The sequence below is a fragment of the Bacillus sp. GB_SG_008 genome, from assembly GCF_052038115.1.
Taxonomy (GTDB): domain Bacteria; phylum Bacillota; class Bacilli; order Bacillales; family Bacillaceae_G; genus Bacillus_A; species Bacillus_A rhizoplanae.
Map to the genome: position 1 here is coordinate 288,358 of NZ_JBPZSK010000005.1, position 115,343 is coordinate 403,700.

Annotated in this window: 108 protein-coding genes, 4 pseudogenes, 1 riboswitch and 3 other annotated features (2 of these 116 only partly in view); of the genes and pseudogenes, 79 read left to right on the forward strand and 33 right to left on the reverse strand. The window is 35.0% G+C overall.

What is annotated here, in order from left to right; all coding sequences use genetic code 11:
• Nucleotides 1-1,191: the 5' portion of an ArsB/NhaD family transporter gene (locus ACTDJC_RS15240; protein ID WP_440603912.1), read on the reverse strand. The gene continues 231 nt to the left of window position 1, outside the view; 1,191 of the gene's 1,422 nt are visible here — the first part of the coding sequence; its start codon is at nt 1,189-1,191; its stop codon lies off the left edge, out of view.
• Nucleotides 1,192-1,364: 173 nt separating this feature from the next.
• Here ACTDJC_RS15240 and ACTDJC_RS15245 point away from each other — a divergent pair, with 173 nt between their 5' ends.
• The 8 genes from ACTDJC_RS15245 (at nt 1,365) to ACTDJC_RS15280 (ending at nt 7,956) form a co-directional block, all read left to right on the forward strand.
• Nucleotides 1,365-1,715: a YojF family protein gene (locus ACTDJC_RS15245; protein ID WP_253629914.1), complete on the forward strand. Its 351-nt coding sequence runs from the start codon at nt 1,365-1,367 to the stop codon at nt 1,713-1,715.
• A gap of 11 nt (nt 1,716-1,726) precedes the next feature.
• Complete coding sequence (gene bshB2 / locus ACTDJC_RS15250) at nt 1,727-2,392, forward strand: bacillithiol biosynthesis deacetylase BshB2 (RefSeq protein WP_440603913.1); 666 nt, start codon at nt 1,727-1,729, stop codon at nt 2,390-2,392.
• A 140-nt stretch (nt 2,393-2,532) separates the two neighbouring features.
• Nucleotides 2,533-2,790, forward strand: a complete 258-nt coding sequence (locus ACTDJC_RS15255; protein WP_253629912.1) for a YuzF family protein — start codon at nt 2,533-2,535, stop codon at nt 2,788-2,790.
• Nucleotides 2,791-2,867: 77 nt separating this feature from the next.
• The gene (locus tag ACTDJC_RS15260) at nt 2,868-3,764 is read left to right on the forward strand and encodes a manganese catalase family protein (protein ID WP_440603914.1); all 897 of its coding nucleotides are present in this window, start codon (nt 2,868-2,870) and stop codon (nt 3,762-3,764) included.
• Between the two features lie 452 nt (nt 3,765-4,216).
• Nucleotides 4,217-4,768, forward strand: coding sequence for an ECF-type riboflavin transporter substrate-binding protein (locus ACTDJC_RS15265; protein ID WP_429711172.1), 552 nt, complete (start codon nt 4,217-4,219; stop codon nt 4,766-4,768).
• 10 nt (nt 4,769-4,778) lie between these two features.
• Entirely contained in the window at nt 4,779-6,476 is a 1,698-nt protein-coding gene (locus ACTDJC_RS15270) for a DUF3744 domain-containing protein (RefSeq protein WP_440603915.1), read from the forward strand.
• Between the two features lies 1 nt (nt 6,477).
• Nucleotides 6,478-7,296, forward strand: coding sequence for an energy-coupling factor transporter transmembrane component T family protein (locus tag ACTDJC_RS15275; RefSeq protein ID WP_429711193.1), 819 nt, complete (start codon nt 6,478-6,480; stop codon nt 7,294-7,296).
• A 225-nt stretch (nt 7,297-7,521) separates the two neighbouring features.
• Nucleotides 7,522-7,956 (forward strand): NUDIX domain-containing protein, encoded by a 435-nt coding sequence (locus tag ACTDJC_RS15280; RefSeq protein WP_440603916.1) that lies wholly within the window; start codon nt 7,522-7,524, stop codon nt 7,954-7,956.
• A gap of 202 nt (nt 7,957-8,158) precedes the next feature.
• Here the strand turns inward: ACTDJC_RS15280 and ACTDJC_RS15285 are convergent, their stop codons facing one another.
• Nucleotides 8,159-9,820 (reverse strand): M4 family metallopeptidase, encoded by a 1,662-nt coding sequence (locus tag ACTDJC_RS15285; protein ID WP_440603917.1) that lies wholly within the window; start codon nt 9,818-9,820, stop codon nt 8,159-8,161.
• Nucleotides 9,821-10,519: 699 nt separating this feature from the next.
• Between ACTDJC_RS15285 and ACTDJC_RS15290 the strand changes: the two genes are divergently transcribed.
• The 7 genes and pseudogenes from ACTDJC_RS15290 to ACTDJC_RS15320 all read left to right on the forward strand — a co-directional run bounded on the left by ACTDJC_RS15290 (nt 10,520) and on the right by ACTDJC_RS15320 (nt 19,861).
• On the forward strand, nt 10,520-11,953 hold the full coding sequence (locus tag ACTDJC_RS15290; RefSeq protein WP_440603918.1) for an IS4 family transposase: 1,434 nt from the start codon (nt 10,520-10,522) through the stop codon (nt 11,951-11,953).
• Nucleotides 11,954-12,284: 331 nt separating this feature from the next.
• The gene (locus tag ACTDJC_RS15295) at nt 12,285-13,367 is read left to right on the forward strand and encodes a HupE/UreJ family protein (protein WP_440603919.1); all 1,083 of its coding nucleotides are present in this window, start codon (nt 12,285-12,287) and stop codon (nt 13,365-13,367) included.
• 161 nt (nt 13,368-13,528) lie between these two features.
• Nucleotides 13,529-14,803 (forward strand): annotated as a pseudogene (locus tag ACTDJC_RS15300) (metallophosphoesterase N-terminal domain-containing protein); the annotation flags it as partial.
• Nucleotides 14,804-14,917: 114 nt separating this feature from the next.
• Complete coding sequence (locus ACTDJC_RS15305; protein ID WP_440604012.1) at nt 14,918-17,107, forward strand: outer membrane protein assembly factor BamB family protein; 2,190 nt, start codon at nt 14,918-14,920, stop codon at nt 17,105-17,107.
• Between the two features lie 514 nt (nt 17,108-17,621).
• A complete protein-coding gene (locus ACTDJC_RS15310; protein ID WP_440603920.1) occupies nt 17,622-18,131 on the forward strand; it encodes a GNAT family N-acetyltransferase in 510 nt (169 codons plus the stop codon).
• 397 nt (nt 18,132-18,528) lie between these two features.
• The gene (locus tag ACTDJC_RS15315; protein WP_253629904.1) at nt 18,529-18,876 is read left to right on the forward strand and encodes a PadR family transcriptional regulator; all 348 of its coding nucleotides are present in this window, start codon (nt 18,529-18,531) and stop codon (nt 18,874-18,876) included.
• Nucleotides 18,863-19,861 (forward strand): HAAS signaling domain-containing protein, encoded by a 999-nt coding sequence (locus ACTDJC_RS15320; protein ID WP_440603921.1) that lies wholly within the window; start codon nt 18,863-18,865, stop codon nt 19,859-19,861. The genes ACTDJC_RS15315 and ACTDJC_RS15320 overlap by 14 nt, the downstream gene beginning before the upstream one ends.
• Nucleotides 19,862-20,286: 425 nt before the next feature.
• On the opposite strand, the gene ACTDJC_RS15325 is transcribed toward ACTDJC_RS15320, so the two are convergent.
• A complete protein-coding gene (locus ACTDJC_RS15325; RefSeq protein ID WP_440603922.1) occupies nt 20,287-21,129 on the reverse strand; it encodes an alpha/beta fold hydrolase in 843 nt (280 codons plus the stop codon).
• Between the two features lie 425 nt (nt 21,130-21,554).
• Here ACTDJC_RS15325 and ACTDJC_RS15330 point away from each other — a divergent pair, with 425 nt between their 5' ends.
• From ACTDJC_RS15330 to ACTDJC_RS15340, 3 genes and pseudogenes are all read left to right on the forward strand, one after another.
• Nucleotides 21,555-21,806, forward strand: coding sequence for a hypothetical protein (locus tag ACTDJC_RS15330; protein ID WP_098310205.1), 252 nt, complete (start codon nt 21,555-21,557; stop codon nt 21,804-21,806).
• Nucleotides 21,807-21,993: 187 nt separating this feature from the next.
• The gene (locus ACTDJC_RS15335; protein WP_440603923.1) at nt 21,994-22,401 is read left to right on the forward strand and encodes a GNAT family N-acetyltransferase; all 408 of its coding nucleotides are present in this window, start codon (nt 21,994-21,996) and stop codon (nt 22,399-22,401) included.
• A gap of 130 nt (nt 22,402-22,531) precedes the next feature.
• Nucleotides 22,532-22,959 (forward strand): annotated as a pseudogene (locus ACTDJC_RS15340) (aminoacyl--tRNA ligase-related protein); the annotation flags it as partial.
• 32 nt (nt 22,960-22,991) lie between these two features.
• Here ACTDJC_RS15340 and ACTDJC_RS15345 read toward each other — a convergent pair.
• Entirely contained in the window at nt 22,992-23,456 is a 465-nt protein-coding gene (locus ACTDJC_RS15345; RefSeq protein ID WP_098310207.1) for a DMT family transporter, read from the reverse strand.
• A gap of 13 nt (nt 23,457-23,469) precedes the next feature.
• Nucleotides 23,470-23,892 (reverse strand): DMT family transporter, encoded by a 423-nt coding sequence (locus ACTDJC_RS15350; RefSeq protein WP_098310208.1) that lies wholly within the window; start codon nt 23,890-23,892, stop codon nt 23,470-23,472.
• A gap of 96 nt (nt 23,893-23,988) precedes the next feature.
• Here ACTDJC_RS15350 and yeiL point away from each other — a divergent pair, with 96 nt between their 5' ends.
• The 9 genes from yeiL (at nt 23,989) to ACTDJC_RS15395 (ending at nt 34,217) form a co-directional block, all read left to right on the forward strand.
• Nucleotides 23,989-24,687, forward strand: coding sequence for a transcriptional regulator YeiL (yeiL, locus tag ACTDJC_RS15355; RefSeq protein ID WP_098310209.1), 699 nt, complete (start codon nt 23,989-23,991; stop codon nt 24,685-24,687).
• Nucleotides 24,688-24,943: 256 nt separating this feature from the next.
• Nucleotides 24,944-25,435: a CDP-diacylglycerol--serine O-phosphatidyltransferase gene (pssA, locus tag ACTDJC_RS15360; RefSeq protein WP_098310210.1), complete on the forward strand. Its 492-nt coding sequence runs from the start codon at nt 24,944-24,946 to the stop codon at nt 25,433-25,435.
• A gap of 320 nt (nt 25,436-25,755) precedes the next feature.
• On the forward strand, nt 25,756-26,901 hold the full coding sequence (locus ACTDJC_RS15365) for a zinc ribbon domain-containing protein (RefSeq protein ID WP_440603924.1): 1,146 nt from the start codon (nt 25,756-25,758) through the stop codon (nt 26,899-26,901).
• Between the two features lie 394 nt (nt 26,902-27,295).
• Entirely contained in the window at nt 27,296-28,357 is a 1,062-nt protein-coding gene (locus ACTDJC_RS15370) for a M4 family metallopeptidase (protein ID WP_440603925.1), read from the forward strand.
• Nucleotides 28,358-28,396: 39 nt separating this feature from the next.
• Nucleotides 28,397-28,714, forward strand: a complete 318-nt coding sequence (locus ACTDJC_RS15375; protein WP_098310213.1) for a protealysin inhibitor emfourin — start codon at nt 28,397-28,399, stop codon at nt 28,712-28,714.
• Nucleotides 28,715-28,997: 283 nt separating this feature from the next.
• On the forward strand, nt 28,998-30,512 hold the full coding sequence (locus ACTDJC_RS15380) for a class I adenylate-forming enzyme family protein (protein WP_440603926.1): 1,515 nt from the start codon (nt 28,998-29,000) through the stop codon (nt 30,510-30,512).
• A gap of 350 nt (nt 30,513-30,862) precedes the next feature.
• Entirely contained in the window at nt 30,863-32,263 is a 1,401-nt protein-coding gene (locus tag ACTDJC_RS15385; protein WP_440603927.1) for a protoporphyrinogen oxidase, read from the forward strand.
• 899 nt (nt 32,264-33,162) lie between these two features.
• On the forward strand, nt 33,163-33,762 hold the full coding sequence (locus ACTDJC_RS15390; protein ID WP_440603928.1) for a GNAT family N-acetyltransferase: 600 nt from the start codon (nt 33,163-33,165) through the stop codon (nt 33,760-33,762).
• 215 nt (nt 33,763-33,977) lie between these two features.
• Complete coding sequence (locus ACTDJC_RS15395; protein ID WP_098310217.1) at nt 33,978-34,217, forward strand: DUF3977 family protein; 240 nt, start codon at nt 33,978-33,980, stop codon at nt 34,215-34,217.
• Between the two features lie 58 nt (nt 34,218-34,275).
• Here the strand turns inward: ACTDJC_RS15395 and ACTDJC_RS15400 are convergent, their stop codons facing one another.
• From ACTDJC_RS15400 to ACTDJC_RS15415, 4 genes are all read right to left on the reverse strand, one after another.
• A complete protein-coding gene (locus tag ACTDJC_RS15400; RefSeq protein WP_440603929.1) occupies nt 34,276-34,734 on the reverse strand; it encodes a GNAT family N-acetyltransferase in 459 nt (152 codons plus the stop codon).
• A 135-nt stretch (nt 34,735-34,869) separates the two neighbouring features.
• On the reverse strand, nt 34,870-35,277 hold the full coding sequence (locus ACTDJC_RS15405) for a DUF2809 domain-containing protein (RefSeq protein ID WP_440603930.1): 408 nt from the start codon (nt 35,275-35,277) through the stop codon (nt 34,870-34,872).
• Between the two features lie 672 nt (nt 35,278-35,949).
• A complete protein-coding gene (locus ACTDJC_RS15410) occupies nt 35,950-36,732 on the reverse strand; it encodes a hypothetical protein (protein ID WP_440603931.1) in 783 nt (260 codons plus the stop codon).
• Nucleotides 36,733-37,013: 281 nt separating this feature from the next.
• Nucleotides 37,014-37,766, reverse strand: a complete 753-nt coding sequence (locus ACTDJC_RS15415) for a YiiX/YebB-like N1pC/P60 family cysteine hydrolase (RefSeq protein WP_440603932.1) — start codon at nt 37,764-37,766, stop codon at nt 37,014-37,016.
• Between the two features lie 286 nt (nt 37,767-38,052).
• Between ACTDJC_RS15415 and ACTDJC_RS15420 the strand changes: the two genes are divergently transcribed.
• Nucleotides 38,053-38,655, forward strand: coding sequence for a TetR/AcrR family transcriptional regulator (locus ACTDJC_RS15420; protein ID WP_253629887.1), 603 nt, complete (start codon nt 38,053-38,055; stop codon nt 38,653-38,655).
• Nucleotides 38,656-38,941: 286 nt separating this feature from the next.
• Here ACTDJC_RS15420 and ACTDJC_RS15425 read toward each other — a convergent pair whose 3' ends face one another.
• Entirely contained in the window at nt 38,942-40,174 is a 1,233-nt protein-coding gene (locus ACTDJC_RS15425) for an MFS transporter (protein ID WP_440603933.1), read from the reverse strand.
• Nucleotides 40,175-40,178: 4 nt separating this feature from the next.
• Complete coding sequence (locus ACTDJC_RS15430) at nt 40,179-41,222, reverse strand: ArsR/SmtB family transcription factor (protein WP_440603934.1); 1,044 nt, start codon at nt 41,220-41,222, stop codon at nt 40,179-40,181.
• Nucleotides 41,223-41,393: 171 nt separating this feature from the next.
• Here ACTDJC_RS15430 and ACTDJC_RS15435 point away from each other — a divergent pair, with 171 nt between their 5' ends.
• The 4 genes from ACTDJC_RS15435 to ACTDJC_RS15450 all read left to right on the forward strand — a co-directional run bounded on the left by ACTDJC_RS15435 (nt 41,394) and on the right by ACTDJC_RS15450 (nt 44,595).
• Nucleotides 41,394-42,140 carry a Nif3-like dinuclear metal center hexameric protein gene (locus ACTDJC_RS15435; protein WP_440603935.1) on the forward strand — a complete coding sequence of 249 codons (747 nt, stop codon included), beginning with the start codon at nt 41,394-41,396 and terminating at the stop codon, nt 42,138-42,140.
• Between the two features lie 255 nt (nt 42,141-42,395).
• On the forward strand, nt 42,396-43,289 hold the full coding sequence (locus tag ACTDJC_RS15440) for a PhzF family phenazine biosynthesis protein (RefSeq protein WP_440603936.1): 894 nt from the start codon (nt 42,396-42,398) through the stop codon (nt 43,287-43,289).
• A complete protein-coding gene (locus ACTDJC_RS15445) occupies nt 43,282-43,992 on the forward strand; it encodes an HAD family hydrolase (protein WP_440603937.1) in 711 nt (236 codons plus the stop codon). Before ACTDJC_RS15440 ends, ACTDJC_RS15445 begins: the two co-directional genes overlap by 8 nt.
• Before the next feature lie 78 nt (nt 43,993-44,070).
• On the forward strand, nt 44,071-44,595 hold the full coding sequence (locus tag ACTDJC_RS15450) for an AAA family ATPase (protein WP_440603938.1): 525 nt from the start codon (nt 44,071-44,073) through the stop codon (nt 44,593-44,595).
• A gap of 83 nt (nt 44,596-44,678) precedes the next feature.
• Here the strand turns inward: ACTDJC_RS15450 and thrS are convergent, their stop codons facing one another.
• Nucleotides 44,679-46,601: a threonine--tRNA ligase gene (thrS, locus tag ACTDJC_RS15455; protein WP_440603939.1), complete on the reverse strand. Its 1,923-nt coding sequence runs from the start codon at nt 46,599-46,601 to the stop codon at nt 44,679-44,681.
• A 47-nt stretch (nt 46,602-46,648) separates the two neighbouring features.
• Nucleotides 46,649-46,879 (reverse strand) — a binding site (T-box leader).
• A 40-nt stretch (nt 46,880-46,919) separates the two neighbouring features.
• Nucleotides 46,920-47,151 (reverse strand) — a binding site (T-box leader).
• A 355-nt stretch (nt 47,152-47,506) separates the two neighbouring features.
• On the opposite strand from thrS, the gene ACTDJC_RS15460 reads away from it, so the two are divergent.
• A complete protein-coding gene (locus tag ACTDJC_RS15460; protein WP_440603940.1) occupies nt 47,507-48,619 on the forward strand; it encodes an RNA-guided endonuclease TnpB family protein in 1,113 nt (370 codons plus the stop codon).
• An 883-nt stretch (nt 48,620-49,502) separates the two neighbouring features.
• Here ACTDJC_RS15460 and ACTDJC_RS15465 read toward each other — a convergent pair.
• Nucleotides 49,503-51,173: a ribonuclease J gene (locus ACTDJC_RS15465; RefSeq protein ID WP_440603941.1), complete on the reverse strand. Its 1,671-nt coding sequence runs from the start codon at nt 51,171-51,173 to the stop codon at nt 49,503-49,505.
• Nucleotides 51,174-52,247: 1,074 nt separating this feature from the next.
• On the opposite strand from ACTDJC_RS15465, the gene ACTDJC_RS15470 reads away from it, so the two are divergent.
• The 3 genes from ACTDJC_RS15470 to ACTDJC_RS15480 all read left to right on the forward strand — a co-directional run bounded on the left by ACTDJC_RS15470 (nt 52,248) and on the right by ACTDJC_RS15480 (nt 54,610).
• The gene (locus ACTDJC_RS15470; RefSeq protein ID WP_090914663.1) at nt 52,248-52,931 is read left to right on the forward strand and encodes an HAD family hydrolase; all 684 of its coding nucleotides are present in this window, start codon (nt 52,248-52,250) and stop codon (nt 52,929-52,931) included.
• Nucleotides 52,932-53,105: 174 nt separating this feature from the next.
• Nucleotides 53,106-53,948 (forward strand): tyrosine-type recombinase/integrase, encoded by an 843-nt coding sequence (locus tag ACTDJC_RS15475; RefSeq protein ID WP_440603942.1) that lies wholly within the window; start codon nt 53,106-53,108, stop codon nt 53,946-53,948.
• 191 nt (nt 53,949-54,139) lie between these two features.
• Entirely contained in the window at nt 54,140-54,610 is a 471-nt protein-coding gene (locus ACTDJC_RS15480) for a DinB family protein (protein WP_253629853.1), read from the forward strand.
• Between the two features lie 398 nt (nt 54,611-55,008).
• Here ACTDJC_RS15480 and brnQ read toward each other — a convergent pair whose 3' ends face one another.
• Nucleotides 55,009-56,373 carry a branched-chain amino acid transport system II carrier protein gene (gene brnQ, locus ACTDJC_RS15485; protein ID WP_440603943.1) on the reverse strand — a complete coding sequence of 455 codons (1,365 nt, stop codon included), beginning with the start codon at nt 56,371-56,373 and terminating at the stop codon, nt 55,009-55,011.
• A 472-nt stretch (nt 56,374-56,845) separates the two neighbouring features.
• On the opposite strand from brnQ, the gene ACTDJC_RS15490 reads away from it, so the two are divergent.
• Nucleotides 56,846-57,670 carry an MBL fold metallo-hydrolase gene (locus tag ACTDJC_RS15490; RefSeq protein ID WP_098311213.1) on the forward strand — a complete coding sequence of 275 codons (825 nt, stop codon included), beginning with the start codon at nt 56,846-56,848 and terminating at the stop codon, nt 57,668-57,670.
• Nucleotides 57,671-57,836: 166 nt separating this feature from the next.
• Here ACTDJC_RS15490 and ACTDJC_RS15495 read toward each other — a convergent pair whose 3' ends face one another.
• Entirely contained in the window at nt 57,837-58,007 is a 171-nt protein-coding gene (locus tag ACTDJC_RS15495; RefSeq protein WP_253629852.1) for a DUF1272 domain-containing protein, read from the reverse strand.
• Between the two features lie 44 nt (nt 58,008-58,051).
• Nucleotides 58,052-58,951: a DMT family transporter gene (locus ACTDJC_RS15500; protein WP_440603944.1), complete on the reverse strand. Its 900-nt coding sequence runs from the start codon at nt 58,949-58,951 to the stop codon at nt 58,052-58,054.
• A gap of 570 nt (nt 58,952-59,521) precedes the next feature.
• On the opposite strand from ACTDJC_RS15500, the gene ACTDJC_RS15505 reads away from it, so the two are divergent.
• The 6 genes from ACTDJC_RS15505 (at nt 59,522) to ACTDJC_RS15530 (ending at nt 64,778) form a co-directional block, all read left to right on the forward strand.
• The gene (locus tag ACTDJC_RS15505) at nt 59,522-59,929 is read left to right on the forward strand and encodes a MerR family transcriptional regulator (RefSeq protein WP_098311208.1); all 408 of its coding nucleotides are present in this window, start codon (nt 59,522-59,524) and stop codon (nt 59,927-59,929) included.
• A 123-nt stretch (nt 59,930-60,052) separates the two neighbouring features.
• Complete coding sequence (locus tag ACTDJC_RS15510) at nt 60,053-61,375, forward strand: hemolysin family protein (protein WP_098311207.1); 1,323 nt, start codon at nt 60,053-60,055, stop codon at nt 61,373-61,375.
• Between the two features lie 130 nt (nt 61,376-61,505).
• On the forward strand, nt 61,506-62,222 hold the full coding sequence (locus tag ACTDJC_RS15515; RefSeq protein WP_440603945.1) for a class I SAM-dependent methyltransferase: 717 nt from the start codon (nt 61,506-61,508) through the stop codon (nt 62,220-62,222).
• A gap of 170 nt (nt 62,223-62,392) precedes the next feature.
• On the forward strand, nt 62,393-62,965 hold the full coding sequence (locus ACTDJC_RS15520) for a histidine phosphatase family protein (RefSeq protein WP_098311205.1): 573 nt from the start codon (nt 62,393-62,395) through the stop codon (nt 62,963-62,965).
• Nucleotides 62,966-63,316: 351 nt separating this feature from the next.
• The gene (locus ACTDJC_RS15525; RefSeq protein ID WP_154711020.1) at nt 63,317-63,865 is read left to right on the forward strand and encodes a DUF2179 domain-containing protein; all 549 of its coding nucleotides are present in this window, start codon (nt 63,317-63,319) and stop codon (nt 63,863-63,865) included.
• A gap of 448 nt (nt 63,866-64,313) precedes the next feature.
• Nucleotides 64,314-64,778 (forward strand): DUF3574 domain-containing protein, encoded by a 465-nt coding sequence (locus ACTDJC_RS15530; RefSeq protein WP_429719769.1) that lies wholly within the window; start codon nt 64,314-64,316, stop codon nt 64,776-64,778.
• A gap of 368 nt (nt 64,779-65,146) precedes the next feature.
• On the opposite strand, the gene ACTDJC_RS15535 is transcribed toward ACTDJC_RS15530, so the two are convergent.
• The 3 genes from ACTDJC_RS15535 to ACTDJC_RS15545 form a co-directional block, all read right to left on the reverse strand.
• Nucleotides 65,147-65,494 carry a cytochrome C biogenesis protein gene (locus ACTDJC_RS15535; protein ID WP_440604013.1) on the reverse strand — a complete coding sequence of 116 codons (348 nt, stop codon included), beginning with the start codon at nt 65,492-65,494 and terminating at the stop codon, nt 65,147-65,149.
• A 17-nt stretch (nt 65,495-65,511) separates the two neighbouring features.
• Nucleotides 65,512-65,934: a DUF5391 family protein gene (locus ACTDJC_RS15540; RefSeq protein WP_440603946.1), complete on the reverse strand. Its 423-nt coding sequence runs from the start codon at nt 65,932-65,934 to the stop codon at nt 65,512-65,514.
• Nucleotides 65,935-66,145: 211 nt separating this feature from the next.
• Complete coding sequence (locus tag ACTDJC_RS15545; RefSeq protein ID WP_098310812.1) at nt 66,146-67,333, reverse strand: MDR family MFS transporter; 1,188 nt, start codon at nt 67,331-67,333, stop codon at nt 66,146-66,148.
• Nucleotides 67,334-67,472: 139 nt separating this feature from the next.
• On the opposite strand from ACTDJC_RS15545, the gene ACTDJC_RS15550 reads away from it, so the two are divergent.
• Nucleotides 67,473-67,994, forward strand: a complete 522-nt coding sequence (locus ACTDJC_RS15550) for a CGNR zinc finger domain-containing protein (RefSeq protein WP_440604014.1) — start codon at nt 67,473-67,475, stop codon at nt 67,992-67,994.
• A 61-nt stretch (nt 67,995-68,055) separates the two neighbouring features.
• Here ACTDJC_RS15550 and ACTDJC_RS15555 read toward each other — a convergent pair whose 3' ends face one another.
• Both ACTDJC_RS15555 and ACTDJC_RS15560 read right to left on the reverse strand, forming a co-directional pair.
• Nucleotides 68,056-68,505: a GNAT family N-acetyltransferase gene (locus ACTDJC_RS15555; protein ID WP_098310810.1), complete on the reverse strand. Its 450-nt coding sequence runs from the start codon at nt 68,503-68,505 to the stop codon at nt 68,056-68,058.
• Between the two features lie 63 nt (nt 68,506-68,568).
• Nucleotides 68,569-69,723 carry a 1-deoxy-D-xylulose-5-phosphate reductoisomerase gene (locus ACTDJC_RS15560; protein WP_440603947.1) on the reverse strand — a complete coding sequence of 385 codons (1,155 nt, stop codon included), beginning with the start codon at nt 69,721-69,723 and terminating at the stop codon, nt 68,569-68,571.
• Nucleotides 69,724-69,863: 140 nt separating this feature from the next.
• Nucleotides 69,864-70,077, forward strand: a binding site (T-box leader).
• Between the two features lie 56 nt (nt 70,078-70,133).
• Between ACTDJC_RS15560 and ACTDJC_RS15565 the strand changes: the two genes are divergently transcribed.
• Nucleotides 70,134-71,105 (forward strand): tryptophan--tRNA ligase, encoded by a 972-nt coding sequence (locus ACTDJC_RS15565; protein ID WP_440604015.1) that lies wholly within the window; start codon nt 70,134-70,136, stop codon nt 71,103-71,105.
• Between the two features lie 206 nt (nt 71,106-71,311).
• Here ACTDJC_RS15565 and ACTDJC_RS15570 read toward each other — a convergent pair whose 3' ends face one another.
• The 3 genes from ACTDJC_RS15570 to ACTDJC_RS15580 form a co-directional block, all read right to left on the reverse strand.
• Entirely contained in the window at nt 71,312-71,779 is a 468-nt protein-coding gene (locus ACTDJC_RS15570) for a GNAT family N-acetyltransferase (protein ID WP_440603948.1), read from the reverse strand.
• Nucleotides 71,780-72,015: 236 nt separating this feature from the next.
• Nucleotides 72,016-72,465, reverse strand: coding sequence for an NUDIX hydrolase (locus tag ACTDJC_RS15575; protein WP_440603949.1), 450 nt, complete (start codon nt 72,463-72,465; stop codon nt 72,016-72,018).
• Nucleotides 72,466-72,542: 77 nt separating this feature from the next.
• Nucleotides 72,543-73,370, reverse strand: a complete 828-nt coding sequence (locus ACTDJC_RS15580) for a DUF2785 domain-containing protein (protein WP_440604016.1) — start codon at nt 73,368-73,370, stop codon at nt 72,543-72,545.
• A gap of 383 nt (nt 73,371-73,753) precedes the next feature.
• Here ACTDJC_RS15580 and ACTDJC_RS15585 point away from each other — a divergent pair, with 383 nt between their 5' ends.
• The 7 genes from ACTDJC_RS15585 (at nt 73,754) to ACTDJC_RS15615 (ending at nt 80,415) form a co-directional block, all read left to right on the forward strand.
• Nucleotides 73,754-74,506, forward strand: a complete 753-nt coding sequence (locus ACTDJC_RS15585) for a GNAT family N-acetyltransferase (protein WP_440603950.1) — start codon at nt 73,754-73,756, stop codon at nt 74,504-74,506.
• A gap of 51 nt (nt 74,507-74,557) precedes the next feature.
• Nucleotides 74,558-75,397: a hypothetical protein gene (locus ACTDJC_RS15590; protein ID WP_440603951.1), complete on the forward strand. Its 840-nt coding sequence runs from the start codon at nt 74,558-74,560 to the stop codon at nt 75,395-75,397.
• A gap of 491 nt (nt 75,398-75,888) precedes the next feature.
• Nucleotides 75,889-76,083: a hypothetical protein gene (locus tag ACTDJC_RS15595; protein ID WP_098310801.1), complete on the forward strand. Its 195-nt coding sequence runs from the start codon at nt 75,889-75,891 to the stop codon at nt 76,081-76,083.
• Nucleotides 76,084-76,384: 301 nt separating this feature from the next.
• A complete protein-coding gene (locus tag ACTDJC_RS15600) occupies nt 76,385-77,110 on the forward strand; it encodes an ABC transporter ATP-binding protein (RefSeq protein ID WP_440604017.1) in 726 nt (241 codons plus the stop codon).
• Entirely contained in the window at nt 77,103-78,758 is a 1,656-nt protein-coding gene (locus tag ACTDJC_RS15605) for a putative ABC transporter permease subunit (RefSeq protein ID WP_440603952.1), read from the forward strand. Before ACTDJC_RS15600 ends, ACTDJC_RS15605 begins: the two co-directional genes overlap by 8 nt.
• Nucleotides 78,759-78,815: 57 nt before the next feature.
• The gene (locus ACTDJC_RS15610) at nt 78,816-79,610 is read left to right on the forward strand and encodes an SDR family oxidoreductase (RefSeq protein ID WP_440603953.1); all 795 of its coding nucleotides are present in this window, start codon (nt 78,816-78,818) and stop codon (nt 79,608-79,610) included.
• Nucleotides 79,611-79,818: 208 nt separating this feature from the next.
• Nucleotides 79,819-80,415, forward strand: coding sequence for a hypothetical protein (locus ACTDJC_RS15615; RefSeq protein WP_440603954.1), 597 nt, complete (start codon nt 79,819-79,821; stop codon nt 80,413-80,415).
• A gap of 159 nt (nt 80,416-80,574) precedes the next feature.
• On the opposite strand, the gene ACTDJC_RS15620 is transcribed toward ACTDJC_RS15615, so the two are convergent.
• Nucleotides 80,575-81,873: a histidine--tRNA ligase gene (locus ACTDJC_RS15620; RefSeq protein ID WP_440603955.1), complete on the reverse strand. Its 1,299-nt coding sequence runs from the start codon at nt 81,871-81,873 to the stop codon at nt 80,575-80,577.
• Nucleotides 81,874-82,216: 343 nt separating this feature from the next.
• Nucleotides 82,217-82,690, reverse strand: coding sequence for a Cys-tRNA(Pro) deacylase (gene ybaK / locus ACTDJC_RS15625; RefSeq protein ID WP_429710207.1), 474 nt, complete (start codon nt 82,688-82,690; stop codon nt 82,217-82,219).
• 121 nt (nt 82,691-82,811) lie between these two features.
• Here ybaK and rraA point away from each other — a divergent pair, with 121 nt between their 5' ends.
• The 7 genes from rraA to ACTDJC_RS15660 all read left to right on the forward strand — a co-directional run bounded on the left by rraA (nt 82,812) and on the right by ACTDJC_RS15660 (nt 90,493).
• Complete coding sequence (gene rraA / locus ACTDJC_RS15630) at nt 82,812-83,297, forward strand: ribonuclease E activity regulator RraA (RefSeq protein ID WP_440603956.1); 486 nt, start codon at nt 82,812-82,814, stop codon at nt 83,295-83,297.
• A gap of 467 nt (nt 83,298-83,764) precedes the next feature.
• Nucleotides 83,765-85,417: a DUF4430 domain-containing protein gene (locus ACTDJC_RS15635; protein WP_440603957.1), complete on the forward strand. Its 1,653-nt coding sequence runs from the start codon at nt 83,765-83,767 to the stop codon at nt 85,415-85,417.
• Nucleotides 85,418-85,472: 55 nt separating this feature from the next.
• Nucleotides 85,473-86,252: a DUF4430 domain-containing protein gene (locus ACTDJC_RS15640; protein ID WP_440603958.1), complete on the forward strand. Its 780-nt coding sequence runs from the start codon at nt 85,473-85,475 to the stop codon at nt 86,250-86,252.
• A gap of 6 nt (nt 86,253-86,258) precedes the next feature.
• On the forward strand, nt 86,259-87,137 hold the full coding sequence (locus ACTDJC_RS15645) for an energy-coupling factor transporter transmembrane component T (protein WP_440603959.1): 879 nt from the start codon (nt 86,259-86,261) through the stop codon (nt 87,135-87,137).
• Nucleotides 87,116-88,768, forward strand: coding sequence for an ABC transporter ATP-binding protein (locus ACTDJC_RS15650; protein ID WP_440603960.1), 1,653 nt, complete (start codon nt 87,116-87,118; stop codon nt 88,766-88,768). The genes ACTDJC_RS15645 and ACTDJC_RS15650 overlap by 22 nt, the downstream gene beginning before the upstream one ends.
• The gene (locus tag ACTDJC_RS15655) at nt 88,744-89,430 is read left to right on the forward strand and encodes an ECF transporter S component (protein WP_440603961.1); all 687 of its coding nucleotides are present in this window, start codon (nt 88,744-88,746) and stop codon (nt 89,428-89,430) included. The genes ACTDJC_RS15650 and ACTDJC_RS15655 overlap by 25 nt, the downstream gene beginning before the upstream one ends.
• Before the next feature lie 340 nt (nt 89,431-89,770).
• Complete coding sequence (locus ACTDJC_RS15660; protein WP_440604018.1) at nt 89,771-90,493, forward strand: YwiC-like family protein; 723 nt, start codon at nt 89,771-89,773, stop codon at nt 90,491-90,493.
• A 116-nt stretch (nt 90,494-90,609) separates the two neighbouring features.
• On the opposite strand, the gene ACTDJC_RS15665 is transcribed toward ACTDJC_RS15660, so the two are convergent.
• Complete coding sequence (locus tag ACTDJC_RS15665; RefSeq protein ID WP_440603962.1) at nt 90,610-90,801, reverse strand: hypothetical protein; 192 nt, start codon at nt 90,799-90,801, stop codon at nt 90,610-90,612.
• 146 nt (nt 90,802-90,947) lie between these two features.
• A riboswitch (SAM riboswitch) is annotated at nt 90,948-91,046 on the forward strand.
• Between the two features lie 101 nt (nt 91,047-91,147).
• Here ACTDJC_RS15665 and ACTDJC_RS15670 point away from each other — a divergent pair.
• The 3 genes from ACTDJC_RS15670 to ACTDJC_RS15680 all read left to right on the forward strand — a co-directional run bounded on the left by ACTDJC_RS15670 (nt 91,148) and on the right by ACTDJC_RS15680 (nt 92,647).
• Nucleotides 91,148-91,414 carry a hypothetical protein gene (locus tag ACTDJC_RS15670; RefSeq protein ID WP_440603963.1) on the forward strand — a complete coding sequence of 89 codons (267 nt, stop codon included), beginning with the start codon at nt 91,148-91,150 and terminating at the stop codon, nt 91,412-91,414.
• Between the two features lie 292 nt (nt 91,415-91,706).
• Complete coding sequence (locus tag ACTDJC_RS15675; protein ID WP_440603964.1) at nt 91,707-92,282, forward strand: NAD(P)H-dependent oxidoreductase; 576 nt, start codon at nt 91,707-91,709, stop codon at nt 92,280-92,282.
• Entirely contained in the window at nt 92,279-92,647 is a 369-nt protein-coding gene (locus ACTDJC_RS15680) for a hypothetical protein (protein ID WP_440603965.1), read from the forward strand. Before ACTDJC_RS15675 ends, ACTDJC_RS15680 begins: the two co-directional genes overlap by 4 nt.
• 39 nt (nt 92,648-92,686) lie before the next feature.
• Here ACTDJC_RS15680 and ACTDJC_RS15685 read toward each other — a convergent pair whose 3' ends face one another.
• The 3 genes from ACTDJC_RS15685 to ACTDJC_RS15695 all read right to left on the reverse strand — a co-directional run bounded on the left by ACTDJC_RS15685 (nt 92,687) and on the right by ACTDJC_RS15695 (nt 95,678).
• On the reverse strand, nt 92,687-93,949 hold the full coding sequence (locus tag ACTDJC_RS15685) for a serine hydrolase domain-containing protein (RefSeq protein WP_440603966.1): 1,263 nt from the start codon (nt 93,947-93,949) through the stop codon (nt 92,687-92,689).
• A 95-nt stretch (nt 93,950-94,044) separates the two neighbouring features.
• Nucleotides 94,045-95,244 carry an MFS transporter gene (locus ACTDJC_RS15690; protein ID WP_440603967.1) on the reverse strand — a complete coding sequence of 400 codons (1,200 nt, stop codon included), beginning with the start codon at nt 95,242-95,244 and terminating at the stop codon, nt 94,045-94,047.
• 17 nt (nt 95,245-95,261) lie between these two features.
• The gene (locus tag ACTDJC_RS15695) at nt 95,262-95,678 is read right to left on the reverse strand and encodes a MarR family winged helix-turn-helix transcriptional regulator (RefSeq protein WP_440603968.1); all 417 of its coding nucleotides are present in this window, start codon (nt 95,676-95,678) and stop codon (nt 95,262-95,264) included.
• A gap of 199 nt (nt 95,679-95,877) precedes the next feature.
• Here ACTDJC_RS15695 and phaZ point away from each other — a divergent pair, with 199 nt between their 5' ends.
• From phaZ to ACTDJC_RS15745, 10 genes are all read left to right on the forward strand, one after another.
• The gene (gene phaZ, locus ACTDJC_RS15700) at nt 95,878-96,774 is read left to right on the forward strand and encodes an intracellular short-chain-length polyhydroxyalkanoate depolymerase (protein ID WP_440603969.1); all 897 of its coding nucleotides are present in this window, start codon (nt 95,878-95,880) and stop codon (nt 96,772-96,774) included.
• Nucleotides 96,775-96,852: 78 nt separating this feature from the next.
• The gene (locus tag ACTDJC_RS15705) at nt 96,853-97,155 is read left to right on the forward strand and encodes a hypothetical protein (protein ID WP_098310781.1); all 303 of its coding nucleotides are present in this window, start codon (nt 96,853-96,855) and stop codon (nt 97,153-97,155) included.
• Between the two features lie 111 nt (nt 97,156-97,266).
• Nucleotides 97,267-98,442 (forward strand): MFS transporter, encoded by a 1,176-nt coding sequence (locus ACTDJC_RS15710; RefSeq protein WP_098310780.1) that lies wholly within the window; start codon nt 97,267-97,269, stop codon nt 98,440-98,442.
• 4 nt (nt 98,443-98,446) lie between these two features.
• Nucleotides 98,447-98,647, forward strand: coding sequence for an NETI motif-containing protein (locus ACTDJC_RS15715; RefSeq protein ID WP_098310779.1), 201 nt, complete (start codon nt 98,447-98,449; stop codon nt 98,645-98,647).
• Between the two features lie 137 nt (nt 98,648-98,784).
• Nucleotides 98,785-98,976, forward strand: coding sequence for a DUF378 domain-containing protein (locus ACTDJC_RS15720; RefSeq protein ID WP_098310778.1), 192 nt, complete (start codon nt 98,785-98,787; stop codon nt 98,974-98,976).
• Between the two features lie 427 nt (nt 98,977-99,403).
• On the forward strand, nt 99,404-100,486 hold the full coding sequence (gene serC, locus ACTDJC_RS15725) for a 3-phosphoserine/phosphohydroxythreonine transaminase (protein WP_440603970.1): 1,083 nt from the start codon (nt 99,404-99,406) through the stop codon (nt 100,484-100,486).
• Nucleotides 100,487-100,498: 12 nt separating this feature from the next.
• The gene (locus ACTDJC_RS15730; protein WP_429718274.1) at nt 100,499-101,671 is read left to right on the forward strand and encodes a 3-phosphoglycerate dehydrogenase family protein; all 1,173 of its coding nucleotides are present in this window, start codon (nt 100,499-100,501) and stop codon (nt 101,669-101,671) included.
• A 163-nt stretch (nt 101,672-101,834) separates the two neighbouring features.
• A complete protein-coding gene (locus ACTDJC_RS15735; RefSeq protein WP_440603971.1) occupies nt 101,835-103,082 on the forward strand; it encodes a DUF1015 domain-containing protein in 1,248 nt (415 codons plus the stop codon).
• A 96-nt stretch (nt 103,083-103,178) separates the two neighbouring features.
• A complete protein-coding gene (locus tag ACTDJC_RS15740; RefSeq protein ID WP_098310774.1) occupies nt 103,179-103,850 on the forward strand; it encodes a response regulator transcription factor in 672 nt (223 codons plus the stop codon).
• 1 nt (nt 103,851) lies between these two features.
• Nucleotides 103,852-105,231, forward strand: a complete 1,380-nt coding sequence (locus ACTDJC_RS15745; RefSeq protein WP_440603972.1) for a sensor histidine kinase — start codon at nt 103,852-103,854, stop codon at nt 105,229-105,231.
• A gap of 519 nt (nt 105,232-105,750) precedes the next feature.
• On the opposite strand, the gene ACTDJC_RS15750 is transcribed toward ACTDJC_RS15745, so the two are convergent.
• The gene (locus ACTDJC_RS15750) at nt 105,751-106,119 is read right to left on the reverse strand and encodes a winged helix-turn-helix transcriptional regulator (RefSeq protein WP_253629813.1); all 369 of its coding nucleotides are present in this window, start codon (nt 106,117-106,119) and stop codon (nt 105,751-105,753) included.
• A 170-nt stretch (nt 106,120-106,289) separates the two neighbouring features.
• Between ACTDJC_RS15750 and ACTDJC_RS15755 the strand changes: the two genes are divergently transcribed.
• Nucleotides 106,290-106,919 (forward strand): hypothetical protein, encoded by a 630-nt coding sequence (locus ACTDJC_RS15755; RefSeq protein ID WP_098311286.1) that lies wholly within the window; start codon nt 106,290-106,292, stop codon nt 106,917-106,919.
• Nucleotides 106,920-107,410: 491 nt separating this feature from the next.
• On the opposite strand, the pseudogene ACTDJC_RS15760 reads toward ACTDJC_RS15755, so the two are convergent.
• Nucleotides 107,411-107,641 (reverse strand): annotated as a pseudogene (locus ACTDJC_RS15760) (IS66 family transposase); the annotation flags it as partial.
• Between the two features lie 139 nt (nt 107,642-107,780).
• Nucleotides 107,781-108,242, reverse strand: a complete 462-nt coding sequence (locus tag ACTDJC_RS15765; RefSeq protein WP_098311285.1) for a GNAT family N-acetyltransferase — start codon at nt 108,240-108,242, stop codon at nt 107,781-107,783.
• 137 nt (nt 108,243-108,379) lie between these two features.
• Here ACTDJC_RS15765 and ACTDJC_RS15770 point away from each other — a divergent pair, with 137 nt between their 5' ends.
• From ACTDJC_RS15770 to ACTDJC_RS15795, 6 genes and pseudogenes are all read left to right on the forward strand, one after another.
• The gene (locus tag ACTDJC_RS15770; protein WP_375337666.1) at nt 108,380-110,692 is read left to right on the forward strand and encodes an AAA domain-containing protein; all 2,313 of its coding nucleotides are present in this window, start codon (nt 108,380-108,382) and stop codon (nt 110,690-110,692) included.
• A gap of 153 nt (nt 110,693-110,845) precedes the next feature.
• Entirely contained in the window at nt 110,846-111,022 is a 177-nt protein-coding gene (locus ACTDJC_RS15775; protein WP_253629810.1) for a hypothetical protein, read from the forward strand.
• Nucleotides 110,959-111,148, forward strand: a pseudogene (locus ACTDJC_RS15780) (GNAT family N-acetyltransferase); the annotation flags it as partial. The gene ACTDJC_RS15775 and the pseudogene ACTDJC_RS15780, both read left to right, overlap by 64 nt.
• Before the next feature lie 31 nt (nt 111,149-111,179).
• The gene (locus ACTDJC_RS15785; protein ID WP_098311283.1) at nt 111,180-111,677 is read left to right on the forward strand and encodes a GNAT family N-acetyltransferase; all 498 of its coding nucleotides are present in this window, start codon (nt 111,180-111,182) and stop codon (nt 111,675-111,677) included.
• Between the two features lie 361 nt (nt 111,678-112,038).
• A complete protein-coding gene (locus ACTDJC_RS15790) occupies nt 112,039-113,853 on the forward strand; it encodes a M3 family oligoendopeptidase (protein ID WP_098311282.1) in 1,815 nt (604 codons plus the stop codon).
• Between the two features lie 893 nt (nt 113,854-114,746).
• A protein-coding gene (locus ACTDJC_RS15795) for a YdcF family protein (protein WP_098311280.1) crosses the window boundary here: on the forward strand, nt 114,747-115,343 show its 5' portion. 30 nt of this gene lie beyond the right edge of the window; 597 of the gene's 627 nt are visible here — the first part of the coding sequence; it begins with the start codon at nt 114,747-114,749; the stop codon falls past the right edge of the window.

A 115,343-nucleotide genomic window follows, 5' to 3' on the forward strand; every position in this document is an offset into this window, starting at 1 on the left:
AAGTCCAAGTCCGCTTGCTAAGTTTTGAATAAGCGGAATCATTGTTGCTACAAACGGAATGTTATCAATTGTGGCAGAAGCAGCACCAGATACCCATAAAATTAAGATGGATGCATAGCCAATATCTCCATTTGTTACATCCAATACTTTCTGTGCAAGTGAGGAAATAAGTCCAATATCAACAAGTGCACCGACAAGAACGAATAAACCTGCAAAGAAGAAAATTGTTACCCATTCAATATGAGCAAATACATTTTCTATCTCGTGTTCTTTTACACCGATTAGCATTAAAAGGACAGCACCAGTCATCGCAATTACAGCAGCATCAACATGAATAATAGAATGAAGAATGAATCCAAGTATTGTTAATCCTAAAATCGATAAGGACTTAACGAGTAAGCTGCGATCACGAATGTAGTCTTTTTCATTTAAAGACATCAGTTTCTGAATTTGTTCGTCGGTTGTTTTTAATTTGTTGCGATACATAACATATAAAATAAGTAATGTAACGGCAGCAATAATGGCAACAATCGGTGCTAAATTCAGTAAAAACGCATTAAAATCAAGATGCTTATTTGCAGATCCAATCATAATGTTTGGCGGATCACCAATAAGTGTCGCTGTTCCGCCAATGTTAGAGAATAATACTTCTGAAATTAAATATGGAACAGGAGCTACCTTTAAAATACGTGTAATCGATAATGTAACTGGTACGACTAATAAAACGGTTGTTACATTATCTAAAAAGGCAGAACCAACTGCGGTTAAAAGGGATAGGAGCAGTAAAATTCGAATTGGTTTTCCGCCGGCTGCTTTTGCAGCTTTAATAGCCACATATTCAAAGACACCAGATTGACTTGTAATATGTACGAGAATCATCATCCCAATTAATAGAGTAATGGTTTCCCATTGAATATGTGTAGTAAAGGCAGTATGTAAGTCTACAATTCCCATAATAACCATAATTGCAGCCCCAAGCAAAGCAATGACAGCACGGTTAATTTTTTCTGAGATAATAAAGCCGTATGTTACTAAAAATACAGCAATGGCAAAGTAATATTGCCAGTTTGCAACTTCATGTGCTGAATGTTCCAATGTGTTCACCTTCTTTTTTAATATCCTATACATAGTTGTGTATAAAATTGTCGAAATACATTCCTCTGCATAAATTTCATTGTAGCAAATTCGCATACAGAAAGAAATGAAAATACAGAACACACAAAAAAAGATATGTAATTTCACATACCGTATTAAATATAAAAAATAAAAAGCAAAAAAATAGGCAAAGTAATCATTGTCCTCTATTATAAGAGATAGCAATTTACATTATTTTTTCGTAAACTGATTAAAAGAGGTGAAATCCGATGGAAATAATTACAGATACTTCTGTCGTACAAAACGAAATTGAACGTTTTCTAAATAATGATGTATACCTTCATTTAGAAACAACGAACGGTGCATATGCTTCGCATGTAAATGAAAAAACGATGACAGTTGGGGCATTTGTGCGTAATGCAGTAATTCGCTTTGAACGCGGTAAAATTACGGGAACGAATCCATACCGTATTGGTTTAAAAATGGAGCACGGCTGGGTATATGCAGAAGGTGTGACACATTGGGAAAAAGATGAAAAAAATCGTCTGTTATTAGCAGGTCATGATGAAAAAGGGCGTCTAGCAGTTGCGCTGCAATTAAGTTTAACGCCATTTGCATAAGGAGTGAGATTATGGAAAGACACGTACTTGTAGTATTTCCGCATCCAGATGATGAATCATTTGCAGCGGGAGGAACAATTCGTCAATATCGAAATAATGGAATACCTGTTACGTATGCTTGCGGAACACTTGGGCAAATGGGACGTAATATGGGGAAAAATGTATTTGCAAATCGCGAAACGATTCCAAGCATTCGAAAGCAGGAATTAGAAGAAGCTTGCCAGGCAATGGGAATTGAAGACTTACGTTTACTTGGCTTCCATGATAAAACATTAGAATTTGAAGATGTTGACTTTGTAGCAGATAAAATTGAAGAAGTGATTCGTGATGTGAATCCTTCCTTAATCATCACATTCTATCCAGAGCACGGTGTACATCCAGATCATAACGCATTTGGACGCGCAGCTGTTCGTGCGGTAGAACGTATGCCAAAAGAAGAACGTCCAGTTATTCATGCAGTGGCGATTACGAAAAATCGTGAGGAAGTATTAGGAAAGCCAGATGTAATTAACAATATAAGTGACGTATTAGAGCAAAAGCTAGCAGCGCTTCGTGCGCATCGCTCACAAACAGAAGCGATGTTAGAAGAGATGGAAGCAAAGCTAAAAAAACAAGACCCAGCGACATTAAAATGGTTACAAGGTGAACAATTTTGGACGTATAAATGGGAATCATAAGCTAGAAAAAATAAGTTTTCTAGCTTATGATACATAACGAGATGCTGCAATTATGGCATCTCGTTTTTTGTTAGATAGGCACATTTATCTAATCCCTCTCATACAATACAAGCGAATTGTAGAAAGAGGAGGTAATAATCATGGATTATTCACACGAAGATGTGCATGGAGACTTTCGAAATGGTTATCAGTTGAGCGGAGAAGTGGTTTCTAGTGTTGATCCGTATGTTGTGCAAACGTTACAAATGATTGTTGGGAAAAATGTTGTCGTGGATACAATGCGTGGTAGCGTGCATGGCGTATTAAAAGCTGTCAAACCAGATCATATTGTAATTGAAGAAAAGGATACACCTTTCTTTATTCGAATGCAGCAAATTGTTTGGGTAATGCCGGAATAATAATACACATGAAACAACCTTTATCTTTCATACATCAGTAATGATGGCAATGATGAAGATAAGGGGGCTTCATACTGATGATAAAACGAATTGACAAGTTGATTATCCCACTCCCTGACCCGAAGTATGCTGATGCAAACGCAGCGGCTGCGGTGCAAGAATTGTTAGGCGGCCGTTTTGGTGAGATGTCGACACTAAATACCTATATGTTCCAATCTTTTAACTTTCGCGGTAAGAAAAAGTTAAAACCGTTTTATGATTTAATTGCCAATATAACAGCGGAAGAATTTGCACATGTTGAATTGATTTCAAATGCAATTAATCTTTGCTTAACTGGAACAACGCATGCGGGAGATCCTGATATTGGAACAATGAAAGCTGCGAAAGATAAACGTAATACGCAGCACTTTATTTCAACCGCACAAACTACCCTTGTCGGTGATTCAATGGGAAAAGCATGGAGCGGAGATTATGTGTTTAATAGCGGAAACTTAATACTAGACTTATTGCATAACTTTTTCCTAGAATGCGGAGCACGGACAAACAAAATGCGTGTTTATGAAATGACAGATCATCCAACAGCGAAAGAAGCAATTGGATATTTACTTGTCCGCGGCGGCGTTCATGTTTTGGCATACGCCAAAGCGTTAGAAGTAGCAACAGGTGTTGATGTGGCAAAAATGCTCCCAATTCCAAACTTATCTAACAAAGTATTCGATGTGGCAAGACGCTTTGAAGATCAAGGTGCCCACTTAAAACTGTACCGTTTTAGTGATAATGATTACACAGACTTAAATAAAATTTGGAAAGGAAAGCACCCGGAAGATGGGCAACCGCTTCAAGTTATCGATGGCCCCCCACAAGGTGCGCCAATCCCAGACTTAGATGAATTGCCAGAAGAATTTGCCCCAGGGATATCACAGGAAGATTTCTTTGAAATTGTGAGAAGATTACAGAGATCGGCTGGGTTGTAGGGGAGAGTGTTTGAAAAAAATCCTAACATCTGTTACTAGTGTCAGATAAATTATCATGCTTTATTTTGAATGAAAAAACCGATGTGAATTGGTTTTTTCATTTTTTTGTATTTGTTGATTTTTAATGAATTAAAAATAGCTACGAAAATCATAAGTGTATCGAAAGATGATGTATACCAGAAAGTGAAGTTCAGCGCATTTTAAGCTTGAACACGTAACAAACTATAGCTATACATGCTCATGTTTCATCGAACAAAAAGGAGATTTAGAACGTCGGATTCAAAATGTACAATAAAAAATGGAACATATGAATTTCGAATTGGCTCACATTTTTTCAAACGTTACATTAGGTGAGCATAATTCACGCTGCTGCATCATATAAATTTAATAGCGTCTATGAAAATCATAGAAGTTATTCCAAGTAAATTTATATAACGAGAGGGGGAGTATAAATGAATAAAACGCTTTCTACAAAATTAGTTGTTGCAATTGGAATCGGTTCAGCAATATACGGTGTATTAGGATTATGGGGATTTTCCATTGCACCGAATACTTTCATTAAACCAGCGCTGGCTTTATTAACGATTTTCGGTGCTATCTTTGGACCAATTGCAGCTTTATTAATTGGACTAATCGGTCATACAATCACAGATGCCATTGCTGGCTGGGGCATTTGGTGGGGCTGGGTGTTAAGCTCAGGAATCATTGGTTTATTTATGGGATTTGTCCAAAAGCGCTCTACATTTAGTGTGAAAAATGGAACGTACAGTAAAGGGGATATTATCCACCTTTCTATTACAGGTGTAATTGGTATTCTTTTAGGAATCGTCTTTGCAGGTGTATTTGACATTCTCATTATGGGCGAGCCGTTCGATAAGATTGTTATCCAAGTAGGCGGTGCGATTATCGCAGATGTTCTCGTGTTTTTCATCCTCGGTTTACCAATTGTGTTAGGACTTGCAAAAGCCAATAAAAAGAATACTCAATTAAAGATTGAGAAGTAGGAATATACATATGAAACCGATTATTTCTTTTGAAGATTTCACATTCCAATATAAAAACGTAGCTGAACCGACGATACAGGATATTACCTTTCATATTTATCCTGGCGAAAAAGTGTTAATCGCTGGGCGAAGCGGATCAGGAAAATCTACATTAGCTCATTGTATCAATGGGCTCATTCCTTTTTCTTATGAAGGGACAAGTACAGGAAATCTTTCTGTATGTGGTATTGACCCTAGACATACGAGTATATTCGAGTTAAGTCAACGCGTAGGAACGATTCTACAAGACCAAGATTCCCAATTTATCGGATTAACAGTTGAAGAAGACGTTGCGTTTGCAATGGAAAATGATTGTGCGGAGCAAAGGGAAATAAAACAAATTGTAGAACGTTCACTTAAAGAAGTAGACATGATCAAGTTTCATTCATATAGCCCTCACGATTTATCAGGGGGACAAAAACAGTCAGTTTCTCTAGCGGGCATACTAACTACAAACACTGAGATTTTGTTATTTGATGAACCTTTAGCGAATTTAGATTCTGTAAGCAGCCAAAAAGCAATCCAACTTATGAAAAAGATTCATAGACAAACGGATAAAACGATCATCATTATTGAGCATCGCATTGAAGAAATGCTCGATCTCGACTTAGATAAAATCATTCTTTTGGAAAATGGCCGCATCGTAGCAATCGAAGCACCGACTGATATATTACAGACAAATGTTTTACAAAAAGTAGGGCTAAGGGAGCCTGTATACATAGAAGCATTAAAAACATTGGAATATCCATTCTTGAATGAAGAAGTTTATCCAATAGAAAATATTAATTCTCATATATTACATGAAACGTTATCAAAATGGATGTTACAAAACCCAATACATACAGCAATGTCCGAAAAAGAATGTATATGTAAAATAGAAAATGTAGCGTTTACATATCCAAACAGTAATTTTGCATTGAAGGATGTATCTATGTCTATATACAAAGGTGAAGTACTCGCTCTTTTAGGAAACAACGGTGCTGGAAAATCAACATTTGCTCATATTATGACGGGAATGAAAAAAAAACATCAAGGTAAAATTCTTTTAGAAGGAACTGATATTACAACATGGTCAATCCGGAAGCGGGGAGAGGCCATCGCTTATGTGATGCAAAATCCTAATCACATGATTACACAAGCAACTGTTTGGGAAGAAGCTGCATTTGCTTTAAAACTGAAGAATGCTTCAGAAGAAATGCAGAAAACAGTAGAAAATGTATTACAAATTTGTGGTTTATATCCATTTCGAAATTGGCCGGTACAAGCATTAAGTTATGGACAAAAAAAGCGTTTAACGATAGCCTCAATTCTTGTTACAAATCCCAAACTTATTATTTTAGACGAACCAACTGCAGGACAAGATTATTTTCACTACAAAGAGTTTATGATGTTTATACAAAAATTAGCGAAACGTGGAATAGCTTTTTTATTCATTGCACATGACATGAACTTAGCGCTAGAATACGCAAATCGGGCGATTGTACTACATAACGGAGAAATCATTGCAGATGATGCAGTAACTACCGTGTTGGCAAACGAGCGTATTTTAAAGCAGGCAAACCTCCGTGAGAGCTCACTTACTGGCTTAGCGAAACATGGGAATATACCAATTCCACAGCTATTTGTTCAATCTTATATGGAAGCAAGGAGGGGGATCATTCATGAGTAAAATGGGGACACTATATATAGAAGGCAAATCATATTTCCATCGTATGGATGGCGCTGTAAAACTAATCCTATTTATTATATGGATGATTCTCACATTCCTATTCTTTGATTTTCGTATTTTATTATGCTTATTTCTAATCGGATGCATACTACTAGGCATCGCAAAAATTCCAACGCGCAGCATGTTGATTATTTTTAGTGTTATTTTCACATTTAGTATTTTGAATTCCATCATGATTTTACTCATTACCCCAACACATGGATCGGAGCTAACCGGTACATATACGTCACTTCTCCATATTGGCTATGCAACTATTACACTAGAAACTCTTTTTTATGCAATGACACTATCATTAAAATATTTTACCTTATTACCGTTTACACTTATTTTTATTTACACAACACACCCGAGTCAATTTGCAAGCAGCTTAAACAAAATTGGACTGCCTTATAAAATTGCTTATGCAGTTAATATTGCACTGCGCTACATTCCGAATATACAAACGGAATACGAACTCATTAAACATGCACAGGAAGCAAGGGGAATTCCATTTCATAAAGGAGAAGCAACTCTTTTTCAACGCATTAAAAATCGAATGACGATTTTTTGGCCGCTTGTGATACATTCATTGGATCGAATTGATACTGTTTCGAATGCTATGGATTTACGCGGTTTTGGAAAAAAGGAGAAGCGAACATGGTACTATAGGACGAAAATGCAGCCTCTTGATTATATGGCTATTCTTATTGGGATTTGCATTTTGATTATTGCTATTTATTTGAAACTCACAATTTTTTATTCGTTTTGGTATCCTTTATGAGCATTAAATGAATATTTGGTGGCTTGCGTATAATAGATGACAAACGAAGATAGGGTATTATCCAAGTCAAAGAGTACTAGTTTTATATCTTGTAACATGTGCTTGCTCCTTTTAAGTCCTCCTTTTTAAAGAATTAATCGAGTCTATTAATGCATTCTTTACTTTGATTTTAGTATAATTGATATAGTTATCAGTAGGAAATAATTTCAAAAGGGGGAGTTGGTTTTGGAAAGAGTTAACGTGGTTTCAGCTTTAATTTATGATGATAATGAGAATATATTAATAGTAAAAAACATAAAGGGTGATTCTTTTTATTGGAGTCTTCCGGGCGGAGCAGTTGAGGGAGAAGAAACTTTAGAACAGGCTATAATCCGTGAAGTAAAAGAAGAAACGGGATTTAACGTTGTTGTTACCGGGTTGAGTTCCGTTAGAGAAATGTTCTTCGAAGAAAGAGGTCATCATGCTTTAATCATTACTTTTCATACAAAGATTATTGATGGTGAAATAAACATTAATGATCCTGATAATGATATTATAGAAGTAAGATGGGCAGATAGTGAAAGGGTAAATGAATTAATGCCATCCTTATATGAGAGGCTAAAAATAAATTCTGATACTAATAAAACACCGGCTTTTTATGCATTTGAAGGTACCAAATAAAATCGAGAAAAGGTTTTATTATTGATAAAAGAGTAGGATACATAGGGATTTTGTTATAAACATAAGAGAATCGTTCCTTTTGATTGGTTTGGTTGTGGTGACTTGATTATATCAGAAAAAGGCGATTTATATAGTGAAAGAGGCTGTCCCAAAAGTTTTACTTTTGGGACAGCCTCTTTCACTATATAAAGGGGAGTGGAACCTATTTTACACCAACTGCATCATATGACTGCTTCACAGCTGCCACTTCTGCAGAGTTTGCGCCGTATAAATCAGCTGCTGCTTGTACTAAGGCAGCACGCGCTTGACTAAAAGTTGCAGATTCAGTTAAGTATACTGTATTTGCACGATAGTAAATTGCACCTACTTTATCTTTACCAACGCCATTCACTGTTACACCATAATGTGTACCGCCATTTGCTAATAAGTAAGCAGCTTTATTGATAATACCGCTATTTGTATGAACGCCGCCATTATCGCTCGTTCCAGTATAACGTTTAGAGTAATGATCTGGGTCACCATATTTTGTTGGATCGCTCATAGAACGAAGCGCATCCCCAGCTTGACCAGGCGTATAAATATCTTCACCAACTTCCCAATCTGGATTACGGTTATCATAGTATTCTATTAATGTTCCAAAGATGTCAGAGAATGCTTCATTTAACGCACCAGACTCATTTTGATAAATGAGGTTTGAACTATATTCTGTCACGGCATGTGTTAACTCATGTCCGACAACATCGATACCACCGGAAAATGCAATAAATGTAGATCCATCTCCATCACCATAGACCATTTGCGATCCATTCCAGAAGGCATTGTTATAATTTTTGCCATAGTGAACCGTAGATTTTAACGGTGCACCAGCATCGTTATAAGAATTGCGGTTAAAGGTGTTTTTGTAATAATTATATGTTACACCTGCATAATAATGTGCATCCACTGCCGCTGCATCGGATTTAGCATTAAAGACGTTATCTGTATCTGCCCATAACGTTCCCGGCAATCTTGTCCGGTTGTTCCCGTTGTATGTGTAAATTGTTGCACCGCGTGTATTATCTTGTAAATAATAACTAGATCCAGAGAGTGTTGTATTAATAGACTTTGTATCGCCTAATACCCCTTTACCGGTTCCTACTGTACTTGTACCTGTTACAGGTTTACTTGGAGCCGTATTGTCATTTGTTGCATTGTGGATTGTATTATATTTGTTTAAAACTTTACCGCTATCAGCTTCAATGAAATAATAATAGTTTCCTGGCTCTGGATCTAAGAAATTCAATTTTACAACATATGCATATGTTGTTTCCTCACCATTTTGATATACATATAAGTCCGCAGACGGCTCTACTTCATATTTTGGGGTAAATCCTAAATCTTTTTGTGCGATTGCAATCGCTTTTTTTTCTTCAATTTTATTTTTGTTCTTCAATTTCTCTTTCTTATCTAAATCAGGTGCAACTGTTCCTGATACAACCTTTAATACACCATCTTTCCCAACATGAGCTACTTGAGTAGATCCCCATACTGGTACACCTTCATATATTTGCTGTAAACGGATAACTGTTGCTTCTCCAACAGGGTCTTTTATAATCTTTTGTACTTTAAAGGATTCTTCTGCACTTTTTTCGCCTAGTTTATAATCTCTTTTAGCAGTGTTTAAATAATCAAATACAACAGATTCTGCCTTCTTTCCTGATGCACTTGTTAGATTGCCCGATACAAACTCTGGAGACTGTACCGTCTCATTATATTTCTTTGTGGAAAGTACGTTCTTTGAATCTGCAAACGCAGAGCTTGTCCCTCCAAATGTTGTCACTGCCATTCCAGCTGCTAACACAAGTGCTAGACTCTTTTTCTTCATCATTTTTTCCCCCTAACAAAAATTTTTAAAAAGAGAGTAGCTTAATGGTAGCATTAAGTTTCTATTATTAGAATACTGAAAATTCAAATAATTTATTTCTCAAGTTTTCTAGAATTTTGATGAACAATTTAAAAAGAAAAGCTGACTCGAGAAGTCGTTTTTCAACAATATTTGATTCAGCTTCTTTATTGTTTAAGTATCTATTAAGATTGATTAAAATCCTTTAAGAATGATAAAAAATGAAATAAACTCAATCTACTTTTAGGTACTAATTGTTGCTTTGAAATAAAGTTTGATTAAAACGTAGCTACAAACGTTGATTTAATAACAAAAAAACGCTCATTTTGAAAAAAGATTGATCAAAATGAGCGTTTTTTATTTCAGTTGGATATAAGTTTTTATAAAAAAGTTTGATTGAAAATCACTTAGAATTCTTTAATTGGAAGAGGAAAAGTATTGCAAATTTTTTACAAAAATCGTGACTTTATTCAAAACATCGCGTCTTTTTTATAAACGTCGTAACTTTATTTTAAAGCCACAATATCCCGAATGTGATTTCCATTTATTGGATAGATGGCGGTAAAATCGTTAGATGCTACCTCAACCCCATCGCTATCAAGCTAAGTTAAATTTGTATCTATATAATCAAAAAAACGCTATTCTTTTTGTAGAAATATACAGAAAGGATGGGGTTTTTGTATGAATTTATCGATTCAAGATGAGTTTCATTTATTCGCTGAAGAACTACAGCGGTATCTATCTCCACATATCCTCCAACAACTCGCACAAGAGACAGGTTTTGTAAAACGTAAAAGCAAGTATGGTGCACAAGATTTGGCTGCTTTATGTATTTGGATAAGTCAACATGTAGCAAGCGATTCTCTTACTCGATTATGTAGTCAGCTTTATGCAAATACAGCTACACTTATGAGTCCAGAAGGACTTAATCAACGTTTTAACCGATGTGCTGTTTTATTTCTACAGCGTGTATTTTCCCTTTTAATCAAAAGCAAACTAAACGATTCTTCTCAAATCTCGAACCAATACATTTCTTATTTTCAACGTATACGTATTTTAGATGCTACTATTTTTCAAGTACCCAACCATTTAGCTCCTATTTATCCTGGTTCAGGAGGATGTGCACAAATAGCTGGTATTAAGATTCAACTAGAGTATGATTTACATAGTGGGAAATTCCTCAATTTTCAAATGGAACCAGGTAAAAATAATGATAAAACCTTTGGTACAGAAAGTTTGGATACCTTACGACCAGGAGATTTATGTATTCGAGATTTAGGATACTTTTCTCTAAAAGATTTAGACCAGATGGATCAACGAGGGGTATTCTATATTTCACGGTTGAAATTAAATAATAGAGTACATGTGAAAAATGAATCTCCAGAATTCTTTCGGGATGGGACAGTAAAAAAGCAATCTTTATATGCTTTACTTGACCTTGAACATATCATGCATCAGATAAAACCAGGAGATACTTATGAAATTCGAAATGCCTATGTTGGACAACAAAAATTACCCTCACGAGTTGTAATATACAGACTCACATCAACTCAAGTTCATAAACGTAGGAAACAGCAAACTTATGTTGAAAAGAAAAAAGGGGTTACATACTCTGAAAAAAGTAAACGTTTAACAGAAATCAATGTTTATATTACCAACATCCCATGGGAAATTGTTCCGATGGAACATGTTCACGAGATTTACTCTCTACGTTGGCAAATAGAGATTGTATTTAAAACATGGAAATCTCTTTTTGGTATCAATCATTGTCACAATATTAAGCGAGATCGTCTAGAATGTCATCTTTATGGACAGTTAATCGCTATTTTTCTTTGTTCTTCCACTATGTTCAAAATGCGACAGCTGTTACTACAGAAAAAACAAAAAGAATTAAGTGAATATAAAGCAATTTATATGATTCAAGATCATCTGTACTTAGTATATGAAGCTATACAACAAGACACCCAAGAAGTATCAAAAATTTTCCTTCGTCTGTTTGACCTCTTACAGAAAAACGGACGGAAATCCCATCGATATGAGAAAAAGACAGTCTTTGATATTTTAGGCGTTGTTTATCAGTGCACTGTATCCAATCTAAAGCAGAAAACTGCATAACCTTTAAAAATACACCTTATCAAGGTTTATTTGGAATGCGTATTTTTAAAAATAAATAAACAAAATATCAAGCATGTAGGCAATAAGAACGGAAGTTCATGGAATACCCATCCTTAGCTTGATGGGCATGTACCTCAACCCCTATTTGGTGCAATATTAATGACTAGAGATTACAGGATTCGAATCTCTAGTCTATTTATCTTTTTTAAGACACGAAATATTAATAATATTTAAACATTTACTTTATATTTACTTTACAAAAATATCTTACGCTTTTAATTAACAAATACTTTTTGATTGTTAAATTTCTAGATTAAAGGTGTGAGAGACTTTGAAAAAAATAGTAGTTGGGTTCGCTGCGTTATTTTCCTTTATCACATTAATGTTTTTGCCTATTAAGGCATCTGCCCACACTGATAACAGTGAAGGGTATTCGAAAATTACAATGGATAGGGATAAGCTTCATGTAGAATTGCAGCTTGATTTTTTCGAACTGGGGAGGCTGATTGATTTTGGTGTTAGTCCAGGGGATCGGGAAGAGATGCTGAATACAGCATTAGAAAAACATCGTGATGCTGTAGCTGAATACCTTGATTCCCATGTTGAGGTATTCACTGATGGAGCGAAAGCAAAAGGCTCCGTTAATTCAACAAAGATTGAACGCAGGGTGGGACGGGAGTATGCCAAAATTGGGCTTGAATTTCCAGCTCCTTCAGCCAAATCTTCCATTCAAATACATTATAGTGTTTTCTTCGATGACAATGATACGATGCATCGAAATATCGCTTCATACGACTTAGAAAATAAAAAAGGCCAATTTATTTTCAATGCAGAAGACAGGGAACTCAACGTCGGAAAGGATAGCGCGGCAGGACAGTTTTTCCGCTTTGTTCAACTCGGTTTCCACCATATCATGATCGGCTATGATCATATCCTTTTTGTTATAGCACTCGTATTTGGAGCCCGCCGAGTAACGGACGTTCTAAAAGTAATTTCTGTATTTACCTTAGCCCACAGTATTACTCTTGGCTTAACAGCGTTAAAATTGATTCACTTCCCTGCAGCCATTGTCGAACCGCTCATTGCTCTAAGTATTGCATTTGTAGCAGTAGAAAATTATTTTGGCTTTTCATCAAAATATCGATTTGCAGTTGTATTTGGGTTTGGACTTATCCACGGGATTGGTTTTGCTGGTGCTTTACAGCTTGCTAACGACGTGACCTGGAGATCACTGTTATCGATTTTGTCATTCAACGTTGGTGTAGAAGCAGGACAAGCCTTAATTATTCTGATTTTATTTCCTTTACTTGTTTATATCCGCAGGTTTCAATGGTCCACTGTCGTACAGGCAGCAGCGACGGCTGGTATTTTTGGAATCGGGCTGATTTGGTATTTCGAGCGTTTCTTCGCTTGATAAAATAACTAAGCTTTTAAGGTGGTGGTACGAACATTACTTATTGGGGTTCAAATTATCGGGGGAATTTATATAAAAAATCAGGAGGAGAAACCATGAAGCCAATAGAAGCCAAAGGGAAAAATATAAAACAAAAACTTAAACCTGTTGCTGCAGTTGTAATGTGCGGCCTTGCTTTTGCTGCTGTAGTTAAACCAGTTGTAGCGGAAAATCCTACAGCAACTATAAAGGGTACAGTCTTCGCTGACAAAAACGGAAATGGGAGCCGTGATGGGAACGAGGAGGGCATTCCGCATGTTTCCGTATCTGACGGTAAAAATATAACGGTTACAGATGATCAAGGAAACTATACGTTAACGATTGATGCAGATAGACGTCAGGACGATATTGTTTTTGTAACAACCCCAAGTGGATACAGCGTACCGACTGACAAAAACAAAACACCGCAGTTTTACAGACAGCTTGGCAATGTGCAGCCTGGGGAAACAAAGGAGCAAAACTTTGGTCTCCTACATACGCCGGAAAGCAGCAATCCTAATTTCAGCTTTGTCAACATTGCCGATGTTCACGTCCAGGCAGGTACTGCAAATAATCGTGAACGCTTCACAGATCAGTTAGCACAAATCAATGAATCAACCGGAAATCCGGCATTCATCGCCGTAAGCGGGGATTTGACCAACCGGGCAGACCCAACAGAATTCCAGGATTATACTGCGAGTACAGCAACATCTTCTCTCCCGGTTTATCCGGCAGTTGGGAACCATGATTTTGGGCCGGGAACGGATTATCAAACGAGAATTAACCGTTACCGTACTTATCTTGGACCGGAGTGGTATTCATTCGATTATGGCAATAGACACTTTGTAACATTAGAAAATGTATTGGGTTTCAAAGAAACTGATCAATTCGAGTGGTTAAAACAGGATCTTGAACTGAATGCAAAAGACAAAGAAGTTGTTGTATTTGTTCACAAACCGATGAATACTCCAGAAACCCCGACGCCAGAAAATACGAAGCAATTTATTGATCTTCTTAGCCAATATCATACGCGCTTGGTGATGGTAGGACATACTCACGTCAATGATGTAGCCCAGGACACAATTCCAGGCGCTAACCATGTGACAACCGTTTCTAGTGCCTATACGATTGACCAGATGCCGAACGGATTCCGCATGGTTACCTTCCAGGGAGACAAGCAGGAAGAGCAATATAAAATGTATGACGTGAAGCAAAGCGCGGCGATTGTTCATCCTGCAGCAGGCAGCGAAGTTCCACAAGGAAAAATGGACATTTTGGTAAATGCCTATAACACAACAAGTAACGTCACTAAGGTTGAATACCGTATTGATGGCGGTTCGTGGAGAAAGCTAAAGCAAAGCAGCGGTATGGCCTGGTATGATCAATGGGATGCTGGAAAAGCAGACAAAGGTCAGCATGCCATTGAAGTTAGAGTAACAGATGATGGGGGCAAGACTTGGGTTAAAAATAATACGTTTAGCATTGTTGATAATGAAACTCGGATTAAACCGAAGAAGGGAACAGACTGGTCGATGTTCCACGGCAATGCCCAGCATACCGGGGAGGCAAAAGATACACTTGCAGCTGGTCTGAGCCTTGACTGGACATACCGTACACCTGGAACAATCCTTACTTCGTCACCTGCCATTTCAAATGGTGTGGTTTATATTGGTACACGTGATGAAAGCGGTAATGAGCATCACGCTATCCATGCAGTTGACCTTGAGACAGGTAAAAAGCGGTGGGAAGTAAAAGCAGACGCACAGGTACAAGCTTCGCCTGCTGTTGCAGACGGAATTGTATATGCTTCGTCGATTCGCGGTACACTTTATGCCATGAATGCAGAAACCGGAGAGGTAATTTGGGAAAAGACTGTTGGGAAGGATGAAGTACAGCGCGCTTGGATGTACTATTCTCCAACGGTAGTAGATGGAGTAGTCTACCAGGCATACAGCACAGGCAGCGGCGGTAAAATGATGGCTCTTGATGCCCGCACAGGTGCAGAAATATGGAATGTTCCTTTAGCTGGCGGCTGGATTGTAGAATCCACTCCTGTCGTTCAGGACGGGAAAATTTATGTTGGAGGAGATGGCGGCTGGCTGATCTCACTTGACGCTTCAACCGGTAAAGAATTATGGAGGAAAAAACCTGCTGGTGGCTGGATGCACTCTATGCCTTCTATCTCGGATGGACGGATATATATGGGGTACGGCGGCGGATTGCTGGTTACTCTTGATGCAGCTACGGGCAAAGAGCTATGGCGTTACAAGAGCCCGGATTCATCCTATATTGCTGGCGGTACAACTGGATCCTCTCCTGCAGTAGCGGCTGGAGTGGTGTATATGGGATTCCCGGATGGAAACGTAGCTGCGTTCGATGCAGCCACTGGTACAAAGAAGTGGAGCTATCGCACGAAGGGTGGGATTATTTCTTCTGCGGCGGTTAGTGGTGAAACTGTATTTATCGGCTCGAACGATGGAAAACTTTATGCATTTGACAAATTAACCGGACAACCTTTATGGGAGCACGAAATAGGAGCATGGGTAGCTTCTTCCCCGGCTATTTCCGGAAATACGTTAGTTGTGGGAGCATTAGACGGGAACCTGTACGCCTTTACTCCAGGAGGAAAGGCTGCACAACGCTGGCCGAGACTATCTGGACAGGTAACGGACAGTGTAACAGGAGAACCGATTGGAGGGGCAACGATTGTTGCGACAGACAGCCAAGGAAACAGCCAGGTTTCTACAACAAATGCTGACGGACAATACCTTATCGGACTGCAGCCTGGCAAATATTCTCTTACAGCTAAACGCAGGGGCTATCAAAGCGGTGCGCCAGTTTCCGTAGAAGTTGCCAGCGGGGAAGTGAAAACAGTTGCATTTAAAATAAGTGAAATCACAGCACCTGTGGCAGGAATGTCCCTGGAAGCGCCGGATTTTAATGCTGGAAGCCCGCGGCTCGATGCCATGACGGGACAAACCTATCACTATATCATGAATAACCGCATCCAAGCGACGATTTCCTCACAAATTGGCGCTAATAACCTGGCAGGTACATTTCAGCCAGGCTGGCTTGGGGACATTGCCTTGCTTGATGACAACGCACTGGAAACGCTCGATTGGAGTGAATGGATCCTTTCACCGACAATGAACGATCCAAAGCGTCCTTGGAACCGTGATGGAGAGTGGCTGTCATTATCGAATATCGAAACGGTTGGCGATACCATTCAGGCATCCGGACAGGCACAAATAGATCCTTCTATTAAAGCTTCTGTTACGTATCGGGCACTTCCAAATGCACCGGTGGTAAAGTTTACGCTCGAATTGGAGAATACGGGTGAGAAGGATTTCAATGGTTATTTCCAATACCTGCTTGATCCAGACAGTGCAGATGACACAGCGTTTGTTCCAGGGATTACGAAAACAAATCCCGGCTTCATGACTTCAGGATGGACTGGAAACTATATTTATGACGGACCGAAAACTGCCATCTCCAGCCCTGCTCATGGAATTGCTTGGACGAAGGATCAGCCCTCCGGATTAAGTGCTTTTGGATATATCTTCGGAGCATCATTTGATGCTAGCATGAAAGCTGGCGAAAAACGTACGATTAGCTGGTATCATATTACGGACTATCCTGCCGACGGAAGCAATCCTGCAGCAAATATTGCTAAATGGGCAAATCAACTTGCTTCCATTGATCCGGATGTTGGTTTGGAATAAAGTTTGATCAGAAATGTTTTGCAAACCCTTATTTAGTGAGAACCGAAAAGAATCCATTTTGAAAAAAGATTAATCAAAATGGATTCTTTTCTTTTTGGATGAACTTTTCGTTTTATAAAAAAGTTTGATCAAAAATGCGTAAATATATAGAAAATAAAAAGAAGCTGATCATCTACATATAGTAGGTAATCAGCTTCTTTTTATTGTGAAATAGACTTTTTTAATGCCCTCTGTAGCTTTTGAATTAAGTTTGATAAAAAGTGTGTGATAACGTATTGCATCGCAACTTTTTTATAAACGTCGCGACTTTGTTTTAAACATCGTAACTATTTTATAAACATCATGACTTTATTTCAAAGCTACACTAATAGTTTTTTATGCATTTTAAAAGTCTGTGAAAGAAATTCAATAATAGTGATTCATGAATCATTTCCATAGCCTTAGATAGGAATCTTTACATTGTGTATAGAATATCCCAAAACAATCTTATTTTTTAGTTGAAGGAGATGTTGTAATGGAAGTAACTATTCGTCCCGTTCAGATACAGGATGCTAGTGCAATTCATCGTATTTGTATACAAGATGCAGTTTTGCCATATATGGTTTTCATGCCGAGTATGAGAGTAGATGCTATGGAAAATAGAATTCGTAACTTAGGACATAATCAATTTGAATTTGTTGCGGAGTTTGATGGTAATGTTGTTGGATTTGTAGGTTTAACGCAAGGACAAGGACGAAGATCGCATTCGGGAGATATATTTATCGGTGTAGATAGTGAATATCATAAAAAAGGAATTGGGAAAGCATTACTCACAAAAATTCTCGATCTTACGGACAATTGGCTAATGCTTGAAAGGATAGAACTTGGCGTTCTCGAAACAAATCCTGGTGCACAAGCGTTGTATGAAAAATTTGGTTTTATAGAAGAAGGAACAAAGAAGGGGAGTTTAAAAGCAAACGGTAAATTTATTGATGAAATTATGATGAGTCGCCTTCGTCAAAATGGTCTGGTTATGCAAGCGTGATTATTGTGTAATTACAATAAAGTCATAGACTAAACAAGAAAAAGGTATAGACTACATTCAAATCCTCATCATACTTTTTGAAAATATGATGAGGATTTATTTGTTTATGCTTTTTTCATTTATCTAAAAGCGAATGAATGAGGTGACTTCTTTGTTTAAATGGAACAAAGAAAAAAGTAATATAGCCTTCTGATGAAGTAAACCAAAATAATGAAATGATAGAGAAAACAACGTTTAAATACAAACGTTGTTTTTTATGTACTTTTCTTACAATTTGTCTTGTTATTTCTTAAAAGGTCATTTTATTTCAAATAATGTTGTAACAATAATACTGTATGATGCATAGCATAAAGTATACACTGTATGACATATAGTATATAAAAAATGAGGTGGGTGAATGAGTACATTATTGAATTCATTAACGACAGAGCTTAGGAGAGGAACGTTGACATTAGCCGTTTTAAGTCAATTACGAACACCCCAGTATGGATATTCACTTGTTCAGTTATTGGAGGAATCGGGCATTACCATTGAACAAAGTACCTTATATCCATTGCTTCGCCGATTAGAAAAACAGGAATTAGTGACGAGTAGTTGGGATACATCAGAGAGTAGACCCCGTAAGTTTTATGTTTTAAGTGAATATGGGTTAGAGATCTTTTTGCAGTTAAAAAAGGAATGGCTTAAGAATTCGAAAGAACTCTATAGCTTATTAAAAAAGGAGGAAGACGATGAATCTGATTGAGATTTATATACACGAAGTTACTCGGAGACTGCCTGAAAAAAATCGTGAGGATATTGCTCTAGAGTTACGGTCAACCATAGAGGATATGCTGCCTGATGATTACAGTGAAGAAGATGTAAAGGCGGTTCTTGAAAAATTAGGGAGCCCAGTCACAATGGCTAATGGTTATCGAGACTGGCCAACGCACTTAATTGGTCCCCGCTATTTTGATGGATATGTGACGCTACTAAAAATGAGTTTACCGATTGCCGCTGTCATTACGTTAATTTCGATGATTGCCATATATTCTATTGGGTATAGTGGAGAACAAGCGGTTATAAATATTGTTTTTAGTCTTATAGGCAAAGGAATAGGGAGCATCATTGAAGTAGGGATCCACGTATTCTTTTGGCTAACACTTGTGTTTGCTATTTTAGAAAGAGCAGATAAAGGAAGAGATGGGCAGCCATTAACAGTAAGCTTAAAAAAATGGACTCCTGATGATTTGAAAAATATCTCTTATGTCCCTAAGAAAAAAGCGATTTCAAAGGGCGAAGTATTTGCAAGTTTAATGTGGACTGCGATTTGGTCAACTCTTTATTTTTATGCGAATCATCTTGTAGGTGTATATGAACGCGGTAGAGACGGACTTGAATTCGTGACCCCAACTTTTAATCAGGAAGTTTTACATGGATATTGGCCAATCGTTCTTGTTGTAATTGGTTTCGAAATAGCATTAGCTCTTTATAAATTATTAAAGGGGCAATGGACAAAAGGAATTGCAATTTGTAATGCTGCACTCCAGCTTATCGCAACCATTGTATTCATTGTTATAGTAACAAATCCGAACGTGATAACCCAAGATTTTATTACGTATATGACTAATTTATTTACCATAACAGCTAATCAACTTGAAACATGGATAGTTGGCGGTGGAATTTTCATCTTTATTTTATTTACAGCAATCAGTGTATTTGATGGCTTCCGTAAGGCTAGAATTCGTTAATATATTTGCTTATTAAACTACCATTACGTACTTTAAAATCAGAATAATCATGTTGCTATTGTATCTTTGAAATAAAGTGGAACCGTTTTGAAAAAGATGAACTGTTTATAAAAGTTAAACCGTTTTTATGGTTAATTAAGAAACTGTTGAGTGATAATAGAGTTGTTCCGTTAAAGGGCCATAATATTGAATAAGAGATCACATAAAATCTGACTTTTTTATGCTAACAGGATTCTGAAAAAGCCAAAACGTTGATTCATCTACAATCTATAAAACTGTATAAACGATAAAATATGAATAAACACCAATCCCTTGAACCGTAAGGGATTGGTGTTTTTGCTCACTTCATATAGATTAGCTAGTATACAACAGGTATAAAATTTAATAAGGCATCTTTTAATATAAAAAGTGAAATCACTAATTTTTTATCGCGAACTAAGACTTACAACTGAGTCTATAATTTGGTCCCAGTCTTCACTATGAATCTCATGACCTGATCCATCAAGAGCCACTAATTCAGCATGGGGAATAGCTTTCGCAAGAGCAAGTCCATGCTCGTATGGGAGAGCTGGATCTTCTGTGCCATGAATAATGAGGACAGGTACGTTGATCTCACCCATTCTATCATAATACTCGCCTCCGCCTTGCAGCATGGCATGATTGAATCTGCTCGGCAGCTGTTTAGCTCGGGCAGCCTCTCTTTCCGCCAGTTTATATATTCTTACCTCCTCGTAAGGTTTGGAACCACATAAAGTTTTCCATCCACCCGCCAGATAGGAAATGACCGTCTCACGATTTGACCAATCTATGGAAGCACTTTTCGCATGGTAATCCAGTATGCTTTGATCCATTGGAGGCAGTTTTTTCATCTCAGTCCCGAACACACTTGATGCAATTAGGGTAAGCGTAAATATGCGTTCTGGATATCTCAGGGCAAGAATCTGACCGATCAAACCGCCCAGGGACATTCCAACGATATGGGCCCGCTCTATGGAATAAGCATCCAGGACTCCAACCGCATCGTCAGCCATGTCCGTTATTGTATAGTTAGAAGTCCCAGGTTCATAAGTGACGGATCGTCCCAAATCACGATGATCGTACCGAATGACAAATCTCCCCTGATCTGCAAGACGGAGGCAGAAGTCCTCATCCCACCAGTCTAATGAAGACATCGCTCCCATGATTAAAAGCACAGCAGGATCCTTAGGGTTTCCAAAACTTTCTGTACATATATCTACTTTATTTACTTTCAGTATCTGTTCACTCATGTTTTTACCTCCTTTTAAATGTTAAATGATTTGGAAATCATAACCATACTTATTTCTGTTAATATAGGGGTATTCCCTCCATACTAAAGTTTTCTTTACCCCTTTTATTTTTTATGCTGCTATGCATACTATTCCTTTTAATTCTAGGTATTTGAAAATTAATGTTTAATGGTTAGTACTTATAAAACTATTACATCGTGGAAACAATCTTCACCTACTAATGTGATTGATAAAACAATCTCTAAAACCGCAAGTTATGTTATTCCATTAAAGGGCCATTTAATGTAAGAAGAGAAATGAAAATCCATCTCTCTTTATGTCGTAGTTAACACAAACTGTGAATAAAATATTAAAAGAAAACAAGTGAACAAACTGATTTTTTTGAATGTAATGTTCGAAACTAAAATAAGTAGGGAGACGGTGCAGTGAGCGAAATAGATAAACGAAACAGATTAAGTAAAGAACCTTTTGCTTATCAAATAACGAAAAAAGGAACGGTAGTAATCTATTACGGAGGTAAACAAATTAAAATTGTAAAGGATAGAGAGGCAGAGCGTCTTATAGCAAGAATCAAAGAAGTTGAAGATAATATAACTGAAGTACAGTTATTGTTAGCTAAAATTACGGGTAACTTTAAACGTGGTAATGAGAAATTTGGTAAAAATAAAAGCAAATAAACTTAGCCTTTACTTCGTAGTTCGCAAACAATGTTGGATGGTTTAACAATCGGGTGCGTTACTGGAACAATGATAATGCGGTTTCTTCTTCAAGTAACGGGGACAAGTTAATGGAAGAAGCTATGTGAAAATATAAATTCATGTGTTGATGTTAAAATGTAATATACAAAATCCAGGAGGTGATTATATGGAAAAATCTATACATTATACGATTGAGCCCCCTGATAACTTTGAGCAATTACTGCCCCTATATGAATCTTTAGGATGGAATTCACTTAAATTAACAGTTAATGAATTGGAACAAATGTGTAATCAAAGTTGGTATGCAATATATGCTTTTGATAAGCAACAATTAGTAGGTATGGGACGTGTTATTTCGGATGGTGTAATTACTGGAATTGTATGTGGAGTGTGTGTGCTACCAAGCTATCAGTCTGAGGGAATCGGAAAAGAAATGGTGAATCGAATTATTCAACATTGTGAGCAAAATGGAGTAATTCCTCAACTTATGTGTGTAGAAAGTTTGGAAACATATTATGAAACTTTTGGATTTAAGAAATTTACCATTGGTATGACAAAGAATATAAATCGATAAATTTAAATTAATTTATTGTAGGGGCCTTGGCAGAAAAACTGCGATTTTCTGCCAAAACCCTTTGTAGAATTAACGGGTGCTCATATTGAATAAGCAATGATCTTCAACAATCGGGCGCTTTAATTGAAGAAAAGTTGAAATGGTCAAATATACAAAACCAAAAGAATCATACGACGAATTAGAAAAATTAACAGCTAATGCGGAAAAAGTATTACAATTGCTGCAATTACCTTATCGAGTAATTACATTATGTACAGCCAATATGGCATTCCCATCTGCAAAAACATATGATATTGAAGTATGGTTACCGAGCTATGGAACATATCGAGAAATTTCTTCTTGTTCAAACTGTGAAGATTTCCAAGCTTGCCGTGCAGGTATTCGTTTTGGTCGTACACAAGGAGCAAAACCAGAATTTGCGCATACATGAAATGGTTCTGGATTACGGTAGGGCACACAGTAGCAACGATTTTAGAGAATTACCAACAAGAAGATGGGTCAGTTATGATTCCGGAAGTATTGCGCTCATACATGGGTGGAAAAGAAGTTATTAAATAAGACAGAGTAAATATGAAAATAAAAAACAAGCCTCAGTAGGCTTGTTTCTTATTTTGAACAGATATATCTGTTCGATCAATGATTAAATTATATGTGAGTCCCATTAATACTAATAAACCTCCAACGATCTTACCAACCGATAGTTCATGTGAATTGAAAAAATCAATGATAATTCCCATACTTAATTGACCAATAAAAATGAGTAATGTCAAATAGAAGGAAGATATTTTAGGGATAATATAGTTTGATAATCCAATTACGATAACACCTACTAATCCTCCTAAATAAGCGAAAAACGGTATGGATTGCAATGTCGTGTAGGACATATTAAAAGATTCATTACTAAAAACTAAAAATAGAAAAGAAAAAGCTAGACCAGTGATATAGTTGAAAAAAGTACCTTGGAAAATTCCAATTTGAGTTGCTAAGTTTGCATTAATTACTCTTGCGATTACAATGGAACATCCAGCTAAAATGGCAATACATATATATAACATCATTTACCCTCCGTTAAAAAATATTCATGACAAAAATTCCAGAAGCAATAAGTAGTAGGCCGACCATTTTCTTTTTTTCAAACTTCACAACTTTCATTCCTAATAATCCGAAATGATCGATGATAATAGAAGTAATCGATTGACCGAGTAAGCCTAAAGCGATTGTTAAGGATACACCAAGCTCCGAAAAGCTAATATTGTTAAATAGTACGGTGAACACTCCAATAGCTCCTGCGCTATATAAGTAGAGCGGGATTCCTTTGTGAATCTTAATTTTAAATTTACCAACTAGTAAAATGATAATAACCGCAATTAATCCAACAATATGAATAAGAACGCTGGCGTTATAGTTTCCTATAACTTCTGCTAAGATGCCGTTTAATGGAAGCATAAGTGCGATAAAAGCACCAATAAGTGCGGAAAGTAATTTGTACATAGCGTTTCCTCCTTGCAATTTTAATCATAATTTATCATGATTGGATTAAGGGGTATTATGACATATGTCATAGTAAAGAGGGGATTTGGAGGATTTATGAAAAAAATATATGATCCGCATAAGTTAGATGAGTATATTCAAAAGAATAATATTGAGGGATTTTTCAGTAGCGATATAAAATCTGTTATGGAATTGTTGTTATTTAAAAAGAATGAATACATATGTAGAGAAAATGAAACGCTTTCTTACCTTTACTTCTTTGTAGAAGGAAAAGCGAAGGTATATACGACTTTAAGTAACGGTAAATCTTTATTATTAACTTTTTATAATCGATTTGAAGTAATCGGAGATGTAGAATTGGTCCGTTCTCAAAAAACTTTTTCAAATGTTCAACTGATAGAGGACTCATATTGCATTGGAATCCCACTAGAAAAAATTAGAGTACGTTTACTTCATGACGCAACTTTTTTAAGCTTTATTTGTGATTCTTTAGCCCATAAACTAGCTAGACTTGCTCAAAATAGCTCTATTAATTTACTTTATCCACTTGAGAGCCGATTAGCGAGTTACATTCTTGCGACAAGTGAAAAGGTTGAGGATAGAGAAAAAACAATGATATTTCAAGGGAATTTAACTGAAGTATCGGAGCTATTAGGGACGAGTTATCGACATTTACTGCGAACATTAAATACTCTTTGTGATAAAGGAGCGTTAGAAAAGAAGGGAAGTTATTTTGAAGTAATAGACGAGCCTTTACTGGAAGAGTTGGCGGCAGATGTTTATAAACAAAATTAAATATATGTTTGTAAGGAAAGCAGTGAGTAGGGTAAGATGATTTTTATTAATGATGAAAATACGATAAAAAATGAAATAAGTACGATCTTCCTTTAGAATAATGAAAAGCCGATTTTCCTTAACGTACAGGAAATCGGCTTTTTTCTTGTCGAAATTTGCTTAGCGTACAGTGGTCATGTATTTATTAAGAATAACGGAAGAATATATAGAAAATGCTACATAAATAGGAAGTTTGATCAACTTAGGGGGGACAACCTTGTTCAATCGGATAGTAAAAGCTGTACCTAATTTATTTACGCTTGGAAATTTATTGTGCGGTGTTTTTTCAATTACCTTGAATATGAGTGGCTTTTTGGAAGTAGCCTCCATTTTTATTTTCTTTTCGGCTGTTTTAGATTTTCTTGATGGAAGGATTGCGAGAAAATTAAAAGTGAATAGTGAACTTGGCGTAGAATTGGATTCCTTAGCTGATATTGTTAGTTTTGGGGTTGCTCCTGCACTTCTATTTCATTCGATAGCAGCACCATCTATTTTAACTTCTTTGGCATTTATCCTTTTTCCAATGATGGGTGCTTTAAGATTAGCTAAATTTAGTGTTAAACCAACCATTGGATATTTTAAGGGATTACCTATCCCAGCTGCTGGATTACCATTGGCCGGTATGAGTTTGTTTTCATATAGTAATGCATGGATTACCTTAATCCTTGCTCTCTTAATGGTAAGTCCAATTAGGTTTAAAAAACTTTAATTTGGGTCCCGCTCCATTGCCATCAAGCCTTTATGGAATATCGTTTATTTGAGTAAGTATGATTTCAATGAGGAATTGCTAAAACATATTTCACTACTGGGATGGGAGCCTATAAACTTTCTTAGAGTAAAAAGTCAGCTCGTTTTATCGGAAAATGAGCAAGAAAACCCCACCTTCAAAACGCGCAGGGCATAGCCCGGTTTAAGGTGGGGATGAATTGCCATTACATTCATAAAAAATTTTTGGTATTGATACGAATGTATGTTCTTTTTTGGCGTTTTGTAGTATCATGAAGGAAAGAGGAGAAGGAGGTGAAAATCATGACGAAAGAAAAAGAATATGCAACCTATCAAATTTGGATTAAGCAAGGTCACAAATTGTACGCCTACTTCATGGAAATGTGTCAAAATGCAAAAAATCTCTACAATACAACGAATTTCTATATTCGCCAAGTATATACGGCCTTACATGCTGGTAAACCATTACAGCCACTTCAACAAGAAGTCCTCCATACATTACAAATGTACATCGAAACTATGAATGAAAATCAACTTCGTGCGTACCAAAAACGTGTGCAAAAACAGAAAGAAAAACCTGTAGAAGAACGGAACGAAATCAAGTGTAATTTGTTTGCATTCCCTACAAAAGAGAGATCATTCCTATCGTATAACTATCTAGATTGTTTGTTTAAAACAATGAAACAACAAGATTATATGAACTTGCCAGCGCAAACGAATCAAGCGGTTATGAAGAAGTTATATCAAAACTGGAAATCATTTTTTGCATCCATCAAGGCATATATGAAACATCCTTCCACTTTTACGGGTAGACCTCGCATTCCAAGATATATCAAATCATCTATGAAAGAAATTGTATTCACGAATCAAGTGTGTAAACTCCAAGATAAGTACATTCGTTTTCCAAAAACAAGCATAAGATTAAATGTCGGTAAATTGTTCGGATCTATCGAAAATCTCAAAGAGGTACGTGTTTCCCCTGCTTACGGGAAATTTAAAGTGGAAATTGTGACAGAACAGTCCGAGCCAGCACCTGAGTATGTTGACAACAATCGTTATATGAGTATTGACTTAGGGATTAATAACATTGCAACTATCACAACGAATACAGGGAACATCCCGCATAATCTACTCATTGAAATGATCACCTATAAGGCGAATCGACAAGGTATTGCTGTACAAGTAGTGGAAGAATCGTATACAAGCAAGGCTTCCTTTCTAAACAATGATGAAATCCCCACTTATGGTGAAGAGGACATTCCTGTATTCAGTGGAAAACGCATCAAACGTGGCTTGTACCGTACAAAACAGAATAAACTACTGAACGCCGATGTGAATGGTTCCTATAACATCTTAAAAAAAGCAGTTCCAAAGGCGTTTGCCGATGGAATAGAGGGGTTGTGCCATCAGGCAGCTGTGTCAACTCCACTCGTGTTAAGCATCTCTTGAAGGTGATACACGAAAAACCCCCACTTTAAGATCCGAAGGAGATAAGTGGCGGGAGTTTTCATATCGAAATTTACTTAGCATATATTTTCATTAAAATGTGGGCGGGACCCTATCGCTATCAAGTTAAGAAATTTACTGTTCCCCAAAATGAAAATTTCATCTCTCCATAGTTGTTCGTGGGAATACAGATTTCGGTTTTCTGGGTTTGAAATAAAGTCACGATGTTTATGTGAAATTAGGAAAGAAACAAGGAATCACTATATAAATAGTAGAAGAATTATATACAAGCAAGATTAGGATATTAGAAAAGCTCTACTAAAAAGTGTTTCAACTTAATGTAATAAGAGAAAGCTAATCGAGTTGTTTTTACTACTATTAGGAAGGGGTGTAAAACTTGCATACAAAACGGTGTACGCATAATAATTGCAAATGTTTTATTGTACCTAACTATATTTTGGAGAATTTAGCACAAAATGAAGTAGAAACAGCACGAATTACTTTGGAGAAAAGTCTAAAAATTCGAAAGCGTAGAATTTTGAAAGAATATGATATTAATGGTGTTGTCGCTTTAACTGATGCTGGAACAGGAACGCGAGGTGAGTCTGCTCGCCATGTATACGATTGCAAAGGGACGACAAATCTTAGAGTGAATGAGGTTAGAAAAGAAGGAGATAGATCAAGTGGGGATACTGTGGTTAACCATGCGTACGATTATGCTGGAATTGTGCGTGACTATTTTAAGAATGTGTTCCACCGTAATTCTATTGATGACAATGGGCTAGATCTCATTCTGAATGTTCACTATGGGCATAACTTTCAAAATGCCTATTGGGACGGTGATGAAATGGTGTTTGGTGATGGAGATGGAATTATTTTTACAAGTTTTTCAAATTCACTCGATGTTATTGGGCACGAACTTACACATGGTATTACTCAATTCACTAACGGATTAGAGTATGAAGGACAACCCGGAGCTTTGAATGAACATATTTCGGACGTGTTCGGAATAGCAATTAAGCAATCTTATTTAAAGGAAACAGCGCGAGATGCGGATTGGCTAATTGGTGCTGATATAATGGGACCAACACTAAAAGGACAAGCCCTTCGTTCAATGAAAGCACCTGGTACTGCATTTGATAACCGACTAATGGGTAAGGATATGCAACCTGATCATATGAAAAACTATTATCAGGGAGATCTTGATCACCATGGTGTTCATATCAATAGTGGCATACCAAACAAGGTATTTTATCTTGTATCTATGGAGATTGGAACAGATAAGGCAGCTTTGATATGGTATAATGCAATACAAAATTTATTTACAACTACAAACTTCAATCAATTTGCACAAATCGTAATTAAAGCAGCGCAAAAACTTGTTGATAGTAGAGAAGTTCCTAAAACGGCTGCAAAAACAGTAGAATCTGCTTTTAAAACGGTGGGAATACCTTCTTAGACATATTCTTTATCATGAAGTTGGAGGCTTAATATTCATATGCATATCCAATTTAGCTGTATCGGGGGAATCGCTAATCTCCATTTAACCTTTCAGACAAATACGGTCGAGTTACCAAAGGAAATAGCTAAGGAATTACTTGATTTAATCAAGCAAGCTAATATTTTAAATCTTAAACCAAGTGAATTAGAGGTTGTTACAATCAATGGAGCGGATGCTTTTTCTTATCAGCTAAGGATAGAAGATGGAAAAGAGCCAAAATCCTTTTCATTTACCGATGTAACAGCTCCGCAGGAAGTGCAACCTTTATTGGATTATTTACGTAATTTGGCGATTGCCGAAAAAATGGAAGAATAATAAAAAAGAACTCACTATGTATATATTTACATAGTGAGTTCTTTTTGTTTTGGGGTATTTTTATTTGTTAGCTTGATGGGGATAGGGCGGGACCCCGCATCCATCAACTTAAGAAATTATTGTTCCTAAAAACGAAGGGGCATTATGATATAACGCTGTCAATATATCTACTAGGTAAAGGGATATTTTTTTGATTAAATTAAATTCACTTAATTTAATCTTTAGTAAATTAATAATTAATATAGTAAAATAAAGTCCTGAAAATAAAAAGGGGTGTTTTTTCTTGCGTACAATGCAACAATTATTACAAAAACGAGCAACACAATCACCAAGTATTGAAGCACTTGTTGGTGGAGGGGCAAGATATTCATTTAAAGAATATAACGAACGAGTAAATCAGCTTGCGCATTACTTGTTAAACAGCGGTGTGCAAAAAGGAGATCGTATCGGTGTTTTATGTAAAAATAATCATCCGTTTCCAACGATTATGATGGCAAGCTTAAAAATCGGTGCCGTACTCATACCTTTTAATCATCAACTTACTGTTTATGAATTAGAAACGATTGTAAAAGAAGCGAAGCTAAAGGTATTATTTTATGATGCTGAATTTAACGAAGTTTTATCTAAAGTTGAAGCAGTAAAAGAAATTCAACATGTACTAGAAACTGAAAAAAATATGGAAGTATCAAATTCATTTGAATTACGATTACAAGACCAGCCGAAGACGGAACCAATGGTAGAAGTTCATGAAGATGACGATGCGATTTTCTTATTTACTTCTGGAACAACCGGAAATGCGAAAGCATGTGTCATTGGCCATAAAAATTTACATGATTATTTTACGGAAATTGCAGGCCAAAGGGAGGTTCCAGTAGGCGGACGTTTTCTTTCCGTACATCCACTTTTTCATATGAGTGGTGTACTTTCTATATTAAATTGTATTTATTACGGTATCACGATGATTTTTCTATCTGATTCAAATCCTAGTCTCATTTGGGATACGATTGAAAAAGAGAAGATTACAACTATGCTTGCGTTTCCAGCTGTGTACAGTTATATGCTTGATGAATTAAATAAAAAAGAACGTAATATTCCTTCTTTCAAAGTAGCACAAAGTGGTGGAACAAAAGTACCTGAAACTCTTATACAAAAGTATGCGGAGAAAGGAATCTTTATGGTACAAGGATATGGAAGTACAGAAGGTTGGATCGTAAGTTCATGGAGACCAGATATGGCGAAAGAAAAAATTTCTTCTGTAGGAAAACCTATTAAACATGTAGGGGTAAAGATTATTCATCCAGAGACAGGAGAGGAATTACCTGCGAATGAAGTGGGAGAGATTATTGTAAAAAGTCCATATATGTTTAAAGGTTATTGGAATAACGAACAGGCAACAAGAAAAGTAGTAAAGAATAATTGGTTTTACATGGGTGATGCCGGGATGCTGGATGAAGACGGATGCTTATATATAATGGGAAGATACAAAGATGTCATTGTACATGGTGGCGATAATGTATATCCAGATCAAGTAGAAGAAGTAATTCATGAAATAAGTAGTGTGTTAGAAGTTGCAGTAGTTGGAATTCCAGATGATTTTTGGGGAGAAATTCCAAGAGCTTATATCGTGAAAGACATCCACACATCACTAACAGAAGAAAATATTATTCAGCACTGTAAGTTAAAATTAGCGAGCTATAAAATACCAGAAGTAATATTCGTTGAGGAATTACCAAAAAATGCTTTAGGAAAGGTATTAAAAAGAGAGTTGAGGAGTGCTGCCCTAGTAAAAAATGATTAAAGGAGTTACCTATTTTAAGTGATAAGTCCGGTTATGTTTTATACATAACTGGACTTTTTACTTGTTTTAATGATTTACTAAATTTTGTATAAGATGATAAAGAATATTCACTCAATAATTGTGTGAGTAATATAAGAGATGCTTTAGAAGTTTTATAAGTTAAGAGTTGTCATATTGCGGTTATTCCTTTTGCCTAATCACCCAGTACATCATAATCAACCTGAAATGTGTTCGTATATATTGTCTAATTTTTTACAGACTGTGTAAGCTGCTAGTCGAGAAAGCTAACTTTTGGGTATAATAATAAAGAAATTTATCAATTTATAGTATCGGTTAGGAGCTCAGTAGGTATGAAAACAGTTGTTGTCGTAGGTGGAGGTATTACGGGACTCTCTACTATGTTTTACTTAGAAAGATTAAAAAAGGATTACAATATAGATTTAAAATTGATCCTTGTAGAAAAAGAGGAATATTTAGGCGGGAAAATTCACAGTGTAAAAGAAAATGATTTTATTATGGAAACAGGAGCAGATTCAATTGTTGCTCGAAATGAAAATGTGATGCCCCTTGTAAAAGAACTGAATCTAGAAGATGATATGGTATATAACGAAACTGGTATTTCTTACATTTATTCAGAGAATACGTTACATCCTATTCCCGCTGATACAGTATTTGGAATCCCTACAAGTGTAGAGTCGTTGTTTAGCAGTACGTTAGTCTCAACGAAAGGGAAAATTATTGCACTGAAAGATTTTATTACTAAAAACAAAGGCTTTACGAAAGATACATCGCTTGCTTTATTTTTAGAAAGCTTTTTAGGAAAAGAATTAGTTGAGAAGCAAATTTCTCCTGTCCTTTCAGGGGTATATTCCGGTAAATTAAATGAACTTACAATGGCATCTACATTACCATATTTACTTGACTATAAAAATAAATACGGCAGTATTATTAAAGGGTTTGAAGTGAACAAAAAACAATTCCAGGCAGCTGGAAATAAAAAGTTTTTATCGTTCAAAGGAGGACTCTCTACGATTGTTAATCGGTTAGAAGAGGTGTTGACTGAGACGGAAATACGAAAAGGAGTAACAACGACAAATGTAAGTAGATTCGGTAATGGGTATGAAGTTTCTTTTTCGAATCAAGAGAAACTAAAGGCGGATTACATTGTTTTAGCTGCTCCTCACGATATTGCACAAGCAGTACTAAATTCTGCCGAATTAAACAGTGATTTCAATAAATTCAAAAATTCATCTCTTATTAGTATTTATTTAGGATTTGAAATACCTGATAATCAATTACCGGCAGATGGGACAGGCTTTATTGTTTCAGAAAATGGTAATTTATATTGTGATGCTTGTACATGGACAAGTAGGAAATGGAAGCATACATCAAATAAACAAAACTTATTAGTAAGAATGTTTTATAAAAGTTCAAATCCAGCGTATGAAAAGATTAAAAATAATAGTAAAGAAGAATTCATTCAAGTTGCTTTATCTGATATTAAAAAAAGTCTTGGAATTCAGGGTGAGCCGCAGATTGTTGAAGTTACAAACTGGAAAGACTTAATGCCAAATTATCATTTAGAACATAATCAGGCAGTTCAATCTTTGAATGAGAAATTGTCAGCTGCTTTTCCAAATGTTTACTTAGCTGGTGCTTCATATTATGGTGTAGGCATTGGAGCTTGCATAGGGAATGGAAAGAATACGGCAGATAAGATTATGAAAACATTACATACTTGTTCGGAGTAATGTCACCTTTATCCCGCATTAACGGGCAGTAATACTCCCACCTCAAAATTCGGCGAAAGCAGAGAAGTTAGGCGGGAGATAAACTGCCCGTAAAAGCCCGATTGGTTCAACTAATAATTAGTGGGGGATGAAGAACCCCCACTGATTAAAGTTTCACTTTATATTTTTGATGAAATCCTCCTCTAGTATAAGAGGAGGATTTCGTACATTGTTGTACCTATATAAATCCATTTTAATTTTTCGACATCTAAATCCCTGCTATGCAGAATAAAAAGTAACCTACACTCGTTTGCTCTTTCTGTTTTTACTTCACATGTGGCATAAAAAGGCCCCTAATCGCTTCTATGCATGGCCAGATGCTCTCTCCCACCTAAAAAGAGGGGTTTTATGTCGGTTTTTTAATTGATGTATATATCTTACTATTTAACTTTGATTAAGGTTTCTACACGTGTAGTTTTATTTTCTTTAATTGTTAAAGTAACATTTGATGAAACTTGTTACTACTAACAACCAAAAATATTTGACAATAATCAATTTTCTGATTATCATTAATGCAATTAATAATAGGAAATAGTAATAGCGATGAAGAGAAGAGTAATTAAGAAATGCTATGTGACAGAGAACTCCAGTAGCTGAGAAGGAGAGATAGCGTTCTTAATGAAAAAAGACTTGGAGCTTCATACGGAACTAAGATGATTAGGGATAATGCGACGGGTTCTTCCGTTATAGAGATAGGGTATACGCAATTTGCCGTACCTGAAGAGGTTGATATGGTGACATATCGATAAACTGAGGTGGTACCACGATGAGCACAACTCTCGTCCTCAAGATTCATAATCTTGAGGACGAGAGTTTTTTATTTTTTAAATTGAGAAAGTTTATAAAAGGAGGGTATTGTAATGAATCCAATATTATTAGATGTTCCATTTCAAATAGAAACAGAAAGACTCATACTACGAGCGCCCTTACAATCTGGGGACGGAAGGACAGTAAATGCAGCAATAAAAAATTCCTTAAATGAATTAAAGGCTTGGTTGCCCTTTGCACAGAACATTCCTGCTGTTGAAGAAACAGAAATCAACTTGAGAGAAGCGCATATTAAGTTTTTAAAAAGAGAGAGCTTTCGTTTTCTTATTTTTCATAAAGATACCAATGATTTTATTGGAACAGTAAGCATTCAAGGAATAGACTGGGACATTCCTAAATGTGAAATTGGATACTGGATTAACACACCGTTTAGTGGAAATGGATATATGGTAGAAGCAGTAAAAGAATTAACCAACTTTGGGTTAAACCAAATTCAATTTAAAAGAATTGAAATTAGGTGTGAATCCACAAACCTTAAAAGTCGCTCTATCCCTGAAAAGTTAGGATTTGAGTTAGAAGGGATACTAAAGAATGAAGATTTATCGGCAGATGGAAGGACATTAACTAACACTTGTATTTATGCTATAACTTGGTCAGGTACTAATTGTGATGGTGTGTATAGGCTTCTTTAATTGAAATTGTAATTTATACTTTACATAGAAGCAGAGCTAGTTTGTTTTCTAAATAGAACTGTTATGGTTTGTGAATGAGTAATAAAAGAAGGATTCTACATTTCATCCATAGAACAAGTAGTATGTTTAAGAGAGAATATAAGAAACTAAAAGTTAACATAATATAATTATGTTGATCTATAAACTTATAAACATTTTAACAGGGAGAAGTGCAATTGAAGTATATTGAGTTTGGGATCGGAAATAAGTGGCTTGTAAGGACGGAAATAGAATATGAGGATGGAACTGAAACGGAGCAGCGTGGCATTGTGAAACCAATTCATTTTGAATCAGCGTATATGAGGTGCTGGGTAGGAAAAATTTGTTTCATTATAGATACAAAAGAAGGGTTTAAGAAAATGAAAAAGAACCGTAATGAATTTAAAGTTATTTTGGGAATTGTAAGTAAGAGATAAGTAGAGAATGAGAGGAATCAAAAGTGTACGGTATGTAACATTTTGATTCCTCTCATTTTCATCTGTGTCCTTGTCTTCTTGCTTCTGCAAATCCATAGTATGCACAAGCGCCGTTTTGAGAAAGATCTTTTACTTCAAATCCGCATTTTTCATAAAAGTTAAAGTTATTTGCTGAAGTATTCGCAAACCAATCACCGTGGGGGAGTTTTTGTAAACATAACTCTACAAGCTTTTTACCGATCCCTTGTCCTCTATAGTCACTTTTTACGACTACATCCATTATCATAGCAGCCATAATTTGGTCTGATATGACTCTTATCATCGCAATCATTTCCTCATGATCCCATACTGTAAAAGCCCAAGTAGAGTTTTCGAATATTAAAGTGAAGCGTTCATCTTGCCATGCAGGAGTATGATTTCCAACCCAACCAGCATCTTGAAACAAACTCTTCACAGCAGAAGCTGGTATTCCTTTCGTTCCTTCGCGAATAATGAGCCCGTTATGATAAATGTACATATATACTGCCTCCTTTTATTTCATTATTCATTTCTTTATGAAGCAGCAACTTCCTGCATGGTTGATTAATGAAAAAGGACTGCTGATGATAAAAAGATAAAATCGAAAATTAAGGTAGAACAATAAGAGGTTAGTTTATGTAAGATTACTAGGTTTGCGAATCATTACAAATAACAGTTCACTTACAACACCTACTCCAATGCCTATCGCATAAGCTAATAAGTCGCTCCATAAAAAGCCATAACCTAATATCAATCCGCCTAAAGTTGTTTCTCGAATATGATCGATCCAACTAGCATGGTATAGTTGGCTAAATTCAATAATATAACAAAATGATATAGCGAGTAACGCAACGGTTTTTGTATGAGCTCTTTTAAAAATAAATCCAAAACCAACAAAAATCATTAAAGCCCACAGTGCATCGCCTAAGTATGTATTCAAAATATGTGGTAGCACATGAGCAATTTTTCTTGAGTATAGTCCTAATACAATTACAATGATGGCTATCATCGCGTACAGTAATCGATTACGTTTATATGTCATATGTAAATTTCTCCTTAAAGTGTTCTTTTAAAAAATTAACGAATACATACTCTATATTTTTACTAGTTAAGATATCAAAAATAGTTTCAAAGGTGTTTTCTAAGTAATTTTATAAGCTTTTTATTATTGTTTCAATAATCTATTTGTTCTTTAAAGTATAAAAATCCCTAAAATATAAAAGGCTCATTATGCTACATCAATTACAACATCATCCCTCCAACGGAATGGTGTAGTGTTGGTAAATACAAAAAATTTGAAAACTGAAAAATACTATAATTAGACGTAAGAAATAAAAGAAAAATAATTTAGGAGATGAACACGTAACATATAGAGCCAAGTAGAGCGACGCTTACGGGGAATAAGGGAAATTCTGAGAAATCATACTTACTAAAACAAGCATGTATATATCCTTGCATAAAGTTTTCAATAGAGAAAGAGGCTAACCTTTAATCAATAAAGGATTAGACTATTAAAAAATAGTTGTAGACTAAAAAGGTGTTTTCTGTACAGGAACGAACCTTTTGTTAACATAAAACCAATCTATTGCAAAACCTGAACAGTCCCTTCAGAAGAACTGAAGAGACTGTTCGTTCACATAATTTCCGAACGCAGAAGTTTAATATTTGTTACAAAATCCTCTTTGTTTTAGGAAAGAGATTTTATCAAAATTGATTATTTAGAAAAGAAATCTACCATAACCATATCTTCATCAACAGGTAGCTCGTGGGATTCCTGTAATCGAAATTCATTTAAATCATAGATATATAATTTTTTTAAATCAGTTGTATAAAGAAGATCACCGTATACATGAGATTTGAAAGGAAGATTTTTTAATTTATAGTGTTTCTTAGTGTTGTTGTCTGAGTCTAAAACAGATACGCTTCCACCAGATGCAGATATTGGATCAAAATGGATAATGACTCTTTCAGACCCAATATTAAATATCTGATATGGAGAAGGTTCGTTTAACTCAGCTAGCTTTATTTCTCTGCTAGAGGAGTCCACCCATGTTAGCCGATTTGTTGGTCCAGTTAGATCTTTATTAGACATATTCATGATATATAGATTTCCATCTATAATTGCAGAGTCGTTAGGAACAGATGTGAACTCGTTATGAATAGGTGTAGTACTGTTTAGCTGTTTGTCAATCCAATAGATGGTTTGACTCTTTTCTTCTACATTGTCAGCTATAACATAGACACCATCTTCATTAATTGTAATATTCCTAGGATTTCCAGGTAACTCAAGTTGTTTAACTATTTTATCATTACGAAGATCAATCTTAGTGATAATGCCAGAAGTAAGGTCAGAGTTATGAATGACATAACCGAAGTCCCCATTAATCGAAAGATTTATAGGCAGTTCCTCTGTTTTAATATAGGTTGTTTCAAGTGTTTCTAAGTTTAGAACTAAAACTCTGTTATCTATTTTTGTTGGAGTACCTGTTATAGACATATACAGATTGTCTTCAAATTTATAAGCGGAGGTTATTCCTGCAACATCCAAGGAAATAGTTTTAACATGTTTCCAATCCGATGTGAACAGTTTAATTTCACTCTTTGATTTGAGGTGAGATGTGTATAGAACTCCAAACTGGTAGGGTGGTGAGCTATTGTTTCTGTCACTGCTAGGCGATAAGTCTTGACCTTTTGAACAACCGACTATAAATACGAAAACAATTATTGTTAAAAAGAAGTAAATGGTTCTTTTCAGGGATTTTCCCCCTTTCTAAATAATTATTTTACATAAATGGTATAAGCTACACTTGTTTTCGTTAAATCTACTGGCCAAACGGCACCGCCATTATAGTTCATATTCTTTCCATAGTTATATTGGAATGTACGATAGACGAGTTGAGAACAGTAAAATGAAGAGTTTTGGTTAATGTTCCAGAAATTCCAGTTGTAGGGATCGCCAATCTGGTAACTTGCCCATTTTGCGGCGTAAGCGTCTTGGCTAGCGGTTGTTCCACTTACAGTTCTACCAATGACATTTGAATAACGTGTATTCCAGTTATTTGGCCAGTAACGAACACCGTTTTTACTACCTTTGTTACCATAAGACTCAACCGTATTATAGTAATCATAAACTATTCCCGCGTGTCCCCCTGCTACAAATCCTGAGGAACTCCCTGAATCAAGAGTAACAAGAAATGTGCCGGCGCGTCTTGGGTAAGAGCCATACCCTAGTGCACTAATCTCTAGCCCATCTAGCCCCTTATCAGGTTTTACCTTATTCTTTTCCTCATTGTAGTTGACTTTTAGATTTTCGAGCTCTTTTTGAGCCTGTTTCACTTCTTGTTCTTGTGCTTTAGTTAGTTTTTGTTGTCCATTGATTGAAGCTGATTCATTTGCGTATTCAGAAAAATTGTCTTGTGATACCTGAGTACTGTTCGTCGAAGAAGTAGCAGCCTGTGCATGGTCACTAAAAAGAAACGTAGTGAATGCCAAAATCATAGCAACAACAGCCGTACTAATTTTTCTAAACATCTCAAGACCCCTTTCAAAATATTGGTATTTGAAAACATACAAACCGGTTCGTATGTTTTCAGGACTTACAAAAACATACTAATCGGTCAGTATGTTTTCATTCTAATTAGAATTATCTGGAAAGTCAATGTAGAAATTGTAAAAAGTTTTTATTTTATAAATTATCTGATAAAATTCAATTAAACATTAGAGTTCATTCATGCCAAAAATGGGCGATAATTCGTAAATTGGACTAATTAGCGTTCGTTTTTTTATATCTGATAATTGAAGAAGAGAGGAAATTCATATGAAGTACACAACAGGTGAAGAAACAAAAAAGAAGATAATAGACTCTGCATTCCAGCTCCTCGCAGATAAAGGGTATGAGGCGATGAGTATTGATGATGTAATGAAAGGGACTGGAAAAACAAAAGGTTCATTCTACGTCCATTTTAAGAGCAAAGAAGATTTGCTATATGAGGTTATGCGGACTCGGTTAAACCGAGAGTTTGATCATATTGTAAAAGAGACTTTCAAGGAATTGTCGGATGAAACATGCAATGTTCAATTGATATTAAACCGACTGATGCATCGAGTACACACAGGAAAAGGAGGAGCAGATCAATCATTATGGATATTTGTGTATCATAAAATCCTTGTTCTGTCTCGGAAAAATCAAATTATTAGGGAATGGCTAATGGAACAATATCGTGCTTGGGTAGACTTTATGTCAGAAATCCTTCGTAGAGGCCAGGAGTTAGGACAAGTCCGTACCGATATAGAAGTTAGTGTGATGGTAAACATGCTTATCAGTTTATTGGAAGGCTATGAACTTCGTTCTACGGTTGATCCAGAAATCGATGTTTACGAACAACTTAAACTCACTGAATTACTCTGTCTAAATAAATGATTTGAATATCATTAGATAATTGTTGGATGTTCTTTTCACTGCCGATAATACTAATTATATGAATGGGAAGTTTCTTCAAATCTTCTGAGGGAACTTTTAAAGGTTTTACAATAAATTGGTTTTATGCTAACAAAAGGTGCTTTCATGTGCAGAAAATACTTTTTAAGTTTACAACTATTTTTAAACAGTCTAATACTTGTTTATATAAATAAAATAATAAATTCTGATAAAGAAATATAAACAAAGGCTAAAGATTTCTCAGCCTTTGTTAATTTTATAAAGAAAATTAAATATTAATAGCAATATCTTTTTCCTCATCTAAAAAGGAAAAGAAGGGCAACAGCATACCGAATAAAGCAGGGATGAGAATGAAACTACCAATCATGATATACAAAAGACGGATGCCAGAGACTTCTACAATTTGTCCCGCAAAAAGAATACCTAAAGGCATAGTAGCTCGAATTAAAAAGAGACGAACAGAAAATACTTGTCCCATAAGGTGAGAAGGGACAGTTTTTTGAAGGAGACTCGTTTGATGAATGTTGAAAAATGGGAAACAAACACCTCCAAAAATTTCGCACAAAACTGCAAGAGGAAAGGATGTTACAAAGCCAAGTAAGAAAAAAGATAATCCACCCATGAAAAGACCTGAAAGCATAATATATCTGAGCGGCCATTTATTTCTCCATTTACCTACTAAAAAAGAACCGACCACATACCCTAAAGGAAAACTTCCCATAAATAGGCCGTATGAAAAAGATGTCCCTTTTAATTCTTCTATTATATAAGGAACATTGATTACCATCGTTACCCCGACGCTAAATTGGACTAAAGAAGTAAAGAAACCAAGCCATATGAGCGGACGTTGTTTGAAAAAGTATTGATATCCGGCAATGATTTGTTTTAACCAAGTAGCCTTTTTACTATCGTGTATAACCGAAGGCTCATGGAGATAAGAAAGGCTACCGGCACTTATAAGAAATAAAATTCCTACCACTATGTAAGTAGACAAAGTTCCTATGTAAGCTATTATGAGTCCTCCTAATGTAGGAGCTAAGAAACTCATGGTACGCATTGTTCCATCAATCCAGGCGTTGGCCTGTGTTAATCTGTCCTGTTGTACAATCGTAGGAAGCAGGGCCGATGCAGCTGGAACATAAAGAGGCTGTAGAATTCCAAGTACCACTTGAATAACAAACAAACTCCATATCTCAATCTGCCCCAAGAACATAAGAAGAACAGGTAAGAAGAACACAATTCCTCTTAAAATTTGAGAACATAGCATAATATATTTACGGCTTGTCCGGTCAATGAAAGGGCCGATAAAGAGTTGAAGAATTAAAGACGGGATAAAATACGTTAACCATAGCGTCCCCATAGCCGATTTTGATCCGGTGATTTCGTATAATAGCAGTGAATTACATAGCGCTCCTATCGTTCCTCCAAGTTCAGAAATGGTTTCCCCGAGCCATAAACATAAAAAAGAACGATTTGAGAACACATGTTGATTTTTCTCCATCTCTTTACTCCTTTCCTAGAAAACGCTGTAATTTCTCTTGAAGGGAAGTTAAGTGGTCAAGCTGTATATAATACCGAGAACCTTTGCCATTAATGATCCGAGCTGCCCGGAGTAAAGATAAATGATGATGAAGCGTTGTTTTGGGAGTTTTGAGCTTCTCGGTTAACTCTTGAAGTGAGTGATCTCTTTCAGTTAGTAATTTAATAATTTTTAATCGTGTTTCATCTCCAAGTGCTTTATAACTATGAACTAATGTGGAAGGCGGAGAATAAGGATCTTCTACTAAACTCACGTTATCGTCTGAAATGGGATAATAAAATACTTTAATCCCTGGTAAAGTCGTTTCTACGTTCCAAGGCCGGTACACATATTGTGGGATAAGTGTGACTTGATGAATGGAAGGTTCAGGTTGATATGTACTACCTGTTATATATTTGACAAGTTCTTCGGGATGATAAGTTGATTGAAGTACACGTTTTTGCTGGGCATCACGCTCAAGCATGCTAGTAAACTCTATGTAATTAGGTTGTATCACTGTTTCATACCAACCTTCAGAGATGATTTTCAGGTGTCGTTTAAGTATAGAAGTATCGATAGATGAAATATGTTTAATGTATGCCGGGAAAAATTTGTGATGTTGACAAGCTTTTATGAAGGAAGTTATAGCTGTTTCTTCTTTATGGGATGCTTTTCTCCGATTGTCTTCATGCTGCAATCCGATATAAGGCAAACAACGCCAACGTAATTCCTCTTCAGTTAGTTCGTCAAGAAAATGAAAAAAACTTTCAAGAGAATCAAAAGAACGGGAGTGAAGTAATTGTAGTAAAGCGAACCATGTATTGTGTTTGTGTGTGTATTGTAGTTCTTTTTGAACGGCAGCAGATAATTTCTTCTCAATGTCCTTCCAATAATCTATAGGCTTTTCAAAAGTATGGTGAAAATCGTAATACGTACAAGCCGCAATACCTAGTCCCATTTCGAATAAAATCGAATGTTTAATTTGAACAGAATAAGTTTCTCTTGTCGCATTTAGGTTCATAACTTTCATTTTTCATCCTCCTTTTTAATTTATTCTATATTTTTAGAATTTTATTTTCAATAAATTTCGAATAGTTTTGAAAAAATATGAAACATGAGAACTAAAGGAAGGTTTTTCAAGAATAGTGAAGAATCTGTATATGATTAAAACACACTAAAGGTATAAGGATGAGGAAAAAACATGCACATACATCAATTCAAACAACATATTGAAGGAATATTTGGAGAACATTTACATAAGTACGGAGATCAGTTTGGTATAACAAATGTAAGCAATGAAAATTTTCATAAGATAGGTTATGCAACAAATTTAACGCTCGAAACAATTGAAGAAGCAAAGAAAGAGAATGTAGATATGATGATTACACACCACGCTGCATGGGAGTTCTTATATGGAATGGAAGAAGCTTGTACAAGAAAATTGAAAGAATACAATATCAATCACTTCTGGATACACTCACCATTAGATTTCGTTGAATTTGGAACGTGTACGTCGTTGTTTCATACAATCGAAATTGATGAAATTATAACGTATTCTTCTTGTGATGATGAAGAATTACCCGGCGTTGGCGAATATACAGATCCAATCCCATTTTCGAAGCTAGTCGAAAGAGTAGAGAGTAAGCTTGGTGAAAAGGTCAAGGCGTGGAAAAATAATAATAAGCAAGTAAAAAGAGTTGGTATTTTAACAGGAGCAGGACATTCAACTGATCATATTCAAGCTGCGTTGGACAGTGACTGCGATACATACATCACAGGAGAAAAGACGTTATATACAGTTCAATATGCGCAGTTTAAAAATATTAACCTTATCGCAGGTAGCCATACATTTACAGAAATATTTGGCGTGGAAAGTTTGGTGGAAAGGCTGCAGGAATTGGATAACACTTTGGAGGTTGTTCAGTTGTATGAAGCGCATATAGAGTAATAGGTTAGCATTAGTTTATTGTTCCTTTAAAAAATACATTAGACTAGATTGTAGATAGATATAAGGACAATTGAAGTACGATTTAAACATTTTTGGATAAAGTTATCGAAAAGGAAAAGGCTTAATCCTTGAAAAATAAGGAGAGGGCCTCTTTATTTGCTATGGATATATCTTATATGAACTAGATTTGTATAGAATATACATGTCACTTTCTACATTTATAGCAAGATAAAATGGAGGGAGAGAGGGACTGGATTGAAGATTAAAACATATATGTTAAATGCCTTCACTAAAGATGAAAAAGGTGGGAATCCAGCTGGGGTTGTTTTAGATACAAAAGGTCTTACACCAGAGGCTATGCAAGCTATTGCAAACAAACTAAATTTCTCCGAAACCGCCTTTGTGCTTCCTTCTGCAAATTCAGATTACGAAATTAAATATTTTACACCTAATGAAGAAGTTGCTATATGTGGACATGCTACAATCGCTACTTTCTCCTTATTAGCTCAGATTAGAGCAATAAGGAAAAAGATATACACAATAAAGACGAAAGCAGGGATACTAAGCGTACACATGCATAACAATAAAATGATATCTTTACAACAAAATCTCCCTGATTTTCTTAAAACAATTCCCCGTGAAGAGATTACTAAGTCTTTAAATTTAGATGAAGAAAAACTAATACCTGATATGCCCATTCAAATTGTATCTACAGGCTTACGCGATATTATTATACCTGTAAGGGGACTTTCAGACCTGCTAGAGATTACTCCTGATATGAAAAGAATTACTGAAATAAGTAAAAAATATAATGTAACTGGCTATCATGTATTTACATTGGAAACCCTACATAATTCTACAGCTCATTGCAGAAACTTTGCACCTTTGTTTGATATTCCAGAAGAAAGCGCTACTGGTACATCAAATGCAGCACTAGCATGTTATTTAATACGGCAAAATAACAATTTTAAAAAACATAGTACCTTCACCTTTGAGCAAGGGTATGTAATGAATAAACCTTCAGAGGTTGTTGTAAATGTATCTACTAACCTTGGTAATATTACAAATGTTCAAGTAGGAGGCTTTGCTTCTAATTTTCAAGAAAAATATATTTCTATTAACAGAAATAAGGGGGAGCGAATTGAATAAATATAGTTTACTCTTATTCGATTTGGACGACACACTTCTTGATTCCACTTGGTTTAATGTCGGACTAATTAAGACTCTTGAAATGCATCCTATAACAAGAAACCTTGACGCATCGGTATTCCTTGAGAAAAAATTACATATCCCAAAATCCTTATTGAAGCGTTTTAAAAATCGGGAACTAACTCCAGCGGAATTTAGAAGGGCTAGGTGGAAGCATGCTTTTTCTCATTTTAATGTGTCACCTGATGTAGAATTTATTGATGAGCTTGATGGCCTTTTTTTTAAAACAGGTATGGCTTGCATTGGTATAAATAATTCAATTACAAGCTTATTAAATGAATTACAAGCACATTATGACCTTGGAATAGTCACCAATGGATTATATGATCCGCGATTAAAAATTCTTCAAATGGGACTGTCGGAAGTATTTAGTGACGACACAATATTTCATGCTGAGCAATTAGGCTATAGAAAGCCGGATTCAGAGATTTATTCGGTGGCATTGGAACACTTTGGTAAAAAGCCGGAGGAAACTCTTTTCATTGGTGATTTTTGGACTCATGACGTAGTTGGACCAATAGAAACAGGGATGGACGCCATTTGGGTTAATGCAAAAAACCTTTCCAAAACTACTACACATATTCCAATTGCAATCGTATCAGATGTTACAGAAATACGGCATATATTGCGTCATAATAGCTAAATAACTAACTTAACAGAATTTAAATTTAATCAATGTAGCTGATAATAAGACTTATGTAAAGATAGAAGGTGTATTCTTATGTTTTTTCTACAAATGTCAGGTTTTCCAGGATCGGGTAAGTCAACTTTATCTAGAGAGATAGCAAAAGTGACGGGTGCGATTGTAATAGACCATGATATTGTGAAATCGGCACTACTAGAATCTTTTGGGGTAGATCATATCGATACAAGAGTTGCTGGTAAAATTTCATATGATATTGAATGGGCGTTAATAGATTTTCATCTATCACAAGGGCATGATGTGATACTTGATAGTCCTTGTTTGTATGTAGAAATGGTGGAAAAGGGGACAGCTGTGTCTAAGAAATATCATGCAAAATACAAATATGTTGAATGTTATCTGAATGATATGCAGGAAATTGATAATCGATTAAAAAGTCGGCAGCGAATGATTAGTCAAATTCAGCATGTACAATCGGAAGAATTGTTTAAGAAATGGGTCGAAAATAGTAAAAAACCATCTGATTCTCATTATTTGGTTGTTGATTCTGGACAACCTTTAGATTGTTATATAAATGAAGTGATTACATATATTAATAGGTAACAATCATAGTAAAAGTACATATAAGTGAAACCGCAAGAAGGTTCAAATCATATCTCTTGAACTTCTTGCGGTTTCTTTTTGAATTATAAGCTTCTATTTTGAATTTCCTGCTGAATGTTTGCAGAGAATTCGTCAAATGGTGCAGCTGCAGATTGTTGTTCTCCATATTTTCGAATGTTTACTTCGTTGCGCTCAGCTTCTTGATCGCCAACAACAAGGACGTATGGGATTTTTTGAACTTGTGCTTCTCGCATTTTATAACCAAGTTTTTCATTACGAAGATCGAGTTCTACTCGTATACCAGCGTCTTTTAACTTTTCTTCTATTTCTTTTGCGTATTGTTCATGTACTTCTACTGAAACAGGAATGATTTTCGCTTGTAAGGGAGCTAACCATGTTGGGAATGCTCCAGCAAAATGTTCAATTAAGATTCCGAAGAATCGGTCAAGTGAACCGAATACAGCACGGTGAATGACGACAGGACGTTGTTTTTCATTTTTCTCATTAATGTAGCTTAAATTAAATTTCTCTGGCATTTGGAAGTCAAGCTGTACAGTTGCGCATTGGTGACTTCTGTTTAAAGCATCTTTAATATGGAAATCAATTTTCGGACCGTAAAATGCACCGTCACCTTCGTTGATTCTATAGCGGAAATTTAGTTGTTCTAGTACATTTCGTAGAGAACCTTCCGCCTTGTTCCATAGTTCGTCGTCTCCCATTGAATTTTCAGGTCTTGTAGAGAGCTCAACTTCATATTGAAAACCGAATGTACGATATACATAATCGATTAAATTAATCACTTCTTTTATTTCATTTTCAATTTGTTCAGGTGTTACAAAAATATGGGCATCGTCTTGACAGAATGTACGAACTCTGAGCAGTCCATTTAGAGCACCGCTAAATTCATGGCGATGGACTTGCCCAAATTCAGCCATTCGAACTGGTAAATCACGATAAGAGTGCAGCTTATTTCTAAACATAAGCATGTGGCCAGGGCAGTTCATTGGTTTTAAAGCGAATTTTCCATGATCAACTTCTGTGAAATACATATTGTCTTTATAATGGTCCCAATGACCGGAATTTTCCCACAGTTTTTGATTCATGATAAAAGGAGTACGAACTTCTTGATAATTACGCTTTTGTTGAATCCCTCTTAAGAAAGCTTCCATTTCATTGCGGATGATTTGTCCCTTTGGTAAATAAAATGGCATTCCAGGAGCTTCTTCAGAGAACATAAACAGTTCTAATTCATTTCCTAATTTACGATGATTGCGTTTTGCAGCTTCTTCTAAAAAGATTACATACTCATTTAGTTCCTTTTTAGTAGGGAAGGCAACTCCATATATTCTTTGAAGGACTTGGTTATTACTGTCACCGCGCCAATATGCACCTGACACATTTGTTAATTTAAAAGCTTTCATAAATCCAGTAGACGGTAAATGTGGTCCGCGGCATAAGTCGAGAAATTCACCTTGTTTGTAAAGAGTTATGTTTTGATCAGCAGGAATATCTTGTAATAGCTCTAGTTTTAAATGGTCACCGATCTCTTCAAATATTTGCTTTGCTTCATCACGGCTTACTTCTACTCGTTGAATTTCTAAATTTTCAGCAATAATTTTTTTCATTTCTTGTTCAATATGAACTAACTCTTCAACTGCAATACTATTCGGAAGATCCATATCATAATAAAATCCATTTTCAATAACAGGACCAACTCCTAAGTTGACATGACCGTATAATCTTTTAACGGCTTGTGCTAATATATGGGCTGCTGTATGTCGTAATACATCTAATCCTTCTTTTGATTCTAAAGTTAAAATTTCAATTTCTGCATCTTCCTGTATGTTTCTACGTAAATCAAATAGTTGACCATTCACTTTTCCTGCAATAGCTTTTTTTCTTAAGTTAGGGCTAATAGATTCTGCAATTGCTTCTAGCGTAATTCCTTTAACGTATTCCTGTTCACGACCATTTGGAAAACGAATTTTAATCATTTTTTCACTCATCATTATCACTCCATTTTATGAATATAAAAAAACGCACTCATCCCTAAAACAGGGACGAGTGCGTTAATACCCGTGGTTCCACCCAGATTCCCATCGCGCTTTATAAAAAGTGCCGATGGCTCCATGCGCTGTAACGTAGCGTCTACGGTATTGGATACTATGTTTCCCCAATACAGCTCCAAGGTGGTAAGTTATTCTCCTGCGTTAGGAAGATCTCAGCAATTCTTCCTTCTCTGTAAAATCGTAAGAATACCTCGTGTCCTTTTCATTGCCAATTGTTATATAGAATTGAAAAATAAAAAACGCACTCATCCCTAAAACAGGGACGAGTGCGTTAATACCCGTGGTTCCACCCAGATTCCCATCGTACTTCATAAAAAGTACCGATGGCTCCATGCGCTGTAACGTAGCGTCTACGGTATTGGATACTATAATTCCCCAATACAGCTCTAAGGTGGTAAGTTATTCTCCTGCGTTAGGAAGATCTCAGCAACTCTTCCTTCTCTGTAAAACCGTAAAGAATATCTCGTGTCCTTTTCGTAGCTTTTTTATAACATTAGTATGTTGATTCATAATATACAATATTCAAATTGTTTTTGCAAATCTGTTTTTATATAAATTGTGACCTTTTTTGGAAGTTTTCTTTGTTTGTACTATTGCTGTAGATGAATAGGGGGTTCGCAACATGTATTTTATATATATCATATGTAAAAAAAGAAACTTATTTTACAAAAAATCCCAAAAAATAAGCGGTAAATATTTGAATTCTGATATACTACAAACGAATATCAGAAAAAACAGAAAATAATTAGTGTAGGGGAGGAACTGCCTTTTTATATAGCGGAACATTCTTTATTTTTAGTAAATAAAGATATAATATATACTGAAAATAAGGAGGTGGAAAAATGGAACTTATTATTACCGCAAAAGCAAAAATATTACCAACCCATGAACAAGCGTTGTTGCTACAAGACACTTTACATGCCAATCGAAAAGCATTAAATTATGCATCACAAATAGCTCATAAACACAATTTGTTATCTAAGTTTAAGTCGTTACAACAACTGGTATATACAGACTTACGAGAACAATTTGGCCTGAAATCTCAAATGGCTTGTAATGTGTGTACAGTTGTTGCAGGAAGTTATGCTACCGTAAAAGAACAAGGTGAAAACACACTTGTAGAATATAAACGTCCTAAACTGCAATACTCATATGGACGTGATTACTCTTTTACAAAAGATGGTTTAGTTAGCGTTGGTACATTACAAGGACGTATTAAAATTCCGTTCATCACAAAAGGGGTAGAGCACTATTTTGATGGTTCTTGGGAATTCGGCGCAGCTACACTTGTATATAAAAAAGGTAAATTCTTTTTGCATTTTGCAGTAAAGAAAATATTTGAAGCCACTTTCACCATTAAAAATATTGTTGGTGTTGATTTTGGTATGCGTTTTTTAGCTACAGCTATTGACAGTAACGATAATCACCTATTTAAAAGCGGAGCATCCATAAAGGAAACAAAAGCAAGATATGTCCGTTTACGAAAAGGATTGCAAGCCCGTGGTACAAAATCAGCAAAACGAAAACTCCAAAAAGTAAGTGGAAAAGAAAACCGTTTCATGACAAATATAAACCATGTATTGTCAAAGGCACTTATCCAATTTGCAGGAGAACACTCGTTAATTGCGATTGAAGACTTAACAGGGATCAATCTAACAACTACTGTTCGTAAATGTGACAGATACTATCGTCTATCATGGGCGTTTCACCAACTACGACAAATGCTTGAATATAAAGGGATTATGAACAATATAAAAGTAATTGCATTTGACCCTGCTTATACAAGCCAAAAATGTCCGAAGTGTGAAAATACAAACAAAAAGAATCGTAATCAGAAGGCACATACATTTTGTTGCACGACATGCCAATACCAATCAAATGACGATAGAATCGGAGCAATGAATCTAAGACAAATGGGAATTGAGTACCATCACCAAATGACATTAGAAGCATGACTTCTTATGTTGGGTAGCTGTCAGCCTACCTATAGTAACCTACGCTTGAGGTTAGAGGTCGCTAGACCGTTTGTATAACGTGTAGTAGAGTTGCAAGCCCCCCACTTCAAAATTCGTTAGAATGTAAGTGGGGGGTAGTTGACCGATGGTTATCTCGTATAAAGAGAGGCGATGAAATTATATCTATTTACGAGCAGGTACGTTATGGGCGGAAAATAAGTTCCAGCGAAGAAATACACCGATTGAAAAAATGGACAGAAGAAAACTGAAAACAAAAACATCCTAAACTACTCTGTAAAATAAAGAATGATTAATAGTTTTCTTTCCTTACTAAAAGTAAAGAACTTATATAATGTTACACATTATATAAGTATTGGTACATCACTTAATGAAAGTGGTGTGCTTTTTTAATTTTACAGACCTCTGCATGACCTCATTTACAACAACAACACATCCTCATGAAAAGCGCATTTACAGCAACAATTACTTTAGTTATAATAAGAATATATATTTTTGAATTTTCAGTCTAATATGAGGGTTTAGATGAAAGTATATACAGTGAAAGAGATGGCGACCGCTTTAGGGAAACATGTTAGAGTGTTATTTCCCTATTTCGCGGGATGTGCAAAAACACCCTATTTGAAAATTTGGCTTTATGTGTAGCTTTAGAATAAGGATTGATCAAATTAATACTAATAACCTTGATAAACAAGCAAAAAGAAAGAGCGTGTTTTGAAAAAAGATTGATCAAAACACGCTCTTAATATATTTTATTGAATCATCCTTTTATAAAAAAGTTTGATTATTTTTGTTATCCTTGCTCAATTAAAGCGCCCAATTGTTGAAGATCAATTAATTCATTTTTTTTAAAACTTCTCCCCTATTAAATTTCAATAAGTATAGGAACAATCATTGGCTTTTTCTTAGTATGTGTATATACATATTGTCGTATTGATTTTTTTATTTGTTTTTTCATTACATTCCATTGGTTTCTATTTGCTTCTTGTAGCTCGTTAACAGTTTTTATAGTAAGGCGATTAACGTCTCTTCGGAGTTCTGAGAAATCTCTATCAACAAATCCACGAGAAAGGGTATCGGGTTCAGAAATCAGTTTTCCTTCCGCTTTGCTCATAGTTAAAACAATCATGAGCATCCCATCCTCCGAAAGTTGTTTGCGGTCTCGTAACACAATTTCCCCAATATTATCGACATCCCCCCCGTCTACGTAGGTATTCCCCACCGGTATTTTCCGGGTCTGACGGGCAATGGTATGTTCAATATCGACGACATCGCCATTATTGATGATAAACGTGTTTCCTTGCTCTACTCCAACAGATTCACCTAACAAACGGTGATGGTGTAGCATTCTAAATTCACCGTGAATGGGAATAAAATATTTTGGTTTCATTAATGTAAGCATTAGTTTTAAATCTTCTTGATAACCATGACCAGAAACATGCATTCCGGATGTACTTCCTGATCCATAAATCACTTTGGCTCCAAGTGCAAATAAGTTGTCTACGATACTCGTGATATTTCGTTCATTCCCGGGTATTGGACCTGCTGCAAAGATAACCGTATCTTCAGGTAAAATGTCGACACCACGAAAGTTTCCAGTGGACAGGCGAGCAAGAGCAGCCAATGGTTCTCCTTGACTCCCCGTGCATAAAATGGCCACCCTTTCAGGAGCCATTTCATTGATTTCATGTGGGTCAATTAACATTCCATCTGGAACTGTTAAATAACCACGTTCCATAGCAACCGCTATAACATTAACCATACTTCGTCCAAGCAACGCAAGTTTTCGATTTGTTTTTTGCGCTGCATTCACGACTTGCTGAACGCGACTAATATTTGAAGCAAAGGTAGAAAGAATAACTTTGCGTTCGGCTTTCATGAAAGCTGCTTCCACATGTTCACCTACCATTTGTTCCGATGGGGTCAAACCAGGACGCTCTGCATTGGTACTCTCAGATAATAGAAGCAAGACCCCTTCTTTGCCGATTGCAGCCATTTTATGAATATCCGAATTCTCATTATTCGCAGGGGTTAAATCGAACTTGAAGTCCCCCGTATGTACAATCTTACCCTCTGGTGTGTGAAAGACTATTCCCAAGCAATCAGGAATACTATGGGTCACTTTGAAAAAACTTACACTTATTTCTCCGATTGTCAAGTTTGAGTTTGAGTTGATTTCAATAAGTTCACTTTCTCCTAGAAGTTTATGTTCTTTTAATTTGATTTCAATTAATCCTAGTGTGAAGCGTGTGGCATAAACGGGTACATTCAATTTTTTTAAGAAGAACGGGATCCCCCCGATATGATCTTCATGTCCATGTGTGACAATTAAAGCCCTGACTTTATCTTTATTTTCTACTAAGTAAGCTATATCAGGGATAATCAAATCAATTCCTAATAAACTTTCATCTGGAAACTTATTGCCACAGTCGATAATCACGATATCGTTTGAATATTCGATTGCATACATATTTTTCCCGATTTCATTCAAGCCGCCTAAGGCGAAGATAGATAATGCATTTTCTATTGTACTCAAATTTATATCCTCCCAATTTAAATATAATCTTAGTATGCCCTTTGGGTTTCCTTTTATCAGTGGGTTGAATGCTCGAGCTTCCTACAAAAAAGGGAACTCTAGACTGTTTTTTCCTAAAAATAATGACTACAACATTGATGTCTTAGTTTCCCACATCGTTATTGAAGTCTTTCCTCCCATGGAGACAGCTGCTATTGAAATCACTCATGGTTTTCAATTCTTAATAAAGACACAATTCTTTTAAGGTGGTAACACAATGAATACCTATTATGCAGCTATATTTACTTCTCAAAGAACAGAGCACAATTCAGAAAGATATGAAAGTATGTCAGACAACTTGGTAGAACTAGTAAAAACACAACCTGGATTTATTAGGATTGAGAGCGTAAGAGATACGAAGAGTATAGTATTACAATTTCTTATTGGGAATCCTTAGAAGTAATTCAAAATGGAAAGCTAATACGACTCATCAAGTAGCACAACAAAATGGAAAAGAAACGTGGTACAGCCAATATAACGTGCAGATTTGTAAGGTGGTAAGAGATTATTCTTTTAAAGGAATTGATTGAGTTAGTAAATTCGTCTAAAGGAGCTTGTAATTAAGCGACCTTTTTCGCTCTAACGGCGCGTTTGTTCAACCAGAGGAATAGAAAAATAATCAAACTTTATTCTAATCCAACAGGTATTCCATTAAAGGGCCATATTGTTGAATACCATATTTAATTGATCGTGAAGAATATGAAAAAATGTATTAAGCTAACGTGGCAAAAGAACAGGGAGGAGTTTTTGGTAATCATAGGGAATTTAGACTATTAAGTAGATAAGTTATATAGGGGTACTGCCGACAAAACGCGATTATACACTAAGACGTTTTTGGGAAGTTAAACCCCTGATTTTTCTACGCCAAGCAGAAGAATCATGTTTTTTTTATAACCGTGGGGGACGCAGTGTGACACCTTATAGGGTGATGTCTAATACCACCATACGTACATTCCGTAACTGGGCAAGAATGAACTAGGGATTATTTATATAATGTGAGAAAGGCTGTGAAGTTGTTTGAGGGGTTATAAAGCAATGATATTTGATTTAGATGATACCTTACTTGATAGGGATAAGGCAGTAGATAAATTGTTTTCAATTATTTTAGAGAAGTGTTATGGGGATGTTAAACAACATTCAGTAAAAAACGAAATGTTGCAGAAATTCAAGGAATATGATAAAAGAAGCTATGGCTACAGTGATAAAGTAAAAGTTTTGGAATCATTTTTTGATGAATTTCCACCAAAATATAGATTGCCACGCAATTACATTCAAGATTTTTGGAATAATAATTTTCCTCATTGTTTTTCTATAAACCAAAATACTATAAATATCATAAATACTATAAAGATGCATGTTAAAGTTGCAATTATAACAAATGGCTCAACTCAGAGACAAAAGGCTAAAATAATTAACACCAATTTAAATAGTTGCTTTGATATAATAATTATTTCTGAAGAAGTGGGATTTAGTAAACCTGACAAACGTATATTTGAATTAGCATTGAATAAGCTTAATGTTCAACCGGAAGCAGCATTATTCGTTGGAGATGACATAGAAAAGGATATTGGTGGTTGTCAAAATGCAAATATAAAGGGCATATGGTTCAATCCTTATATGATCAAGAATGATACCGAAATAAAACCATATGCCGAGATCAATTCTTTTGATAGATTATTAAGTTATTTTACATATTCAGCATTTTCGTTATTCCGTTAACGGGCGCTATTCCTTTATAGAGAAAGCGTCTTTTTCTTGTATTTCAAGTGTTCTCATGGTTAAGTAATTTTTTTGTTTTATACGATAGTTGAATAACTAGCGTATAAAAGAGACTCTCCTTGAACATAATAGAATCTAGATTAATTGATTTATAGAATGGGAGCGTGAAGAATAATGTTATTATCTGAGGCCTGGGGACAGTATCAATTAGATAAAAAAATTGAGGGATATTCACCTCTGACTTTAAAAACATATTGTTTTCAATATAATCTCTTATTACGTTATTTCGGTGACATTAACATGAGTGAATTTACTACAGAAAAAGTAAAGGGTTACTTAATTGAAGCAGGAGAACACTTAAAGCCATCTAGCTTAGGACACCGAGTTCGTTGCATCAAATCACTTTTTAGATGGACACATGATGAAGGCTTTATTCTTAAAAACCCTGCTGCTAAATTAAAAGAACCGAAGTTAGGCAAAAGAATCCCAAAATTCCTTTCGGAACTAGAGATTGAACACCTTAGGGAAGCATGTCATAACTCAATGGAGAATGTATTATTTGAATTTTTGTATTCTATTGGCTGCCGTATTGGGGAAGTCGTAAAACTGAGTCGTGACGATATTAACTTCTCAACGAATTCTGTCATTGTACATGGGAAAGGTGATGAAGAAAGGGAAGTATACTTTAATACTCGTTGTATCATTTGGTTAAAAAGGTATCTAGATGAAAGAGATGATGGGGAGCCTTGTTTGTTTATTACGGAAAGAAGGCCAAAAAGACGTATGAGTATTGATAACCTAAGATTTATTATCAAACGTATATCGAATCGTGCCGGGATTAAAAAAAGTATTCATCCTCATCAATTATGTCATAGCTATGCTACACATATGATTAACAACGGTGCGCCACTTGAAGTAATACAAAGCTTACTTGGTCATGAGAAGAGTGAAACCACGAGAATATATGCTCAGCTGAGCGGAAAGTTGAGACGCGATTTTTATAGTAAATATTTTTGAAAGCTACTGAAATTAATCTTTAATCAAAATCGAGGCGTGCATATAAAAAGACGTATCTTTTTGAATTGGGCCAGTTTGTGGAATAAGATTAGCAGGGTAGTTAAAAAGCAGGAAGTTTACTTAAAAATATAGAATCTCGATAGAGTTATAAGAATTTTTTTGAAACTTTAACTATTTAGGGGGAGATTACTTTGAAACGAATTGACTTGCTTTTAAACGTACTAGATTCAACATTCGATAAAGAGAGTTGGTATGCTCCGTTTAAACATGCTATAGAAGGACTTACAGCCGAGCAGGCCATCTGGAAACCATCTGGAGAGGCGACTAATACCATTTGGGAGAACGTTAATCATCTCATTTATTACAAAGAGAGACTTGCTGCAAACTTGGAAGGCCGTGAATGGACACATAATCTCGACGGTGATGAAACCTTTTATCTTACCAATCAATCTAATGATGACAAGGAATGGAAGAAAGTCGTTGAACGTTCTGAAAATGCTCAACGTAATTTAAGACAGGTATTGAGTGCAATTTCCGAAAAAGAGCTTGAGCAAAATTCACTTGAGGAGAAATTACAGGACATCATGCTTCATGATGCTTATCATACAGGCCAAATTATTCAATTAAGGAAAATGCAGGGGGCATGGCCATCAAATCGTTGACTGAACGTTCTAGTTATTCCATTAAAGGGCGCTTTAATTGAGCAAGGATCACAAAAATTATCAAACTTTTTTATAAAAGGATGATTCAATTGAATATAGAAAAAGCGTGTTTTGATCAATCTTTTTTTCAAAACACGCTCTTTTCTATGATCGTTTATCAAAGTTATTAGTATTAATTTGATTAAACTTTATTTTAAAGCAACAACAAGTCGACAGCCAATACAAATGTTGTGGTAAATGAGGTCATTTGTGGTACAAAAAAGGATAGAACATACAGAATTATTCTGCCTGTCACTATCCTCTTCTTTTATTCTTATATAATGTGTAACATTATATGTCTATTCTTGTTAAAACAAAGATTAATTCAAATTTCTTGAATCTAAATAAACTTAAAAAGTTTAGGATGTTTTTTTACGTGCAAGATCATGAGAAGTATTTACATTAGAATTATCCTTCGTTCGTAATAAACTAATTCCATAGCCTAGTAAAGCTCCGATGAGTGCTGGAACGATCCATCCTAATCCAGCATCATATAAAGGTAAGTGAGAGAATAAAGAATTTATCGAATCAACTTTCAGATTTGCTGCATTCAGTCCATCAAAGATACTTACAATAAAAGTGAATAATAAACTTACTTGATATACTTCTGATCTCCCTTTAAACAATCGGTGTAGAAACGTTAATACAATTAGCATAATCGCTAAAGGATATATTGCTGTTAATACAGGTACAGATACGGTAATCAGCTCTGTTAAGCCAAGATTAGCAATAAGAGCACTGAAAGTAGCTAAAATAACAGCAAATGTTTTGTATGATATTTGTGGAAATACTTTATGGAAGTAAGATGAACATGCTGTAGTAAGTCCAACACTCGTCGTTAAACAAGCTATAGTGATCATCAATCCTAATAATAAATTTCCTAAAGAACCGAAGTAGTAATTTGCTACTTTTGATAAAACTTCTCCGCCGTTTTCTAAATGTCCTAATTTAGAAACACTAGAAGCACCCATGTATGCAAGTGAAGTGTAAACAGCAATTAATACGACAGCGGCAATGATGGCTGCTTTTATACATACACTTATAATCTCTTTTTTGTCACTTACACCTTTCTCTTTGATGGAATTAATAATGATAATACCAAATACGAAAGCTGCGAGAGTGTCCATTGTTAAATAGCCTTGCTGAAAGCCTTTGAAGAAAGAATTTGTAACAAATTCTTGTGTTGGTGCTTGAATGTCACCGATTGGCTTTATGACAGCGGTAACAACTAAAATACCGATAAATGTCAATTTAATTGGAGTTAAAAACTTCCCGACAACATCAACAATCTTTGTAGGATTTAAAGAGAGTACACAAGTAATCCCGAAAAACAGAATAGTGAAAATAATTAAAGGTAAATGACCACTATTTTCTCCTACAAATGGTTTTATACCTATTTCAAAAGATACGCTTCCTGCTCTAGGTAAAGCAAAAAGAGGACCAATTGCTAAATAAAGAATAAATGTGTATACACTCGCAAACAATGGGTGTACACGACTTGCCATTGCTTGTAAGTCGTCACTACCTGAAACACCAAGTGCTAATACACCAAGTAGTGGTACGCCAACTCCTGTAATTAAAAATCCTGCGGTTGCAATCCATACGTTACTTCCGGCTGTTTGTCCTAACATAGCAGGGAAAATTAAATTACCTGCTCCGAAGAAGAGAGCAAAAAGCATAAGCCCAATCACAAAAATATGTGAAGTTTGCACTTTTTTTGTCACAAAAAAACCTCCAAATTTAAATATTTTGAATTTTTTACACAAAGATACAATACAAAGTCATTTTTTGTCGAATCATTAACGATGATAACAAAAATAAATTATTATGCAAGACAAAAATGAATTTTTAGTAAATTTATTTTGTCCGTTATTTTTATTATATAGAAAATTTAATTAATTACAATTGTTAAGCGCTTTCTTTCGGTGGTGTATCATACGATATTTTATGGATGTTATTATTTTTATATAACAAACAAAATAATAAATTAAATATTCAATAAAATCAAGAGTATATTATTCAGAAAATATAGAATAAAAGGTAAATTTTGTGATAGTATGGATAGAAATAAGCGTTTGGAGAGGTATTTTGTTACTCAAATGTCAAATTGTTAAATAGTGGGGGTTTAATTTTACATATTGTTCATGATATTTTGGATTAATTTGTATTCAATGAAATGAGAAAGGGAGAAATAGAATGAAGCATTATGTTTGTACAACGTGTGGTGTACAATATCCACTTTATAAAGAACCGCCTGTAAACTGTGTGATTTGTAATGAGGAACGTCAATATGTAAACCCTTTGGGGCAATCATGGACAACTTTAGAGAGCATACAGAAAAGTAAATCATTTAAGAATGAGATTGTAAAAGAAGTAGAAAATTTATATAGCATAACAACAAATCCAAAGTTTGCAATTGGTCAAAATGCTTATTTAGTTCAAGCTAATAAGTATAATGTGTTATGGGATTGCATTACGTATATTGATGAAGAGACTGTAGCAAGAATAAATGAGTTAGGGGGAATTCATGCGATTGCTTTATCGCATCCACATTATTATTCTACACAGGTAGAATGGGCGGAACGCTTTGATGTTCCTATATACATTCATGAAGATGATAAAGAATGGGTGATGCGCCCAAGTAATCGTATTATATTCTGGTCTGGAGAATCTTTAAAACTTTCCGAAGGTATTACATTGTATCGTTTAGGTGGGCATTTTAATGGTGGTGCTGTTTTACATTGGGAAACTGGAGATGAAGGAAGAGGAATTTTATTAACTGGAGATATCATTCAAGTTGTTGCTGATTCAAGATGGGTAAGTTTTATGTATAGTTATCCGAATCTCATTCCATTGCCAGCAGGTAAGGTGAAAGAGATGGCTGAAAGAGTAAAAAAATTAAAGTTTAATCGTTTACATAATGCATTTCACGGAATCGTGAAGGGAAAAGCAAATGAAGCTGTCCAAAAATCAGCGAAAAGGTATATTGACGCACTTGAAGGGAAATTAATACATAAATAAAAAGACTCTTAATCTATCTTCCAAATGATAAGCTTTTTAGAGAGTATGGATATAAATATTTAGCAGAAGTGATTATTGAAAAGATAAAAGAAATCAAGTGTTAAAAAACAAAAGTAAAGCGCAAAATCTTATAGATTTTGCGCTTTTAATATGTGAAAAAGAATCTTTATCTTTTTGGTCTCCGTACTAATTCGCCTCCACAATTTGGACAGATATGATTAGTATTCTCTGTACAAGGTAGGCAAAAAGTACATTCATACACACAAATGTATGCTTCTGAATCTCCTTGCAGAGAAGTATTACAAGTTTGACAGTTTGTTTTCATTTCTAGTGCCATGGGATGCCTCCTTACATAGTAAAATAACTTTTATAATCATATCTCTAATTAGAAGATGTCTCTCTTTTATCGATTGTAACGATAAGAACACTCACTACAATGAGTAAAGCTCCAATGAAAAATGTAGTTTTTAGCTGTTCGTGCAGTAGTAACCATCCGAGAAACGCTCCAACAATAGGTTGGAAAAAGAAAAAGAGTGAGCCAATTCCCGCATCCATTAATTCCATACCTTTGTTCCAAAGAAAAAATGCACCAGCAGTTGAAATGATGCCAAGGTATAAAATCCCTAAAACTATAAATGTGTTAAGACTTTGTATGCTGTTAGATTGTAATTCCCATATCATGCAAGGTGTAATAAACAAAATCGCAAAAAATATCGCATACGTTGTAATGATTAAGGAAGAAAAACGTTGCGAGGCGATTTTGACGTAAATAGATAATAATGCCCACGTAATAGCAGCCCCGACTAAGATGATTGTTCCGGTGAAATACGTTCCAATTTTTATATCCCATCCGATGATAATGATAACACCTAAAGTTGCTAAGAGTACGGAAATGAATTTGCGAATGGTAATAGGCTCTTTTACTATTATTCTTGCAAAAATGATCATAAAGGCTGGTGTTGCGGATGTTACTAAAGAACCTGTATGTGCATCAGACAATTTTGTCCCAATAAACTGAAATGTAATGGAGACAAAATAACCGATAAAACCGATCCAGGCAAATAATAACCAATCTTTTTTCTCGATTGGAATTTTTGTTTTCTGTTTTTGCTGTGTTATTTGTAAAATCATAAATAAAATCGCAAAAGCAATAACGAAACGTAACCAAACAAGCGTGAGCGGGGGAACAAAGTCTAGTACATATTTACTGACAACATACATACCTCCCCAAATGCTTGCAGCAAGCGATAAACAAAATGCACCAAATAATGAATGTCTCATATCATATGACCTCCGTCTATTTTTAGGATTAGAGATAGTTATCCTTAAGACGAAGCATTTTAATCTAGAAGAATTATTATGCCCGTCTTAGAGACGGATTACTGGCTGATCATTTTCGAATAAGTTGTTGTAAAACATCGCTATTCTCCTTTCTTTATACGGTAAACATGTCAATGCTCATTATTGCTATTCGGCTTTTTATCCCGCATTACGGGCAGTAAGATCCTCCATCTCAAGATTCAGAAAGAAACAAAGAAGATAGGTGGGAGAAAACTGCCAATTAGCACCGGATAAATCTTGATAATAAGATTATAACTTAATTTTCAAAAAAATAATCGTATAAAATGAGGATAGAGCTTTTGTTAATTGATATTCAAAATTACTATTTTCTATGTAGTATAAGAGGAAAAATAATCTATTTTACGGTAGATTAGTAGTTTATTTTTGTTCAGGATAAAATAAATCTTAATATTTTTATAAAGTGTTATTTTCAACCGTAACGTTTGACTGTACAGTTTATATATTGTATGATGTTTTTAACATATGTAGGGAGGGAAGGTCGTTGGGAAGGTGTACCGAATCGGACAGTTGGCTCACATGGCTCATGTTTCGAAACGAACGATTGATTATTATACGAATCTAGGTATTTTGAAAGCGGAGCGATCTCAATCTAATTATCGCTACTATGACGAAGCAGCAATTGAAACTTTACGTTTTATTGAGAGATGTAAAGAAATGCATATACCGCTTTCTGAAATTAAGGATAGGATCGAGGAGAAAAAAAAGCTGCTCGGTGTTAATGAAAACGTTTCGGAACAAGTAAATGATGTAACAGAGCGTATCCACCGTTTGGAGACGGAATTAATAGAATTAAAACCGTTATTAGATGGATTAACAGATTCACAGCGCGAAAAACTAACGAAACATTTATCAACTCAAACGACAGCTTTAATACAATCTCTTATCTTACTTTTATAGTAGGTAGAGCTATCCACCCTTTTAATTTCTGTATAGCGCTTTATTTTCTAAATTTAGAGAGTAAACAAAGCAATTATTCATACAGGAGGTGGACACCTTAGTTTTTGAACTAAGGGGGATTCTTTGGAAATATTTAATTTAGTTATGATTGCGATTTTAATCGCGTTTACTGGATTTTTCGTGGCAGCAGAGTTTGCTATGGTTAAGGTGCGTTCAAGCCGTATTGACCAACTTGTTGCGGAAGGAAAACGGGGTGCATTAGCAGCCAAAAAGGTAACAACAAATTTAGATGAGTATTTATCGGCGTGTCAGTTAGGAATTACCATTACAGCTCTTGCGCTCGGATCGCTTGGAGAGCCTACGGTTCATCGTTTATTGCAGCCGTTATTTCAAGATCTACATTTCCCAGAAACGGTTGCGAATTCAGTATCGTACATTCTTGCGTTTGCAACAGTTACCTTTTTACATGTTGTAGTTGGTGAGCTAGCACCGAAAACAGTAGCAATTCAAAAAGCAGAGACAATTACAATGTTGTTTGCAGCACCACTTATTATATTTTACAAAATCATGTTCCCGTTTATCTGGATGTTAAATAAATCAGCGCGTCTTGTAACTGGTTTATTTGGATTAAAACCAGCATCTGAGCATGAAGTAGCACACTCGGAAGAAGAATTACGTTTAATACTTTCAGAGAGCTATGAAAACGGTGAAATTAACCAGGCGGAGTATAAGTATGTAAACAATATTTTTGAATTTGATAATCGTCTTGCGAAAGAGATTATGGTGCCGCGTACAGAAATCGTTGGTTTCTATCTTGAAGATTCAGTAGAAGATCATATGGAAATTATCCGAAGTGAAAAGTATACACGTTACCCAATCTTTGGAGAAGATAAAGATGATATTATCGGTATGGTGAATGTAAAAGATTTCTTTATTCGTTATATGAAAAATGATAAAGAAGATCTTTCATCTATCCGAACGTTTATGCGTCCTATTATTGAAGTAATGGAGACAATCCCAATTCATGATTTACTTCTGCAAATGCAGAAAAAGCGAATTCCAATGGCTGTTTTGTATGATGAATACGGCGGTACAGCGGGAATTGTGACGCTTGAAGATATATTAGAAGAAATTGTTGGTGAAATTCGTGATGAATATGATGAAGATGAGCATCCTCCGATTCATCATGTTGATGAGAACCATAAAATTGTCGACGGAAAAGTATTAATTAGTGAGATTCAAGATTTATTTGGATTACACATTGACGAAGTAGAAGTTGATACAATTGGCGGTTGGGTGATGACGCAAAATCACGAAATTCAAGAAGGACAATTTGTTACAGCAGAAGGATATGAATTTAAAGTTCTAGAAAAAGACGCGCATCAAATTAAGCGTATTGAAATTCGTAAAATAGATTTACAACAAGAAGAAGCAGCAACTGTATAGTTGCTGCTTTTTTATGTGTCTCAAAGTTTGAGAGATCAATTGATTTTTGTTTAAATAATTTAATATTCTTAATTATTTGGATGTGTGATAAAATGAAAATTACATCTTTTGAAGTTAGAGGAGGATGGATATGAATAAACAACAAATCATTGATGCGTACGATATACTTGCCGGCCATTATGAACAAAGTGTCGATTATGACAGTCCGTATAATACAGATTATGAACGACCAGCTATGATGAATCAGTTTCCTGATAATATGAGAGGAATGAGGGTACTTGATGCTGGCTGTGCGGCAGGGTGGTATACAGAACAGTTTCTTAATCGGGGAGCAGATGTAACCGCGATTGATGTAAGTTCAGAGATGGTTGCTGCTACGAAGCGAAGAGTAGGAGAGAAAGCTGAGGTTTATCGATTAGACTTTGAAAATACGTTACCTTTTGCAGATTGTACATATGATAGCATTGTTAGCTCTTTAGCTCTTCACTATATTGCAGATTGGGAACGAACATTTGCTGAATTTGTGAGAATATTAAAGCCAAATGGAACATTTTTGTTCTCCGTTCATCATCCGGCAATGGATATTCACCTGTCAGAGAAAAAAGAATATTTTAAGCGCGAATTGCTTCATGATAAATGGAAGAAAAGCGGTAAATATGTTGATATGTATTTTTATCGCCGGCCACTACAAGACATTATAAATGAAACGCTTCGTCATTTTGAAATTGAAAAAATTGTAGAGCCTATTCCGACGGAAGAATTGAAAACAAATTATCCATCATCTTATGAAAAGTTAATGAAACAACCGAGTTTTTTAATTATAAAGGCAAAGAAAAAGGAATTCTGAGAATGTAAGAATCTGGAAAAAACTATTGTCTTGTAAGCTTTCTTCAAGTTAAATCTTAGGTCATGTAGCCATAGAATAATAGTCTTACAACGAAGCATGGTATAGCGGATATTAATTGTTATATAAAGTCACAGTAATCTATTATTTGTAAGTATTTTCAGGGGGGAATTATGTATACATATATTTACATGGTTAGACATGGTGAATCACCTAAAATAGAAGAGGACGAAAGAACGCGTGGATTAACTGAGAAGGGGAGGCTTGATACGTATAGAGTAACTGAATTATTGAAAGATGAAGGAGTAGACACGTTTATTTCAAGTCCATATAGCCGAGCTGTGTTGACGATAGAGAATTTAGCTCATTTTTATGGTAAAGAAATATTAATATACGAAAACCTTAGAGAATGTATGTTTTCAAGTGAAGATAAGATAATATCAGATAAGGAATTGTATCCACTCGTAAAGAAGATGTTTTCCAATCCAGATTTTTCATTACTCGGAGGAGAATCAAATGCAGATTGTCAGAGCCGATCTGTGGCAGTATTGAAAGATATATTAAAGAATTTTAAAGGTCATAAAATTGTAATTGGTACTCATGGACTTGTCATGACTTTAATGATGGGATATTTTGATAGTCAATATGGATTTGAATTTTTAATGCAGACATCAAAACCGGATGTATACAAGATGGAATTTAATGACGAACAATTAATTGATATAAAGAGATTGTGGACAGAATGATTTTGAATATTACTCGAGGAAGGCTGAAACTTTATATAACAGCAATATCATGTTGTCAGGTGTGTTAGTTCAACACCACAACACAACTGCAGCAGTCCTTGCAATACATGTGAATGGCAGGTGAACACAAATACACCAGTGCCAGAGATGATGCATGTTTTTTATGCCTTTTGAGAGATTTTATGATTTCAAGAACTGATTATTAGATTGAATCCTAAATCTAGGATTCTTTTTCTTTGTTATTTTTGAAGTTTTTGAACTAAAATAGAAAGAAAATTAATAAAATTCATCGCTTTCTTACGACTCTGTATGTTATTATGACAACAGACTTTTAGGAAGAGGTGGATACATATGTTACAAGCGTTACTTATTTTCTTACTGCAAATTATTTATGTGCCAATTTTGACAATCCGTACAATTCTGCTTGTAAAGAATCAAACAAAGTCCGCTGCTGGTGTTGGGTTGTTAGAAGGAGTCATCTATATTGTTAGTTTAGGAATTGTATTTCAAGACTTATCAAATATGATGAATATTGTAGCTTATGTCATCGGGTTTAGTGCTGGGTTGTTGCTCGGTGGTTATATTGAAAATAAATTAGCTATTGGATATATTACGTATAATGTTAGTTTACTAGAGCGTTGCGAAGAACTTGTGACCGCACTAAGACATGCAGGATTTGGTGTGACAGTCTTCATCGGAGAAGGAATTAATTCTGAGCGCTATCGTTTAGATATTGTAGCAAAGCGTTCGCGTGAAAAAGAGTTGGTAGAGATTATTAACGAAATCGCACCGAAAGCATTTATGGCTTCATACGAAATTCGCTCTTTCAAAGGTGGATATTTAACAAAAGCGATGAAAAAACGTGCGTTAATGAAGAAAAAAGATGATCAGGCATCATAAGAGAAAAGGCGAGGTTGAGGATAGCTTCGCCTTTTTTATATACTATTTTTTTGGCTAGTTCATCATTAGTAGTTTAAGGCTTTGTTTCGATGATTTGTTTTTGGTTTGACTTTTGGATATATAAAATTCATCCAAAGAACGATAAATAAATTATCTGTTTGGAATCGCCATAAACCCTCGTTATTGCTCAAAAAAACCTAAGCTTTAGAAAATTGAGGTTCTAACTTCCAGAAAATATATTAGTGCGCAATATAGGCGTTTTGCCGACAGGTTCCCTAAGATAATTAATTGTTATACATATATTGAAAGAGTAAGTTAGATGTACACAGCTTTTTATGAAAAATATAAAACAAGTGAATTATAATCTCTCAAACTTTATTAAATAATATATAATTGTAAACAGAGCACTCACCATTGTTTTGACAGCAAAACAGTCAAATAAGAAGGAGTGGCAAGCTTGAAAAGGAAAAAGATTTTGTATTGGTTTCTATCTATTGTATTGGTGACTTTTCTAGGGCATACGGTGTATGCTGCAGAACAACAAGAAACACTTAAAGTTCAAGAATCAAACGCTCTAAAGGGACAATTCCATCTTGATAATGTAGTGAAAATTTATGTGCCATCCACCTATAATGTAGATCAACCTATTGATAATACTCCCTATGTTAATAAGTCTCTAGAGACATTCTCTAAAATGTTTGGAGGAGCTACTGCTATTGAAGGAACAGGGGCCTGGGTAGGAGATAACAATCAGCTCATTAAAGAAAAAGTCACCATCGTGTATAGTTTTGCCGAAAACTTAAATAAGAAGACGATTAATGAAGTGGTAGCATATGCGAAATCCCTAAAAGAAGAGATGAAGCAATCATCAGTGTCTCTTGAAGTAAACGGGAAGATGTATTTCATTGAATAATGGTTAGAAAAAGGCTTGGAGATCTTATGTCTCCAAGCCTCTTTGTTATTTAAGAATCATAGCGCAGGCTACATAATCAGTGATATTCATGGTAAACAAAGAGGCTAAGCCCTTATTCATTAAGAATTAAGCCTTTTCTCTTTTGAAAGCTTTATACAAGAATGTATACATATTTGGTTTAGTAAGTATGATTTCTCCGAATTGTCCTTATTTCTCGTATAAAAATCGCATATCTGCTATTTAGTCTAATGCTTTATTTTCGTGCAATCATTATCTATTCATGACATATAATGGTGAATCTAAATCTTTATTTCATGAGATAAGAAATGAATATGTAAAACACTTGGAATGAAGAATTTTTACCAAAATTAGTTTGACAATGGAAATAAATTAATTATAGGTTCTTCATAAGGATGGACGCTTTTGATAATGTTTAGTACTTCTTCAAGGTTTTGATATAAACATCTAAACTCCATTTTATATTCAGTCCCAAAGCATATTTCTCCTATAGTATCATTAAAAGGTTTTGATTCTTCCAATGGTCTCCAAGATCCTTTAACTAGTGAATAAGAAATAACATGATCATATTTGCCTACTGTTAAAACCCCAATATCGTTCAGTTTACTTCTTAATGTCTCTATGTATTCTTCTGGTAATAATACCTCAACTTTTACAAATTTAAATTCATTTTCTAGCTCCTTAAAACAGGTTTTAATTTAATTAACTCGTCATATTAGATAAAACGTTTTTGGTGATTAAGCTTTGATGACGAACGAAAAGCTACGAAATACCACATAACATTAACGATTAATGTAGCTATGCAAAGTCCTAGTAAAATAGGAAATCCACCCATCGTTAAAGCGACTATGAGTATTGCGGAGTTTATAAGCAGTCCTAATCCACAAAAGACTGCCATAACGAATTTCATTACATTCAATCCTACTATATATAGAATTAAAGGGAGGAGATAGGTGGCAAGAGCCATGCCTATCGCTGTCCACATACCCATCGTGCCCAATTTATTAGCACTAGGTCCGGAATTAGCGAGTGGGGAAAGTGAAGCTGTAACCAATAAAGAGCAGAAGAGCAATGCGGAAACTAAAGTCATGAAAATAATACGAGATTTGTTTGTTTCTTTTGTCATAATATGTTTCATTCCTTTCAAAATCGTTCGTAAAATTAAGAGGGTTATAGAATAGTATCCTAAAGTTGAGAACGTCAGCAGTTGTGAATAGCTCCTCCATTATTCATTTAGAGTAAGTATTCTATTTTTATATTATAACAAATATATGAAAAAAAGGTTATTTTTGGATTGATAGTAGATTAATTTAAAACGTGTGAAGATGAAAACAGAGTATGTAAGAACATTACATACTCTGTTTTATATTCAATGGATCTTCATTCCTTTTAACATTTGGTTTCAAAAAATGAAGGAGTGAAAATCCAACCACGCCTAACAGACCAAAAATAATCCAAGGAAAACTCATATCTTTCCAATATTTCGTAAAGAAAGTCCCTGTATAGTTTCCAATAGTAAATCCTAGGGCAAGCGATAGTTGAAAGAAACCAAAATAGGTTGCTGTGTATTGTTCGTTACTAAAGTTTGCCACAGCAATATCCGTATTAGGTAGTACGAGTGTTTCTCCGATAGTAAATAAAATGACACACACCAATAGCCAATATGGATGAAAAGAGATTGGAATGAGAAGGAAAGAAAGTCCCATTAGTAATACACCATACTTTACAAGAGAAAGTGCATGATATTTTTTGAAGAGATATTTAAATGCAATCATAAATAAAAAACCTGTAATGGCGTTTATTGTAATGACGAGTCCTACTAAGTCTTGGTCGCGGCTTATATTATTCATATGAAGTGGTAATGCAACCGTAAGTTGTGTAAACATCGTATAAAAAAACACCATGATGAGTGAAAAAGATAAAAAGAGCTTGTTTTGCACAGCCACTTTTATTCCCGTTAACAGTTGTGTTTCGTGTACAGTAACATGAAAGTGAGATCTAAGAAGAAAGAAAAGGAATGCTAGAACGAACATGAGTGATCCTGTAAATAAGAATGGATATAGTGGATCCCAATGAAGCAATACACTACCTGCAATTGGCCCGATGATTGCTCCTCCATTAAGGAAGAGATTTAAGTATGTAAATGTATCCTTTCTTATATGAGCAGGTTGAGAACCAAAAATAGCACGTGCAGATGGTTCATAGAAAGCAGTTCCAAATCCAATGAATATTGTTGCAAGCATAATAGTATAAAATCCAGAAAATATCCCTAGAGAAAGAAAGCCAATACCTCGTAAAATGGTTCCGGTTATCATCATGATGATATAACCAACCCGATCTGCAAGTATTCCTGTAAATAACGGAAATATTCGAGAGGTAATTGTAAGCGCTGTTAAAATTGTGCCAACTTGCATAGCAGAAAAATGTAAAGAATTAGATAAATAGATAGCTAGAAAAGCCATTACTGCAAAATGACCAAGCGTCATAAAAAAAGTAGAAAATAATACAAAACGAATAGGTAATGAAAAAGATTTCAAAATGTCCACCTCTTTTTGTTAACCTTCTATTTATTTTAATGGTTAACATTTTTATGTTATGATTATACTGAAAATAAGAAAAAAAGTAAACGATGGAAAGTTGGTGGTGATTTTGAGTAGCAACCAAACTGCACCAGAGATGTTAGAAAGTATAAGAGCGTTTTTAAATACATGGAGAATCCCAAATGAAACAAGAAAACCGGTTGATTTTTTTGAAACAGAAGAAAATGTATATTTGTTTATGAATGAACAATGGAATGAAGAGTTACCTTTTGGTTCGGTGGAGGAAGTAAAAAGTTTCCGCGGCACTATTCGAGAGGCGGTTGAACAGCAGAAGTCGTTAAAGCCGTTGTTCGAGAAATATCCATTACAAGTAATGACTGTGGATGGAGAAGATGGGATTACATATCAAGCAATTGGTGAGGAAAATTTATATACATTTATGTTACGGATTATTGCCTCTGCGATTGTAAATAAACAGTGGGGAAGATTGAAAGCTTGTCCGGATTGTAAGTGGGTATTTTACGATCAATCTCGTAACGGTAGTAAACGTTGGTGCGGCATGTACGCTGAAGGAGAAGGGGGAAGAGCTTGCGGAACAATTGCAAAAGTGAAGAGACACCGTGCGAAGAGAAAAGCAAATTCAAGTTATATCAAATAGCCGAAGCTTGCAGTGCTGCAAAGTTTCGGCTATTCTCTTGCTTTCTAAGTTGAACAGTATGCTATGATTTTTTCAACTGTACAAGAACGAGTCCATCTGGTAATGTAATTTCTTTCGTTTCTATAAAATTATGTTTCTTATATAAAGCAATAGCAGGTGTATTTTTTTTACCAGTTTGTACAATATAAGGCGTTGTTTCTTCATGTAGTTGAAATAGATGTTGCAATAGTTCCGTTGCAATTCCTCTATGAAAATATGTAGGTGAAACAACGAGGCGATGAATATCAACAACATCATCCTCATATAGAAATGAAATAAACCCAGCTAAAGTATCATCAATAAAGTATCCATAAAAGATTTCATTACAATTTTGAATATCCAAAATAGTGTCATACAATCGAGGAATTGAATTGTTTTGAATATACTGTGCTTCAATTTTATATGCGGAAATTTGAACTTCTAAAATTTCCGCAGCTTCTTCAATAGAAGAAGGGGATAATTTTCGTATCAAGTGGAGGCCCCCTTTATGAAAAGAGTGAGAATATAGGATTCTCACTCTTTCGTATAACTAGTTCTAATTTTTTACAAGCAATTCATTGGCATATTGACGTGCCCAGTGATCAGCTTCTAATATCTCTTCTAATGAAGGATTAGCAATATTATGGTGAGATTCTAATGCAGAATAAATTGTTTTTTCAATGTCAAAAAATGAAATCTTGTCTTGTAAATATAAAGCATTTGCAATTTCATTCGCAGCATTTAGTACAGCTGGTTTTGTACCACCAACTTTCCCAGCCTCGTAAGCGTAGTGGAGGCAAGGAAATTTCTCTAAATCAGGTTTTTCAAAATGTAAGCTGCCAACTTCTAATAAATTTAACTTTTTGAAGGAAGATGGTAAACGTGATGGATAGTGGAATGCATATTGAATAGGCATACGCATATCAGGTGCCCCGAGCTGAGCGATAATAGAACCATCTACAAATTCTACAAGAGAGTGAATAATGCTTTCTTTATGAATCATAACATCGATTTTTTCATAAGGAATGTCAAATAACCAGCGTGCTTCCATTACTTCAAAGCCTTTATTTAGTAATGTTGCAGAGTCAATTGTTAATTTTGCTCCCATTAGCCAATTTGGATGTTTTAGTGCATCTTTCGCTTTGAGCAGTGCCATTTCTTCGCGTGTTTTATCTCTGAATGCACCGCCAGAAGCAGTTACAATTAATTTTTCAATCTCTTTATTATTTTCACCATTTAAACATTGAAAAATAGCTGAATGTTCACTATCTACCGGAATAAGGCGACAATGATTTTCTTTTGCTAATTCCGTAACAATATGTCCAGCCGCTACTAATGTTTCCTTATTAGCAATTGCAATATCTTTTTTTGCTTTTAAAGCTTCAATTGTTGGAAGAAGCCCTGCTACGCCAACGACAGAAGTTAAGACAAGATTACTATCGGGGTGCGTAGCAACTTCAATCAATCCTTCTTCTCCATATACAACTTTTGTTCTAGTAGAAATTCGTGAGCGCATTGTATGTGCTAATTCTTTCGTACTCACACTTACAATGAGCGGCTGAAATGTTTGTATTTGTTGTTCTAACATATCAATATTTTTATTTGCGCTTAGACCGATAATTTGAAAGTGTTCTGGGTGAGCAGCGACTACATCTAGTGCTGATGTCCCAATCGAGCCAGTTGATCCAAGAATTGAAATGTATTTTACCATAATAAATCCTCCGTAGTTGTATAAATCCTTTCCGTAAACCTTTATCTAATTAGACAAAAAAAGGGAAATTCCTGCATAATAAGACAGAAAGTTCTCTTTTGTATGAAAAATAATTATGGTATAATAAGGGAAATTTATAAGAAAAAGCGATGATAGAGAAGAGTACATATTTTGACCTTTACAGAGAGCTGATGGTTGGTGGGAATCAGTGAGGGAAAAATATGGAATGGGCTCTGGAGCTGCAAGCTGAACTGAGTAGGTTATGACGGTTGTTTCGACGTTATTCGAATCGTAAAGAGAGCTATGTAATTATAGCTAATAAAGGTGGTACCGCGGGAGTCCCTCGTCCTTTTTAGGATTGAGGGACTTTTTTGCGTGATAAAGGAGGAGTAGTTGTGAATAAAAATGTTATGTTAACAGGTATTAAACCAACTGGACATCCGCATCTCGGGAACTATATTGGAGCAATTAAACCAGCCTTGCAGCTTTCTAAACAAAGAGAAGGAGAGGCTTTATATTTTATTGCTGATTATCATGCATTAAATGCAGTGCAAGATCCAATGAAATTTCGTGAATATACGAAAGAAGTAGCGGCGACATGGTTATCTTTAGGTTTAGATGAACATGTAATTTTTTATCGCCAATCAGATGTACCGGAAATTTTAGAATTGTACTGGATTTTGGCTTGTCTTACTCCAAAAGGTTTAATGAACCGAGCGCATGCTTATAAGGCAAAGGTTGATCAAAATATAGAAGCAGGGGTAGATGAAGATACTGGTGTAAACATGGGATTATATACGTATCCTATTTTAATGGCTGCTGATATTTTATTATTTCAATCAAACTATGTTCCAGTCGGAAAAGATCAAATTCAGCATGTAGAAATTGCGAGAGATATCGCTACGTATTTTAATAACACGTTTGGTGAAGTATTTGTATTGCCAGAGTATATCATTCAAGAAGAAGGAGCAATTGTACCAGGTCTTGACGGACGGAAAATGAGTAAAAGCTATGGAAATGTTATTCCACTATTTGAAGAGCCAGAAAAATTGAAAAAGCTTATTTTCAAGATTAAAACGGATTCATCTTTACCGAGTGACCCGAAGGAACTTGAGACATTATTTATGTTGTATAAAGAGTTTGCTACAGCAGAGGAAGTTACATTAATGAAAGAACGATACGCAACAGGCATCGGCTGGGGGGATGTAAAAAAAGAGCTACTTCGAGTCATCAATCGGGAGTTAGAGGAGCCAAGAAAGAAATATGAAATGTATATGAATGAACCGCAGTTGCTTCAGGAAGCACTCAAAAAAGGAGCAGAACGCGCAAGAGAAATTTCTAAGAAGAATTTAGCGGAAATAAAAAAACGGATTGGATGTTAATGTGAAAAGGAAAAGATTTGGTTCCTTTTGTCTTATTAAAAATTAGTTGTAGACTGAAAAGGTGTTTTCTGTACATGAAAGCACCTTTTGTTAACATAAAATCAATATATCGCAAAACCTTTAAAATTTCTTTCAGAAGATCTGAAGAAACTTTCTATTCACATAATCAATGTTATCGGTAGTTGTCATGCCTGATTGATAATTTTCTAAATATACAAGGAATATGTCAGCTCACCGTATGTAAGTATATGATCATCGGTAAATCCAAATTCTGTGTAGAATTTCTTACCTGCATCATTTTTAGGGTGTACAGTTAAACGAATGCAATGACAAGAAGGATGCGTATCTTTGATATGCTTTATCAACACTTCTAGCGCAGAGGACCCTAATCCCTTTCTTTGAAATCTTTTATCGATGAAAAAATGAAAAAGCCAAAAGTCTTCTTTGCTATCAGGTGTATAGTGTAGATTAAAGAAACCTACTATTTTCTGCTGATTGTAGATCCCATAAGGTTCGATAATTCTATCGTCTGGTCTAATGTATGCCTTAGCAAGAGCAATAGCAACAGGAGGTGTAACTGCAGCAACAAACTCTTGTTGCTCAATATTTACAGAAAGCCCAAGAGCCTCTCGCCAGTTTTCAGAAGTTATTTTTTTCAGACTTACTTGAGACATGAGTGATAACCTCCAGTTTTTACATTTGATTTTTGGGGATCCGGTATCATTTAAATCTCATAAAAATGATGTAGAGTTACATAACGCATCATTATCGAAAAGCAAAAATAATGAAATATCCATTACTCACCAGTCTAAATCTTTATTTTATTTAAATTAGGAAAATAAGAATAGAGAAATCCAATTAGACCAGCGATGTTCAGTTTAAAACATTTTTTTAACTGAACACCTTTTATCTATATACTTTTAAAAAAAGTGTCTAAAATTAATTTATGTAATGATCCCAAATTGATAGGAAGATTATGAATAGGGAAGAATCGTAAATCTTTTGATTCCTCGTGATCGATACGTAATGTTCCTTCAAAATCACGACAAATATATGTAGCGAGAACACCATATACTTGATCGCCATTTGGGTAAACATTGAAGAATTCTTTCCCAGAAAAATTTTGAAATAGTTCTAAATGTTTAACGATTAAACCTGTTTCTTCATAGACTTCTCGTTTAGCGGCTTCTTCTAGCGTTTCACCGCATTCAAGTGCACCGCCAATTATGCCCCAACAATTGTAATCACTGCGAAGTTGAAGTAGTACTTCATTATTTTCGTTTAATATAATCACATGTGAACCTATTAAAATGAGCGGACGATTTCCAACTAAACTGCGCATTTCTTCGACATATCCCATATATACACCTTTTCCTTTGTTCATATTACATACGTGCAAATTGTAAGTATGTTTCGTATGGAGTAAACCTCCGTATATTAATAAAATGTTGGTAGTTCTTTTAACATCACCTCTGCTTGCGAGGCTGTATAAGTTAGTTGAATATTATGTACTGATCTAAAATATAAACTACGCAAGAAATTTTTTATATTTGAGCATAGAATACAATATTCATTGATTGGGAGTCTCGCTTTATATATTGGCAGCAAGTTTAGTTTGATGCGAATCGTATCGAATAGCTGCTTTTGCGAGAAACCGAGGGATATCATAGAAAGAAGAGGGGTAATAATGCGCTCATCCTCATCAAAATGATATACAATGGAATAAACGAATATTTTATTTAAAAGGCAATGGGTTAGTTCTTCGTAATATAGTGGCGGTAATTTTGGATTATGAATAAGGGCATCGAAAGCATCTGACGCATGAGCGATGCTATGTGCCCACCCATAAGGTTGTACATACCCTCGCAGATCAATTTCCTGGTTCATATAGTCTACTAATTTTTCTTTTACAGTAAGAATAGTTTCTTGTGTTAAAAAGTTTGTTCTATTATCTGCACATAATATCAACGCAATTAATAATGTTGTAAAAGAACGTGTAAACACACTATTCGTGTTATCAGAAGTGATGCCACAATATAAATATTGTTCTTCTAAAGTTAGCATAAGTAATTTTTCTAACTGAGCCTCAGGAAAATAATCACGTGAAATAAGGTGAGAAAAGGTAGAGTAAATCAGTTGATCACGTAAGTAGCCGTCTAATGTTCCGATATGCTCTAGCATATGTAAGCTTAATTGATTTAAATCTATATTTTGAGGTAGTAAATATCCATTTTTTTGAATGGTTTCTAGTAATTGCTGCAACATAATGGTATTCAACGATGCTCCCCCTCGTTATAGCTTTATCGATAAGACACTCTAGTGTCTATCCCGCATTAACGGGCAGCATGACCCCCACCTCAAGGTTCAAAAAGAGACGAGAAAGATAGGTGGGGGATAACTGCTGGTATGTGCCCAATTGGGTGGGATTTCCATCAGTAGGGGGTGAAAAAAACCCACCGATGGAAGTTTCACTTTATAAGAACCTAATTGTTCAGGTTAATCATTGATGTAGGGTGAAGAAATTCTTTATTAATGGAATCTTTACGTTATAAACATTAAATGTCTAATATTCTACATATTCATAAAAACTCCTGCTCATGCAATAGAAAACATGTTATTTTTAAAATTTTACAGAAAGAGGTTAAAGAATGAATCAATTGGTTAATATGGAACGAGATTTTAAAGTATTAGTAGGAGAACCGTACTATATTACGATTGAAGAAAATAATACAGTTTCCTTTACAAAGGAACAAGTTACAGAGGTTGTACAAGATTGGATAGAAAAAGCAACGGATAAAGGAGTTTTACATTTACATTTCGTTATTTCATCAAAAAGTCCAAATTATACACATTATGAAGAGGTGTTTCAGCGTTTACAATTTCAGCATCAAAAAAGTTGTGTCATGGTACTGAAAGATTTATCTGATGTTACAGATGTGGAAGTTCCGTTTACGCTGAAAACAATAGATGAAGTAGGAGAAGACATTTTTAAAACAATTTGGCTGGAATCTATGCAGTTTTCTTTAAATACGAAAGAAACGTTATCTATAGATCAATTATTATATGCTTTTCAAACAGAAATTGGCGGCAGATGGAACGAACATTGTTTAGTCGCCTTTCAAGGAAAAGATCCAGTAGGTGTTATTCTGCCGCACATAGAGCCAGGTACGGTAGAAGAAGGGAGATTGTTCTATCTTGGTATTGTCCCGAATATGCGTGGTAAACGATACGGGACAAAGCTTCATGAAAAAGCATTATACATTTTAAAAGAGATTGGTGCCTCATATTATGTAGGTAGCACTGATGAAATGAACGATGCCATGAAACGAGTGTTTTCTAACAACAACTGTATACAGTTAGGGAAGATAGAGAAATATACAAGGGTGATTAGAAAAGGATAAATAGAGCTCCCCTTCGAAGTACTAAAGAAATAAGTTTAGGGGAGGAATTGTATGTTAAAACAAACATTTAAAAGAATAATTCCTTTATATCCTGAATTTTTATTTCCAGACTGGCATATAGAACACATATCACAACGGCAGGAGAGCGGGAAGTGGGAAACGCTTTGGTTTCAGGTGATAACACCCACAGGAATGTTTCGTGTGAAACAGTTTTTTCTGGATATTATGGAACCAACTTTTCCTGATAGTTGCCTGTGCCAAGCGCAGGGAGAATGTTTTCGATATAACACACTAACATATTGGCGTGGTATAAATTATAAAGGAAATGATAGTTATGTAACTTCTAAGTGGAAAATGCAAATTGAAATTTCTATTGATAATGGAGTTATAGAACAACATCAGATGGAGGAATTTTTGTATGGATTACAGCCATTTGAATTAGAGGCAGCAAAACGACAAATGAAATTACCATTTCACCATCTAAGCTTTCAGGCTCATATAGAAGATAGTGTAGGCGAAACTAATCGTTGTTCTATATGGCGTTCTCCAGAAGAAAAAGAATTTGTATCATTACCGCTTCTAGTTCCGAGTTCATGGAAGCTAGAGTCTGTTGGTTTTGGTAATCGTGAAACACAGTATATATACTGGGATACAAAAGAGCAGTTATATGCGCTATGGGCATGTCGGCATACAAATTATAGTTATCGTCCTGCATCCTCATGGATCAGAAACTATAGTTCCCCGCAAAAGATTGGAAATTGTGAATATTATACGCATCCACAAAGAGGCACAGTTGTATATCAAGATTTTGGGGATGAACAAATTGCTTATGTATTTCGAGGGACGCCGTGCACGTCCTTTGGAAAAATACAAGCAATCTTTACTCTTTAGGTGCAAGGTTTGAGATAAGAGTGGAGCAATTTACAAGCAGTCGTTAATGAAATTAACATTATTTATGGTTCTGTGGATCAATGTGCTGAACAAGGGATTGGATTTACGAAAGGCAAGTTAGAAAAAAGAGAAAATTTAAGGGAGAGGGTCTAAAGAGCGATGAAATCGATTTTTAGAATCGCTCTCTTTTTATTTTCTGCACTTGTAGACAGAGTATGCTTTATGATATAAGACTCTCATCTCAAGATTTTAGGAAGCTGAAGAAGATAGGTGTGGGCTTTCTAGAAATGAGGACGAAGAAATTTTGCGCACTCACATTTTTCCGAGATTGATTGTGCAATGGATACAAACAAAACCGATTGTTATGAAAAAAGATGCTAAATCATAGTATTTGTAGTTATTTTAAGAATTGTCAAAACATTTACAAATATATCCACGTTGTTAACACTATAAATAGTATAAAATCTGTAACTAAGGGAGGGGATAGGGACATGCTACTATGGATATTAGTAATATTAATAATAGTAGGATTAACGGTTATTGGAACGGTAATGGTTGGGAAAACTGAGCAAGAAGATTATGGAACCTCGACAAAAGGAAATATAACGAGACTTTCTATCATTTATCTTTGTTTAGGGGTCATTTTAGTAGTTGGAGTAGCTTCGTATATATATTTTTATGGATGAAAAATACGGTGTAGTAAAAAAAATAAAGAAAAAGAGAGTGCGACATATAAGCACTCTCTTTTTTGTCTTTGATGGGGATTTTTTAGAGACAATCCTCTTCGTTTTTTATCATTTTTAATAAAGTGAAACTTCCATCAGTGGGGGGTTACTGCCCTTTAATGTGGGATAAAGTATGTAAGTTGAAAATGAAAAGTCTAGGATATTAATAATTAATAAATCTAAAAAGTTATAAAAATCTAAAAATGTATTATGCTATAATTAGATAGTGATTATTGGAAAACAAGGGAAGGAATGGATAATGATGATTGAAATTGTTAATGTATCAAAGAGCTATAATGGTAGTAAATTTGCGGTAAAAAATTTGGATTTAACAGTGCCGAGTGGAGAGATATTTGGTTTTTTAGGCCCAAACGGTGCGGGGAAATCAACGACAATTAAGATGATAACGGGTGTTCACTCTCTTGATAGCGGAACGATTTCTGTAAATGAAAAAGACATTACAAAAGAGCCGCTTGAAGCGAAAAAGTTATTTGGGTATGTTCCTGACAGTCCCGATATGTTTTTACGCTTAAAAGGGATTGAATATTTAAATTTTATGGCGGATATGTACGATGTTCCGAAAGATGTGCGTCAAGAAAAGATTCGAACACTAGCAGAACGTTTTAGTTTATACGAAGCATTGTCCGATCAAATTCAAAGTTATTCACATGGAATGCGTCAAAAAATTATTATTATCGGAGTTCTTTTGCATGATCCAGACGTATGGGTATTAGACGAACCGATGACAGGATTAGATCCCAAGTCAGCATTTATATTAAAACAAATGATGCGTGAACATGCCGATAAAGGGAAAACGGTATTTTTTTCGACGCACGTGCTAGAAGTGGCTGAAAAGTTATGTGATCAAGTTGCGATTATTAATAAAGGAACACTTCAATTTCGAGGGAATTTAGCAGAAATGCGAGAGCATTTTGAATCTAATGAATCTCTTGAAAAAATGTTCTTGGAGATGACAGAAAATGAATAAGATTTGGATGTTAACAAAAATATTATTAAAAATGAATTATGCCGATATGTTAACCGATAAGAAGAAACGTGCTGTATATTTGTTTTCATTTTTGGGCCTTATGTGTGTTGGATTTTTGTTTATAGGTCCGCTTGCATATGGAATGTATGGGGGATTAAAACAAGTTGGTCAGGAAAACTTACTTATTGGCATGGGGTTATCGATTGGAAGTATATGGGTGTTTGTGGTTAGTATTACGACAATTTTAACAGTATTTTATTATAATGATGACGTTGAAATGTTATTACCATTACCACTTCAGCCAGCCCATATTATTACTGCAAAGTTTATTACGGTTTTAATTACACAATATGTGATGGCTTCTTTTGTTTTATTTCCAATCTTTATTGTATATGGGTTGCAAAGTAGTGCTTTTATTACATATTATGTATACGCTCTAATTGTTTACATATTTTTCCCGATCATTCCGTTAGTTCTCGCTTCGCTTCTCATGACAGTAATTATGCGTTATACAAATATCGCAAAAAATAAAGATCGAAGTAATATGTTAATGGGTTTATTTACTTTGTTGATGATTGTAGGCATTAATGTATTTATTCAATGGAAAAATAGAAGTGCTGCTTCCGGACAAATGGCAGCAGACTATTTTGCAAATAATCAATCTTCGTTTCTAGTAGAAATGACAAACTATTTTCCGACAACATATTTTGGGGCAATGGCGTTAATAGAAAGTGTTTCGTGGAAAGGAATTTTATATTTACTTCTTTTCGCTGCCATTTCATTTGCGTTTTATGTACTGTTTTTCTATGTTGCGGAGCGTACATATTTAAAAGGAGTTATTGGACTTTCGAATAGTACTGCGAAAAAAGAAGTAATTTCTTCTGAGAATTTTAATAAAGCTACTATACAAAATTCACATTGGAAAGCATATGTGAAAAAAGAGTTTCGTATTTTGTTTCGCACGCCACAATTCTTTATTAACTGTATTGTGCAAACATTTGTTATGCCAATTATGTTTTTCTTTATTATTTTTGTGCAAGACGGCAACTTAGCTTGGTTAAATAAATTTGCAAAAGATAGTGAAACAGCAAGTCTTGCGCTTGGTCTTGCTTTTTGTGCAGGTATGTTTTTAATGGGATCAAACGTTATTGCGACAACATCTTTTTCAAGAGAAGGTCGCACTTGGTTTATCAATCGCTATTTACCAGTCAAGGCAGACGGCATTTTCTTTGCGAAAGTATTTACAGCTTGGCTCATTAATACTACTATTTTAGCTATCTTTGGTCTTGTGCTTATCATTATAGGTGGTGTGTCGCCAGTATTTATCTTACTTTGGTTCTTGCTATGTGCAAATGGGTTATGGTTAAACAATTTAATTGGCACACGCTGGGATGCACAAACAGCTGATATTCATTGGGATTCTGAACAAAAAATGTTTAAAGGTCGTTATACTACGCTTTGGAATTGGCTTGTTAATGTATTATTAGTTGGTATTACTGTTGGTGGAGTATGTGCGTTATTTTTCTTATTAGGAATTGGAATGTGGGGTATGTTTTTAAGTATCCTAGTTGTTTTTACTATTGTAAATGTTATTGTATCTCGTAGTTTACAACTGGGTGCTGAACGTATCCTAGCAAATATTAAATAAATTGTAAATCCTCTGTTACTATACAGAGGATTTATTATATGAGGGGAAGAAGTCGCTATGAGGAAAATTGCAATTGTCACAGGTGCAACTCGGTTACATGGTATTGGAGCAGCGGTTTGCAAAGAATTAGCTCAGAAAGGGACAGATATCTTTTTTACTTATTGGCCTCGCTATGATAAAACAATGCCTTGGGGGATGGAAAGAGATGAACCGTTTCTATTAAAAGAAGAAGTTGAAAGTTTTGGTGTACGTTGTGATATGGCTGAGATTAATTTGGCGCAGTCTTATGCACCGAACCGTTTGTTATATATGGTATCAGAACATTTTGGAGAGCCGACAATTTTAGTAAATAATGCTGCGTATTCTATAAATACAAATTATGATTCAATCGATGTGGAAAAGTTAGATTCGCATTATACAGTAAATATAAGAGCGCCGATTTTGTTAAGTACACTATTTATGAAGCACTTTACAAAAGAAAAAGGCGGAAGAATTATTAACCTTACGTCGGGGCAATCATTAGCGCCGATGCCAGATGAACTTGCATATGCCGTAACAAAGGGGGCTATCGAAACATTTACAGCTTCAGTTGCACCTGCTGCTGCGAAAAAGGGGATTACAGTAAATGCGGTTAATCCAGGACCAACCAATACAGGGTGGATGAATGAAGAAATGAAACAATATCTTGCAACAAGGTTTCCAACAGGAAGAGTTGGGGAGCCGAAGGATGCAGCTCAGTTGATCGCTTTTTTAGTAAGTGAAGAAGCAGCATGGGTAACGGGGCAGGTTATTCATTCGACAGGAGGATTTTATCCCGCATTAACGGACAGTAAGACCCCCACCTCAAGATGAAGAAAAAAGCGAAGAAGATAGGTGGGGGCTAACTGTCCGTAAAAGCCCGATTGGTTCAACTAACCATCAGTGGGGGATGAAAAAACCCCCACTGATGGAGGTTTCACTTTATTGAGAAATTTGTGTTTGTAATAAATAATAAAAGGAATTTTTGTAAGGATATAGAAAACTATTTGGGAGGTGAAATTGTAATTTTAGGAGGCTTATTATGAATTTGAAAAAAATATCGATTGCTTCATTGGCGATTGGAGCGATGCTCTCCATTACAGCTTGCGGTACCTCAACAGAAAAAGATCAAGCAAATCAAAGTAAAAAGGAACAAACAAACGCTCAAGAAGAAGCGAAAACAACAAGTGCAGACCAAACAAATACGAGTAAAAATGAGGAGAAGGAATCAAAAACAACAAGTGCAGATGGGAAAACTGAAGCGACATCAACGAATACAGAACAAACGAAAAATGAGAAAAACGGAACAAAAGAAACAAAATCAACAAATGCAAAGCAAAATGCTAGTATGAAAAGTGGAGTAACAGAAGTTGTACAGTTAATAGAAGAAGTGGACAAGCAATTGAAAGCAAATCCGAAACAAGAAACTGTAAATAAACTAGGAAAGCAGATTGCTGATAAATGGGATGTAGTTGAGAAGGAAGTTGAAACAAAACATCCATCCGATTATAAAACAATCGAACAAAATTTATACCCACTAATTGTTGAAATGGAAAAACAAAAGCAGGATTTAAAAAAGTTAAAAACGTTAACTACGAAAACAAAGCAAGATTTAAATCAATTTTTGAATAAGCTTTAATAAAAAATGAAGATGAAATTAAATCTTATCTTATATATAGCCTATGTAATAAAAGGAGAAACGTAGCAGATGTGTACGTTTCTCCTTTTATGATTAGTTGCAACGAATACATAACACAACTTTTTAATAAAACATATGGTATGTGAGAGATTGGTGCGATTAACGATATAAATATTGTTTTAACGTACCATTTTCAATACAAGCAAGAGGTATATTTTGTTCAGTTCCTTCCTTCATATTTCGTAAAACCGCTACATTGTTATTTATTTCTTCTTCACCGACAATAAGTACATGCGGAATGTTTTCTTTGTTTGCATAGTTAAGGGCACGTTTTAATTTACGATTTGTTAGTTCGAGTTCTACTTTTAAATTTTCATTTGTTCGCAATGTGTGTGCAATTTTTAAACATTTTGCCTGCGTTCCGAGTGGAATGACAAAGATATCGACAGAAGAGGAGGCACGTTCTTTTTGTATAAGCGCAGTATAAATGACGTCTAAACCAAAGGAAATTCCAACTGTCGGATAAGATTTATTATCACCTCGAAATACACCAATAATATGATCATACCGGCCACCGCTACCAATGCTAGAGGTAATACTACCATCCGTTAAAAAGATTTCATAAATCGTTCCTGTATACATTGTAAGACCTCTTGCGAGAAAAGGAGAAAATACTGTATTAGATTCAACTCCAAGTGCAATTAAGTATTGCTCAAGTTCTTGAAGCTCAGTAACGCCTTCCTTTACAAGTGGATCAGAGAATGTTTTATCAAATTCAGAGAGCTGCATAGACATACATGTTTCCAACGTCTTACATAATATATCAATTGTTTCGTTTTGTAATCCTCGATTTATTAAATCATTTCTTACACCTTCAATGCCGATTTTCTCAAGTTTATCTACAGATAAAATAACATCTTGTATTTGTGATTGAGGGATTTGAATAGCTTGTAATATTCCTGTTAATAGCTTACGGTTGTTATATTGAATAGTTACATCTAGGTTTAATTTGTTAAATATATCGAGTGCCATTACCATTAATTCAGCTTCCCCTATAATGGATTCAACTCCAACAATATCTACATCGCACTGTACAAATTCTCGGAATCTGCCTTGTTTAATTGGACCATTACGAAATACCTTCCCGATTTCATAACGTTTAAACGGAAGACGGATTTCTGGATTCATAGCTACAACTTTTGCGAAAGGAATTGTTAAATCATAACGCAGTGCAAGTTCACGATTGCCTTGATCACGAAGGGTATACATTTCCTTTAAAATTTCAGCACCTCCTCCATATTTATAAGCCATTAAATCGTACATATTCAAAATAGGTGTTTCTAATGGCTTACAGCCGTAAGCTTCAAATGTTTCTTCACAAGTCCGTTTAATTGTATTACGCAGTACTTGTTCTTCTGGTAAATAGTCTTTTGTTCCTTTTATGTTTTGTAAGTTCATGTTTATCACTCCTTTTTAAAATAAAAAGAGCCATGTAGGTATAAAAATACCCACATAGCTTTATAGTCGCTTCGTGGGTAACAGGAATAGCCCTGTACCCACGAAGAAAAAATTCTTCGGATACAAGGCGTTATATATGATGATGAAGTTGGAAAGAAGTATTACGTTTTAACATAAGCAATCTCTCCTTAAATTTTTTTATATCATACCAAAATTAATTTGAATTATCAAGCAATTTTCGTTTCGCTGTTGACGGGTAGTAAGCTTCTCACTTATGGAAGTTTCACTTTATTAAAAAATGTAGTGAGGGTAAAAAATCTGTCTCATGTATGAGACAGATTTTTCATGAAGTAATCGATGTAAGTGTTCCATTACTTATTTTAATAAAGTCTGCACCATCAATAAAGATTTGTAATCCTCTTTTTCCAGCGCTAATACTGATTGGATTTAAATTTGCAGCAGATTCGTCAATAAAAAGTGGGTAATTTTTTTTCACGCCAAGAGGTGAAACACCGCCACGTATGTATCCTGTTAATCCTAGTATTTCCTTCATTGGAACCATCTCTACCTTTTTGTTTTTACTTGCAGACGCTAATGCTTTTAAATTGAGCTCTTTATGTGAAGGTATACAAGCCATAATTACCCCAGTTTTATCTCCGCGAAGGACAAGAGTTTTGAAGACTTGTTCTAATTGTAAATCAACTTGCTCAGCAACATGTTTTGCATCTAAATTCTCTTCGTCCCACTCATATTCATGTATTGTATACGGAGTTTTATGCTTATCTAATAAACGACAAGCGTTTGTTTTACTACTCATTTTCCACACTTCCTTTTTTGGTTCTTATTTTTAGTATACAAAATTTTGCAAAATAAGACAGGGAAAATGAGAAAGGACAAGAATATGTAACATATATTTTGAAAAGGAAAGAGGGAAAAAGATGTGGAGAACAACTGATCTTTATGATGCATATGAAACTGAAGTACAAGTATGTAGGCCTCTGTTTCAATCATACGGAAAGAAAAAGCAGTTTCACGGGAAAATTGCAACGGTGAAAGTAAAAGATGATAATGTACTTGTGAAGCAAGCGCTAGAAACGTTACCTGAGAGTACAGTATTAGTTGTGGACGGAGAAGGCTCAACAAATTGTGCGTTACTTGGTGATAATTTAGCAAACATTGCAAAGGAACGAAATTTAGCAGGTATTATTATATATGGCTGTGTTCGTGATTGTGTAGAGCTTAGTAAAATCGAGCTTGGTATTTTAGCGATTACAACGATGCCAAAGCGAAGCGTGAAAGAAGGGAATGGAGAAACAAATATTCCTGTGTCCTTTGGAGGGGTTTCTTGGATTCCAGGAGATTATATCTATGTTGATGAAGATGGTGTGATTCTAAGTAAAAAAGAAATTCACCATGAGTCATGATGTGAAGAAAAGGAAATTCGAAGGTAAATAATGATAGAAATATTTTCAGATACAAATGCACATCAATATAAGACTTTAAAAAGAGCGTTACAAGAATATTGGTATTCTTAAAAAGCAAATACGATAAATGATAGACAAAAAAATATAAAAATAGTAAAATAGTACAGAATTTTGTAATATTGTGAATTGTATAGGAGCATAGTGTTTCACTAGGTAAAAAAAGAGGAAGTTCGGCGGAGTTTCAATGTTACTCCGCTACTGTAAATGAGAAGACTTTGTACCTTTTTTATCAGAAGATGCAAAAAGTCATTATTTCATAAACGGGGTACCTTACCTATGCAAATACAATAACCTATGGAGATAGAGGTGCTGTGCATCCGTTGAACGCTTGTTTGAAGCGTGTTTATGCGCGCCCCTTTGAGGGTATTTTTTTATGCGATTTTTAGGAAAGGGGAGGAATAAATAGTATGGCAAACATGAAAAAATGGTTATTCATGTCATTCATGACGATTGCATTAGTTTTCTTGTCTTTTGCAAATACCGTACACATTGCCTTTGCTGAAGGCAAAACAGCAACGTTAGCAATTGTTGGAGATTCACAAAAAGGGATTATGCTATGTCCAAAAGAAGTTGCAATTCAAGAGGGAGAAACGGCCTATAGTTTACTGCAAAAAGAAATGGGGAGTAAAGTAACCGCAGAAAACACGAAGTATGGTGTATACGTGAAAGGCATTGATGGATTAATGTCTGGTGAAACGAGCGGCTGGTCTTATGAAGTGAATAACAAATCACCGATGGTTGGTGCAGATAGCTATAAGCTAGAAGATGGAGATGTTGTGGCTTATCGTTTTGTTTTAGACTGGAACAATATGAGTCAACAAACTTTGCAGCAAGTGTTAGATGAACTTGGTACATGTAAGAAACAGCCTGATACAGACAACCCAGGTACAGACAAACCTGATGCACCAAAACCGCAAGAACCTATAAAAGGTGATGTAACGAAGAAAGTTGATGAAGCAATTGTAAAAACTGTACAAAAGATGATGAAAGATGGTATAGATAGTGACTGGGTTGTAATTGGTCTAACTCAATCAGGTCAAGAAGTTTCTAAAGAGATAAAATCAAACTATTTACAATCATTAGAAGAGCGTATTAAAGAGAAGGAAAATAAATTCTCTTCCACTGAGTTAGCACGTACAATTTTAGCAGTTTCAGCGGTAGAAGGTGACCCAACAAATATTGCTAGTAATAACTTAATTTCAAAATTATATAACTTTGAGAAAATAGATTCTATTACAGGATATACTTTTAGTTTACTTGCATTAGATACAAAAAAATATGACGTGCCAGTTGATGCGAAATGGAACCGCGATACATTAGTAAATGCAATTTTAAAATCACAGCATACAGATGGCGGATGGGCGTATATGGGGAAATTAGAGGAACCAAGTGATGCAGATGTAACTGGAATGGTTTTCTCAGCATTAGCACCATATCAAGATCAAGCGGAAGTAAAGCAAGCATTAGATAAAGCGAAGCAATATTTAGCGAGTATACAGACAGATAAAGGTGGATTTACATCCGGCGGTGTAGAAAATGGCAACAGTGTAGCAGAAGTTGTTCTTGGACTTGCAGCAGCTGGCATAGATCCAACAAGTACTACATATACAAAAAATAATTATAATGCGGTTCAAAATTTACTATCTTATCAATTAGAGAATGGTGGATTTAAATGGTTGGCAAACGATACTGAGGAAGATAGTATGGCAACTGAGCAAGCGATGTTAGCGCTTGTTCAGTATAAGAACTATTTAAATGGTAAAGGTTCTATTTTCGATTGGACAAACGCTTCAACACCAACCCATGAAGGGGATAACTCAACGGAAGAGCCGAAACAACCAACAGGTGATGAGAAATCTGTAACAGAGGAACCTCAAAAACAAGCGGATAAACAGTCAATTGTAGCTTCAGAAGATCAAACTGTACAAAAGGAAGCGAAAGTAGAAAAACATAGTTTACCAGAAACAGGTATGTCTCGATTAAATACTGCTATGCCAGCTGCATTAGGCGTACTGTGCATTGGCGCTGCATATGTATTATGGAGAAGAAAAGCAGCTTGACAAAATTAGGAGCAAATATTTGCTCCTAATTTTATTGCGAAAGGTGTGAGAAATTATGAAAATGCTGAAATGGCTTGTGTTGTTTGTTTTCTCATTTAGTTTAATCACTGGGTGTAGTCAAAATGAGGTAAAGACAGATAAAAAGACAGACGCAAAACAAACAGAGCAAAAAGATGAAAAGAAACAGGAACAGCAATCTTCAGAAGAACAGAAACAAGAACAGAAACAAGAAGAGAAATCTCAAGAAGAAAAAGCTGCAGATTCAAAGTCTATCGAACAGAATCCAGCGCAAAAACAAAACGTAGAACAATCACAAAATCAAGAGCAAAAAGCACAGTCTCAAGAAAAATCTAAAGTTGTAAATGAGCCGAAAGAAACGCCGAAGCAGGAAAATGTACAACAAACAGCTGAAAACCAACAGTCTGTACAGGGTCATTCTGAAGGGACTCCTTCACCGGTACAACCTGCTCCAGAGCCAAAAACGGAATCACAACCACAACAAGAGGTAAAGACGGTTACGATATCCGTACGTGATGATCAAAGTACGATCTTAGGGGGAACGGAAGTAGAACTTCAAGAGGGAGATACTGTTTTTAAGGTATTAGCTCGTACAATGAAGCAAAAAGGGATTCAAATGGAAGCTAGTGGATCTGGAAGTAGTGTATATGTTCGCGGGATAAATAACTTATATGAAAAAGATAAAGGCGACCTAAGTGGTTGGATGTATAGTGTAAATGGAGTTAATGCCAATATAAGTGCGGGCAAGTATAAAGTGAAACAAGGAGATAAAATTGAATGGTTTTATGCGTTAGATTATAGGAAGGAAAATCGGTAACAAGTAATGAGATTAGCGTTTTCTTCTATGCATCCACTTGTCAATTTTTTGTATTATGTAGGGGTGATTATACTATGTATGGTATGTCTTCACCCTGTTTTTTTAATTGGTGCAATTTGTATGATTCTTATATTAAATATTATACAAGGTAATGGAGAAAAATTGAGAAAAATGTTGCCTAGTATACTTCTATTCGCTTTTATTATTACGATAGCTAATCCGTTATTAACACATCGAGGCAGTACGATTTTATTTTATATTGGTTATAATCCAATTACATTAGAAGCTGTAACATATGGATGCACAATGGCGTTATCGTTGGTTGGTATTATGTTTACGTTTACTTCTTATAATGAAATGATATCGAGTCATAAGTTTTTATATTTATTTTCCCGTATTTCTCCGAAAGTAGCATTGCTTACAATGATTACAGTTCGCTTCGTACCTTTATTTATGAGACGTCTCACCAATATTACACTTGTGCAAAAGACAAAAGGAGTTCAAGTGGATGCGGGTTCTCTGAAAGAAAGGGCACAGAACGGCATGAAGCTTTTGCAAGTATTATTAGTTTGTTCATTAGAAGAAGCCCTTCAAACCGCTGATTCTATGCAGGCACGAGGATTTGGAGTGACAAAACGAAGTACATATATTCGATACCGTATGGAACATAGAGATTGGCTTGTCCTTACTTTGTTAGTAATTTTATTTGTATATTGCCTTTTCGGAGTAAGTATAGGATATGGTGTTTTAACGATTTATCCAAAAGTAGAATCACTCCTTTTACAACAAAATGATCTGTTTTTGTTTATTCCATTTCTAATGTATATAAGTCTACCAATTTTAGTAGAAGGGAGGGAGTGGTTATGGTGGCGCATGCAGAAATAAAACAACTTTCATTTACATATTCAGACGAGGAGTCTGCCGCTTTATGTAATGTATCTTTATCGGTTTCCCATGGAGAATTTGTCGTGTTAGCAGGACGTTCTGGTTGCGGCAAGACGACGTTATTAAAACATTTCAAAAAAGAACTTCTCCCAATTGGAATGAGAGAAGGCAGCATGTATTATGATGGAGAATCTTTACATACAATACCAGACTTATTATCGGCTCAAGAAATTGGCATGGTGTTTCAAAACCCAGAGAATCAGCTTGTGATGGATACTGTTATTCAAGAACTTGCATTTTCTCTTGAGAATGTCGGCTATGAAACAACGGTCATTCAAAAAAGAATTGCTGAATTAATCAGTTTTTTAGGGTTTCAAGATATATTGCATCAATCTGTACATACGTTATCTGGAGGACAAAAGCAGCTTGTAAATTTAGCTGCTGTACTTGTTTTACAGCCTAAATTGTTGTTATTAGATGAACCGACAGCACAGCTAGATCCAATTGCAGCAAAAGATTTTTTAGGACTATTGAAACGAATTCATGAAGAATTAGGAATTACAATCATTATGAGTGAACATCGTTTAGACGAAGTGGTTCCTCTGGCAGACCGAATCGTTTTTATGGATGAAGGTACAATTGTTTATGATGGAAACCCAAGTGAAGTAATTCTAGAAATGTGGAAAGTAGAAGAGTTTCGCCCATATATCCCGCAAATTCCACGTTTGTTTTTAGAATGGAAGACTGAACACGTTCCGTTTACAGTACGTGATGCACAGAAACAAATTTCCCCTATTTTAAATGAATTTCAGTATGATATACCATCGCAGCATACAGAAAAGGTACATGTATTATTACAAGCAAACCACGTTTCATTTCAATATGAAAAGCATGGACCGTTTATTTTGCAGGATTTGATGCTGACGGTTAAACAGGGACAATGGACAGCGCTTGTTGGGAAAAATGGTACTGGGAAATCAACGTTATTAACGCTTTTAGCAGGATTACATAAGTGTCGCAGAGGAAAAGTAGTTTGGGAAGGAAAGCCCATTCATAAAACGGAAGTGAAAGAGCGCTTTAAAAAAATCGGTTATGTTTCGCAGCACCCTTACTACCATTTTACACATGATACTGTTTGGGACGAGCTTTTTAGCCGTGCGCAAGAATTATATAAAAGAGAAGCGAATGAAAAAGTAGAAGAAATGCTTCGGAAGTTTTCAATCTTGCATATTCGTAATCGCCATCCGCATGATTGTAGCGGCGGAGAACAGCAATTAATTGCTCTTTGTACAGTGTTATTGTCAAAGCCAAATCTATTATTACTAGACGAACCGACAAAGGGATTAGATCCAGGGAAGAAAGAAGAGCTTGGCAAGTTGTTTCAGCAATTACAAAGAGAAGGAACGACGATTGTTATGGCGACGCATGATATTGAATTTGCAGCGAAATATGTAGATAACTGTATCATGTTATTTGATGGGAAAATTATTATGGAAGACACACCGGCACGTTTTTTTAGTGAGAACTTTTTTTATACAACATCTGTTAATCGTTTTATTCGTAAACAACTGCCGTATGCTTTAACATGGGAGGATGTGTTTGAGGCGTGTCCAAAAGATATGCTGGTATAGTTGTAGTCGTTTTTTTAGTGTTGATTATTACACTTTTATTTACGTCTTTTGTGACGGATCAATATTATATATGGTGCAGTCTGTTCCTTTTAATTGTGATTATGTTGCCATTTTATGTGCGTTTTGAGAAAAAAGCTTTTGTTTCTCGTGAAATTGTGCTTGTAGCTGTCCTAGCGGCAATTGCTGCGATTAGCCGCGTTCCATTTTCTATTATTCCGAGTGTACAACCAACTTCGTTTGTTATTATTGTATCTGCAATTGTATTTGGTAGTGAGACGGGTTTTCTTATCGGTGCAACAGCTGCGTTAGTTTCTAATATATTCCTAGGACAAGGACCTTGGACCCCGTGGCAAATGTTTTGCTGGGGTATGATGGGTTTTTCAGCTGGACTGCTGCGTCATACGTGGATGATGAAAGCATTATGGGGAAGAGCTCTCTTTGGGTTTATAGCAGGATTTGCTTTTAACTGGATTATGAATTTATGGTTTCTTATTGGTTTTTTGAAAGAACTAACATGGGATACTTTTATAAAGGCATACATTACAAGTTTTTATTTTGATCTTGCACACGCACTTTCAAATGTATTTTTTCTTTTGGTGTTTAGCACATCTTGGATTAAAATATTGGCACGTTTTAAGAAGAAGTACGGTATATTAGAATAAAAAAATGCAATATACGTTTTCTCAAGTAAATAGAGAATAAATTTTTTTTATAAGGCATAAATATATACTGTAGGATCGCGACTTACATATTCGTTCGCCTTTTGAGACACTTCTTACATGATGTAAGGGGTGTCTTTTTTATTTATAAGTAAGTGTATTTCTAATTAACTATTTAGGTATTAGAATCCAATTCATCATTGTTTCTCATACGGTGTGTGTTGTGAATGAATTCTTTAATTTTCAAAATGTTTAATTATAGACAAAATTTCCTCAGAAACAGCAGGATTGATTATATATAATAAACATTGAGAATGATTTTCGAAGTTGAGGTGTCTATATGATAAAGCCAGTGATTCCAAAACAACATGGTGCATGGGCGATGCTTCTTATCCCATTTTTGCTTAGTGCTTTAATTGGCAAAGCGACATGGCAGCACATACCACTTTTTTTAGCATGGCTATTTGTCTATTTAGCAACATATCCCTTTTTAATGTATGTGAAACAAATGCGACAAAAGCGCTATTTACACTGGACGCTCATTTATTTTAGTCTTGCTATTTTGTTTGGTATAGTTCCACTTACATACGAATGGCGTATTCTTTTTTTTGCAATATATATGATTCCATTATTTTTTGTAAACATTTTTTTTGCTCGTCAAAAGAATGAACGAGCATTACTGAATGATGTTAGTGCTATTATCGTTTTTTGTATTGGCGGAATGATCAGTTATTATTTCACAATGAAAACAATTGATGAAACAGCATGGCTAATCGCACTTGTTTCATTTTTATACTTTATGGGAAGTACGTTCTATGTGAAAACGATGATTCGAGAAAAGAAAAATCCAACATATCGTTGGATTTCATGGGGATACCATTTATCACTTGTAGTCGGTACGTTCATTGTGTCTCCTTGGTTTGTCATTGCTTTTATTCCAAGTTGCATTCGCGCTATTGTGTTATATGGTAAAAAAGTAACTGTTCTAAAAGTTGGTGTGTGGGAAATCGTCAATTCAGTTTATTTTTTCATTGCTACTACAGTATTATTTCGATTTAAGGGTTGATATTAAGTTAATGAATAAAAAGTAAGCACGATTCATACGTGCTTACTTTTTATTGTTGGGAATTTTTTAGCCCGTATTAACGGGCAGTAGGCCCCCCAAGTGATGGAAGTTTCACTTTATTCTTGAGATAAAATATCTGCTGTACTATCGCACTGTTGCAACGCATGTTGAACAGCTTGTATAGATTGTTCAATACGTTGACGATTATCTGATTTCTCGACTGTTTGCAAGGCGTTTTGTAAACAGTTTTTTGCTTCATGTAAAGCTTGGCAAGAATCTTGAACATGACCACGTGCATTTTTTTGCATGATTGCACCTCCTTTGGTCTATACATTTGTAGTATGAGCAAAACGAAACAAAATATAATAGTTTTCTAAAAAATAAATCCTGATTATTCTTATAAGAATTGACTTTTTTGGTTATATTCATTATAGTAAGAGATAAAGTGAATATTTTCTTATCCAGAGAGGTGGAGGGACTGGCCCGATGAAACCCAGCAACCGCAATGCAGGTGCTAATTCCAGCAGAACAGTTTTGTTCTGAAAGATAAGAAGGAAGAGATATGTTCCGCTTCTTCTTATCGAAGAGGTTTTTTTATTGTTAAAAAACCGATAATGAAAGATGGACAACGAGAAGAAAGGAGTGGACATAGCTTTGACAATTGAAAAATATATTACATTGCGAAGTGCAATTTACGAATATATGGAAGAACAAGAAGAGCCGATTACGTTATTGGATATTCAAGAGTATATTGCTTCTGAACATAAAGGGAAATTTGCGAAAAAGATGCTTCAGCAATTTTATTTACTGCGGTTACTCGATGAACTAAAACTGGATGGAAAAATTACTTTAGCAGAGACACACAAATATATAGTTAATAAGGGGATTTACTACATAGTAAAAGAGAAAAGAGGGAGTTGATCTCTCTTTTTTTATGTTATAATTTATTTGAAAATTCACTTATTTTCGAGGTATGTAGATAAAAAGACTGTACTATGCAGTCTTTTTATAAGGAAATGGTGCTGAGTGTGTAGTGTTCAAAAATTAAATGTGCCCCGAAAGATGGGCGTTCTCGGCTAACAAATAAAAAAGACACCATCGCCGAATAGGTGTCATTGTTTTTGCCGAAGGGACTTGCCCTTTGACATGTATTAGAATAGCATGTGGGCCCACGAAAAGTCAAAAGGGAATTAATGGAAAGGTGTTGTTTGCAATGAATATATTGATTGTATACGCGCATCCAAACCCATCAAGTTTCAACGCTGCTATTTTGAAACATGTGGAACAAGGATTACAAAAAACAAATCACTCTGTAACCGTACTTGATTTGTATAAGGAACATTTTAATCCTGTTTTAACCTTTAACGAGACAAAAAAGAGAAGAGATTTAGCGCATGAGGAAGAAACGGAGAAATATAGGAAACTAGTAGCAGAGGCAGATTACTTCATTTTTATTTATCCAATTTGGTGGTGGGGTATGCCGGCAATATTAAAGGGATTTATTGACCGAGTATTAGTTTCAGGTTTTGCTTACAAATATGAAGGGATCATGCCTAAAGGATTGCTCGCAGGAAAACAAGCATGGGTGATTTATACACTAGATTCTCCTTTATGGTATGTAGCTCTTTTATACCGATCAGCTGAATGGATTGTGATGAAGAAAGGAATATTGCACTTTTGCGGGATACGTAACATAAAGCGTTCTGTATTTCAATCTGTGAAAAATAGTAAACAAGAAAAAAGAGAGAAATGGCTGCAAAAGATATATGAAAAGGCAGCGGAATTATGAAAAATAGGGAACAAATTTATAAAATTATGAATGTATGTAAAAGAGAAGATGATTTGTTTTATTCTTACCTTTCTTGTTTATTTAGGTTAAAAGAGAATAGCAAGCAATTTTCTAAAGTTAAACAAGAAGTGCGGGAAGAATATCTTATAAGGGGTATTTGTGAGAGAGAAGTAGACATTTTAGTAGAGCAAAATAAACAGGTTGCAGATTTATATATACCTAAGTTGCTCCGATGGGAATTTTTACAGGCAAATGTCCATTATATAGAAGACTTGTGTTCGATGGTATTTCAGTTAGAACCTTTGTGTTTCTCAGAAGAACAATGGGAAAATATAATTACGATTATAGAGAAAGAGCTGCCATAAGACAGCTCTTTTTGTAACAAAAACTTCGAAAATTAAAGCCTAATTGGAGGTTCTTTTTTGTAAGTGTTTTGCAATTTGTAAATACATATCACTATATGCGGATTGTATTTCTCCGTTATGATTAGCATTTGATGAAAAATGAACGATAACCATATTTGCAGTTGGATCGATATATAATCGTTGTCCATAACTCCCAAGTACTTCGAAGGCATCATGTTCATTATGGGGAATCCACCATTGATTATGATAAGAATATGCTTCACCATCTCCAACTGGCAGTTCGTATTTTTTAATATTCTTAATTTCATCAATGATAGAAGAAGAAATAATTTGCTTTCCGTCATATACGCCATTGTCCACAATCATTTTTCCGAACCTTGCCATATCTCGAGCGGTTGCATTTAAGCCCGCGCTGGCCTGTTCCACTCCTGTTTCGTCAACAACATAATAAGCATCCTCTTCAGCTCCAAGTTGTGACCAAAAACGTTCACTTACCATGTCTGCTAGGGATTTTCCTGTCACAGTACGAATCACCCATCCAAGCGTTTCGGCGGAACCGTTATCATATGAAAAATTCTCTCCAGGAGCAGCAGTTTCGTTTGCTTCTAGTAACATGTCATAAATTTTTAACGGTCCATCATAGTTTTTGCCACGAGGAAGAAGATTACTCGCTAAATATAATTGTGCATCTTGATTAGCTAATCCAGCTTGTTTAAAGCCATGAGTTGGGTATTCTACTGAAACCTGCATATCTAGTAGTTGCTGAATTGTTGCCTTTCCAAATGGTGTTCCTTGTAATTCTTTTACGTAAGTTTCTGCAGTTATATCGGGTTGTAGCTTTCCTTCTTCAATGAGTGTGCTAATGAGAAACCCAGTAAATACTTTTGCTAACGAAGCCATACCATGTGGTTCATTTTCTTTATATCCATCAAAATACCGTTCATATACAACTTTATCATCGTGTAGGACAATAAAAGCATCTGTTTTGTATTTTTCTAATAATTGAAGAACAGTCGTATTATCATTATTTTCATCTGTAATATGTAAATCATCTAAATTTTCCAAGTTAGTTGGAAGGGGAGATACATAATTTTGATTTTTAGCGACAACTTTTGTGGAAGCAAATTCTCGCATATGTGAATACGACCAACGAAGATATGGATCATTTAACCAGTTTTTTTTCGTTACTGTTTGTTTTGAGGAAAACTCTTTATTTTGTTTGAATAACGTAAAGCTCATACCGGTTAATATAAATAAAAAAAGAAAAACGATTAAAATTAGAGGGGATTTTTTGAATCTCATAACAAGCCTCCTTATGCTTTCATTATAAGGTATAAGTTTCTTAATGAGCAAAAAAAAGAGAGTAAACATAGAAGTTTACTCTCTTTTTTTGCTCATTAAGCAGATAATTTTCCTTGTGTTGTTTGCTTTTTGAACTTTTGTTTTCGCCCGTGCAGAAAATAATAAATAAGTAATGTAAATGCAACGATAATAGAAGAAATAAAATACATATTATGATAGCTTGAATGTGCTGCGATAATACCTAGTACGAAAGATCCGATACCCATACCTGTATCAAAAAATGAGAAATAAGTAGCTGTTGCAGATCCGCGTCGATGGTGCGGAGCGGCACTAACTGCAATTGTTTGGAAGCTCGGAATTAAGGTTCCGTATCCTATACCGATAAGTACACCGGCAGCAAGTAACCAAAATGGCGTTTGCGCTTGACTTAAAGTGAACATTCCAATCATAAATATCATAATAGAGGGATAAATGAGAACATTTTCTCCGAATCGATCAAATATTTTACCTGAAAATGGACGAGAAATAACAACTACAATTGCATATACGACAAAGAAATAACTTGCAATATCAGCCATGCCAAGTTCCTTTGCATAAACCGGGATAAATGAAAGGATACCGCTATAGGAAAAGGAAAGTACGCAGCCTGTGATAGCAATTGGAATTGTTGAAGGCTCGATTAAATCTTTCCATTGCATATGTTTCTTTTCTTTCTTTACAGTTGTTTTTTCGTCAGGAATATTTACTAGTAGTCCGCATAGAAAAGCAAGCATAGAAAATATAGAACAAACAATGAATAAAACTGTAAACGAAAATTTAGAAATGATAGTTAATCCTAAAAAAGGACCAATAACCATTGGTAAACTCATAAATACTCCATAATAACCAAGTGCTTCACCGCGTCGATGGGCCGGGGCTACATCTGTTACGATTGTACCAGTAGCTGTCGTTGCCATCCCAAATCCGATACCATGTAAGAAGCGCAAAGCTAGTAATAAAAATAAACTTTGAGCACCAAAATACATTACTGTTGCAGCTAAAAAGAGTGAAAGAGAGATAAATAAAATTTTCTTTCTTCCTAAATCATCGAGCCATTTACCTGTAAATGGTCGGCATAGTACAGAAGAAATTAGAAACACTGTTGCAACAAGACCCATTTCTCCAGGTTTTCCATTTAGTCCGTCGATGACATATATGGGTAAGGTTGTCATGAGCATATAAAATGTTAAAAAGAGAAATAGACTACTCAAACATGTTCCGATGAAGTCTTTCGCCCAAAGTCTTTGACTTTTCATAGTCATCCCTCCAATTTCTAATCTAGATTACGAATTACTTTTTGTAGTACGTGAAAAGCACGACGAAGTTCTTCATCGTTGATATCTTGCAGTGCTTTTTCCTCAAATGAGTCTACCTCTTCCTGCCACATTGGAATCATTACTAGTGCTGTTTCTGATAAAGAAATGAGCTTCTCGCGTCGATCCGTTCCTTCTTTTCTAGTGATCCAGCCCATCGATTCCATGCGTGTTAAAGTGCGAGTCATTGTTGGTGATTCAACGTTTAAATATTGGCATAGTTCAGTTTGTGTGCAAGGTCCAGTCTGATGCAATCTGAAGATTACAGCCCACTGTGCACTGTATAAACCAGTTGGAGAAACACGTTCATTAAACTTTTTGGAAAATTTCCGAGAAGTTTGACTGACGACGTGAAAAAAATGTTGTTTTTCGTCCATATATTTCTTCCTTCCTAATTAGTTGCCTAGCTAACTATATCCCTTTTTTTCTGAATTGTCTAGTAGTCTGTGCGCCACGCTTATGTTAAAAGTACGTTAATTTTTAGATTGAGAACGTATATTCCGTATGGTATTATAAAGTTGAGAATTTTCTGTCTTTTAAATTATGTGTTATTGATAATTTTGAGGGGGAAAGAGGATGATTAAACCTACAATTATGAAGTCAGTAGTATTATCAAATGGCGAAACAATTGCCTATCAAGAAGTGGGAAGTGGAACAGAAGTATTAGTGCTTATTCACGGGAATATGACATCTTCACAGCATTGGGATTTAGTTATAGAACAGTTACAAGATTCTTATCATATTTTTGCTCTTGATTTACGTGGTTTTGGCTTTTCAACTTACCATCAGCCTATAGATTCATTAAACGATTTTGCGCAAGATGTAAAGCTGTTTGTGGATGAATTGCAATTGAAAGATTTTTCATTGGTAGGATGGTCAATGGGTGGAGGAGTTGCAATGCAGTTTGTTGCTTCTTATCCGATGGATGTGAAAAAACTCATACTAGTTGAATCTGTAGGGATGAAAGGATATCCGATTTTTAAGAAGGATATAAACGGTCAGCCAATTGTTTCAAACTTATTGAAAACAAAAGAAGAAATTTCGCAAGATCCTGTTCAAATTGTACCTGTTGTGGAAGCTTTAAAACAAATGAATAAGCAATATTATCGCACTATATGGAATTTGCTTATCTACACTAAGCATCAACCTGATCCAGAACGGTATGAAAAATATCTTGATGATATGTTAACGCAGCGTAATTTTATTGATGTAAATTATGCGCTTGTAACATTCAATATATCAGATGAACATAATGGAGTTGTAGCTGGGAATGGGAATATTAATCGCATTCAAGTACCAACATTAGTTCTCCAAGGTGATCGTGATTATGTTGTTCCAAAAGCGGTTGGTGAAGAGCTAGCAAAGCATCTGCCAAATGCAAAATTAGTCGTGCTAAAAGATTGTGGACATTCTCCTTTTATTGATTGTCTAGGGGTATTTATAAATGAAACGATTACGTTTTTGGAAAGGTAGTAAATGGTTCCTATCCACTTCCTTTTATGAATAAATAACATATAATGTAGAGTTACGGTTTCTAAAAGGAGAAGTATTATGGATGTTTTTTATATTGAACCAGTTGTATTTATATCGCCAAATGTTCCAAGAGCATCTGTTTACCCATCTATTCGTTATGGAGCTGTGCATATGCAGCCTTTGTTAAATGGAACTAATATGCATATTCAGAAATTATATTTTCAAACATTCCCTCCAGTATATGGAACGAAGTATTATGTAATCTATTCGAATCCAGTACAAGGTGTAGTTGTGCAGCAACCCGCTGTGTATACCCAAAATTTGAAATCATTTTCAAATCATATGCAGAAATATGTGAAAGCTCAAATATGGAACGGCTGAGAGCTAGAAGTTTGGACTTCTAGCTTAATTTTTGTGTAAATTGAGAGTATACGATTTATGAATAAAACAGCTATAATAAAGGATGTGAGTTCAAAGAGGGAGCGTAATAAAATGGGGAGAAGGTATACATTTTGGGTTATGATTGGAATTGTTGCAATATCTGGACTTTCACAAGGTATGTTGTTGCCGGCAATTGCAATGATTTTTGAGAAGGAAGGGATTAGCTCAAGTTTTAATGGTATTCATGCTACGGCATTATATATTGGCATTCTTGTTATTTCACCTTGGCTTGAGAAACCGATGCAAAAGTTTGGGATGAAGCCTCTTATTGTAATTGGGGGCTTTATTGTTGTTGGAGCACTATTTTTATTTACACAAACATTTTCTTTTTGGGTGTGGTTTGTTCTTCGTTTTTTAGTTGGAGTAGGAGATCATATGCTTCATGTTGGGACGCAAACATGGATTACAACGACTGCAAGTCCGCATAAAGTAGGAAAACAGGTTTCCATTTACGGAGCATTTTTCGGTATCGGTTTTGCAATCGGACCATACCTAGCAAGTACAGTACAATATGGTATTACAACTCCGTTTATTGTATCGACAGTTCTTTGTTTAATAGGCTGGTTATTATTGATTCCGACGCAAAATACATTCCCGGATCAAGGTGAAGTGAATCAAGAAAGTGAATCTTCTTTGCAGCGCTATAAACAAGTGTTGATGATTGGCTGGATTGCACTGCTTGCACCATTAGCTTATGGTGCATTGGAAGCGATGCTTAATAGTAATTTGCCTGTATATGCAATGCGGAAAGGTTGGTCAGTTGAACAAATTTCATTTTTATTACCAGCGTTTGCTATTGGTGGAATTGTTACGCAAATTCCACTTGGTATGCTTAGCGATCGATTTGGAAGGGAGCGTATTCTAACATGGTCGTTTAGCATTAGTACATTGATTTTTCTATTAGCAGCTGTATTTGATGAGTATTATGGGTTTGTATTTGCGTTTATGTTAATTGGGGGTATGGTCATTGGATCATGTTTTTCACTGGGGCTCGGTTATATGACAGATTTATTACCAAGGCACTTACTACCAGCAGGAAACATTTTGTGCGGAATTGCTTTTAGTGTCGGAAGCATTACGGGTCCTGTATTAGGTGGACTGTTTATAGAGAAAATACAGTATACAAGCTTTTTTCTTGCTGTTATGATCGTCATGGCAGTTATATCGATTATTTATATGACATATATGAGAAGTCAATCAATGGTAAGGAAAGTAGAAAGTAGGTAAAACAATGACAAAACAATTAAAAAAGAAAAAATTTGAAGTATTACCAGATGAAACAATTGCACAGTGTTTAGAGAGAATGGAAAAAGAAGGATATACACCTTCCCGTCGAATGGAAGAGCCTATTTTTCATGAGGTGAAAAGAGAGGGGAAAACTGTTGTAGAGCCGTGTGGACGAAAAATAGTATTTGAAGGAAAGGTAAAATAAAGAGGTCTTGCGAAGAACTTTCTATTTCTGTTTTAATATTTAAAAATGTTTTTAGAAAAAATGTGCAAATTTAAGAATATACCACATATAATATAGCGAAAGGCCTTTCACCATTTTTCACCGAGGGGGCAATCATAATGAAATTTTTGTCTTACCTTACAGCAATTCTGGTGATTATTGGCGGTTTGAATTGGTTATTTGTTGCGCTAGATTTTAATCTCGTAGAAAAACTTTTTGGTTCTGTATCAGCACTTGTTGACACCGTTTATTGGCTTTTTGGTCTTTCTGCTCTGTACCAAATTTACGACCGTTTTTTTGCAAGTAATTAGCAATTATACAACTATTATTTAAAGTGTTAAGCAGACGTGCTTAACACTTTTTGTATTTTCATTCGATTGCTTCAATGTTTAGAAGGATAGAAGATGGAGGGATCGTGTGGTTTGATGGATTCAACTGAGTGTTAGTGGAGAATTTTGCGTTATCTCGCATTAACGGGGAGTAAGGCTCCCATCTGAAGAAAAAGGAGATAAGTGAGAGATAACAGCTGTGAGAGTCCAATTGGATGGGTTTTCTATCGGTGGAGGATGAGGAAAACTCTCTGCTGATGGAAGTTTCACTTTATGAAAAATTACTTGTGCGAACGGTTCCAATACGTCTTAGAATAAAATAAGCAAAACAGTTTGACCGAGTATTTTATATGCGTTATAATTCAGAAAGTTTAAAAACTTATAAAAATAAAGGAAAGAGGAGAATAAGATGCATCGAGTATACAATTTTTCAGCTGGACCATCTATACTTCCAATACCCGTTTTAGAGCAGGTACAAAAAGAACTATTGAACTATCATGAAACAGGTATGTCTATAATGGAAATGAGCCATAGATCTACAGCATTTCAGGACATTATAGACGAAACGAAAGATCTACTTTGTGAATTAATGAATATCCCTGAAAATTATGAAGTGCTTTTTATACAAGGAGGCGCATCTTTACAATTCTCCATGATTCCACTAAATTTAATGCACCGAAATAAGCAAGCGGCATATGTACATACAGGTTCTTGGTCAAAAAAGGCGATTCAAGAAGCGGAAAAAATCGGAACTGTTTCGGTTGTTGCATCTTCAGAAAATGATCAATTTAAATCCATTCCAGAGATAAATAGCACACTTTTTTCACGAGAAATAGATTATGTGCATATTACAACGAACAATACAATTGAAGGTACACGTTATGTCAATATTCCTGAAACAGGAGAAATCCCACTTGTTGCTGATATGTCTTCAAATATTTTATCCGAAGAGTATGATATAACAAAATTTGGCCTTATTTATGCCGGAGCACAGAAAAATTTAGGGCCTGCAGGATTAACAGTTGTTATTGTTCGTAAAGATTTAATTGGCTCTGCAAATTCTGCTTGTCCGACGATGTTAAACTATGAAACTTACAGTAAACATAATTCACTTTATAATACTCCACCATCCTTTAGCATTTATGTAACAAAGTTAGTTTTACAATGGCTGAAAGCGCAAGGCGGCGTGCAGGCAATAGAGAAAAGAAATCACGAAAAAGCAGCAATTTTATACAACTTTTTAGATGAGTCAAGTTTATTCACTTCACCAGTAAATGCTACGTATCGATCTTTAATGAATATTCCATTTACAACATCTTCAAATGAACGGGATGCATTGTTTATACAAGAAGCAAAAAAGCTTGGTTTTGAAACATTAAAAGGGCATCGTTCTGTTGGCGGTATGCGTGCTAGTATTTATAACGCAATGCCAATAGAGGGCGTACAAGCGCTTGTGGATTTTATGCATATATTTGAAAAGAAACACAAATAAGGGGATGAAGAAATGTTTCATATTCAAACGTTGAATCAAATTGCTGAAAAAGGGATTGCTACTTTTTCAACAGATACATATAGTGTAGGAGAAACAATTGAGCAGCCTGATGGTATTTTGCTGCGCAGCTATTCATTGCATCATGAGGAGTTTTCTGAGCAGTTAAAAGCCATCGCTAGAGCGGGTGCAGGTGTAAATAACATACCAGTTGAGCGCTGTACAGAGAAAGGAATTGTTGTTTTTAATACACCAGGGGCTAATGCGAATGCGGTAAAAGAACTTATACTTGCAAGTTTAATTATGTCATCTCGTAATCTTGTAGATGGGATTGTGTGGACAAAAGATTTGCAAGGGGAAGAGGTACCACAGCTTGTCGAGAAAGGGAAAAAGCAATATGTTGGTTCAGAGATTGCAGGAAAGCGACTTGGCGTTATTGGACTAGGAGCAATTGGAGCTCTTGTTGCAAACGATGCTCTATCACTAGGGATGGATGTTGTTGGTTATGATCCATATGTTTCTGTTGAAACAGCTTGGCGGTTATCTAGACAAGTGCAGCGAGCATTCAGTTTAGAGGAAATTTTTGCGACATGTGACTATATTACCTTACACGTTCCATTAGTTGAACAAACGCGAGACATAATAAATGAACATGCATTTCAAGTAATGAAAAAGGGAGTTCGTATTTTAAATTTCTCTCGTGGAGAGCTTGTTGATGAAACAGCATTAGAACAAGCACTTGAGGCGGGCATTGTAAAGCATTATATAACAGATTTTCCAAATGAGCGTGTGCTACAAATGAAAAATGTCATTGCAACACCGCATCTCGGAGCATCTACCAATGAGTCAGAAGAAAATTGTGCGGTTATGGCATCTCGGCAGCTGCGAGACTTTTTAGAAACTGGTAATATTCGTAATTCGGTTAATTATCCAAATGTAGAACTTCCTTATATCGGAAAGAAACGAATTACAATTGCGCATCAAAATATTCCGAACATGGTGGGCCAAATTACAGCGTGTTTGGCAGAGCATCATATTAATATTGCAGATATGGTCAACCGTAGTAAAGGCTCTTTTGCATATACAATGATTGATATTGATAATGGTATAGATGATATTATTAAAGAAGATGTTGTTGCAACTATTAGAAACATTACAGGTGTCGTAGCAGTACGGATGATTGTATAAAGTGAAACTTCCATCAGTGGGGGCTTCATCCCCTACTAATGGTTAGTTGAACTAATCAGGCTTTTACGGGCAGTTATCCCCCACCTATCTTCTTCGCTTCCCTCTGAATCTTGAGGTGGAGGGGCTTACTGCCCGCGAATAGCGGGATAAAGGAGAGATTTCATTGGCAACAATTAAACCATTTCGGGCAATTCGCCCTGTACAAGAGCGCGCAAAAGAAGTGGCTGCTCTTCCATATGATGTACTCAATAGTAGTGAAGCAAGAGAAATTGCAAAAGATAATCCTTATTCATTTTTGCATATTGATAAGGCTGAAATTGACTTAAGTTCATCTATTTCACCTTATGATAACGCTGTGTATGAGAAAGCAAAAAGCAATTTACAACATATGGTTGAAACAGGTGTGCTTATACAAGAAGAGAAAGAATGTTTTTATATTTATGAACTTACAATGAATGGTCGTTCTCAAACTGGACTTGTTGTTTGTACATCGATTGATGAATATATGAACGACACCATTAAGAAACATGAGCGGACGAGAGCTGAAAAAGAAAAAGATCGCATTCGTCATGTTGATGTATGTAATGCTCATACAGGACCAATCTTTGTAACATATCGCGGGAAAAGTGAAATTGCAAATGTAATTGCGAATTGGAAAGCAACGCATAGCCCGGTTTATGAATTTACAGCAGATGATGCAATTAGGCATAAAGCGTGGATAATTCATGAAGAAAGAGTCATTACTACATTAATAGAGCAGTTTGAGGAAATACCTTCTTTATATATTGCTGATGGCCATCATCGCTCAGCATCTGCTGTGAAAGTTGGAATGATGCGCCGCGAAGCATATTCTAGTTATACAGGTGAAGAAGAATTTAATTACTTTTTATCTGTACTTTTCCCGAAAGATGAATTATCGATTTGGGATTATAATCGCATTGTAAAGGATATAAACGGGTTATCAGAAGAACAATTCTTACAAGAAATATCTCAATCTTTTTATGTAGAAAAAGCAAATATAGTACCATATAAACCAGCAGAGCGTCATACATTTGGGATGTATTTGAATAAAGTATGGTATAAGCTGACTGCAAAACCAAATATGTTTGATGCAAATGATGTTGTAAAAAGATTAGATGTATCGATTTTACAAGAACAATTGTTACATACGATTTTACATATTGACGATCCTCGTACAAATGACAGAATTGATTTTGTAGGAGGAATACGCGGACTGAAAGAGCTAGAAAGAATGGTTGATGAGGAAGGGTGGACTGTTGCTTTTTCCATGTATCCAACAACAATGGAAGATTTACTGGATATTGCGGATGCAGGAGAAGTTATGCCGCCAAAGTCAACGTGGTTTGAACCGAAGCTTCGCAGCGGTTTATTTATTCATTCGTTAGAGTAGAAGAGGGGGCAGATTGCTTTCTCTTTTTTTCTTGCATATTTTGTATCAATCTTATAATGTAAAGTCGTACTAACTGAAGGAAAGGACTCGAGATATATGATACATATTTTATTGGCTGATGATGATTTACATATAAGAGAACTTCTACGTTATCACCTTCAAAAAGAAGGTTATACAGTGTGGGAAGCTGAAGATGGAAAAGTAGCACAGTCTATATTAGAGAAAGAAACAATTCATTTGGCGATTGTTGACATTATGATGCCGCATATGGATGGTTATACACTTTGTGAAGAAATTAGAAAATATTATGATATACCAGTTATTATGTTAACGGCAAAAGATCAGTTAATAGATAAGGAAAAGGGCTTTTCTGTTGGAACGGATGATTATATTGTAAAACCGTTTGAACCGGCGGAAGTATTATTTCGAATGAAAGCATTGTTACGTCGTTATCAAATGTTAAATGCAGATATTATTCAATTACATGGAACGACAATCGATCGGAAAAGCTATGAAGTACGTTGTCAAGAACAAACTATTTTATTACCGCTAAAAGAATTTGAGTTACTATCACAGCTTGCAAGTTATCCAGGACGAATTTTTTCTCGGGAAGAATTGATTGAACTTGTATGGGGAGTTGATTTTGCGGGAGATGAACGTACCGTAGATGTACATATTAAGCGATTGCGTGATCGTTTTTCTAAACGGACAGATGATTTTCAAATTAAGACGGTGCGTGGTCTTGGATATAAATTGGAGTTGAAATAAAATGCGATCATTGTATTCACGATTTGTTATAATTTCTATTGTTATTATGTTAGCCAGTAGTATAGTTGGTTTTTTATTATCGAATGTGTATTATCATATTTATTTGAAACCATATAACAGTGAAAAGATTTTAAAATACGCTCAAGAAGTTAAACATTTATATGAAAAGTCGGATGAACATAGTCGAGAGGAGTATTTACAATCTATTTCTAAACTTGGTTTTGAAATTTATGTTGTAGATGATCATAAACAAGGAAAGCGATATGGGAATGCCTTTCGAAAAATTAATGTGAGTAAAGAAACAATAGATAGTGTATTAAACGGGCACACATACAATGGTATTTCAACGTACCCTGCACGGTTATTTATAACAGGTTTTTTTGATAATGAGCTTTTAAATAGTATTGGGATTCCGATTCAACATGATGGGACAAACTATGCGCTCTTTATTCGTCCTGATATTCAACAGCAATTTGGAGAAATGCGCATTTTCTTTGCTGCATTAATATGCTTAACCGTTGTAATAAGTATTATTTGTATTGCGATTGCAGCTCGGTTTATTGTACGTCCTATTCAACTTTTTACGAGTGCAACTAAGAAAATTGCAAATGGAGAGTATGAAATAGCACTGCCGGAATATCGAAAAGATGAAATTGGAACACTGGCTGTCAGCTTTCGTAAAATGGCAAAAAGCTTAAAGGATTTAGATCGAATGCGGCAAGAGTTTGTTTCAAACGTTTCGCATGAATTTCAATCACCTCTTGCGTCAATTCAAGGGTTTTCGAAGACGTTACAAACAAATGATATGAGTGAATTAGAACGTAAGCGTTATTTGAAAATTATTGAATCTGAAAGTAGACGTATGTCTAGTTTGTGTAAACAATTATTAACGCTTGCATCCCTAGATAAAGAAGAACAAGTTTTAGATAAGAAAATGTTTGATGCCGGAAAGCAAATAAGAGATGTTATTTTTATGTTAGAGTGGCAATGGCGTGAAAAAGATGTCGCGATTGAATTGGATGTTCCAAGTATACAAGTGTATGGAGATGAAAATTTGCTCCATCAAGTGTGGACAAATTTATTGACGAATAGCATTAAATTCACAGAAAGTGGTGGGACCATTTCGTTTTACGGGGAAGAGAAAGAAACGGAATTGCATTTTACTATCTCTGACACAGGACTAGGTATGAGTGAAGAGGAGATAGAAAAGATTTTTGAGCGGTTCTACAAAGCTGATGAAGCGCGAAATAGAACAATAGAAGGAAGTGGGTTAGGCCTTTCGATTGTGAAAAAAATTGTTGATCTTCATGAAGGCACTATTACTGTACACAGTATAAAAGGAGAAGGTACCACGTTTACAATTCAGCTTCCAAAAGCGTAAAAAGATTCTACAAATTATGTAATGGTTTTGATTTGAAGATACAAATAATAACTAAGTGTACAATTTAGCAGTGCATTACACACTTAGTTAACAACAAAAAAGGAGCTATGAGGTTAAAGATATATAACTACAATTAAGTATTATAATTAAAAGCCTATATCGAAAATTACTAAGTAACTTTCGATATAGGCTCCTTTTATTTAGGTTGCTCTATACGATAGGGGTACCACCACATACCTATCAAGCTAAGATTTTAAAGCACCATCTAAATGGAAATTTTGTGTTTTTATAGCACCGAAGTTCATTTTTATCGTTTTGGAGAAGAGTGTGTTTCTTAAATTGATAGAGATTTGGCGAGACCCCAATAAGGCGTTTTAATTTAGATGAGCAGGTCGCTAAACTTAATCGGCTATTTCGTATAAAAGATTTAATGGTATATGGAAAATGGAGCTGTATGTATTAAGGCTCCATTTTTATATAGATGAAAAAGTATTATGTTTATCCTGTAAGGGTATTCAATTATGATTCTTTTTGTAATTGCTGAATTCTCTTTTCTCCCCAGTCGTACATCATTTGTAAAATGGGCTGTAAGCTTTCGCCGAGATCTGTTAAAGAATACTCTACTTTAGGCGGGATTTCTGGATAAACTTTTCTTGCGATTACACCATCATCTTCTAATTCGCGTAATTGTTTCGTTAATACTTTATGTGTAATTTTGGGAAATAAATGTTGAATGGTACTAAAGCGCATTGGACCATTTATACCTAATCGATATAAAATGACAATTTTCCATTTTCCACTAATGATGGATAACGTTAATTCTTTCGCACAATTAAATTCTTTATTTTGTATTTTATGTAATACCTCATGACGTAAATCTTGCTCCATGCTTTTCACCTTCCATTCGGTATCCTAGAGGATACTTTCTATCAAAAAAGTGCATTCTTCTCGCGTTTTTATACTACATATATAATGAAAGATGTAGAGCGGAAGTAATCGCTTTATTCTATATTAACACAATTGGATTAGGAGATAGTTATATAGGGGAGGGATTATATATGCAAGAAATGGGGAAGATGACAAAAGGTTTTATTAGTAGCTCTTTGGCAGAGCAACCAATGACAATAAACAGTCGTTATACATTTAGTTTACCATTGTACACGATAGGAATATTATTCATTGAATTACTTGAAAAGGGCTATGTACAGTTAAATCAAAATGATGAAATAGAAATAAGAAATAATCAAGGTACAAATCGTGTATACGTGAATCAACTTATATTATGTATACAAAATAACAAAAGACGTACATGTAAAGAATGGATGCACTATTTTGGTGAAAAAAGCAAAGTGACAGATGAAATATTTAAGAGTATAGTAAAAGAAATGAAGCAAGAAGGCACAGTTCGGTATAATTCTAAAAAGAGATTCGCCAATATTTTTACACAAATGCAAATTGAATATGTAACGAATGCAAACTCATTTGTAGAGTATATCAAAAAAAATTCGTTGGTTAAAAAAGAAAATAAAATTGAGATGATTATCTTATTATGGAAATACTACTATGCAGCTTATATAAACGAGCAAGAAATAGCTTCTTTACAAAAAGAACAAATGATTTATCGATTTGTAAAACAAATTCAGGAAGGTGTTCTTGAAGGAGCGCAAAGAAATATTTTATTTGTGTAATTGAAAAAGGAAAACTTGAAAACAAAATTTTATTCCGTATGAATAGGCAGTAAGCTCCTAACATTTGTACAGACGTGTAATAAACACGGAAAAATTAAGTTGGTAGTAAAATGAACTGTACTCTATAAAATGGATAGTTTAATAAAAGGACCATGAAAGATTAAGCGTTAAAGTAAAATGTTGATATTTAATCATTGAAAAAGGACTGTCAAATTTAGACAGTCCTTTTGAATTCTTATTGAACTAAAGCATGCGTTAGTTCAATAAAAGCTATTTATTAAATATTCCATAAATAAATGAAAATATTAATACAACAAAATAATACAAATACTTTTTTAGCCTTCTTATAATACTCCTCTTATGGTAACTCGACTTAATAATCTATTCTATTCCTTAATTTTTTTGGCTTCATAATCACCGTAAAAGTAAGAGTTATCTAAATCATCATATTTAGGAGTAGCAATTATGGTATATTTACCATTTTCATCGACTTCAAACAAATAAAGAAGATAATGATAGGGACCTAAATTATTCTCTTTTGCGGTTTCAACCACACTATACATGATGGCACTTCCTCTAGCACCTCGCGGTGTATTTGAAAACATCCAATTTTTTCTCCCAATTACAAACGGTTTAATAGAACGTTCACTTCTGTTGTTATCGATTTCTAAGTGATCATCTAATAAAAAAGCTTCAAGATGATTCCATTGATTCAAACTAAAAATTGTGCGCCTTTTTTACTTTTGTATATATCTACGTGTAATAAAAATAATGAAAATTCCGGATTTTGATAAGGGGTATTTGGATAAAAATATTATGTATTGTTAATTCTAGATACAGAGGATTTGAAAAATCATAATATTATATTTTTTTATAAATGAATTCACGATATAGTTCAAATCCATTTTTTGCGTAAAATTGTTTTGCTGTAGTATTAGCAAGCCAGTAGTCTAGTTCTATCATGTTTATGTTTTTGTTATTTGCGATTTTGTAAATGTAATCTAGTAATTGTGAGCCATATCCTTTATTTCTATATGTTTCTAGTATACTGATTTGATGTATGTATATAGAAGTATACGGTTTTTTGAAAGCATTTCCTGGATAATTTTTAATTTCCATCCATGCATAGCCGAGAGATTGATTAGACTCTTCTAATAGTAAAAAAATAAAATTAGGATTACTAATCACATTTTGAAAAAAATCTTTTACAGCATCATAATGATAAGGATGAAAATGTTGAGGATATAGGGATGCATGTATGTTTTGTACCGGTTCATTTAGTTTTGCAATTATTTCATAATTATTTGTTTCATTAATTTTCATAATATCACCTTTTTCATTGAGGATGTTCAGAAGTTCTTTCTATTATATCTTATTTAAAATTAAAGGATAAAGCTGTTAATGAAACAGCGATGAGAATTTCATTAATATAAGCTAAATGTATGGTATAGTGAGAAAGTATGTTTGCAGTAGAGGAAGGAGATATAAACATGATTACATCTGCGCAAACTCCTTCATTAACAGAGACGATGAAAGAGTGGCATCAAGCGTTAACATATGAAATTAAACATTGGAAAACAATTGGTGGAAGTAAACTATCCATTATAAATGGACGTTTTTTATATACAGACTATGAAAGTAGTGTATATGTATTTCAGCTTATTTCTGAAGTAAGTTTACCAGACGGAACACCAATTCGAATTGAATTTGACGGTGAGGAAGCAACTGGAGAAGTATTATCTGTTCAAGGGTTAGACATTGAAGTGAAACTCAATTGTTATATACAGCAACATATACAAGAAGCGGCGTTATATAGTGAACCGTGGCAACTGTTAGAACAGTTGCAAGAGCGTTTAAAAGAGGTAAGAAAGGATAAACAAAGACGTCAGCGCGTGAAACGGTTATTACGGGGTGATAGTGAGCCAAAGCATATTGTGAAAATGAAAAAAATGAAAAATGAACTTGCATATCGTGCTTTTTATAATGCAACAACATACGTCTGGGGACCTCCGGGTACAGGGAAATCATATAATTTATCGCGAATTATTGCAGCTCATTATCAAAGTGGAAAATCTGTTCTTGTATTAGCTCATAGTAATGCTGCGGTTGATGTATTAATGAGTGAAGTAACAAAGCAAATTGAGAAAAAAGAGAAATGGGTACCAGGAGACGTTATTCGTTATGGTTTTAGTCAAAATGAACAAATCCGGAATCATGAAACGTTACTTACTACGCGATTAGTTGAATCAACAAATGAAGATTGGGAAGAAGAGCGGCTGTATTTAGAAGAATTAAGACAAGAATTAAGACAAAAAATCCTCTCTTATAAAGCAACTTCTTCCGAAAAACGAAGAATGCAAGAAATAGAAGGAGAACTTCGGAAGCAAAAAGCAAAAGTGAAGGAAGTTGAAAAAGAGTATATTGAAAATGCAAAAGTCATTGGGGCGACATTATCGAAATGTGCAATCGATTCACTTGTTTATGAAAGAACATTTGATCTTGTGGTCGTCGATGAAGTAAGTATGGCATATGTTCCGCAAATAGCATTGGCAGCTTCTTTAGGAAAGCGAATTGTCGTTTGCGGGGACTTTCTACAATTACCACCGATTGCTTTATCAAATCATGAGCTTGTGAATAAATGGTTAAAAGAAGATATGTTTTATCATGCAGGTATAGTAGAATCTGTAAACGAGCACAAAAAGCATCCGAATTTATACATGCTGCAAGAGCAGCGTCGCATGCATCCGCATATTTCAAGTTTTACAAATGAGTTTATTTATAAAAATGAAGTGTTCGACCATCCATCTGTTGCAGCGCGAAACGATATTGCAAATTTACAGCCTTTCATGAAGGAAGCGGCAGTTTTAATGGATACAAGTAGTATCGGTGCTTATTCATTAAAAGATGTTGCATCTAGCTCACGTTATAATATTTTTTCTGGACTATTAGCGATGCAACTTGCGTTAATTGGTTTAGTGGATGGAATATCGTCAATTGGTATCGTTACACCATACCGTGCTCAGGCACGTTTTTTATCAACGTGTACCCGAGAATTTCTTCAAAAAACAAAGTTCAAAAATGCACCTGTACTAGCGGCGACAGTTCATAAATTTCAAGGGTCTGAACGTGATATGATTTTATTCGATACAGTTGATAGTTATCCGCAAGAACGACCAGGTGTATTATTCTTTGATCAAAAAAACCATCGACTCGTTAATGTTGCAGTAACGAGAGCAAGAGGGAAATTTATTCAGTTATCAGATTGCCAATATATGAAGCAAAATCTTTCGCGAAAACAAGCCTTATCTTATTTAACACAGCACTTACAAAAGCGAGGAAATGTGTATGATCGTACAACATCAAGAGCGTTTCTAGAGCGGAAGATTACAAAAAGATTACGTTGGGTTGTACAAACGAGTGCCGAAGAACCGAGGGCATTATTAAAAGACATTGTTTCAGCAAAAAAGAAAATTATTGTATCCATTCCGAATTCAAGCCGTATGGATAAGAGGATTTGGCAAGCATTAGCACATGCAGAAGCAAGTGTTATCCTATATACAGAAGGTGCAATTCCGATAAAAAACGTACAAGCGCGTCGTCAAAACAAGGTGATGCCATTCATTATCATTGACGATGAAATAATGTGGGTAGGTGCTCCATTAACAGCTCATATGATATTTGATGGTAGTCCAGAATTTCCATATATTGCAGCGAGGCTACAAGCTCCGCAAACAATTGGAGTATTAAAAGGATTTTTAGATATAAAAATATAAAATTATTATTGAAGAATCATTATTAGAATAAGATTAAACGAGAATTCCTCAGACGAAAAATTGTCTGGGGTTATTTTCGATGATTATTATTTTGAAAATTCGTAAGATTAATATTATTATATAGTTGAGATAAATAGAAATGAGGACTGTCCTGTGAAAATTGTACATAACCGAGCTATATTACAATTATTATCTGTAAAAGATGCATGTTCATTGTATGCCATTATTGAAAAACACCTAGATATTTGGACATATTTAATAACAAATTACGTGCACACATTAAAACAGATGCTCGGAATGAAAATTCACAGCGGGCTATTGAAAGATTAGGTGCAGTAAAAGAAGGAATTCTGTGAAATGAACGCCAACTTCCAAATGGATATGTGAGATGCTGTTGTGCATAGTATTATCTCAGAAGATTGGCCAAGTGTAAAAGAACAATTAGAAAATAAATAAATGAGTGTAAAATGTAAGTAGGAGGAAAAAGATGCCATATATAGAAACAGAACGTTTAAAAATGATATCTTTCACATTAGAATTAGTAGAGGCTACAATAAAAGGGACTGAGGAGATTTCAAAAATAATACCTTACCAAGTTGCTAATCAATGGCCAATGCCTGATTATGCGGAAATTTTACCGTGGATAGCAGAACGATTACGTGAAAATCCAGATAATAGTCGATGGAGTGGTCTTATTATTCATAAAGAAGATCAGAAAATTATTGGAGATATGGGCTGTAAAGGTAGTCCGGATGTGAATGGGATCGTTGAAATTGGATATAGCATTGTCCCAGATTACCAAGGAAAAGGCTATGCTACAGAAATGACAAAAGGCCTTGTACAATGGTTATTGAACCAGCAAAATGTAACGACGATTAAAGCGGAATGTTTAACAAGTAACACTGCTTCTGCAAGAGTGTTAGAGAAATCAGGTTTTTGTTGTGTATTACAGGAAGAACATATGAAATATTGGATTTTGAAATAGTAGTTCAAGAGAAATGCCTTCTAATCAATTTATCAAGATCTAAATTCAAAAAAACTTAAAATATAAAGGTCCTAACATATTAGTCATAAATAATATGTTAGGACCTTTTATTTTTGGTAATAAGTTTTGAAACTGAATTTGAAATTTAGATAGAAGTCCCATAAACGGTCGTTTTTAGAACTGTTAATAGTACATATTACATAATCAATATGGATATTTATGGTGCGGTGATAGGAAGAGTGAAAAGTAAAGCATGGAGTAAAATAATTAAATAAAACTCATTAACACTCTACGATATGATAAAATTTAGAATGTACGTTTGGTTACTGTTGGATCATTGTAATTTAAGGGGGAGTAGCAATTGAAAGAAACAAAATATCTACAAGTTTGGAACTTAGATTATCTATTCTCGGGTGGAAGTGAATCATCTCAATTAAATGAACATATAAAAGACTTAGAAGTCAAAGTCAATAAATTTGAAGAAAAACTAAATTTTTTTAATACCCCACAAGACGTAAATGAATCAGAAAAATTTGCAGATTTACTTGATTACATAGGAGACATTCGAATTTATATATCACAAGCTAATTCTTTTATAACCTGCCTTCTTGCTCAAAATCCTAAAGATCAACATGCTATAACGTTAAAAGGGAAAATAACAACAATAAATGCTCGTTTTGAATCTGCATTGCAAAAAGTGAAAAATATTTTAGTAAAAACTAATCAATATTTGTGGGAGGACTTGCTTAATACTGATTTTTTAGCAAACTACAAGTTTATACTAAATGAATGGCGTAAAGATGCTAAAATGAAACTTTCAAATGAAGAACAAAATTTAGTGTCAGACCTTATGGTAGATGGGTATCATGCTTGGGGCCAATTTTATAATTCTTTTATGAGTAATATTAGGATTAAAGTTCAAATAAATGGAGAACAAAACAAATTATCAGTGGGTCAAGCTATAAACTTACGTTCACATCCTAATGAAGAAGTTCGTAAAGAATCTCATAATGCTTTAGAAGATAAGTGGAGAGAGAATGAAGAACTATTTGCGAAAATATTAAATCATATTGCAGGCTTTCGATTACAAGTTTACAAGAAGTGTGGCTTAGATAATGTAATAGAAGAATCTTTAATAAAAAATCGTATGAAAGAGGAAACGCTTCATGCAATGTGGTCTGCAGTTAGTAAATTTAAAAAACCATTCACTGATTACTTAAATCAAAAAGCAAAAATGAATGGCTATGAAAAAATGAAATCATTTAACTTTTGGGCACCTATTGCAAAAAGTAATCAAAAAATAGAATATGAAGATGCTGTTGACTTTATATTGGATCACTTTAGTCAATTTGGAACCGAATTAGAAAGTTTCTCTAGAAAGGCTTTCAATGAGGGCTGGATAGAAGCAGAAGATCGTTCCAATAAGTCAGCTGTTGCATTTTGTGCTGGGTTTCCACTTTCGGGGGAATCAAGAGTTTTTATGACATTTGGTGGTACAATTACAAATGTATTAACACTAGTTCATGAATTAGGCCATGCCTTTCATAACCATGCAATGAAATCTATTCATGGAATGAATAAACAATATCCGATGAGCATTGCTGAAACTGCTTCAACGTTTTCAGAGATGATTATCTTAGATGCTGCAATGCAAAAAGCTAAATCTACTAATGAAAGATTATTCTTACTTGATGAGAAATTAAAGCGTAGCGTCATGAATTTTATGAATATTCATTCTAGGTTTTTGTTTGAAAAGAAATTTTACGAAGAACGTAAGGAGGGGATTGTTTCATCATCACGCTTAAATGAAATCATGCAAGAAGCAATAGATGTAGGATATGATGGTTCTCTTGATAATGCTTCATTACATTCATGGATATGGACACCACATTATTATATTACACAATCTCCATTCTACAATTTTCCATATACATTCGGATATTTATTTGCATTAAGTATATTTGCAGGAGCAAAGGAAAAAGGTAAAGAGTTTGAAAGCGATTATTTAAATTTACTTCGGGATTCAGGAAGTATGTCCACAGAAGATTTAGTGATGAAACATTTAGGAGAAGATATCACATCAGGAGCTTTTTGGGAAAAAGGAATAAAATTATGCGTTAAAGATGCTGAAGAGTTTATGAAATTAACTTCTTCACAAGGAAAAGTGTTTCAATAAGTAAAAATACTGTAGGAAATAAAATGACTTAATTTTAGTTAAAAAGAATCATAGGCGTACCCATACTTGTAGGTAATAAAAAAACCTAATTCTGCTGCTTAACGTAGAAAAATCAGGTTTTTTTATTCTAAAAATTGGATTAACGTATAATATACGCGTTTTGTCGGCAGGACCCCATCTAGACCGAATAGTTCTAGCTGAACAGGTTCACTTTGGATTTATCAGTGCTCTAAATGGAATATATGCAACTGTACATACAACAAATGAATTTATAACACAGAATGCTGCAAGTGCATATTGATGTAGATATAATCTTCCGCAATCGTGCGCGTTTGTTGAACAAGAATTAAAAGGGTGGTACATATTATACATGACTAATATGTATCACCCTTTATTTTTTATGAATTTCTATAATTTAGGTCTTGATAAATCAATTTGAAGGCATTTTTCTTACAAAACTATTACGTATTTTATATACTTTTGTTTCAGCGTTCCATTCTTTAAAAAAATTCGCTACAATATAGAAGTATGAGAATTTGATAGAAATATAAGTTGTTATTATTATAAGTAGACCACGAATGTAAGTGTGAAATATAAAAACCTCTTTTTTATTGAAAATCCTTTTATAAAGTGAAACTTCCATCAGTGGGGGGCTTCATCTCCCACTGATGGTTAATTGAATTAATCGGGCTTTTACGGGCAGTTACCCCTCATCTATCTTCTTTGCTTACTCTGAATCTTGAGGTGAGGGTCATACTGCCCGTTAATGCGGGATAGAACTGCTATGAGGGAAAACACCTTCTTTCAAATCAATTCAAATAACAAATTGAACGAACATTCGATTTAACGAATTTTTATATAAAGTATGTAGGAAATACGGGGGCTGTAATGTTATGAAGAAAAAAAGAAGTATAAAAATAAGGGTGGTACAGGCACTCTTATTTATACTTGGTTTAATTATTGTATTTGTAAGCTATGCGGCGTATGATATTTGGCATTATCGTTCTAAGACAGATCAAGTTGATACGGATGCTGCGATTGTATTAGGAGCCGCGTCGTGGAATGGAAAACCGTCTCCAGTATTTCGTGAGAGAATTAATCACGCCATTTCTCTTTATCAGAATGGAAGCGTTAAAAAAATAATTTTTACAGGTGGTACGAAATTTGAAACGGAATTAGAAGAAGCGCGTACTGCGAAAATATATGCATTAAAGCATAATGTAAAAGAGGAAGATATTTTAATTGAAACGGAATCACGTTATACAGAAGAGAATTTAAAAAATGCTCTGCAAATTGGAAAAGAACATGGCTTACAAACGTATACACTTGTAAGTGATCCACTTCATATGAAGCGAGCAATGCAAATTGCAAAGCATCTTGGTATGGATGCATATTCTTCGCCAACACCAACGTCTGCTTATCGTAGTCTAGACACAGAGTTACCATTCTTTTTCAAAGAGTTATGTTCTTATCTTGGATATGTTGCATCT

What these genes read in the sequence shown, in the direction of transcription:
- ACTDJC_RS15720 (WP_098310778.1), top strand. Translation starts at nt 98,785, where the DNA reads ATGAAATTTTTGTCTTACCTTACAGCAATTCTGGTGATTATTGGCGGT.
- ACTDJC_RS15580 (WP_440604016.1), bottom strand. Translation starts at nt 73,370, where the DNA reads ATGTTGCAGCAATTACTAGAAACCATTCAAAAAAATGGATATTTACTA.
- ACTDJC_RS15285 (WP_440603917.1), bottom strand. Translation starts at nt 9,820, where the DNA reads ATGAAGAAAAAGAGTCTAGCACTTGTGTTAGCAGCTGGAATGGCAGTG.
- ACTDJC_RS15565 (WP_440604015.1), top strand. Translation starts at nt 70,134, where the DNA reads ATGTTAACAGGTATTAAACCAACTGGACATCCGCATCTCGGGAACTAT.
- ACTDJC_RS15520 (WP_098311205.1), top strand. Translation starts at nt 62,393, where the DNA reads ATGTATACATATATTTACATGGTTAGACATGGTGAATCACCTAAAATA.
- ACTDJC_RS15405 (WP_440603930.1), bottom strand. Translation starts at nt 35,277, where the DNA reads ATGACATATAAACGTAATCGATTACTGTACGCGATGATAGCCATCATT.
- ACTDJC_RS15320 (WP_440603921.1), top strand. Translation starts at nt 18,863, where the DNA reads ATGAATCTGATTGAGATTTATATACACGAAGTTACTCGGAGACTGCCT.
- ACTDJC_RS15665 (WP_440603962.1), bottom strand. Translation starts at nt 90,801, where the DNA reads ATGCAAAAAAATGCACGTGGTCATGTTCAAGATTCTTGCCAAGCTTTA.
- ACTDJC_RS15290 (WP_440603918.1), top strand. Translation starts at nt 10,520, where the DNA reads ATGAATTTATCGATTCAAGATGAGTTTCATTTATTCGCTGAAGAACTA.
- ACTDJC_RS15425 (WP_440603933.1), bottom strand. Translation starts at nt 40,174, where the DNA reads ATGGAGAAAAATCAACATGTGTTCTCAAATCGTTCTTTTTTATGTTTA.
- ACTDJC_RS15755 (WP_098311286.1), top strand. Translation starts at nt 106,290, where the DNA reads ATGCAAGAAATGGGGAAGATGACAAAAGGTTTTATTAGTAGCTCTTTG.
- ACTDJC_RS15375 (WP_098310213.1), top strand. Translation starts at nt 28,397, where the DNA reads ATGCATATCCAATTTAGCTGTATCGGGGGAATCGCTAATCTCCATTTA.
- ACTDJC_RS15265 (WP_429711172.1), top strand. Translation starts at nt 4,217, where the DNA reads ATGAATAAAACGCTTTCTACAAAATTAGTTGTTGCAATTGGAATCGGT.
- ACTDJC_RS15245 (WP_253629914.1), top strand. Translation starts at nt 1,365, where the DNA reads ATGGAAATAATTACAGATACTTCTGTCGTACAAAACGAAATTGAACGT.
- ACTDJC_RS15255 (WP_253629912.1), top strand. Translation starts at nt 2,533, where the DNA reads ATGGATTATTCACACGAAGATGTGCATGGAGACTTTCGAAATGGTTAT.
- ACTDJC_RS15675 (WP_440603964.1), top strand. Translation starts at nt 91,707, where the DNA reads ATGAATATATTGATTGTATACGCGCATCCAAACCCATCAAGTTTCAAC.
- ACTDJC_RS15610 (WP_440603953.1), top strand. Translation starts at nt 78,816, where the DNA reads ATGAGGAAAATTGCAATTGTCACAGGTGCAACTCGGTTACATGGTATT.
- ACTDJC_RS15560 (WP_440603947.1), bottom strand. Translation starts at nt 69,723, where the DNA reads ATGGTAAAATACATTTCAATTCTTGGATCAACTGGCTCGATTGGGACA.
- ACTDJC_RS15275 (WP_429711193.1), top strand. Translation starts at nt 6,478, where the DNA reads ATGGGGACACTATATATAGAAGGCAAATCATATTTCCATCGTATGGAT.
- ACTDJC_RS15745 (WP_440603972.1), top strand. Translation starts at nt 103,852, where the DNA reads ATGCGATCATTGTATTCACGATTTGTTATAATTTCTATTGTTATTATG.
- serC (WP_440603970.1), top strand. Translation starts at nt 99,404, where the DNA reads ATGCATCGAGTATACAATTTTTCAGCTGGACCATCTATACTTCCAATA.
- ACTDJC_RS15615 (WP_440603954.1), top strand. Translation starts at nt 79,819, where the DNA reads ATGAATTTGAAAAAAATATCGATTGCTTCATTGGCGATTGGAGCGATG.
- ACTDJC_RS15400 (WP_440603929.1), bottom strand. Translation starts at nt 34,734, where the DNA reads ATGTACATTTATCATAACGGGCTCATTATTCGCGAAGGAACGAAAGGA.
- ACTDJC_RS15470 (WP_090914663.1), top strand. Translation starts at nt 52,248, where the DNA reads ATGATATTTGATTTAGATGATACCTTACTTGATAGGGATAAGGCAGTA.
- ACTDJC_RS15715 (WP_098310779.1), top strand. Translation starts at nt 98,447, where the DNA reads ATGACAAAACAATTAAAAAAGAAAAAATTTGAAGTATTACCAGATGAA.
- ACTDJC_RS15450 (WP_440603938.1), top strand. Translation starts at nt 44,071, where the DNA reads ATGTTTTTTCTACAAATGTCAGGTTTTCCAGGATCGGGTAAGTCAACT.
- phaZ (WP_440603969.1), top strand. Translation starts at nt 95,878, where the DNA reads ATGATTAAACCTACAATTATGAAGTCAGTAGTATTATCAAATGGCGAA.
- ACTDJC_RS15410 (WP_440603931.1), bottom strand. Translation starts at nt 36,732, where the DNA reads ATGTCTATAACAGGTACTCCAACAAAAATAGATAACAGAGTTTTAGTT.
- ACTDJC_RS15685 (WP_440603966.1), bottom strand. Translation starts at nt 93,949, where the DNA reads ATGAGATTCAAAAAATCCCCTCTAATTTTAATCGTTTTTCTTTTTTTA.
- ACTDJC_RS15490 (WP_098311213.1), top strand. Translation starts at nt 56,846, where the DNA reads ATGAAGCATTATGTTTGTACAACGTGTGGTGTACAATATCCACTTTAT.
- ACTDJC_RS15710 (WP_098310780.1), top strand. Translation starts at nt 97,267, where the DNA reads ATGGGGAGAAGGTATACATTTTGGGTTATGATTGGAATTGTTGCAATA.
- yeiL (WP_098310209.1), top strand. Translation starts at nt 23,989, where the DNA reads ATGAAAAAAATATATGATCCGCATAAGTTAGATGAGTATATTCAAAAG.
- ACTDJC_RS15540 (WP_440603946.1), bottom strand. Translation starts at nt 65,934, where the DNA reads ATGAAACATATTATGACAAAAGAAACAAACAAATCTCGTATTATTTTC.
- ACTDJC_RS15640 (WP_440603958.1), top strand. Translation starts at nt 85,473, where the DNA reads ATGAAAATGCTGAAATGGCTTGTGTTGTTTGTTTTCTCATTTAGTTTA.
- thrS (WP_440603939.1), bottom strand. Translation starts at nt 46,601, where the DNA reads ATGAGTGAAAAAATGATTAAAATTCGTTTTCCAAATGGTCGTGAACAG.
- ACTDJC_RS15430 (WP_440603934.1), bottom strand. Translation starts at nt 41,222, where the DNA reads ATGAAAGTTATGAACCTAAATGCGACAAGAGAAACTTATTCTGTTCAA.
- ACTDJC_RS15595 (WP_098310801.1), top strand. Translation starts at nt 75,889, where the DNA reads ATGCTACTATGGATATTAGTAATATTAATAATAGTAGGATTAACGGTT.
- ACTDJC_RS15495 (WP_253629852.1), bottom strand. Translation starts at nt 58,007, where the DNA reads ATGGCACTAGAAATGAAAACAAACTGTCAAACTTGTAATACTTCTCTG.
- ACTDJC_RS15270 (WP_440603915.1), top strand. Translation starts at nt 4,779, where the DNA reads ATGAAACCGATTATTTCTTTTGAAGATTTCACATTCCAATATAAAAAC.
- ACTDJC_RS15765 (WP_098311285.1), bottom strand. Translation starts at nt 108,242, where the DNA reads ATGAAAATTAATGAAACAAATAATTATGAAATAATTGCAAAACTAAAT.
- ACTDJC_RS15785 (WP_098311283.1), top strand. Translation starts at nt 111,180, where the DNA reads ATGCCATATATAGAAACAGAACGTTTAAAAATGATATCTTTCACATTA.
- ACTDJC_RS15350 (WP_098310208.1), bottom strand. Translation starts at nt 23,892, where the DNA reads ATGTACAAATTACTTTCCGCACTTATTGGTGCTTTTATCGCACTTATG.
- ACTDJC_RS15645 (WP_440603959.1), top strand. Translation starts at nt 86,259, where the DNA reads ATGAGATTAGCGTTTTCTTCTATGCATCCACTTGTCAATTTTTTGTAT.
- ACTDJC_RS15705 (WP_098310781.1), top strand. Translation starts at nt 96,853, where the DNA reads ATGGATGTTTTTTATATTGAACCAGTTGTATTTATATCGCCAAATGTT.
- ACTDJC_RS15650 (WP_440603960.1), top strand. Translation starts at nt 87,116, where the DNA reads ATGGTGGCGCATGCAGAAATAAAACAACTTTCATTTACATATTCAGAC.
- ACTDJC_RS15310 (WP_440603920.1), top strand. Translation starts at nt 17,622, where the DNA reads ATGGAAGTAACTATTCGTCCCGTTCAGATACAGGATGCTAGTGCAATT.
- ACTDJC_RS15730 (WP_429718274.1), top strand. Translation starts at nt 100,499, where the DNA reads ATGTTTCATATTCAAACGTTGAATCAAATTGCTGAAAAAGGGATTGCT.
- ACTDJC_RS15475 (WP_440603942.1), top strand. Translation starts at nt 53,106, where the DNA reads ATGTTATTATCTGAGGCCTGGGGACAGTATCAATTAGATAAAAAAATT.
- ACTDJC_RS15335 (WP_440603923.1), top strand. Translation starts at nt 21,994, where the DNA reads ATGGAAAAATCTATACATTATACGATTGAGCCCCCTGATAACTTTGAG.
- ACTDJC_RS15750 (WP_253629813.1), bottom strand. Translation starts at nt 106,119, where the DNA reads ATGGAGCAAGATTTACGTCATGAGGTATTACATAAAATACAAAATAAA.
- ACTDJC_RS15325 (WP_440603922.1), bottom strand. Translation starts at nt 21,129, where the DNA reads ATGAGTGAACAGATACTGAAAGTAAATAAAGTAGATATATGTACAGAA.
- ybaK (WP_429710207.1), bottom strand. Translation starts at nt 82,690, where the DNA reads ATGAGTAGTAAAACAAACGCTTGTCGTTTATTAGATAAGCATAAAACT.
- ACTDJC_RS15515 (WP_440603945.1), top strand. Translation starts at nt 61,506, where the DNA reads ATGAATAAACAACAAATCATTGATGCGTACGATATACTTGCCGGCCAT.
- ACTDJC_RS15460 (WP_440603940.1), top strand. Translation starts at nt 47,507, where the DNA reads ATGGAACTTATTATTACCGCAAAAGCAAAAATATTACCAACCCATGAA.
- ACTDJC_RS15390 (WP_440603928.1), top strand. Translation starts at nt 33,163, where the DNA reads ATGAATCCAATATTATTAGATGTTCCATTTCAAATAGAAACAGAAAGA.
- ACTDJC_RS15575 (WP_440603949.1), bottom strand. Translation starts at nt 72,465, where the DNA reads ATGGGATATGTCGAAGAAATGCGCAGTTTAGTTGGAAATCGTCCGCTC.
- ACTDJC_RS15605 (WP_440603952.1), top strand. Translation starts at nt 77,103, where the DNA reads ATGAATAAGATTTGGATGTTAACAAAAATATTATTAAAAATGAATTAT.
- ACTDJC_RS15345 (WP_098310207.1), bottom strand. Translation starts at nt 23,456, where the DNA reads ATGTTATATATATGTATTGCCATTTTAGCTGGATGTTCCATTGTAATC.
- ACTDJC_RS15585 (WP_440603950.1), top strand. Translation starts at nt 73,754, where the DNA reads ATGAATCAATTGGTTAATATGGAACGAGATTTTAAAGTATTAGTAGGA.
- ACTDJC_RS15260 (WP_440603914.1), top strand. Translation starts at nt 2,868, where the DNA reads ATGATAAAACGAATTGACAAGTTGATTATCCCACTCCCTGACCCGAAG.
- ACTDJC_RS15690 (WP_440603967.1), bottom strand. Translation starts at nt 95,244, where the DNA reads ATGAAAAGTCAAAGACTTTGGGCGAAAGACTTCATCGGAACATGTTTG.
- ACTDJC_RS15315 (WP_253629904.1), top strand. Translation starts at nt 18,529, where the DNA reads ATGAGTACATTATTGAATTCATTAACGACAGAGCTTAGGAGAGGAACG.
- ACTDJC_RS15770 (WP_375337666.1), top strand. Translation starts at nt 108,380, where the DNA reads ATGTTTGCAGTAGAGGAAGGAGATATAAACATGATTACATCTGCGCAA.
- ACTDJC_RS15635 (WP_440603957.1), top strand. Translation starts at nt 83,765, where the DNA reads ATGGCAAACATGAAAAAATGGTTATTCATGTCATTCATGACGATTGCA.
- bshB2 (WP_440603913.1), top strand. Translation starts at nt 1,727, where the DNA reads ATGGAAAGACACGTACTTGTAGTATTTCCGCATCCAGATGATGAATCA.
- ACTDJC_RS15415 (WP_440603932.1), bottom strand. Translation starts at nt 37,766, where the DNA reads ATGTTTAGAAAAATTAGTACGGCTGTTGTTGCTATGATTTTGGCATTC.
- ACTDJC_RS15600 (WP_440604017.1), top strand. Translation starts at nt 76,385, where the DNA reads ATGATTGAAATTGTTAATGTATCAAAGAGCTATAATGGTAGTAAATTT.
- ACTDJC_RS15550 (WP_440604014.1), top strand. Translation starts at nt 67,473, where the DNA reads ATGTTAGAAAGTATAAGAGCGTTTTTAAATACATGGAGAATCCCAAAT.
- ACTDJC_RS15365 (WP_440603924.1), top strand. Translation starts at nt 25,756, where the DNA reads ATGACGAAAGAAAAAGAATATGCAACCTATCAAATTTGGATTAAGCAA.
- ACTDJC_RS15695 (WP_440603968.1), bottom strand. Translation starts at nt 95,678, where the DNA reads ATGGACGAAAAACAACATTTTTTTCACGTCGTCAGTCAAACTTCTCGG.
- ACTDJC_RS15500 (WP_440603944.1), bottom strand. Translation starts at nt 58,951, where the DNA reads ATGAGACATTCATTATTTGGTGCATTTTGTTTATCGCTTGCTGCAAGC.
- ACTDJC_RS15525 (WP_154711020.1), top strand. Translation starts at nt 63,317, where the DNA reads ATGTTACAAGCGTTACTTATTTTCTTACTGCAAATTATTTATGTGCCA.
- ACTDJC_RS15680 (WP_440603965.1), top strand. Translation starts at nt 92,279, where the DNA reads ATGAAAAATAGGGAACAAATTTATAAAATTATGAATGTATGTAAAAGA.
- ACTDJC_RS15305 (WP_440604012.1), top strand. Translation starts at nt 14,918, where the DNA reads ATGTTCCACGGCAATGCCCAGCATACCGGGGAGGCAAAAGATACACTT.
- rraA (WP_440603956.1), top strand. Translation starts at nt 82,812, where the DNA reads ATGTGGAGAACAACTGATCTTTATGATGCATATGAAACTGAAGTACAA.
- ACTDJC_RS15590 (WP_440603951.1), top strand. Translation starts at nt 74,558, where the DNA reads ATGTTAAAACAAACATTTAAAAGAATAATTCCTTTATATCCTGAATTT.
- ACTDJC_RS15740 (WP_098310774.1), top strand. Translation starts at nt 103,179, where the DNA reads ATGATACATATTTTATTGGCTGATGATGATTTACATATAAGAGAACTT.
- ACTDJC_RS15385 (WP_440603927.1), top strand. Translation starts at nt 30,863, where the DNA reads ATGAAAACAGTTGTTGTCGTAGGTGGAGGTATTACGGGACTCTCTACT.
- ACTDJC_RS15420 (WP_253629887.1), top strand. Translation starts at nt 38,053, where the DNA reads ATGAAGTACACAACAGGTGAAGAAACAAAAAAGAAGATAATAGACTCT.
- ACTDJC_RS15620 (WP_440603955.1), bottom strand. Translation starts at nt 81,873, where the DNA reads ATGAACTTACAAAACATAAAAGGAACAAAAGACTATTTACCAGAAGAA.
- ACTDJC_RS15435 (WP_440603935.1), top strand. Translation starts at nt 41,394, where the DNA reads ATGCACATACATCAATTCAAACAACATATTGAAGGAATATTTGGAGAA.
- ACTDJC_RS15570 (WP_440603948.1), bottom strand. Translation starts at nt 71,779, where the DNA reads ATGTCTCAAGTAAGTCTGAAAAAAATAACTTCTGAAAACTGGCGAGAG.